Source organism: Nostoc sp. DedQUE09 (assembly GCF_034530915.1).
In the GTDB taxonomy this organism is placed as follows: domain Bacteria; phylum Cyanobacteriota; class Cyanobacteriia; order Cyanobacteriales; family Nostocaceae; genus Nostoc.
The window spans coordinates 1-100,782 of the sequence record NZ_JAVRCE010000024.1 but is presented as its reverse complement, the minus strand read 5'-3'; the positions used below and the strand labels follow the sequence as shown (position 1 = coordinate 100,782).

General features: G+C 40.1%; 88 protein-coding genes. 38 read left to right on the top strand and 50 right to left on the bottom strand.

What is annotated here, in order from left to right; translation table 11 throughout:
* Positions 1-260 precede the first annotated feature (260 nt).
* Positions 261-5,906, top strand: coding sequence for a PAS domain S-box protein (locus RMY27_RS17135; protein WP_322665187.1), 5,646 nt, complete (start codon positions 261-263; stop codon positions 5,904-5,906).
* A gap of 2 nt (positions 5,907-5,908) precedes the next feature.
* On the top strand, positions 5,909-6,454 hold the full coding sequence (locus RMY27_RS17130; protein WP_322665185.1) for a hypothetical protein: 546 nt from the start codon (positions 5,909-5,911) through the stop codon (positions 6,452-6,454).
* Between the two features lie 260 nt (positions 6,455-6,714).
* On the opposite strand, the gene RMY27_RS17125 is transcribed toward RMY27_RS17130, so the two are convergent.
* Complete coding sequence (locus tag RMY27_RS17125) at positions 6,715-7,482, bottom strand: phosphatase PAP2 family protein (protein ID WP_322665183.1); 768 nt, start codon at positions 7,480-7,482, stop codon at positions 6,715-6,717.
* Positions 7,483-7,518: 36 nt separating this feature from the next.
* Positions 7,519-8,760: a hypothetical protein gene (locus tag RMY27_RS17120; RefSeq protein ID WP_322665181.1), complete on the bottom strand. Its 1,242-nt coding sequence runs from the start codon at positions 8,758-8,760 to the stop codon at positions 7,519-7,521.
* 245 nt (positions 8,761-9,005) lie between these two features.
* Between RMY27_RS17120 and RMY27_RS17115 the strand changes: the two genes are divergently transcribed.
* Positions 9,006-9,176, top strand: a complete 171-nt coding sequence (locus RMY27_RS17115; RefSeq protein WP_322665179.1) for a hypothetical protein — start codon at positions 9,006-9,008, stop codon at positions 9,174-9,176.
* A gap of 106 nt (positions 9,177-9,282) precedes the next feature.
* On the opposite strand, the gene RMY27_RS17110 is transcribed toward RMY27_RS17115, so the two are convergent.
* From RMY27_RS17110 to RMY27_RS17095, 4 genes are all read right to left on the bottom strand, one after another.
* Positions 9,283-10,017: a glutathione peroxidase gene (locus tag RMY27_RS17110; RefSeq protein WP_322665177.1), complete on the bottom strand. Its 735-nt coding sequence runs from the start codon at positions 10,015-10,017 to the stop codon at positions 9,283-9,285.
* A 77-nt stretch (positions 10,018-10,094) separates the two neighbouring features.
* The gene (locus RMY27_RS17105; RefSeq protein WP_322665175.1) at positions 10,095-11,024 is read right to left on the bottom strand and encodes an alpha/beta hydrolase; all 930 of its coding nucleotides are present in this window, start codon (positions 11,022-11,024) and stop codon (positions 10,095-10,097) included.
* A 22-nt stretch (positions 11,025-11,046) separates the two neighbouring features.
* Positions 11,047-11,871: an SDR family oxidoreductase gene (locus RMY27_RS17100; RefSeq protein ID WP_322665174.1), complete on the bottom strand. Its 825-nt coding sequence runs from the start codon at positions 11,869-11,871 to the stop codon at positions 11,047-11,049.
* A gap of 153 nt (positions 11,872-12,024) precedes the next feature.
* Positions 12,025-12,510 (bottom strand): glutathione peroxidase, encoded by a 486-nt coding sequence (locus RMY27_RS17095; RefSeq protein ID WP_322665173.1) that lies wholly within the window; start codon positions 12,508-12,510, stop codon positions 12,025-12,027.
* An 821-nt stretch (positions 12,511-13,331) separates the two neighbouring features.
* On the opposite strand from RMY27_RS17095, the gene RMY27_RS17090 reads away from it, so the two are divergent.
* The 3 genes from RMY27_RS17090 (at position 13,332) to RMY27_RS17080 (ending at position 17,414) form a co-directional block, all read left to right on the top strand.
* Positions 13,332-14,804 carry an ammonium transporter gene (locus RMY27_RS17090; RefSeq protein ID WP_322665172.1) on the top strand — a complete coding sequence of 491 codons (1,473 nt, stop codon included), beginning with the start codon at positions 13,332-13,334 and terminating at the stop codon, positions 14,802-14,804.
* A 412-nt stretch (positions 14,805-15,216) separates the two neighbouring features.
* Complete coding sequence (locus RMY27_RS17085; RefSeq protein WP_322665197.1) at positions 15,217-16,770, top strand: ammonium transporter; 1,554 nt, start codon at positions 15,217-15,219, stop codon at positions 16,768-16,770.
* A 188-nt stretch (positions 16,771-16,958) separates the two neighbouring features.
* Entirely contained in the window at positions 16,959-17,414 is a 456-nt protein-coding gene (locus RMY27_RS17080; RefSeq protein ID WP_322665171.1) for a DUF2141 domain-containing protein, read from the top strand.
* A gap of 71 nt (positions 17,415-17,485) precedes the next feature.
* Here RMY27_RS17080 and RMY27_RS17075 read toward each other — a convergent pair whose 3' ends face one another.
* Both RMY27_RS17075 and RMY27_RS17070 read right to left on the bottom strand, forming a co-directional pair.
* Positions 17,486-18,655, bottom strand: coding sequence for a peptidoglycan-binding protein (locus RMY27_RS17075; protein ID WP_322665169.1), 1,170 nt, complete (start codon positions 18,653-18,655; stop codon positions 17,486-17,488).
* Positions 18,656-18,970: 315 nt separating this feature from the next.
* Positions 18,971-20,038, bottom strand: coding sequence for a DMT family transporter (locus tag RMY27_RS17070; protein ID WP_322665167.1), 1,068 nt, complete (start codon positions 20,036-20,038; stop codon positions 18,971-18,973).
* A 614-nt stretch (positions 20,039-20,652) separates the two neighbouring features.
* Between RMY27_RS17070 and RMY27_RS17065 the strand changes: the two genes are divergently transcribed.
* Positions 20,653-21,558, top strand: coding sequence for an amino acid ABC transporter substrate-binding protein (locus RMY27_RS17065; RefSeq protein ID WP_322665165.1), 906 nt, complete (start codon positions 20,653-20,655; stop codon positions 21,556-21,558).
* 247 nt (positions 21,559-21,805) lie between these two features.
* Here the strand turns inward: RMY27_RS17065 and RMY27_RS17060 are convergent, their stop codons facing one another.
* On the bottom strand, positions 21,806-22,285 hold the full coding sequence (locus RMY27_RS17060; RefSeq protein WP_322665163.1) for an ABC transporter permease: 480 nt from the start codon (positions 22,283-22,285) through the stop codon (positions 21,806-21,808).
* Positions 22,286-22,491: 206 nt separating this feature from the next.
* Between RMY27_RS17060 and RMY27_RS17055 the strand changes: the two genes are divergently transcribed.
* A complete protein-coding gene (locus RMY27_RS17055) occupies positions 22,492-23,835 on the top strand; it encodes a cytochrome P450 (protein WP_322665162.1) in 1,344 nt (447 codons plus the stop codon).
* 377 nt (positions 23,836-24,212) lie between these two features.
* Here the strand turns inward: RMY27_RS17055 and RMY27_RS17050 are convergent, their stop codons facing one another.
* Both RMY27_RS17050 and RMY27_RS17045 read right to left on the bottom strand, forming a co-directional pair.
* Positions 24,213-25,481 carry a bifunctional sterol desaturase/short chain dehydrogenase gene (locus tag RMY27_RS17050; RefSeq protein WP_322665160.1) on the bottom strand — a complete coding sequence of 423 codons (1,269 nt, stop codon included), beginning with the start codon at positions 25,479-25,481 and terminating at the stop codon, positions 24,213-24,215.
* A gap of 174 nt (positions 25,482-25,655) precedes the next feature.
* Complete coding sequence (locus RMY27_RS17045; RefSeq protein WP_322665158.1) at positions 25,656-27,107, bottom strand: MFS transporter; 1,452 nt, start codon at positions 27,105-27,107, stop codon at positions 25,656-25,658.
* 77 nt (positions 27,108-27,184) lie between these two features.
* Between RMY27_RS17045 and RMY27_RS17040 the strand changes: the two genes are divergently transcribed.
* The 3 genes from RMY27_RS17040 (at position 27,185) to RMY27_RS17030 (ending at position 30,131) form a co-directional block, all read left to right on the top strand.
* Entirely contained in the window at positions 27,185-27,703 is a 519-nt protein-coding gene (locus tag RMY27_RS17040) for a phosphoribosyltransferase (protein WP_322665156.1), read from the top strand.
* Between the two features lie 241 nt (positions 27,704-27,944).
* Entirely contained in the window at positions 27,945-28,499 is a 555-nt protein-coding gene (locus RMY27_RS17035) for a GIY-YIG nuclease family protein (RefSeq protein WP_322665154.1), read from the top strand.
* 3 nt (positions 28,500-28,502) lie between these two features.
* On the top strand, positions 28,503-30,131 hold the full coding sequence (locus RMY27_RS17030) for a DNA sulfur modification protein DndB (RefSeq protein WP_322665152.1): 1,629 nt from the start codon (positions 28,503-28,505) through the stop codon (positions 30,129-30,131).
* 35 nt (positions 30,132-30,166) lie between these two features.
* Here the strand turns inward: RMY27_RS17030 and topA are convergent, their stop codons facing one another.
* The 4 genes from topA to RMY27_RS17010 form a co-directional block, all read right to left on the bottom strand.
* Entirely contained in the window at positions 30,167-32,335 is a 2,169-nt protein-coding gene (topA, locus tag RMY27_RS17025) for a type I DNA topoisomerase (RefSeq protein WP_322665150.1), read from the bottom strand.
* A 164-nt stretch (positions 32,336-32,499) separates the two neighbouring features.
* On the bottom strand, positions 32,500-33,411 hold the full coding sequence (locus RMY27_RS17020) for a DUF928 domain-containing protein (RefSeq protein ID WP_322665148.1): 912 nt from the start codon (positions 33,409-33,411) through the stop codon (positions 32,500-32,502).
* A 317-nt stretch (positions 33,412-33,728) separates the two neighbouring features.
* Positions 33,729-35,618 (bottom strand): ATP-dependent zinc metalloprotease FtsH, encoded by a 1,890-nt coding sequence (ftsH, locus tag RMY27_RS17015; protein ID WP_322665146.1) that lies wholly within the window; start codon positions 35,616-35,618, stop codon positions 33,729-33,731.
* Positions 35,619-35,907: 289 nt separating this feature from the next.
* Entirely contained in the window at positions 35,908-36,102 is a 195-nt protein-coding gene (locus tag RMY27_RS17010; protein ID WP_322665144.1) for a hypothetical protein, read from the bottom strand.
* Between the two features lie 61 nt (positions 36,103-36,163).
* Here RMY27_RS17010 and RMY27_RS17005 point away from each other — a divergent pair, with 61 nt between their 5' ends.
* Positions 36,164-36,709 carry an NADPH-dependent FMN reductase gene (locus RMY27_RS17005; protein WP_094353353.1) on the top strand — a complete coding sequence of 182 codons (546 nt, stop codon included), beginning with the start codon at positions 36,164-36,166 and terminating at the stop codon, positions 36,707-36,709.
* A gap of 44 nt (positions 36,710-36,753) precedes the next feature.
* Here the strand turns inward: RMY27_RS17005 and RMY27_RS17000 are convergent, their stop codons facing one another.
* Positions 36,754-37,869 (bottom strand): ferrochelatase, encoded by a 1,116-nt coding sequence (locus RMY27_RS17000; RefSeq protein ID WP_322665143.1) that lies wholly within the window; start codon positions 37,867-37,869, stop codon positions 36,754-36,756.
* A 799-nt stretch (positions 37,870-38,668) separates the two neighbouring features.
* Here RMY27_RS17000 and crcB point away from each other — a divergent pair.
* Positions 38,669-39,058 carry a fluoride efflux transporter CrcB gene (gene crcB, locus RMY27_RS16995; RefSeq protein WP_322665142.1) on the top strand — a complete coding sequence of 130 codons (390 nt, stop codon included), beginning with the start codon at positions 38,669-38,671 and terminating at the stop codon, positions 39,056-39,058.
* Between the two features lie 94 nt (positions 39,059-39,152).
* Entirely contained in the window at positions 39,153-39,560 is a 408-nt protein-coding gene (locus RMY27_RS16990) for a CrcB family protein (protein ID WP_322665140.1), read from the top strand.
* 488 nt (positions 39,561-40,048) lie between these two features.
* On the opposite strand, the gene RMY27_RS16985 is transcribed toward RMY27_RS16990, so the two are convergent.
* The gene (locus tag RMY27_RS16985) at positions 40,049-40,210 is read right to left on the bottom strand and encodes a hypothetical protein (protein WP_322665138.1); all 162 of its coding nucleotides are present in this window, start codon (positions 40,208-40,210) and stop codon (positions 40,049-40,051) included.
* 319 nt (positions 40,211-40,529) lie between these two features.
* On the opposite strand from RMY27_RS16985, the gene RMY27_RS16980 reads away from it, so the two are divergent.
* The 3 genes from RMY27_RS16980 (at position 40,530) to ilvB (ending at position 44,540) form a co-directional block, all read left to right on the top strand.
* The gene (locus tag RMY27_RS16980; protein WP_322665136.1) at positions 40,530-41,129 is read left to right on the top strand and encodes a hypothetical protein; all 600 of its coding nucleotides are present in this window, start codon (positions 40,530-40,532) and stop codon (positions 41,127-41,129) included.
* A 126-nt stretch (positions 41,130-41,255) separates the two neighbouring features.
* Positions 41,256-42,518, top strand: a complete 1,263-nt coding sequence (locus RMY27_RS16975; RefSeq protein WP_322665134.1) for an MFS transporter — start codon at positions 41,256-41,258, stop codon at positions 42,516-42,518.
* A 132-nt stretch (positions 42,519-42,650) separates the two neighbouring features.
* Positions 42,651-44,540, top strand: a complete 1,890-nt coding sequence (gene ilvB, locus RMY27_RS16970; protein WP_322665133.1) for a biosynthetic-type acetolactate synthase large subunit — start codon at positions 42,651-42,653, stop codon at positions 44,538-44,540.
* A 160-nt stretch (positions 44,541-44,700) separates the two neighbouring features.
* On the opposite strand, the gene RMY27_RS16965 is transcribed toward ilvB, so the two are convergent.
* A complete protein-coding gene (locus tag RMY27_RS16965; RefSeq protein WP_322665195.1) occupies positions 44,701-44,763 on the bottom strand; it encodes a DUF4351 domain-containing protein in 63 nt (20 codons plus the stop codon).
* 756 nt (positions 44,764-45,519) lie between these two features.
* On the opposite strand from RMY27_RS16965, the gene RMY27_RS16960 reads away from it, so the two are divergent.
* Positions 45,520-45,834 carry a hypothetical protein gene (locus RMY27_RS16960; RefSeq protein ID WP_322665131.1) on the top strand — a complete coding sequence of 105 codons (315 nt, stop codon included), beginning with the start codon at positions 45,520-45,522 and terminating at the stop codon, positions 45,832-45,834.
* A gap of 168 nt (positions 45,835-46,002) precedes the next feature.
* Here the strand turns inward: RMY27_RS16960 and egtD are convergent, their stop codons facing one another.
* The 3 genes from egtD to egtC form a co-directional block, all read right to left on the bottom strand.
* The gene (gene egtD, locus RMY27_RS16955) at positions 46,003-47,037 is read right to left on the bottom strand and encodes an L-histidine N(alpha)-methyltransferase (protein WP_322665129.1); all 1,035 of its coding nucleotides are present in this window, start codon (positions 47,035-47,037) and stop codon (positions 46,003-46,005) included.
* A gap of 164 nt (positions 47,038-47,201) precedes the next feature.
* Positions 47,202-47,381, bottom strand: a complete 180-nt coding sequence (locus RMY27_RS16950) for a hypothetical protein (RefSeq protein WP_322665127.1) — start codon at positions 47,379-47,381, stop codon at positions 47,202-47,204.
* A 1-nt stretch (position 47,382) separates the two neighbouring features.
* Positions 47,383-48,171, bottom strand: coding sequence for an ergothioneine biosynthesis protein EgtC (egtC, locus tag RMY27_RS16945; protein ID WP_322665125.1), 789 nt, complete (start codon positions 48,169-48,171; stop codon positions 47,383-47,385).
* A 1-nt stretch (position 48,172) separates the two neighbouring features.
* Here egtC and RMY27_RS16940 point away from each other — a divergent pair, with 1 nt between their 5' ends.
* Positions 48,173-48,928, top strand: coding sequence for a DNA polymerase beta superfamily protein (locus RMY27_RS16940; RefSeq protein ID WP_322665123.1), 756 nt, complete (start codon positions 48,173-48,175; stop codon positions 48,926-48,928).
* A gap of 85 nt (positions 48,929-49,013) precedes the next feature.
* On the opposite strand, the gene RMY27_RS16935 is transcribed toward RMY27_RS16940, so the two are convergent.
* The 4 genes from RMY27_RS16935 to RMY27_RS16920 form a co-directional block, all read right to left on the bottom strand.
* Entirely contained in the window at positions 49,014-50,873 is a 1,860-nt protein-coding gene (locus RMY27_RS16935; RefSeq protein WP_322665121.1) for an ATP-binding protein, read from the bottom strand.
* Positions 50,874-50,888: 15 nt separating this feature from the next.
* Positions 50,889-51,779 carry a phosphate/phosphite/phosphonate ABC transporter substrate-binding protein gene (locus tag RMY27_RS16930; RefSeq protein ID WP_322665119.1) on the bottom strand — a complete coding sequence of 297 codons (891 nt, stop codon included), beginning with the start codon at positions 51,777-51,779 and terminating at the stop codon, positions 50,889-50,891.
* Positions 51,780-52,230: 451 nt separating this feature from the next.
* Positions 52,231-52,611, bottom strand: coding sequence for a DUF423 domain-containing protein (locus tag RMY27_RS16925; RefSeq protein WP_322665193.1), 381 nt, complete (start codon positions 52,609-52,611; stop codon positions 52,231-52,233).
* A 116-nt stretch (positions 52,612-52,727) separates the two neighbouring features.
* Complete coding sequence (locus RMY27_RS16920; protein ID WP_322665117.1) at positions 52,728-53,207, bottom strand: hypothetical protein; 480 nt, start codon at positions 53,205-53,207, stop codon at positions 52,728-52,730.
* A gap of 666 nt (positions 53,208-53,873) precedes the next feature.
* Here RMY27_RS16920 and RMY27_RS16915 point away from each other — a divergent pair.
* On the top strand, positions 53,874-54,671 hold the full coding sequence (locus RMY27_RS16915) for a sulfite exporter TauE/SafE family protein (protein ID WP_322665115.1): 798 nt from the start codon (positions 53,874-53,876) through the stop codon (positions 54,669-54,671).
* 43 nt (positions 54,672-54,714) lie between these two features.
* On the opposite strand, the gene RMY27_RS16910 is transcribed toward RMY27_RS16915, so the two are convergent.
* Positions 54,715-55,785 (bottom strand): hypothetical protein, encoded by a 1,071-nt coding sequence (locus RMY27_RS16910; protein ID WP_322665113.1) that lies wholly within the window; start codon positions 55,783-55,785, stop codon positions 54,715-54,717.
* Positions 55,786-55,933: 148 nt separating this feature from the next.
* Positions 55,934-56,596: a cadmium resistance transporter gene (locus tag RMY27_RS16905; RefSeq protein WP_322665111.1), complete on the bottom strand. Its 663-nt coding sequence runs from the start codon at positions 56,594-56,596 to the stop codon at positions 55,934-55,936.
* Positions 56,597-56,732: 136 nt separating this feature from the next.
* Between RMY27_RS16905 and RMY27_RS16900 the strand changes: the two genes are divergently transcribed.
* Complete coding sequence (locus tag RMY27_RS16900; protein WP_322665109.1) at positions 56,733-57,425, top strand: cadmium resistance transporter; 693 nt, start codon at positions 56,733-56,735, stop codon at positions 57,423-57,425.
* 665 nt (positions 57,426-58,090) lie between these two features.
* Here RMY27_RS16900 and RMY27_RS16895 read toward each other — a convergent pair.
* The 3 genes from RMY27_RS16895 to RMY27_RS16885 all read right to left on the bottom strand — a co-directional run bounded on the left by RMY27_RS16895 (position 58,091) and on the right by RMY27_RS16885 (position 60,250).
* Positions 58,091-58,438 (bottom strand): hypothetical protein, encoded by a 348-nt coding sequence (locus RMY27_RS16895; RefSeq protein ID WP_322665107.1) that lies wholly within the window; start codon positions 58,436-58,438, stop codon positions 58,091-58,093.
* A 360-nt stretch (positions 58,439-58,798) separates the two neighbouring features.
* The gene (gene cysK, locus RMY27_RS16890) at positions 58,799-59,761 is read right to left on the bottom strand and encodes a cysteine synthase A (RefSeq protein WP_322665105.1); all 963 of its coding nucleotides are present in this window, start codon (positions 59,759-59,761) and stop codon (positions 58,799-58,801) included.
* Positions 59,762-59,779: 18 nt separating this feature from the next.
* Positions 59,780-60,250 carry an Rrf2 family transcriptional regulator gene (locus RMY27_RS16885; RefSeq protein WP_322665104.1) on the bottom strand — a complete coding sequence of 157 codons (471 nt, stop codon included), beginning with the start codon at positions 60,248-60,250 and terminating at the stop codon, positions 59,780-59,782.
* 225 nt (positions 60,251-60,475) lie between these two features.
* On the opposite strand from RMY27_RS16885, the gene cysE reads away from it, so the two are divergent.
* Complete coding sequence (cysE, locus tag RMY27_RS16880) at positions 60,476-61,201, top strand: serine O-acetyltransferase (RefSeq protein ID WP_416212350.1); 726 nt, start codon at positions 60,476-60,478, stop codon at positions 61,199-61,201.
* A gap of 217 nt (positions 61,202-61,418) precedes the next feature.
* Positions 61,419-62,009: a Crp/Fnr family transcriptional regulator gene (locus tag RMY27_RS16875; protein WP_322665102.1), complete on the top strand. Its 591-nt coding sequence runs from the start codon at positions 61,419-61,421 to the stop codon at positions 62,007-62,009.
* Positions 62,010-62,015: 6 nt separating this feature from the next.
* On the opposite strand, the gene RMY27_RS16870 is transcribed toward RMY27_RS16875, so the two are convergent.
* Positions 62,016-62,354, bottom strand: coding sequence for an NIL domain-containing protein (locus RMY27_RS16870; protein ID WP_322665100.1), 339 nt, complete (start codon positions 62,352-62,354; stop codon positions 62,016-62,018).
* 22 nt (positions 62,355-62,376) lie between these two features.
* On the bottom strand, positions 62,377-63,042 hold the full coding sequence (locus tag RMY27_RS16865; protein WP_322665098.1) for an NIL domain-containing protein: 666 nt from the start codon (positions 63,040-63,042) through the stop codon (positions 62,377-62,379).
* 1,090 nt (positions 63,043-64,132) lie between these two features.
* Here RMY27_RS16865 and RMY27_RS16860 point away from each other — a divergent pair.
* Together RMY27_RS16860 and RMY27_RS16855 are read left to right on the top strand one after the other, a co-directional pair.
* Positions 64,133-64,651: a hypothetical protein gene (locus RMY27_RS16860; protein WP_322665096.1), complete on the top strand. Its 519-nt coding sequence runs from the start codon at positions 64,133-64,135 to the stop codon at positions 64,649-64,651.
* A 784-nt stretch (positions 64,652-65,435) separates the two neighbouring features.
* Positions 65,436-66,947, top strand: coding sequence for a hypothetical protein (locus tag RMY27_RS16855; RefSeq protein WP_322665094.1), 1,512 nt, complete (start codon positions 65,436-65,438; stop codon positions 66,945-66,947).
* 129 nt (positions 66,948-67,076) lie between these two features.
* On the opposite strand, the gene RMY27_RS16850 is transcribed toward RMY27_RS16855, so the two are convergent.
* From RMY27_RS16850 to purE, 8 genes are all read right to left on the bottom strand, one after another.
* Positions 67,077-67,343: an NIL domain-containing protein gene (locus RMY27_RS16850; RefSeq protein WP_322665092.1), complete on the bottom strand. Its 267-nt coding sequence runs from the start codon at positions 67,341-67,343 to the stop codon at positions 67,077-67,079.
* A 149-nt stretch (positions 67,344-67,492) separates the two neighbouring features.
* Complete coding sequence (gene cysW, locus RMY27_RS16845; protein ID WP_322665090.1) at positions 67,493-68,368, bottom strand: sulfate ABC transporter permease subunit CysW; 876 nt, start codon at positions 68,366-68,368, stop codon at positions 67,493-67,495.
* Positions 68,355-69,215, bottom strand: a complete 861-nt coding sequence (gene cysT, locus RMY27_RS16840) for a sulfate ABC transporter permease subunit CysT (RefSeq protein ID WP_322665088.1) — start codon at positions 69,213-69,215, stop codon at positions 68,355-68,357. Before cysT ends, cysW begins: the two co-directional genes overlap by 14 nt.
* Positions 69,216-69,315: 100 nt before the next feature.
* A complete protein-coding gene (locus tag RMY27_RS16835) occupies positions 69,316-70,461 on the bottom strand; it encodes a sulfate ABC transporter substrate-binding protein (RefSeq protein ID WP_322665087.1) in 1,146 nt (381 codons plus the stop codon).
* A 320-nt stretch (positions 70,462-70,781) separates the two neighbouring features.
* Complete coding sequence (locus tag RMY27_RS16830) at positions 70,782-71,546, bottom strand: sulfite exporter TauE/SafE family protein (protein ID WP_322665084.1); 765 nt, start codon at positions 71,544-71,546, stop codon at positions 70,782-70,784.
* 434 nt (positions 71,547-71,980) lie between these two features.
* On the bottom strand, positions 71,981-72,760 hold the full coding sequence (locus tag RMY27_RS16825; RefSeq protein ID WP_322665082.1) for a class II glutamine amidotransferase: 780 nt from the start codon (positions 72,758-72,760) through the stop codon (positions 71,981-71,983).
* Between the two features lie 153 nt (positions 72,761-72,913).
* The gene (locus RMY27_RS16820) at positions 72,914-73,213 is read right to left on the bottom strand and encodes a putative quinol monooxygenase (protein ID WP_322665081.1); all 300 of its coding nucleotides are present in this window, start codon (positions 73,211-73,213) and stop codon (positions 72,914-72,916) included.
* 149 nt (positions 73,214-73,362) lie between these two features.
* The gene (purE, locus tag RMY27_RS16815) at positions 73,363-73,881 is read right to left on the bottom strand and encodes a 5-(carboxyamino)imidazole ribonucleotide mutase (RefSeq protein ID WP_322665079.1); all 519 of its coding nucleotides are present in this window, start codon (positions 73,879-73,881) and stop codon (positions 73,363-73,365) included.
* Between the two features lie 176 nt (positions 73,882-74,057).
* On the opposite strand from purE, the gene nagA reads away from it, so the two are divergent.
* The 4 genes from nagA (at position 74,058) to RMY27_RS16795 (ending at position 76,440) form a co-directional block, all read left to right on the top strand.
* Entirely contained in the window at positions 74,058-75,245 is a 1,188-nt protein-coding gene (nagA, locus tag RMY27_RS16810; RefSeq protein ID WP_322665077.1) for an N-acetylglucosamine-6-phosphate deacetylase, read from the top strand.
* A gap of 278 nt (positions 75,246-75,523) precedes the next feature.
* Positions 75,524-75,655 carry a hypothetical protein gene (locus RMY27_RS16805; RefSeq protein WP_322665075.1) on the top strand — a complete coding sequence of 44 codons (132 nt, stop codon included), beginning with the start codon at positions 75,524-75,526 and terminating at the stop codon, positions 75,653-75,655.
* Positions 75,656-75,719: 64 nt separating this feature from the next.
* Positions 75,720-76,055, top strand: coding sequence for a hypothetical protein (locus RMY27_RS16800; RefSeq protein ID WP_322665073.1), 336 nt, complete (start codon positions 75,720-75,722; stop codon positions 76,053-76,055).
* Positions 76,033-76,440: a DUF4288 domain-containing protein gene (locus RMY27_RS16795; RefSeq protein ID WP_322665071.1), complete on the top strand. Its 408-nt coding sequence runs from the start codon at positions 76,033-76,035 to the stop codon at positions 76,438-76,440. Before RMY27_RS16800 ends, RMY27_RS16795 begins: the two co-directional genes overlap by 23 nt.
* A gap of 95 nt (positions 76,441-76,535) precedes the next feature.
* On the opposite strand, the gene RMY27_RS16790 is transcribed toward RMY27_RS16795, so the two are convergent.
* Complete coding sequence (locus RMY27_RS16790) at positions 76,536-78,617, bottom strand: cation:proton antiporter (RefSeq protein WP_322665069.1); 2,082 nt, start codon at positions 78,615-78,617, stop codon at positions 76,536-76,538.
* Positions 78,618-79,292: 675 nt separating this feature from the next.
* On the opposite strand from RMY27_RS16790, the gene bchM reads away from it, so the two are divergent.
* Positions 79,293-79,979, top strand: a complete 687-nt coding sequence (gene bchM / locus RMY27_RS16785) for a magnesium protoporphyrin IX methyltransferase (RefSeq protein WP_322665067.1) — start codon at positions 79,293-79,295, stop codon at positions 79,977-79,979.
* A gap of 239 nt (positions 79,980-80,218) precedes the next feature.
* Here the strand turns inward: bchM and RMY27_RS16780 are convergent, their stop codons facing one another.
* Complete coding sequence (locus tag RMY27_RS16780) at positions 80,219-80,824, bottom strand: YdcF family protein (RefSeq protein ID WP_322665065.1); 606 nt, start codon at positions 80,822-80,824, stop codon at positions 80,219-80,221.
* A 688-nt stretch (positions 80,825-81,512) separates the two neighbouring features.
* On the opposite strand from RMY27_RS16780, the gene RMY27_RS16775 reads away from it, so the two are divergent.
* Both RMY27_RS16775 and RMY27_RS16770 read left to right on the top strand, forming a co-directional pair.
* Positions 81,513-82,577 (top strand): hypothetical protein, encoded by a 1,065-nt coding sequence (locus RMY27_RS16775; RefSeq protein ID WP_322665063.1) that lies wholly within the window; start codon positions 81,513-81,515, stop codon positions 82,575-82,577.
* A 63-nt stretch (positions 82,578-82,640) separates the two neighbouring features.
* On the top strand, positions 82,641-83,081 hold the full coding sequence (locus RMY27_RS16770; RefSeq protein ID WP_322665061.1) for a hypothetical protein: 441 nt from the start codon (positions 82,641-82,643) through the stop codon (positions 83,079-83,081).
* A 194-nt stretch (positions 83,082-83,275) separates the two neighbouring features.
* Here the strand turns inward: RMY27_RS16770 and RMY27_RS16765 are convergent, their stop codons facing one another.
* Positions 83,276-87,286: a DUF2157 domain-containing protein gene (locus RMY27_RS16765; RefSeq protein WP_322665059.1), complete on the bottom strand. Its 4,011-nt coding sequence runs from the start codon at positions 87,284-87,286 to the stop codon at positions 83,276-83,278.
* 189 nt (positions 87,287-87,475) lie between these two features.
* Positions 87,476-89,068, bottom strand: a complete 1,593-nt coding sequence (locus tag RMY27_RS16760) for a glycosyltransferase family 39 protein (RefSeq protein WP_322665057.1) — start codon at positions 89,066-89,068, stop codon at positions 87,476-87,478.
* Positions 89,069-90,033: 965 nt separating this feature from the next.
* Here RMY27_RS16760 and RMY27_RS16755 point away from each other — a divergent pair.
* Both RMY27_RS16755 and modA read left to right on the top strand, forming a co-directional pair.
* Positions 90,034-91,002, top strand: coding sequence for a TauD/TfdA dioxygenase family protein (locus RMY27_RS16755; protein WP_322665055.1), 969 nt, complete (start codon positions 90,034-90,036; stop codon positions 91,000-91,002).
* A gap of 161 nt (positions 91,003-91,163) precedes the next feature.
* The gene (gene modA / locus RMY27_RS16750; protein WP_322665053.1) at positions 91,164-91,955 is read left to right on the top strand and encodes a molybdate ABC transporter substrate-binding protein; all 792 of its coding nucleotides are present in this window, start codon (positions 91,164-91,166) and stop codon (positions 91,953-91,955) included.
* 37 nt (positions 91,956-91,992) lie between these two features.
* Here the strand turns inward: modA and RMY27_RS16745 are convergent, their stop codons facing one another.
* The 3 genes from RMY27_RS16745 to RMY27_RS16735 all read right to left on the bottom strand — a co-directional run bounded on the left by RMY27_RS16745 (position 91,993) and on the right by RMY27_RS16735 (position 93,909).
* Positions 91,993-92,550, bottom strand: coding sequence for a peroxiredoxin (locus RMY27_RS16745; RefSeq protein WP_322665051.1), 558 nt, complete (start codon positions 92,548-92,550; stop codon positions 91,993-91,995).
* A gap of 57 nt (positions 92,551-92,607) precedes the next feature.
* Positions 92,608-92,850 (bottom strand): regulatory protein SipA, encoded by a 243-nt coding sequence (sipA, locus tag RMY27_RS16740; protein ID WP_289797541.1) that lies wholly within the window; start codon positions 92,848-92,850, stop codon positions 92,608-92,610.
* A gap of 540 nt (positions 92,851-93,390) precedes the next feature.
* Complete coding sequence (locus tag RMY27_RS16735; RefSeq protein WP_322665049.1) at positions 93,391-93,909, bottom strand: P pilus assembly/Cpx signaling pathway, periplasmic inhibitor/zinc-resistance associated protein; 519 nt, start codon at positions 93,907-93,909, stop codon at positions 93,391-93,393.
* 341 nt (positions 93,910-94,250) lie between these two features.
* Between RMY27_RS16735 and RMY27_RS16730 the strand changes: the two genes are divergently transcribed.
* Both RMY27_RS16730 and RMY27_RS16725 read left to right on the top strand, forming a co-directional pair.
* The gene (locus RMY27_RS16730) at positions 94,251-95,516 is read left to right on the top strand and encodes a sensor histidine kinase (protein ID WP_322665047.1); all 1,266 of its coding nucleotides are present in this window, start codon (positions 94,251-94,253) and stop codon (positions 95,514-95,516) included.
* Positions 95,516-96,178: a response regulator transcription factor gene (locus tag RMY27_RS16725; RefSeq protein WP_322665045.1), complete on the top strand. Its 663-nt coding sequence runs from the start codon at positions 95,516-95,518 to the stop codon at positions 96,176-96,178. The genes RMY27_RS16730 and RMY27_RS16725 overlap by 1 nt, the downstream gene beginning before the upstream one ends.
* 44 nt (positions 96,179-96,222) lie before the next feature.
* Here RMY27_RS16725 and RMY27_RS16720 read toward each other — a convergent pair whose 3' ends face one another.
* On the bottom strand, positions 96,223-96,399 hold the full coding sequence (locus RMY27_RS16720; RefSeq protein WP_322665043.1) for a hypothetical protein: 177 nt from the start codon (positions 96,397-96,399) through the stop codon (positions 96,223-96,225).
* A gap of 16 nt (positions 96,400-96,415) precedes the next feature.
* Between RMY27_RS16720 and RMY27_RS16715 the strand changes: the two genes are divergently transcribed.
* Positions 96,416-96,919: an O-acetyl-ADP-ribose deacetylase gene (locus RMY27_RS16715; RefSeq protein ID WP_322665041.1), complete on the top strand. Its 504-nt coding sequence runs from the start codon at positions 96,416-96,418 to the stop codon at positions 96,917-96,919.
* Between the two features lie 175 nt (positions 96,920-97,094).
* On the opposite strand, the gene RMY27_RS16710 is transcribed toward RMY27_RS16715, so the two are convergent.
* The gene (locus RMY27_RS16710) at positions 97,095-97,520 is read right to left on the bottom strand and encodes a nucleoside deaminase (protein ID WP_322665189.1); all 426 of its coding nucleotides are present in this window, start codon (positions 97,518-97,520) and stop codon (positions 97,095-97,097) included.
* Positions 97,521-97,608: 88 nt separating this feature from the next.
* Here RMY27_RS16710 and RMY27_RS16705 point away from each other — a divergent pair, with 88 nt between their 5' ends.
* Entirely contained in the window at positions 97,609-98,400 is a 792-nt protein-coding gene (locus tag RMY27_RS16705; RefSeq protein WP_322665039.1) for an ion transporter, read from the top strand.
* 120 nt (positions 98,401-98,520) lie between these two features.
* On the opposite strand, the gene RMY27_RS16700 is transcribed toward RMY27_RS16705, so the two are convergent.
* Complete coding sequence (locus RMY27_RS16700; RefSeq protein WP_322665037.1) at positions 98,521-100,656, bottom strand: tetratricopeptide repeat protein; 2,136 nt, start codon at positions 100,654-100,656, stop codon at positions 98,521-98,523.
* Between the last annotated feature and the right edge of the window lie 126 nt (positions 100,657-100,782).

Here is a 100,782-nt window from a genome sequence, read left to right as displayed (position 1 = left end):
GTTCGCATTTGTTGATTTGGCGATCGCATTTGTTGATTTGGCGATCGCATTTGTTAATTTGGCGATCGCATTTTTGTAAAATGAAGAGAATATGTAGTTTTGCTGTAGTCGAATATTTCAGTCAGAGACTAACGATACAATCACTATACAGATTTATTAGTATCATCCTTAGCACATGATTATTAATTTATACAGTACTTAATTCATAATAATTACGAATTACGAATTACGAGTTACGAATTATTTAACAGGAGTCGTTAATGAGTACACAACAGCTAGAGCAGGTAAAGCAATTGCAAGCCACTGTGAACAAGATGGAAGTAACACTGGGTGCGATCGCTGATGCTGTAGTCTGGGTAGGAGAAGACCGACTCATTCAATGGTGCAATTCTCGCTTTGAGTCTTTGGTAAACCAACCTCACGCTACTGTCTGCGGTGCGAAGTTAACTGACTTGCTACCCCTCACACAATTAGGACAACCAGTTGCTTTGCCTTGCTATCCTGATGTGCAGATACTCAATGGGGAGTATGAAACAACAAATTATCAGTTGCAGCAAGATGAGCAAATAACACTACAAATTTCCGGTAGCTGTAGCGGATTGACTAGCGATCGCTGTGCAATACTGGTAATTCGGGATATCACACTGACTCAACGAACCCAAGAATCCTTGCAAGAAATTGAGGAGCGTTTGCAGACATTAATTAACGCTACACCCGATATTATCTGTTTAAAAGACGGCGAGGGAAAATGGCTGCTGTCAAACCAGGCTAACCTAGAATTTTTAGAGCTACAAGGCGTTGATTATCTAGGCAAAAAAGATTCAGAACTAGCAGAATTTAGCAATTTTTATCATGATGCTTTACTCAACTGTGATCAAACAGATGAGCGAGCTTGGCAATTGGGATGTGTGCATCGGGTAGAAGAAGCTATTCCTCGCCCTGATGGGACAGTGAGCAGTTTAGATATGATTAAAGCTCCCCTATTTCACCACGATGGTAGACGCAAAGCTCTGGTGGTTTTAGGGCGGGATTTGAGTGAACGCAAACAAACCCAAGTAGCTTTAGAAAACTCTCTATCTTTGTTAAGCGCTATCTTTGAATCGATTCAAGATGGTATCTTAGTAGTCGATAGCTCAAGTAATATCACTAGTTATAACCAAAAGTTCTTAGAAATGTGGTCAATTCCACCAGGACTTTTGACGGAACCAGATCATCCTCAGCGACTAGCGTATCTGGCAAACCAACTAAAAGACCCTGATGGGTTTGTGCAACGAGTCCGAGAATTATATTCACAGCCGGAATTAGTTAGTTACGACTGGTTAGAACTAGTAGATGGCAGAGTATTTGAGCGCTACTCTTGTCCTCAGCGCATCGGTGAACAAATTATTGGTAGAGTGTGGAGCTTCCGCGATATCACCCAACGCCAAAGAGCAGAAGAAGCACTGCGACAAAGTGAATTACAATACCGCAGTATTTTTGAAGCAATCAATGATGGACTATTTATTACTGACATAGAGACTGAAAAAGTCGCCGAAGTTAATCCGGCGGCTTGTCAGATGCATGGTTACTCTTATGAAGAATTTCTCACTTTACATCCATCTGCTTATATTCACCCAGACTCACATTCTGTTTTTCTAGAGTTTTTCGAGAAAACCCGATGTGGTGAGCAATTTTATGGACAAGCAGTTGATATCTGCAAGGATGGCACTTTCATAGATGTGGAAGTCAAAGGAACAACTTGTATTTACAATGGCAAGCGACACATTTTAGCAATAGTGCGGGATATTACGGCTCGCAAACGCACCGAAGAAGCCTTACGACAAAGCGAAGTACAGTATCGCGATTTGGTACAAACAGCTAACTGCATCATTCTGCGTTGGGACAGTAACGGTAACATCATATATTTAAATGACTACGGTCAAAAGCTTTTTGGCTTCGATACCCAAGAGATTACAAGACGCAATGTTGTCGGTACAATTGTCCCTGAAACTGAAACTTCTGGGCGCGATTTGCAGAGATTAATGGTTGATATTTGTGAGCATCCAGAAAACTATCTATTTAACGAAAACGAAAACTTATGTAAAAATGGCGATCGCGTCTGGATTGTTTGGGCGAATAAACCCATTTTAGATGCACAAGGAAATTTAATCGAAATTCTTTCAGTCGGCACAGATGCTACAGAACGCAAACGTGCCGAAGCAGCCCTCCAAGAAAGTGAATTAAAATTCCGTAGCATTGTGGAAAATGCCAACGATCTGATATTTGTCCTCTCAGCAGAGGGAATTTTTACTTATCACTCGCCGAATGTGACTGTGCTGATGGGCTATAGCCTAGAGGAAATTGAAGGTCATTCTGTGGTGGAGTTTACCAAGCCGGAAGATTTAGCAATTAGCGCCACTGCCTTACAAAGGGCTTTAACTGGTGAAAAGCTGACTGATATTGAAGTAAGATTGCGACACAAAAACGGTAGCTGGCGATGGTTCAACTTTAACACTTCCACAATTAACACTCCCAGTGGTGAAATTGCGATCGCTGGTGTGGGACGCGACATCACAGAACGCAAGCAAGTAGAAGAAGCCTTGCGTCGTAGTGAAATGAAATACCGCAATATCTTTGAAAATTCCCAAGTGGGGATTTTTCGTACCTGCCAAAAAGATGGATTGATAATCGATGCTAATCAACGTGGTGCCGAGATATTAGGTTTTACCTCTGCTGCTGACTTAATTGGCAAGTATTTCACAACAGATTTATATATTAATCCAGAAGATCGCGCACTACTTTTAGCAGAGTTAGAAGAGTCCGGTGAAGTTCGCAATTTTGAAGTAGCACTGCGACGCTTGGATGGATCTGTTGTTTGGGTACTGTTGTCACTTCGTCTCAACGCCGAAGAATCCTGTTTGGATTCTGTTTTTACAGATATTAGCGATCGCAAACAGCAAGAACAAGCTTTACGGTTAATTGTTGAGGGCACCGCAGCTAAAACAGGCAATGATTTTTTCAATTCCTGCGTTCGTTACCTTGCCGAAGTATTGCAGGTTCAATATGCCCTAGTGAGTGAGTTTGATGAGCCAAAAACGAAAGTCCGCACTTTGGCATTTTGGCCTTGTGGGGCTATTAACAAGAACTTGGAATATGATTTGCATGGTACTCCTTGTGAACATACCTTGCGAGGCGACCTCTGTCATTACCCGCAAGCAGTACAAGCTAGTTTCCCAGAAGATGCAGATTTAGTGAGGATGAATGCCGAGAGTTTTTTTGGCGTTCCTCTCACCAGTTCATCCGGCGAAATCATCGGACATCTAGCAGTGATAGATGTCAAACCCATGAAGCCCGATCCGGGACGGGAACTGATTGTGAAAATCTTTGCTGCCCGTGCCGGTGCAGAATTAGAACGGAAACTTGCAGAAGCAGCCTTACAACAAAGTGAGTTAAAGTTTCGCACTATCGTTGAAAAGGTCAACGATATGCTGTTTGTCATCAATCCTGATGGGGTATTCAACTATATTTCTCCTAATATATTGAACACTACCGGATTTGCCCCCAGCGAAATGGAAGGTAATTCCTTGGCATCCTTTACTCATCCCGATGATGTGCCAATCTGTTTTGAAGCCGCCCAAACTATCTTGGCAACAGGTGAGGGAATTTCGGGAACTGAGTACCGCGCCAAACATCGAACTAAAGGTTGGGTTTGGCTAACTGCTAATGCAGTCCGCACACAAGATGCCCAAGGTAATTTTCAGATTGTGGGTGTAGCTCGTGATATTAGCGATCGCAAACAAGCAGAAGCAGCCTTGCAACGTCGTACTCAAGCCGAAAGTTTAATCAGCAGCATTTCTCGGCAATTTATTGACCAAGATTTAGCAACAGCAATTAATTTTACACTTCGAGCGATCGCTCAATTTATTGATGCTGAACACAGTTGCATCTTTGAATACTCCCAGGATAAACGTGAATTCAACCTCATCCACGAATGGTGTGGTGAAGATGTTTCGCCATTAATTGATATTGCCAGAGGTTCGCCTGTGGAAGTTTTCCCCTATTTCTACGAGCCGATTCTTTGCGGTAGGCATAGACAAATCTCTTGTGTGGAAGATTTACCGCCGCATCTACCTGAGCGAAAACTTTTTGAAAGTATGTCGTTTCAATCTATACTTGCTGTGCCAATGGTTCATGCTGGCAAAGTAGTTGGGTTTGTTGGTGCAGCGATGATTTACTACTCAAAAACCTGGAACCAAGAAGATATTAATCTATTAAAACTGGCAGGTGAAATAATTGCGATCGGTCGAGCTAGACACCAGGCAGAAGAAGCGCTGAGAATCGCCAAAGAAGCCGCTGAAACTGCCAACCGAGCCAAAAGTGCTTTTTTGGCTAACATGAGTCACGAACTCCGTACCCCTCTAAATGCGATTCTGGGCTTTTCCCAATTAATGGAGCGAGACACTAGCCTCAACTCAAACCAGCGTGAATCATTAGCTACCATTAACCGCAGTGGAGAACACTTGCTTAACCTGATTAACGATGTTTTGGAAATGTCCAAAATTGAAGCTGGACAAATCATTTTCAATCCTGAAGATTTCGACCTTTATCTGTTGTTGCAAACACTACAAGAGATGTTCAAAGTGCGGACACAGGCAAAGCAATTGTTTCTCAAATTTGAAATGGCTCCCAATCTCCCCCGCTACATCCAAACAGATGAAGGTAAACTCCGCCAAGTTCTCATAAACCTTTTGGGTAACGCCGTCAAATTTACTCAGACTGGGGGAGTAACGTTGCGGGTAAGCTTGGGGAGTGAGGAGCAGGGGAGCAGGGGAGCAGGGGAGCAGGGGAGCAGGGGAGAAGTTGCAGTAAGTCTTTCCCCTCAGCCTCTCAGCCCCTCGGTTACTGAGCGACTTGCCTTGAGCGAAGTCGAAAGGAGCCGAAGTGCTGCCCCTCTGCCTCTTGTACCCAATCCCCACTCCCTACACTTTGAAGTCCAAGACACTGGACGGGGAATAGCACCAGAAGAAATGAATAACCTATTTCAGCCTTTTGTCCAGACAACAAGTGGTATCCAAACTAAGGAGGGAACCGGACTCGGGCTGACTATCAGCCGTCAATTTGTGCGGTTGCTAGGAGGCGATATTCACTTGACGAGTAGCGTTGGACAAGGGTCTACTTTTAGCTTTGACATCCAAGTGAATTTAGCCGCAGCTTTAAAAGCTGCACCAAAATTAAATAAGGGACGCGTACTCAAGCTGGCAGAAGACCAAGCTGCTTACCGTATTCTGATAGTAGATGACCGCAAAGAAAACCGCGATTTAATTGTGCAACTTCTTGGTAGCATTGGTTTTGAAATTCAGGCTGCAACTAATGGACAAGAAGCGATCGCTATTTGGCAAACCTGGCAACCTCATCTAATTTGGATGGATATGCGGATGCCTGTCATAAACGGCTACGATGCAACTAAAGAAATTAGAGCCAGGGAAAAAAATACAACTACAAATTTCCACACCGTAATTATTGCCCTAACTGCCAGTGCTTTTGAAGAGCAACAGGCAAGTATCTTAGCCGCAGGTTGCGATGACTTGGTTCGTAAGCCATTCCGAGAGCAAGTGATTTTTGAAAAAATCGCTGAATATTTGCAAGTGCGTTATATCTGTGCAGAAGAAAGCAATGAAGATGCAACAGACAACAATCTAGAGAATACTCAATCTACTATCTTGGATCTTCGCTCTGCAATTACCATTATGCCTGCCCAATGGCTAATAGAACTGAATCAGGCAGCCGTTGAAGTCGATGCGGAAAGGATTTTGCAACTAATTGAGCAAATTCCCCAAACTCATTCTGCTTTGGCAGAAAAATTGGCAAATTTAGTCCGCAACTTTTGCTTCGATGAAATTATCGACTTAACTGAGGAAAATATCTAATTATGAATAGCAAAACTAAATTCTTGACTTTTGTCACTGTAATGCTAACAGTTTCTCCTTTGACTATTACCACAGTTGTCGCAAAGGCAAAACTAACCAATCAGTCAAAACTGTTTATTAACGGTATTGGCACAGTACAAGTTGGCATGACTGTCCCTCAAGCGGCAAAGGCTGCCGGTACTAAGCTAGTGGGCGATTCACCAAATAACAATTGCTATTATGTTAAGCCAGAAAACGAACCCAAAAATCTTTCATTCATGGTGACAAAAGGTCGGATTTCTAGAGTAGATGTGCGGGAAAATACACAGATTACTACCCTCAAAGGTGCAAAAATTGGCGACACCGAAGCGCAAATCAAGTCTCTCTACCCAGGGCAAATTCAAGTCACACCTCATAAATATCTCCAAAACGGACATTACCTAACTTTCATCCCGAAAGACCGTAGCGATCGCAACTACCGTGTAGTTTTCGAGACTGATGGTAAGCTTGTCACTGAATTTAGAGCGGGTAAATTACCGGAAGTTGAATATGTTGAGGGTTGTTCTTAATTTAATCATTTTGCACAAATGCAAAATTTGCCCTTATCCTCCAACCCCTTCTCCCAAAATTGGGAGAAGGGAAGCCAATTCCAAAGTCCCTCTCCTAACCTTGGGAGAGGGATTTAGGGTGAGGGCTAATGTCCGCCAAATTACCCATAATAAAAGAACCCCACCCCCAACCCCTCCCCGCAGGCGGGGAGGGGAGACAAAGCACAGCTTTGGCGGGGTGGGGTTCTTCGGATTTAATAAGCAATCAAGCGGACATGATATTACTCCTTATTTATCGACTTTACTTCTTCTGGGAGTAAGGTAGTTTCATCTTTAGGACGTTCGCCATCTACGGATTTCGCTATAGTTCTATACGGTTTGATAATTAGACTGACACCAATTGTCCAACCTAATGCAACCATCCAACCAGCGAGAATGTCGCTAGGAAAATGAACCCCCAGATAGAGACGACACCACGCAATCGCGATGATGTATAAGCTGCCGAATATAAGAACCAACCAACGCCAAGAGGTAGTCCAAGTTAAAAATAACAAAATTGCTACCAGTGTTACACTCGTCATCGCATGAGCGCTGGGAAATGCAAAACTAGACTCAGGTGCAATGGATTGCCACAATTGTGGACGCACTCGATGCATTAATTGTTTTGCTGTGCGGTTGATGATAACACTTCCTGCTGAGGCGGTGAGTAAATAAGCTAGCGATCGCCAGCGTTTTTGAAGTAGTAGCATCAGTGCGATCGTCCCCAAAATCACCATCGCCGTCCAAGGCAATCCAATTGTAGCTAGGGTGACAGCTAAAACATCTAACTGTGGGTTTGTGGTAGAATGAACTGCTAACAGAATCGGCACATCCCAAGGAAAGCCCGCTTGATTCTCCCATATCCTCACTGTCAGGATTTCAAATATCTGCAAAGGTAAATAGACTCCGATCAAAAGGAGTAAGAGCGATCGCCAACGAGCAATCAACAGGTTTTTCAGAAAATCAAGTGGCGATTTACTCTCTTTATTGATTTGTTTCTCTTTTTCCATATCTAAGTTAAAAGGGTCGATTGACGACTTCACTGATTACAAATTACTGGAAACTTGAGAAGTTCCACAATGTTTACAGTACGACAAATGCTTATAAGTAAGATTATGACAATTATGGCATTCAATGTACTGATAATAACCGCAGTGTGGACAGTAAGTATCAAGATGTCGAATTTTCTTGGCACAATTGACACATCGTGATTTTTGAACTCTGCTAGCTGCTTGGACTTTAGTGTTAAAGACAAATTTTTGAAAAAACTGGATGATTCCAAAACCAATAACTGGAATCAGCAAGATATAAACATAATTTATCAGGAAAAGTAAACCGCCAAAAATGGCACTTATTATATCAAATAAAAATTTAAATATTGCACCTATTTGCAGAAATTCAAATATTTTGACTATTAATGGGATAAAAAAGATAACTAGCAAATGCCAGCTAATTAGCGAGACGAGTCCATATCCTCTTCTTTGGGCAAATTTATGAATTAATAAAGCAATGATAATCAGTGGTAAAAGAAAGAGAGACTGAAAACTAAGTTGGATACTTGGATACCAAAATGATGCCTGCTGATAGCCTTTATCGACTTCTTGAAATCGATTGTCATTTTTAAGAAAGGCTATAAAACTAATGCTTTCTGGTTGGGTAAGTAGTTCATTTTTAAGAGTAGAAATTTCTTGTTGAAGAGTAGAAATTTGGCGATTATTTTCTTCTAACGTCTGTTTAGCTTTTTCAGCACTGACTTGATTAATTGATTGTTCGCGATTCTGTCCGGCAATTTTTTCTAAGAGCGTTGAGTCATACTGAGATTTAATCGTGCTATTTGCTTGTTCGAGTCTACTAATTTTTGCTTGTTTTTGATCGATAGTTTGGATAATTTTCTGCTTTTCAGAAATCTTAATCTTATCTTTGTAATCGGCATATTGCAAACACGTTTGAGAAACCTTACCTAGATGTCCTACTTCGGCTTGTTGATAGTTTCCCCGAAAACTAAATTGACTGTTTGTGTAAGATGACAATGAAAGTCTAATAATTTCATAGTCTTTATCTTTAGTAGTTTTTACTCGATAATTTTGCCACTCTGAATAACATGGATAAGCCTCAGTTGGACTGATATGCCATCTGCTAATATCATCGAGTCCGGTAAAAACATTAATTAAGATAAAAATATCAACTATAATAATGACAATCAAACTTACTTTATTCAGTGGTTCGTTGTTGATTGTTCTGGAATTACTAAAAAATTGACTCCAAATTCGGCGAATTCTGGCAAACATATTGTCTTTTAAATAAATGTAAATTTAATTCGAATCAATTTTATCCGATCAGTAGTGAATAGCTGGACAAAAATACATCTACCCATCTGAAGATTTGTTAACTGCTGACGAAAAACAAAATCCCCGACAACTTTTACGAAGTCGGGAATCTGTGGTTTTCAATTTTCACAAATCAGGCTACGGTCAAAAATATCATGACTTTCACCTGAAACTGACACAGTTGATGGCTGTGCAACTCTACTTAGGTGATTTCTCACAAAGAATATACCCAGGTTGACGAGTTTCGACTTCACTCAACTCTCAATCCCTTAGTTGGTTTAGCGAAGTCGAAACCAACGGCGACGGTAGATTTATTAACGGAAATTGCCTTAATGCCGCTCGGTTTAAGAATATTCGTAGGTTGGGTTGAGCAATAGCGAAACCCAACAAACCACATCAAATATTGGGTTTCGTTCCTCAACCCAACCTACACATTTCTATTTTTTAGACAAAACCTATGCAGTATTGCAACTCTACTCAACCCTATTTAGCAGCGAAGTAGGCTTCTAATGCCTCAGAACCACCAATTAATTTACCATCGATAAATACTTGGGGAACTGTTGTCGCACCCGCAACTGCTTTTAATGACCGTGTGGTGATATCCTTACCCAAGGTAATTTCTTCGTAGTTGATGCCATGTTCCTTGAGCATTGCCTTAGCACGGGCACAGAAGGGACAACCCACTTTCGCAAACAGAGAAACTACTTCGGGCTTAACTGCTTGGGGGTTGATATATCTAAGCATTGTCTCAGCATCAGATACTTTAAAGGGATCTCCTGGCTCATCTGGCTCAATAAACATCTGGTTAATTACCCCATCTCTAACCAGCATAGAATACCGCCACGATCGCTTCCCAAATCCCAAGTCTGATTTGTCTACCAGCATACCCATACCTTCAGTAAATTCACCATTACCATCGGGAATTAGTGTGATATTTTCTGCCTCTTGATCCTTCGCCCATTCGTTCATTACAAAGGCATCATTGACAGAAATACAGATAATGTCATCGACTCCATTTTGTTTGAAAACCCCAGCTAACTCGTTGTAGCCCGGGAGATGAGTTGATGAACAAGTCGGAGTATAAGCACCTGGTAAAGAGAAGACAACTACTGTCTTACCAGCAAATAGCTGATCGGTTGTCACATCCACCCACTCGTTGTTCAAACGAGTATGAAAAGTGACATTGGGTACTCTTTGTCCTCGGCGATTGGATAACATAATTTTGCTTGCCTTTAGTAATCAATTCCAGTCATAACCTATCATGGGAGAACTGGTACAATGTAACTATCAATCAGCTAAAAGACTTTATTAATGAATGGAGCGATCGCTGCTACAAACTCAGTGGTTGATTCATAGGGTAAAACATTACGCCCATTTATTTTTATACCTTGACTTTCAGGGAAACAAGCAAGATACTGAGCCAAGCGTTCATCTGGCGTTTCTTTTTTATTATCTTGGCTAATACTCGATGCAATTTCCCCCATAACTGCTAATGTTGGTTGCTGAATCGAGGCAATAAAACTAGTATAATCATCTCGCCAAAACCCTGCTAAAAAAGAAAATACTGCATGGCGACTAGCAGTATTTTCTGCACCTGCAACCAATGTATTTAACCACTCTGCATCCACAGCATTTTCAGAAGCAAAAAGTTGGCGAATCGAAAAAGAACGTAAAAATTTTGGGGTGCGTGCATAACGATAAAAAGCACTGCCAAAAGGCGAATCTAACACATTCCAAAGGAATTTTTCCTGCCATTCTGGTGGTTTATTTGTCATCAAAGCCCACGTTGGCGGCCCAGAAAGTACCAGTCCGGCAATTAAATTTGGTTGCTTTTGAACTAATTGGATGGCAACTGGCAATAAAGCACCTTGTACTACTAAAATAACAGGTTTTTGAACTACTGTTTGTAAAAATGACTGCAACTGTTCTGCCCAATCGCTAGGAGTATAAGCTACATGGGGCATATCACTTTCACCACATCCTAGTAAATCAGGGTTGTAAATTGAATTACGCTGACCTGAATTATACCACTCGCGGCAAAATCGCTGCCAAAATCGCCGCGACAATCCCACGCCAATCGGATGAATTAACAGTAAGGGAACGCCTTCAGATGTTGTATTAATTGGTTGATGAACTTCGTAGGCACAACGATAATTCTGCCAACTGTAAAACTGGCTAGGAGATGCTGTCAAATTGTTTGTGTTCGCTACAGCAGATGGTTGCATAATTCCTAGTTTTTAATACTTGCTAAAAAATTATCTGTGGATGAATCAACTCGTATCCAGCTTCTTTGAGCTTTTCATTCGATACCCAAGCATTATATGGGCGAGTATTTTTGATAGATGTATCCCATTCTACTTTGGGTAAATTATGTTTTTCAAATAAGCTATCTAGCAAGTCTCGGCTGGTGAGATGTGCATCATCTACCAGATTGTAAATTCCTTGCAAACGACGGTGACGGGCAAATTCTATTGCACCAACAATATCATCTAGATGAATCCAATTTGTGGTATCCTCACCATTGCCCGGACGGGTTGTACCAGAATATCTACCAAATATTTTCAATAGTTCTCTACCAGTTCCATAAATCCCTCCTAAGCGGAAAATACAAACACGGAGGTTTTCGCTAGATGCTGATAGCAACACCTCTTCTGTTTTGCGGAGAATTTGGGCATTTAAATTAGCAGGTGCAAGCGGTGTTTCTTCATCTACCCATACACCATTTCTGTCACCATATACGGCATAGCTACCTGTGTATATTAATTGTTTTACACTCTTAATCTGCTGTAAGCACGAAACTAAAGTTTGGGCAGTTTGTAGATAAGCTTCTTCATAAGCTTCACTATTTTTTGCCCCAACACTCAAAAGTACAACATCTTGATTATGCAAAACTGATTTTAGACCATTTATGTCATTACCATAGGTAACTACAACTCTTTGAGATACTGATTGTAGGGCAGGGACACGCTCAGATGAAGTTGTGGTTACACTGACGACAAAATTCATATTTTGTTGCCAATATTGAGCAACTTTATAACCAACATAACCACAACCAATGATTGCAACGTTCATGACAAATTAGACACAAATAAATTAAACTACTCATTGAGGCGATTTTCTCAATTAAGGGGCTGGACTTAAATAAATTTAACAGTCCAGAACTAACAGTCAATAGTTAATAGTACAGAAAATTTTACCTAATGACTAATGACTAATAACTAATGACTAGTTTGCTAATTCCTTCTCAATTGTGGTAATTAGCTCTGGTGAATTTGGCTGGACACTACTATTAAATCGAGCTACTACTTCACCTTGCTTATTAACTAAAAATTTTTCAAAGTTCCAAGCAACAGTTCCTGTTGGCTCAACGGCTTTAGTAAGTCGCTCATAAAGTGGATGCTGCTGTGAGCCTTTGGCATGAACTTTATCGAATAGTTCAAAGGTAACACCATACTTACTAGTGCAGAATTGCACGATTTCTTCATTGCTTCCTGGTTCCTGCGCTCCAAAATCGTTGCAAGGGAATCCCAAAATACGTAAACCTGCTTCTCTATACTTTTGGTTCAACTTTTCTAACCCCTCATATTGAGAAGTATAACCACAGAAGGAAGCCAAATTTACAATTAAGAGTACCTTCCCTGTGTAGTCGTTTAATTGCTTATCTTCACCGTTGATGGTCTTGACTGCAATATCCAAAATTGTCTTACTCATCTTAAATCTGATTTATAGGGAATATTGCCAAGTCTCCCATATTACAGGTACTCTAAACCCGGTTTATTTAAGGAAATTAGGTTTATTAGCCTTGTTGTCACAATTCTATGTGAGTCATGTAGTTGTAAAGCGCTGTATCTTCTATAAATAGCTCGACTAAGCTGCTATCTCAGAATAAGAGTGGGAAATCTGCGTTGCTTTTAATACAAAATTTTGGGTGTAGTGATAAATTGATATACCTTTAAAGTCACAAAGAATTAACTTTTTGTATAAAAATTTAACAGTATCCAGAATTGTCCAATTTATGATGTCGGAAAATATGTAGCTAGAAAGGATATAGTTGCTTTTTTGTTGCATCATGAGTTATATTCATCACTCAAACCAAAAAACTGTATTATAAAATACAGTTTTTTGGTTTGAGTAAATAGACAATCAGTCAAATTTATCCGTTTAGGCATAAATTCACCAAAGTGAAATCAGGAACTACTACCGCAAGGTGGAAGTCAAAAATCAACAATCAAAAGTAAAAAGTGTTATGGAATAAGCTTTTTAGGAATTTGAAATGGTTGCTCTATTTCCGCCGTCGCGTACTAGTCTCATAATTTCTGTGAAAGAATGTTTATGTTTTGATTTAGTCAGAGTTTTGAATATTAGAAAAAGTATGTTTCCAGAAAAATAAATAACTGATACGGAGAATGAGATGATTATTTCCTAAAAGTGTTGACCAAAAGCTGAATTTGGTTAGCTTAATTAAATTAATTGATGTTAATAAGTCTATTACTAACATCAATTACCATTTTGACAGCAAAAAAAAATAATCAATGAATAAACGTATTCCTCCCTGGCATCGCCTACTGGCGCTAGCGATCGCTTCAATGATATTTGCAGTTTTTGCCCCCACAATTGTACATGCGGCAGACCCTCCCACTGTTCAATCTTTATCTGAAACTACAACCAAACTGCAAATTTCCATTGATACTATCTGGGTACTAATCACCGGATTTTTAATATTCTTCATGCAAACCGGCTTTGCTATGTTAGAAGCAGGTTTGAACCGCCAAAGAGATGTAGTTAACGCCTTACTAGAAAACTTTATTAACGCCGCTGTCACCATCTTAGTGTGGTGGGGAATCGGCTTTGGGATTGCCTTTGGTACAAGTGCTGGTGGGTTAATTGGCATAGATACCTTTTTCCTCAGCCAGCTACCTGGTACTGATGGTAGCTATACATTGGGTGCGCCAGGTTCTACAGCTGCCATCAATACCTATACTTTATTCTTCTTCCAGTTTGCCTTTACTGCTACCGCTACTACGATCGCTACTGGTTCAATGGCTGGAAGAACCGACTTTATTGGTGATTTAATTTACAGCGCCCTTATGGGGGCGATCGCTTACCCGATCATTGTTCACTGGGTTTGGAACTCTGGTGGCTGGTTATCCAAATTGAGCTATCACGACTTTGCCGGTAGTTCTGTTGTCCACACAGTTGGGGGCTTGACAGCGCTGGTAGGCGCATATTTACTTGGGCCGCGTCCCGACCGTCCGGCTTGGGGAACACTACCACCAGCACACAATTTAGGGCTAGCAACTTTGGGAACGATGATTCTGTGGTTTAGCTGGTACGGATTTAACCCTGGTTCAACCCTCAGCACAGGTAATACGGGATTGATTGGTTTAGTAACAGTTAACACCACACTGTCCGCAGGAGCCGCAGCATTATCAGCGACAATTTTTCAATATACCCGCACAGGTAAGTGGGATTTAGTTTATTCTCTCAATGGTTCGCTTGCAGGATTAGTGGCAATCACAGCTCCTTGTGCCTACGTTGCACCTTGGGCTTCGGTTTTGATTGGGTTAACGGGTGGAATTTTGGTTACTTTGGGAGTGGGTTTAATCGAGTCACTCCACATTGATGACCCAGTGGGGGCATTTGCCGTACACGGTATCAATGGCATGATGGGTACTCTCTCAGTTGGCTTCTTAGGTCAAGCAGAACTGACCCTCAACAAAAAGGCGGGGTTATTTTTGGGTGGCGGCTTTGATTTGTTAAGTATACAAATTTTAGGTGTAGTAGCGATCGCAGTTTTCACCGTCGGCTTTAGCTTTTTGATGTTTGGTGGTCTTAAAGCGCTGGGACACTTACGCGTCAATCCCGAAGCCGATCGCATTGGGATCGATGCCTACGAACATGGTGCGTCAGTATGGCCTGATGTTTATGCGATCAAGCAATTTATCGCAGAAGATGGCAAAAATCGGACTAATACTCCAGAAGTCGGTACCCTCGATAGTGAATAGAGCCAAAAATCGCATTTATAGCTGAAAAAAGCCATTTTACGGTAGTTATGATGTATCTTCCACAGATTCCTTGCTACTTTCTACCGGATTTTTTATTGACATTATTCAAGACAATTTTGGGCACTTTCTCAGCCAACTTTTTTCAAAGATTAAAGATTAAGTGAAGGAGACTTGACTATTTCAGAAAATACATCATAAATTTCTGACGAAGAACTATAAAAAATATTTACAGATGTGCCAATAGTTTTTTAAACTCCTACTACGCTTATTTGAGTTTCTGGTTTTTAAACAAGTGGTCTAAAGGAAAAATATCAAAAACCACTGGATCTAACTTCAAACGGTAGTTTTTTCTGTTTAACGTGTTTTTTCCCTTTTTTAAGGATGGTTTAGAGGAAGGATGACGCTTAAATTAATGTACAAACAAAAATCGAAACCAAAAAAGAGGCATTCGTCTGCAAAAAATTACGTTATCAATTCACAATCTAACTCTAAAGTCAAGCTATTTAATCTGATTAAGCGACTTTCTCCCAGTTGGCAAGCTTGTTTACCTATCGCTTGTCTGATTGTGTTGGGTTGGGGTTATGCCGCAGTTGCCCAAACTCCAGCCGCAGCACCAACGACAGCAGAACTCAAAATTGCTATTGACACCTTGTGGGTTGCGATCGCTGCTTTTTTAGTGTTCTTCATGAACGCTGGTTTTTGTATGTTAGAAACTGGCTTCTGTCGCCAAAAAAACGCTGTCAATGTTCTTTCCAAAAACTTGATTGTATTTGCTCTGTCTACCATTGCTTTTTGGTCTATCGGTTTTGCCTTAATGTTCGGTGATGGCAATGACTTCATTGGATTGAATGGGTTTTTCTTAAAAGGAGCAGATAACAGTCCCACCACAGCAGACGCTTATAAAGGTATCTTCAGCGCTCTTAGTTGGGCTGGTGTACCTTTAGCAGCTAAGTTTTTATTCCAGCTAGTGTTTGCTGGAACAGCAGCAACAATCGTTTCTGGTGCAGTAGCCGAACGGATTAAATTTGTTGACTTCCTAATTTTCAGCCTCTTACTTGTAGGTATTGCCTATCCCATTACCGGACATTGGATTTGGGGTGGTGGTTGGCTAGCAGACAGAGGCTTTTGGGATTTTGCCGGTTCTACGGTAATTCACTCTGTAGGCGGCTGGGCAGCTTTGATGGGAGCAGCATTTCTTGGGCCCCGCCTTGGTAAATATCAAGACAACCAAGTTGTAGCAATGCCCGGTCACAACATGAGTATTGCGACGTTGGGCTGTTTGATTCTGTGGTTGGGCTGGTTTGGTTTCAACCCAGGTTCTGTAATGGCTGCCGATCCTGGTGCAATCAGCCATATTGCTCTAACCACTAACATGTCTGCTGCTGCCGGTGGAATTGCCGCCACCATCACAGCTTGGTTGTACTTAGGTAAACCAGACCTGTCAATGATTATTAATGGTATTTTGGCTGGCTTGGTTGGGATTACAGCATCTTGTGCTTACGTAGGTGTCGCTAGTTCTTTAGTAATTGGCTTCATTGCTGGAGTACTGGTAGTTTTCTCTGTAACATTCTTTGACAAACTTGGCATTGATGATCCAGTGGGAGCTACCTCAGTTCATTTAGTTTGTGGTATCTGGGGAACCCTAGCAGTTGGTCTATGGTCTGTTGGCCCTGGTGTTTTTACCTGGTATACACTTGGCCCAGAAAAAGGTTTATTTTCAGGTGGTGGCTTTGGACAGTTTGGTGTTCAGTTGCTAGGCGTTGTCTCAGTAGCTGGCTTCACTGTTTTACTCAGTAGTATTTTTTGGTTGTCACTAAAAGCGACTTTAGGTATTAGAGTCTCCAAAGAAGAGGAATTAGAAGGTTTAGATATCGGCGAACACGGTATGGAAGCCTACAGTGGATTTCTCAAAGAAGGTGATGCAACTGGATTTTCTAATGAACAAGGCTCAATTGGCAAACTTTAGGAAAAATATTTCTTTGGTTCATCCTCTGGCATATTCTTAGTATGAGCTACCAATACACCATTAGTAGATTGAACTGATTCCGCAAAATTCTCTATCCAAGCAGAGAGAAGTAGGGGGTATAAAACCTCCTACTTTTTGCCTGATTTAGTGCTTTATTTAGCGATCGCATTTTACCTTGTGAAAATTTTATGGTTAAAGGCTTAAGAGTTAGTATGCTGCTATTGGCAGTTATGGGAAATTTGGCATGGTCATTTAGTGCCAAGGCAAACTTTAACGGCAAAGTCACCGTGGAAATTGATGGCTTGAAGAATCAAGAAGGACAAGTCTGTGCCAGTATATTTGCTAACAGTAAAGGTTTTCCTAGCGATGGCGATCGCGGCTTACAAAAGCAGTGTACCAAGATTACTGAAAATCCCTTACCAATTACCTTTAATAATTTGAAAGCAGGTAGTTACGCCGTTGCTGTCTTCCACGATCAAAATAATGACCGCACTCTCAATAGCAATCTTTTTGGTATACCAAGCGAAGGTTTTGGATTTTCCAGCAACCCAGAAATTCGCGCAAGAGCGCCCAAATTTAGCGAAGCAGTATTTTTAGTAGCAGGGCCAGATACCAATATCCAAATCCAGTTGAAATATTTTTAAGCTGCCAGCAGATTCAGTTTCCGTGAAACAAGAATCTCCCGCTAACCGCCAAGCGGTGTAGCGGGGGAGTGTCAATGTTGTGAATCATTATCTAAATCTTCTTGTAGACTCTGTTGCTCTGGCAAGTCACGTATTCGCATTCGATTCATCTGAGTCAAAGCATATCGTGCTGTTGCTTGCACATCGGCATCTGGGTCTTCTAGCGCATGGTGCAACATCTGACTCATTTGACCCATCATGTCATAAACGCGCGTCAGGTCACGGATTGCATTTTGCCGCACTTGTGGACTTTCATCTTGAATTGAAATTGCTAAAGCACGGTTCATTGGTTTGAGTGTGCGGATGCCAATTTCTGACAAAGCTGCCAAGATTAAGCTGCTTTCTTGAGAATCAGCATCAATTATCAGGTCAACCAGATGCTGAATTGCCCGCGAATCTCCCTGCTGTCCCAAATCCCAAATAGCCTTGCGCCGCTTCGTTGGGTCAGAACTGCGTAAATCTTGAATTAATTCCTCAACGATATTGAGTTTAGCAAGACGGGAAGTTTTTTCTGGTAGCAGTAATTGTGTGGAAAATGGCGGTTGAGGTGTTTGTAGACTAGTGACAGTCTCTAGCAAAGGTGGTGTAATCGATTCTTTGTTAGTTTCACTCAATCTTTTAGGCTCTGATATTTCGGAGTTTTGGACTTGCTTTACCTTCTGAAACGACCTGAGCAGATAAAAAAGTGCGCCAGTACATCCAAGAACTCCAATAGTAAATAGTAACCACCAGACAAAACCTCTCTCGGATGCTTGGGGATTTGCAGAAGTCGGAGCAACAGAGGTAACTATTGGGGAGGTAACTTTTGGAGAAGTAATTATTGGAGAGGTGACAAACTGCTTTTTAGCCTCCATTGCTACTTGCAGCTTCTCCTGAGTCGCCGGTCCAGCAATCCCATCTAATTTTAAACCCTTTACTTTCTGGAATTTAGCTACAGCAATTTCCGTACTGGCGTTATACTGTCCATCTACTACGCCTCTGTAGTATCCCAACTGCTTTAATTGGGTTTGTAGTCTCTGCACATCTGATTTTCGACTACCATATCTCAAAACAGCCGGACTAGCAGTAACTGTCGAACTAGCTTGTGCAAGTTCTAAAATTTCAGGTGCTAGGTTAGGTGTGGCTGCACTTGAGCGATGTGGGTACAAACCCACGAAAGAAAAACAGGTAAATATCAGAATTGAGGAACGGCATAGCCTCATATTGCAAGTTTCAACCTGAACGTGCTTTTCAAATCTTCGATACCACAATAGCTTCTAGACGACCAAATGTTAACTGTCATTTTTAATTGGGAATTGGGCATTGGAAAAAAGGAGGCAGGTGGTCACTGAGCGTAGTCGTTGGCGTGGGCACTGAGCGTAGCCAAAGTGCAGCCTCTCGTAGAGAAGTGAGGCAATGTTTCAACTAGCTCAACAACCAGGCAGAAGTTCTTTAATTTTTAATTTTTAATTTTTAATTTTTAATTGGTTTTTCCCTCATCCCCTACTTAATTACTAATTAAGAATTATTTTAACAAGTTAAGGGGATATTTCTGATTCCGATTCTCTAACTGCTAGGCTTATGGGGTTCAATTTTTTAGCAGATGCTTCTAAAACTGGTTGCTGTATATTTGCTATCTCGCCGACAGTAACTGTGTCATTTTGTCCTCCTAAAGTATCACGTTGGTTAATGAGATAGATGCTGATTAAAGTGAGAAATACTCCTACCCACTGCAACGGACTGAGGACTTCTGAGAGGAAAAGATTGCCAAATAGTAGCGCAAAGACGGGTGTCAGAAAGGTGAGAGAACTAAGACTGGTAAGACTGCCACTTGAGGCAAAGTAGAAGAATAACCCATAAGCGATCGCACTGCCAAATACGGTAGCATAACCCAAAGCCATGAAATCAGATCCTCCCAGATTTTCCCATTGCTGGGATTCAACAACTGATGAAACTCCCCATAGTGGCAATCCGCCCAAAATCATGTGCCATCCCGTAGCGCTTACAGGGTCAGCATATCGGCACACAAACCGAATCAATACTGTTCCCACTGCCATTGATAGTGCTGCTAACAGCATTAACCATTCGCCACTAGCAAACAAATCTTGCCAGTTGCCAATTGTCATATTTGCGCCTGAGCCAAAAAAATGTAAGATCCACTCATCAGGTAAGCCAATTAAACTAATGCCTGTGACTCCCAAGCCTAGCCCCAGCCATCCCCAAAAACCAATGTGTTCTTGGAATAGCCACAACGACAGCAAGGCAACAGCCAAAGGTTGCGAGTCAATCATCACAGACCCTAACCCTGCACTAGTTCTGACTAATCCCTCTGCCAAAAAGCCTTGAAACAGCGTTCCATCTACTAGGGCAAATAAGGCAATCCACAGCCATGCAGCCCAACTCTTCGGCTGGGGTTTACCCATGAATGCTGCTGCAATCAGAATTAACATCCCTGCTGGTATTAGACGGACACCTGCCATGAATAGCGGTGTGGTATGGGGTATCACTCCTTTCATGGCTACCATTGCCGTCCCCCATAGGAAAAAGGGGGCGATTAACAACAGGGGAGCGAAGGGAAGTCGAGATGCACTGAGTTTCAGTTGCATGGGTTTGCTGATGCCTTTCTTTGTTTAACAAGCGCAAAAATTGCTTTACCCAATTTTACCGAATTATGTAGTTTTGCGTAGACATCGCCTTTGACGGGTGCTTTGCACCATCGCGTAGCGTCTTGGAGATAGTGAAACTCTCCAGCCTGAGCCTAGTACCGCAAGGCGGAAGTCAAAAGTCAAAAGTCAAAATGAATACGGCGTAAGCGTTTCATTAATTTGGAATGGGTTGTTTATTTACGCCGTGTTGTACTAGGCATAAATAAATTTAAAGTTTTAAAGTTTGTAGTAAGGACTTTAGTCCTGATAATCCTTGCTCTGAGTGATAAATCGCTCACTACAAACTTGGAATTTATTTTATATTTAATTATGCCTACCTACTTACTCATATTCTCAGTGTTGCTGTATACACGTATCTACAGATTATGCCCTGAGAGTTTTTTTTACACACTTAAAGTTGGCTGCAATTTTTATTTCACCAGAGTAATGAAAGAATATCAATGTAAAGAATAGTTACTAGATAACTTTACGATGTACTTGATAGTGATAACTTTTTGAGCTTGATATATAAATCAGACTTAATTGTTGAAAAAAATTACTTACTCTTAAAGCTTATGTATGAAAAAATTGCTATCCCTATTTTAAGTCTCATGTTTGCAATGCTCATGTCTAATGTGGTAGCTGCTGAGACTGTAATGAAAAAAGTAGCCAGAACAGGAGTATTAACAGCTGGTACTAGTAAAGATGCGCTACCTTTTGCCTATGTGGATAGTCAAGGAAAGTTAAATGGCTATTCTGTAGATATGCTGACTCTGATTAAAGAGCAATTAGAAAAAGACACAGGAAAAAAAATTAAACTGCAATTAGTTGGTATTAGCCCTTCTGAGCGGATTCCTAAAATAGTTAATCAACAAGTTGATATTGTATGTGATGCTAGTAGTTTTACATGGAAGCGAGATAAAAAAGTAGACTTTTCTGTCAGCTACGGTGCAACTGGAACCCAATTATTAGTTAAGAAAGGAAGTAATCTAGGTTCCCCTGAATCCCTTATTGGTAAGAGAATTGGTGTGTTGGCGGGAACCACAAATGAACAGGCGATCGCTCATGTACAACCCAAAGTTAAGCTAGTATATTTTAAAACTAGGGCAGAGGGATACACAGCTTTGCAGCAAGATACTATTGATGCTTTCTCATCCGATAGCATTCTTTTAGAGGGATGGCTGCAACAGCAAAAAAATCCAGATGCTTTTGCGATCGTACCCGATCGCCCCTATTCACGAGAAGGTATCGCTTGCATGGTGCCAGAAAATAACTCCAAATTCTTGGATACAGTTAACTTTTCTCTGGTAAAGTTTATGCAAGGATTCGTCAATGGGAATCAGCGATATGTCACTATTTTTGACCGTTGGTTTGGGCCTCAAGGCTCTGTAGCACTCAATCGAGATTTACGCGATTTGGTAGTGGAAACTATGAAGTTGGTCATAGAATTTCGTGAGGAAATTCCTAAAAGTGACCTGTGATATCATGTCCGGTTAATTAGTTATGATTCCCACAGTCATCGCACCCCTCCCTAACCCTCCCCGATAGATTGGGGAGGGAACTAGATTTCTTGTTTCCCACCAATGCATCGGGGGGATTAAGGGGGTAATTTGACTTGTGTATACACGATAGCCGATGCCTTGGGGAGCAAAGACAAAGCGTAGCTTTGGCGGGGTGGGGTTCTTGGGTTTAATAAGTAACCAAACGGACATGATATTACCCTGTCTTTTAGCTTAATTGACTGCGAAACTTACTAACACCAATAGTTAATAACACAACAGTAAAAGCGACTAAAGCCAAAACATTCATCCACAGTACATCTAAGCCAACACCTTTGAGCAAAATACCTCGAACGATCGCAATGTAATGGCGCAGGGGATTGAGTAGGGATAAAACTTGAAACGAAGGTGGCATGGCTTCAATGGGTGCGATCGCTCCAGAAGTTTGTACCATTGGTAAATTAATAAAGAAAGATGTCAAAACTACCTGTTGTTGCGAACTACTTACAGTCGCTAACATAATACCCAAGCTAATCCCGACAAATACATACATACTTGATAGGGCTAAAAATAGCAGGAAATTACCTCGAAATGGTACATGTAATATTACTGTTGCTAAAGTGATAGCTAATAAAACATCGCCCATGAATAAAAATGCTAAAGGGACGATTTTTGATAGTAATATTTTCCAGTTAGTAGCCGGAGTCATTAATAATGCTCATATTTTTTTGGTTCGCTGGTATTCCACGTGATTTTACAAGAAATGTTGTATGGAAAAGAAGTTACATCTTTATCACGCGATCGCTTGCTAGATAGCTTAATAAATGCGGTTATGAGCCAGTCCCTAAATACGGTTACTCAGGGATAATGGGTGTATTTGTTTAAGATTATGAAGTGGAATCACAGGTAAATATTATGCTTAGTCAATTACCGAATTGCATTACTAGCCCTTCGTGGTGGCAACTGCTCGAATGGATTGCCGATCCGATTGGATTTCAGAAAAAGTGTAATCAAGAGTATGGAGATATTTTTTCCATGCAACTGGGTGGACTCGGTTCTTATGTAATTCTTAGCCATCCCCAAGCCATTCAAGAAATCTTCAGTCAAGATTCTAAATTTGATGTTGGTCGTGGTAATAAACTTGCAGAGCCTTTGATTGGGCGAAATTCTATCATGTTAATAGATGGTGCCCGCCATCGACGAGAACGAAAATTATTAATGCCCCCCTTTCATGGAGAAAGGCTACAGGCTTATGGTCAACAAATTTGCTTAATTACCGAGCAAATCGCCAGTCAATGGCAAATCGGTCAACCTTTTGTGGTTCGGTCTGCCATGCAGAAAGTTAGTCTAGAAGTAATTTTACAAATTGTCTTTGGTTTAAGTGAAGGGGAACGCTATCAACTAATTTTACCTCTCCTGACTAGTTGGTTGGATATGACTGATTCTCCTTTGCGCTCCAGTATGCTATTTTTCCAATTCTTACAACAAGATTGGGGAAAATGGACTCCTTGGGGGCAGATGAAAACTAGACAAAGCCATATTCATCAGCTACTTCAAGCAGAAATTGAAGAGAAAAGAACAAAGAACAATCAGAATCAGGGTGATGTTCTGAGCTTGATGATGGCAGCACGGGATGAAAATGGGCAAGCAATGACCGACGATGAATTAAAAGATGAATTGCTCACAATTTTATTTGCTGGACATGAAACTACTGCAACAACGCTAGCGTGGGCTTTCTATCAAATTCACCAAAATCCAGATGTCCTCTCAAAATTGCAGCAGGAACTTGACAGCTTGGGAGAAAATCCAAACCCAATGGAAATTGCCCAGCTTCCTTACTTAAGCGCAGTTTGCCAAGAAACCCTGCGCATGTATCCAGTCCTGCCAGGGCTTTTCCCACGCATTACCAAATCATCCATAAATATTGCAGGATACCAGTTTCCTCCTGACACAACTTTAATGGCAAGTATCTACCTCTTGCATTATCGGGAAGACTTGTATCCTAATCCTCAACAATTTAATCCGGAACGTTTTTTAGGACGGCATTATTCGCCTTGGGAGTTCATTCCTTTTGGTGGTGGAAGTCGGCGATGTTTAGGATATGCCCTGGCTCAGTTAGAAATTAAATTAGTCTTGGCAACCGTTTTATCTAATTATCAACTTGCATTGGTGGAAAATAAACCTCTGAAACTGCAACGACGTGGATTTACCCTTGCTCCTAATGGTGGAGTTCGGATGATGGCTATTAAAAAACGATAAACTTGCTTGGGAGGAAATTACATTCCAAGACTGCGTAAGTTTTGAAGATTTGTAGTAGCATGGCAAGCTTAAAACATTGGGTTCAAAAAACAATACGGTTCAATTAAGGCTAAAAATTAAAACTGGCGTAGGTTGGGTTGAGCAACAAAACCCAACACTTCCTTGACTTTGTTGGGTAAGACTAAAGTTCTACCCAACCTACAATTTTCTTAACTGAACGGTATTACTTGTAAGAACCAAGTTTTAACGGCGGTAGTCTCACTTTTGCTGCTAGAAAAGGCTGATGCGTGTAGCTAGCCACAGGCATTGCAAATCAAAACTACACGCGCTCAGGAGCAATTCATGAATTGCCCCTACCTGAAAATCATTCTTTTCGGCTATTCTTTGCGTAAGTCTTGTTCACTTTTCGCTGTCCGGCTAAAAAGTCGATAGTATAGCGACGTACTAGTTTCCTTTAAAGGAAACAGCAGATAGGTGAGAGGATTTATTGCCACAATAATATTTCGGAAGTCTCGCCGCGCCAAAAATAAGATTGCACGAGCAACTTGCTGTGCAGACATCACTCCATAAGGATTCAACTGACTCTTAAACGGGCCAAGAATTAACTTGCGAATTACACAATCCCCGTCCAAACGCTTGAGGGTAACAATATCTCCTAGCGCTCTTTTGCTAAGTTCATAAAGCGGACTCAGCGCTGGAGAAACCTCAGCCTCAGAAGTGTTTACCCAAATTTCCTTGGTTGCTTTTGCTTGTGGCCCTGTTACAGTTGTCAAAAATATATCTATCAACCGTAATGCTGAAAAGGTATTCACTTCATAAGAGGAATTGATAGCCTCCGATGTGCGGCTGGCGTAGACATTGACTCCATGATTGATAATTAAAATATCTACTTTCTCTAAACTATTTCTCAATTCAGCTTCGTTGCCTAACTGCCAGGAAACCACCTTTACCCCAACTTGCTCTACTAATTTTTCTGGATTAGTGGTTAATGCGACGACTTTAGCATTATTCTTTATAAGTTCAGCCGCCAACGCTTGCCCCAGCGCTCCTGATGCTCCGGTTAAAGCGATGGTTTTACCTTTGAGAGACAGTCCTGTGCCCAGAATTTTATCCACTAGGGGAAAGACACCACTGTAGTAAGCGTTGACATCATCAAAATGATGCCGCCAATGGTAAGACCGATTCACCCACCAAATCGATGGAATTGTCTCTAAAGGGCCGGGTAGGTGGTTGTAATCTGTATCAATTTTTCCCTGAAAATATCGCACAGACGCGCCATACAAAAAGGTACAACCATAAGCTACTCCCAGCCATAACCCCATTTGCTGGACAATTAAGGCAACGACTACCAATACCACTAGCAATAAACTCGACTCTAAAATGTCGTGATAGAGTTGGGATTCTTGATAAATTTTCAGAGAAACTATTGATAAATCGCGGCGATAGGCCATGTGGTGCTTGTTGTGCCATTTAGCAAGCCAACTGACTTGGTGACACAAAGCATGGTAGCTGTCTCTCAATATCTCAGCAAGTAAAAGTGAGAAGAGTGCCCAACTTGCAAACTGTAAGCTGGCATTTAGCCAAACCCAATTAATTTGTAAGCTTGTCTCAATTCCCATCAAGTTTTCAGCTAGCATTTTTATCATGTTTGTCTGTACTCGTTTTTCTTAATCATTCTTCACGATCTGAGGTGCGTTAAGGTCGAGTCTAAAACAAATTAAAATCAAAGGGAATAGGGAGTAGAGAGCAGAGGAGCAGGGGAAGTTAGTTACAGTAAGTGTTTCCCCTCTGCCCCTCTGCCCCTCTGCCCCCGTGCCCTTTTAACTCTCCCTCTTCTCTTGTCGCTCTTTGAGTTTCAGCATAATTTCAGCGTGCATCTCGCGGGTAATTGGGTAAAAATACGTTAAAACTAAGCCAAAAATCAAACAAACTGTCGGTATGGGGCCAACGGCAACGCGAATAGCAAACAGTGCTGATTCCGGTTGGATGGGTAGCGGACTTCCGGCTACAGATTCTTTGAAACCAGATACTTGCAAAGCATTTCCCACCAAAAATAGCCCCAAAGCTAAACCAAATTTTTGCAGCAAAACCATGAAGCCATAAAAAATGCCTTCTCTACGTTGTCCAGTTTGCAGTTCATCTAATTCAATCACATCTGGAATCATTGACCAGGGAATCAGATAAGCTGTGGATACACCAATACCTGCCATCACAGCCATCACATACATGAAAACTATTTGACCAGGCTGTAAGAAAAATAGTCCGGCTGCTGCTATAATCCACAAACTCATTCCCAAAAAATAAACAACTTTTTTGCCAATTTTTTTACTCAACGCTCCCCACACGAATAGCATCAACAGAGCAGTTCCTTGGACTGCAATCATGACTGTGGGCACATCTGATTCTTTTAGTCCCATACAATTGACTACAAAATAGGGAATAATGCTGGCTGTTACCTGTACGCCTAGCCAAGAACAAAGATATATACCAATAACAAATAAAAAAGGTCGGTTGCTAAAGACAATTTTTAGCTGTTCAAAAAAGGGAAGAGATGCAGGTTCCTCGGTTTGGATGCGTTTAGCCTCAAAAGCTAAGATGCGATCGCGGACTCCAAAAACGCACCAATATAATCCTAAAATCGAAATTACAGTAGAAACTGCTGCTAAAACAAGATATTGTTGTTGGCGATCGGCAATCACTGAAAAAACAATTTGCGTTAAAATCAACGATAAAATGCTGCCACCAATGGAAAATGTAAAGCGATAGCTGTTAAGGCTGGTGCGTTCGTCGTAATCTTGAGTCAGTTCTGGAGTCATCGCCGTATAGGGCAAATTCACAACTGTATAAAACACTTGAGATACCACCCCAATGACTACGTAATACCAAAATAATGGCCAAATATTATCACTCTGATTTGCACTAAATTGCGGTACAATCCACTGCAAGAAAAAGAAAATTCCAAAGGGAATTGCTCCATAAAACATCCAAGGAAGACGACGCCCCCAACGACGAGATTTCGTTTTATCAGTCAGGAACCCGACAAACGGATCGTTTATGCCATCCCAGATTTTGCCAATCATCAAAATACTGCCAGCTAAACCCGCAGGGATACCAGCGACATTTGTGAAGAAAACCAGCAGAAAAAAGACGGAGATATTGGCAGTGATTGCTGGCCCTAAATCTCCTGCACCATAAGCCAGCTTTGTTTTTAAGTCGAGTTTTTCACTGAGAATATCTTGTTTGGCACCGCCATCAGCGGCAGAATCTTTCATAATAACTTGCGCTCATACTAAAATAGAAAGTTTGCGACTGCCTTCAATACTAGCCATCTACCACTCCCGTTAGACTTATGCCAGACCTTTATGTTTCTTGGTCAGATTATCACCAAAAAATTGAACAACTGGCTATTCAGATTTATGAATCCGGTTGGGAATTCAACCAGATTATCTGTCTTGCCAGAGGAGGACTAAGAGTTGGAGATATTCTTTCCCGTATATACCAGCAACCACTGGCAATTTTAGCAACCTCATCTTACAGTGGCACTGGTAAGCAAGAAAGAAGCAATTTAATTTTCTCCCGCCACTTAACGATGACTGCCGAAAAGTTAGGTTCGCGCATTCTCGTAGTCGATGATTTGGTAGACTCTGGTATCACACTCCAGCAGACTATACCTTGGCTCAAGCAAAATACTGATTTCCCCATTGAGGAAATTCGCACCGCCGTTCTTTGGTATAAAGCCTGTTCAGTTATAGCACCCAATTATTATGTTGATTACTTAGCTGACAATCCCTGGATTCACCAACCCTTTGAACACTACGAGCAGATGAACATCGCAGAACTTGCGGCTAAAGTAAGTCAACTGTGTTAAAAATACATAGACTAATATTCACCAGCTTCTAGCTGCTCGTTACTTGTGCTTAAATACACATTGCAACCTCTAAACAGTCTATATTCTGTTTTAGGAGCATCGTGTGTATTTGAGATATACTCTTGTTCTTCAGGCGTGAATAGATAACGTTTTGAATGTCAGGTGTTGAGGAAAGGGATAGCTTTCTGCTCATGGTCATGGAACGGAGCTTTCTGATCTAAATTTTTTATGATTTCTATCTATGGAAGAAACAGTCTACGACAACTTTTTCAAGAACTTTACTGTAGTCACAGCAACTATATCTGCCGCAGATTATCTTCCTGAAACATCAGGTATTTATGCTTTATACCATGCATTTGATTTTTTAGAAAATAAATTATCTGACCATATAGATACTCGTCTGAAAAATACGGTATTTAAAACAAAGTTTTCTGAGAAAGATAATAGAAGCAAGTTCATTGTCGATACTTGTGGAGAGTCAGTTGGTTTGTCTCCAAGAATGGATAAATTTCTCAAAGCTGTTTCTCAGCCTAAAGATCGAAGAATTTTAAAAAATCTTTTAATCTCATGTAGTATTCTCCAATGCCCAGATTACATTGGCACTGCAAGTAACTTAAGAGATAGATTTATTCAGCATTTAGAGCGAGATGATGGGTTTTTCTCAAAGTATGCAAATATAAGACCCAATGATGAATTTTTATTCGTTTGTTTACCTTGCCCAAAAAACATTTCTAGAGAGCTGGAAAGCTTGTTGATTCAACTATGTCAGCCTAAGTTTAATACACAGAGGAGTTAGAAAATGGAATTAGATAATCAGTCTCCAGAGACTATTGAATATAAGGCAATTAGTGGGAAGTTTGGTGAGGTTAGGTACTTCATAACAACTCTTGACCAAAGCGATGCAGTTGAAAATATTAGATTTGCTGATGAAATTCAGGGCAGTTGGAGCTTCTCTGAACGAGTTCAGCGAAAACTAGATGAAAATAGAGCTAATACAGACATATTTTCTTACCTAGCGCAGGGTGGAATTCGCTTTTTTAATTCAATTGTAGTTGTACTTTTACCCAACTCAAATGAACAAAGAGAGTTCTGGGACTTCTCTACAGTTAGTAGTCAGGGAAAGACTGTCGAAAAATGGGTCAATTTAAAGCTATATAAGAATGTAGCTAGAATTGTAATTGATGGTCAACATAGACTTCTTTCATTAAGAAGATATTGGAACGCCCATACTGGAAAAGAGCCTTTAAGCTCTCAACAAATAAATGATAATTTTAGCTGCTTAGAAACCTTTGACATACCAGTTGTTTATTTAGTGTTTGGGAATTTTGGCAGAGTTGGTCATGCAGACCTAAGTGAAACTGTAAGAGATGAAATAATCAAAGCGACTCGCAATATTTTTACAGTTATAAACAAGACAGCAAAATCAATCGATAAACCAACTCAACTGTTATTAGATGACAGCAAAATATCAGCATTGATTCCTAGAAAGCTTTTAGAGGAAGGAGTGCTTGAAGATAGATTCGTTAAATGGTCTGACACAAAAAGAAGCTTGACTCAATTAGACCCTTATCTAACGACTCTAGATTTGTTAAGCCAATGTACTGTTGAACTATTGAAAGATCATCAGAAGCAAGCTTTAAAGAAATCATTCAATTCACCAAGTGAGCGTAATATGGCTCTGGAGACTTATTATGAGTCTCATCCTAAACTTCATGAGATAGGCACTAAAGCATTGCTGAAGTGGTTTTTTACTGAACTTCAGCCATTCAAGGATTGGGTATCACAGATTGACTACGTAGGTATAAACATTCCTATTCAACCGGAGCAACCTCGATTAACTACAAGCCAAAAAGCAAGTATAAAGAAATTACGGGGTTCCAACATTCTGTATACTCTTATAGGACAAAAAATTCTTTTTTTTGCTATTTCAAGGTTCTTGCTTAAGATAAGAATAGAGTACCGTATTCCAGCAATTCTTGATGCCATATCGCTTAGTATAACTAAGATGTATGAAGATGGCTTTTTCAATAGAAATAAAGCTCATTGGTCTAATGTTTTAGTGCAACCAAATGAAAAACTAGCCATGATCACTAAAAACTCTGGAGTTGAGAAATGCATAGAACTTCTCAAAATGATATTGCTTGATTCCTCTGATGGCGTAAGAGAATTAATAAAACGTACTAAAGAGAATGTTAGTAATGAGGTTAACTGGAATGAAGTTTTAATTTCAAATTGGAGAAGAGAGTTTCATGTGATATTACCTGAAGTTGATTTTATTGATGAGCAGATAAAGGAATCTTCTGAATCAGATGACTCCTTTGCTGAAGTTAGAGATTTGCTTGACTCTTCTGAGGAGGACGAAGAGGAATCTGATGAAATTGAAGATGATGAGGATATTTTTAAAGAAACTGAGGAAGTAAAAGACTAAATGTAGTGACCTGCAACACTAATAGCTAAAATTAGTTAAGTTTTTGGTATCTCCCCAAACTTAGGACTCCACCACCCTTTTGGCGTATTGAAATAAGCCACATCTTTATGTTTGGTGTCCTTACGGGATTGTGGATTGGAACATCGCAACATTGTTTTACTCTGCCCCTCTTTGATATAACTGTACTCCTCTAAAGGTTTCTTACATACTGGGCAGGGATATGCCGTCATCTTCACGGGAGGCTTTTGCTGATTTTCAGCCTGGACTGCTTTAGTTTGTGGTGGCTGCCAAGTTTTATTAAAGTCGCTCCAAAATAGCACGACATTTTCACAGCCTTTTGTACATTTAAGGAAATATTTCTTTTTAACCTTAGTACTGGGAATTTTGGCAAGAAAACTTTTGCATTCAGGGCATCGCGTTTTAGAAGTTTCATATTTACGCTCAGTTATCACATTAGCTTTACCTGTTGGGGAACTTGCAACTACAGTTTTAGCTTTGGAGAGCGCTGGTATAAAGTAATTCTGATTCCAACTAGTTAAATAATGCTGCCAAGAGTTTTTCCCTTCAGAAATTGCATCAAGGGCATTTTCCATTTTCGCTGTGAATTCTGCCTCTAGTAAATCAGGCAGTGCTTTGAGCAAAAATGCATCAACTTCTAACCCTAACGCTGTCGGTTGCAGATGATCTTTTTTCAACTCCACATAATTTCGTTTTTTTAAGGTAGCAACAGTAGGAGCATAGGTACTTGGGCGACCAATTCCTTTACGTTCCATCAATTGCACTAATTTTGGTTCACTGTAACGAGGTGGTGGCTGCGTCTGCTTCTTTTCATGTCCAGCATTCTCCAGTTTTAGCGCTTGTCCCTGTTTTAATGAAGGTAAAACACTATCCTTGCTGAGATTATTCCAGTACCGAGCATAACCGTAAAATTCAATTACTTGCCCTCTGGCTGACCACAGTAGGGAACCAGATTGAGTAATCACCAAAGTTTTACGCAATTGAGCAGCCCGACACTGAGAAGCAATTGACCGTTTCCAGATCATCACATACAAATTAAACTCATCATCAGGAAGTTCTAAACGTAACTGAACTGAGGGACGAAACACATCTGTTGGGCGAATCGCTTCATGTGCTTCTTGAGCCGATTTGCTACTACGATGCTTGGCGACTTGCTGCGGTACATTCGGCGGGTCGTTTTGCTCTAACCATTTACGGGCGCTGGCACAAAATTCTGGACTCAGCATTACTGAGTCTGTCCGCATATATGTGATAAGCCCTGCTTCATAAAGCTTTTGGGCAACAATCATGGTTTTGTCAGGAGCAAACCTCAACTTTGAACCAGCTGCTTGCTGAAGGCTGGAGGTTGTAAATGGCGGCGGTGGCTGGCGGTTAACGATTTTTCCTTCAAAATGAATCACCTGATGAGGATGTCGCTGTGCTTCTTCTACTAAACGTGTAGCCTCTGCTTCGGAAAGAACGCGCTTAGACTCCGGTGTTTCTGGACTATTACCTACTTTCGCGTCATCATGAGTTTCAGTTTCTTGGTCTGCTGCATCTTTTGCAGAATCGACCGTCCCTTTGTAAAAAGCCCGAAATCCTTCAGCATAATCTACCCAAACACTCCAGTAATCTTGGGGAACAAAAGCCAGAATTTCGTTTTCTCGCTGACAAATCAGGTGCAACGTGGCGCTTTGAACTCTACCAACACTCTTAGCGCCGTTATTCAATGCCCAAACTAAAGGACTACCCTTATAACCTACCAATTTATCTAGGCAATCTCGGCACAACCCAGCACCGATTAAGTTTTGGTCTAGCTTTCTAGGATTAGCGATCGCACTCTGCACCGCCGATGCTGTAATCTCAGTATAAATTACTCGTTTTGGTTCCCTTAAACCCAGCGTTTCTTTAAGATGCCAAGCGATCGTTTCGCCTTCCCGGTCTGGGTCAGTTGCTAAGACAACTTCATCAACCTGCTTCACCGCAGACTTGAGCTTCTGGATTGTTTCTTTCGCTCGTTGGTCACGCGGGATGTAGTTGCATCGGACATTATTGCCATCCATGACAAAGCCCAAGGAATCGTCCCCTTCATTGCTGAGTTCTCGGATATGACCACAACTGGCTAGAACTTTCCAATCCGAACCCAGAATTTGACTGAGCTTTTTGACTTTTCCCGGAGATTCCACCACAAGCAGGCGTTTGATCATAGCAACTGCGTTCTCGATGCTCTATGTTGAATACTTTGTAACAACAAGTAATTCCATAGTATATTTTAGTATATATGTATCATCTAGTGTTTTTATTACTTTTAAATTGAAGCGTAAAAAACCTGGTTCTCATAGAGAAGCCGGGTTTTTAAGTAATTGCTAATTTATTTCTGGACAGTACAACAGGGCAATAAAGGCTTGTTTACAACTTCTTTAATGTCTACTGAATTTAAAAAATCTTCCCAATATTTCTGAACTTCAGGATCGTTCGGACGCTGGCGGCGTAAATTAGCTAAAGTTCTCAGAGCATCTTCCCAAAACCCGGCTGTGGCAAATAAAACCGCCCGATCTAAGTCTGTGTTTGGTTGGTTTAGCTGAAGAGATAGGTTTTCATCTTGCGATCGCACAATTGTACCTTCTACATAAGAGTCTTTATCGCGGTTATTAGGATCGCAAATCATCGAAAAAGTCCAATTATATTCTTTACCTATTTGTAGAGATGGCCGATCGACAGGTACGTTTACACTAACAATACCATTCTGCCCAACAGGTTTGAAAGTTCCTTTATATAACGGGTCAATGCTATCACCATCCCGCAAAACAAATTCTAGTGCTTGCACTGTTGTCGAGGTTTGAGGAACGTAGAAAAAGAATGTGGGACGTTCTGCTGTGGTGCGTTGAGCTTCCTTATCTGTTGGTGTCAGGGGAATAAGATATTGTCCAGTTTGAAAGCAACTTCCCCGTGTTCCTGCTGACCTTACCCTACCAGGTCTACCTGGGACAAAGGCGATACGATTTCTACCGCGTTGAATGTAGCTTGTAACATTTCTAATTGCAGAAGTAGCATATCTATCTCCAGGACGTAGCCGCTCTGCTTGCTGAAAATTCAATAAAGCTTTTCTATAATTTCTTCGTTTGGTTTCATTGTAGCCATTCAGCATATATTGAGTGTAAGCAGATTTTGCTTGTGCCAGTTGGTAAACTGATGTTGCCAAAACCTGAGTAATACTTACAGGCTCAAAGGGTACAAATGCTAAAGCAGCAAGCAGATAACTTGCCCAGAATCTATATTTCATAGTGTTTATGTTTACTTGTAGTACATTGTTTGGGTATATATAATACAATAGCCTAAGCTTTTACAGTCACAAGACTTTATCTGTGCTACTTTCTGTGAAGGCTGAGGTAGTATTGTAATTTTTTTACAACAAAATTCCCAACTTTTTTCAGAAGTTGGGAATCTTAACCTTTGGATTTTCAGTAGTCTAAAGTTAATAGACTATTAGCTTTTGCCTATTCCTTAATAGACAGAAGAGTGAAATTAAAGATGCATTATCCAGAACCCTCGTAGAGACGTAGCACTGCTACATCTCTACATTATTTCTCACTCATATTTTTAATGAGGTACAGCCAATTGTTCATCGGCTACCTGAACATGATCGGTAACAATTTTGCGGAATACATCACCTTCAATTGTTTCTTGTTCTGCTAGCAAATCTACTAAACGTTCCAAAACTACACGGTTTTCTTCCAACAGTTCTTTGGCTTTAATGTAGGAATTGCTAACAATTTCGCGCACTTGTGAATCAATTTTGGCAGCAATTTCTTCAGAATAGTCTGATTTATTCATCCAGTCACGTCCTAGAAATACTTCTCCACTCTGATTTTCCAAGGACAATGGGCCTAATTCTGACATCCCGAAGCGTGTCACCATCTGCCGCGCCATTCCTGTTACGTGTTGCAAATCATTACTTGCACCTGTGGTCACTTCTGGCTTCCCAAAAACGATTTCCTCGGCGGCGCGACCACCCAAAGTAGCAGTAATCCTCGATTTGAGTTGGGAACGGGAAATTAACCCCTGTTCTTCGTTGGGAGTAAACCAAGTTAATCCCAGTGCTTGTCCCCGTGGAATCAATGTAACTTTCTGCACAGGATCGTGGTCTTTGAGCAATGTGCCTACTAAAGCGTGTCCAACTTCATGATAGGCAATCAAGCGCTTGCTCTTGCTGTCTACTAAGGCGGTACCTTCCATACCTGCAACAACTCGGTCTACAGCAGCATCAATTTCTAAAAGAGTGACGGCTTCTTTACGTCTTCTAGCGGTGAGAATGGCAGCTTCGTTGAGTAAGTTAGCTAAATCTGCGCCAGTAAAACCAGGAGTGCGGCGAGCGATCGCTTCTAATGATACGCTAGGATCGATTTTCTTATTCCGCGCGTGGACTTTCAAAATTTCCAGTCGCCCTTTGAGATCGGGTGGATCGACCATCACTTGTCTATCAAAACGTCCCGGTCTGAGTAATGCTGTATCTAAAACATCTGGGCGGTTAGTGGCAGCAATAATAATGATACCTGTGTTACCTTCAAAACCATCCATTTCGGTGAGCAGTTGGTTCAAGGTTTGTTCGCGCTCGTCGTTACCGCCACCGATACCAGCACCCCGTTGTCTACCTACTGCGTCAATTTCATCGATAAATATTAGACAAGGGGCATTATCTTTGGCTTTCTTGAAAAGGTCGCGCACGCGAGATGCACCCACGCCAACGAACATTTCCACAAATTCTGAACCAGAAATACTGAAGAATGGTACACCGGCTTCACCTGCGATCGCTTTTGCTAGTAAAGTTTTACCAGTACCAGGAGGGCCAATTAACAGCACTCCTTTGGGAATCCGTGCGCCTACAGCAGTAAATCTTTCCGGCTGTTTCAGGAAAGTCACAACTTCTTCAAGTTCTTCTTTCGCTTCTTCAACCCCAGCGACATCTTCAAATTTCACTCCAGTTTTTGCCTCCATTTGGAAGCGAGCTTTGGATTTACCAAAATTCATCGCTTGGCTAGAAGCATTAGTAGAGCGTCGGAGGAACAATAGCATTAAAGCTACTAGTGGCAAAATCCACATCAAGTTGATCAACAGTCCAACAGCAGCTCGACTGTTAGCAGAGGAAACTTCCCCAAAATCAACATTCTTATCTTTGAGAATATTGATTAACTCTGTGTTTTGCGCCAAAAGTCTCACCTGTTGCGGTGGTGTATTATCTTTTTGCCCCTTGAGATAAACCTTTGCTAGCTGTTCGGTTTCATCTAACTCTACTTTCTCGACTTCTCCCGCCTTAACTTTCTTTATCAAGTCGCCATAATTTAGCGAGGCGGTTTCTGCCTTTTGTGCCATGACAGGAGTACTTCCGAAAATTCCTGGCAACATAATCAGACTAGCAGCAATTGCACCAACCCAAGCAACGCGCTTTGAGGACTGCCTTTTTATCAATGCTTTTTTTCCCGAATTTGTCATAATAATTACCCTTTGTCTGCTGGCACAAGTTAAGCGCTGGTTTTATGCCTATTCTTCTATCAAAAATTGTAATAACTGGAAATTACACTTTTCTTATCTAGTCTAACTTCCTCACAAAAGCATTCCCAAGTTTCTTCAGGCTATTACATAAAGTTGAGCGATCGTTATCTAGTATGCAGCTTTTAAGACTGGGGATTGGGCACAAGAGACAGAGGTGCGGAGGTGCGGAGGTGCAGAGGGGCAGAGGGTAAAGACTTACTGCTACTTCTCCTCGGTAACAGAGCATTGGTCATTGAGCGTAGCCGAAATGAGCCGTTGGCGTTCGCGAAGCGTCTCCGACAGGAGAAGCCTCTCGTAGAGAAGTGCTGCTCCTCTGCTCCTCTGCTCCCCTGCTCCCCTGCGCCCCTGCTTCCCCAATCCTCAATCTCCAGTAGAGATTAATTTGACACATTCCGGCACAAATCGCTAAGATAAACATAGTCATAACGATTCCGCTTTTTAAGAAATCTGACGATAGTAGCTAGTTAATAGTTTGTGGGTTAATTATGGTGAAAATTATTGGCATTGGTGGTAGTTTAAGACCCAACTCTTATACCCAGCTTGCTTTAGAAGTCGCAGCGCAAAGGGTTGAAGCAGTAGGCGCAGAGGTAGAAATTCTCGATTTACGGCAGTTGCAGCTACCATTTTGCACTGGCGCAAAGGAGTATCCAGAGTATCCAGATGTTCAGCGGTTGCAAGAAACAGTTAGTCAAGCTGATGGGTTAATTTTAGCGACACCTGAGTATCATGGTGGCGTTAGTGGTGTCCTGAAAAATGCTCTGGACTTAATGAGCTTTGATCAACTATCTGATAAAGTAGCAGGATTTATTAGTGTTTTGGGCGGTCAGTCTAATAGCAACGCTCTAAACGAACTACGGTTAATTACCAGATGGGTGCATTGTTGGTCTATCCCTGAACAAATTGCGATCGGACAAGCTTGGGGTGCATTCAGTCCTGAAGGCAAACTAGTAGATGAAAAGCTCTCTCAAAGATTCGATCAATTTGCTCAAAGTTTAGTTGATAACACTCGCAAGCTGCGGGGCGTAAATTAATTGTAGGGTGGGTCTAGCTTTGCCCACCCTTGTAAACTCAAAACTTAATGATGGTGGTGGTGATGGTGATCTCCAGCGAGTTGGGGATTAACTGCTAAAGGTTGCTCTGATAACAACTCTGCTATATGAGCATCAGCCCATTGTGCCGCCATTGCCAAAAATTCTGGATGATCGTTGACGCAAGCCATTTGCACGTAGTTCGTGCCAGGATGCTGTTTCTCTAAAGCATGGATGATATGGTGTACATCCAATAGAGTTTCGTGGTTTTCTGTGGCAAAGCCAATTGGCATAAAAATTACCACTTTTGCACCCAATTGAATCAGGTTATTTGCCGCTTGCTCGGCATTTGGCTGTGTCCAATCAATTAAGGGTGTATCATGATTAAGCCAACCCACGGAGATTAACGGATAGCGGTTAATTAACTTCTCCCGAACTAAATCGTACATTGCTTCACTTTCGGCAATCCCAGAAGTAAAGCCTTTAGCTTTGTGGGGACAGCCGTGATTCATTAACACAATGCCGATTTGAGAAGGGAGATAAGCTCCTGCTAATTCAGCAATTTTCTCCTCAACCAGATGAGCCATCAAATCGATGTAAGCTGGTTCGTTGAAAAAAGAAGGAATGTAGCGCTGTGCTTTAACCCAGTGTTCTTCACCGTCAGTCAACTCAACCAGAGCATTGTTAACTTGCTCGATCGCAATCCCACTAGTAAAAATAGAATCAACAACCAGCAGTGGGTAGATTAGCAGCTTATCAAAGCCTTGGTTTTTGATTTCTGCCAAGACTTGATTGGGTAAGAAAGGCGCGCAGAAGTTGAAAGCCTTGAAAACTTGAACCTTATCGCCCCATTTTTCTTGTAAATTCTTCTCAATCCCAGCCCGCTGCTGTTCAAAGATGGCATTGTGTGGGGAGATAAAATCGTGGTGTGTGTGTCCCCACTCATGGCGATCAAATAGCGCCAAAAGCTTTGCCAGAGGCGGATAAATCCACGTTGGTACTGGTGCGAATTTTGCTGTCAGTAGATTTAAAGCCTGTTCGTTATAGTTGGCGAAATCTTCGTAGCTTTCGACTTCGCCGTAGCCCATGAGCAATACGGCTACACGGTCTTTACCTGATAGATGCTCGTGAGTGTGTTGTACTTTTTCCGGCGTGGCAACCACAATGAGTTCCTCAATATAACCAAAGTGCAGAGAGATTTGGAGTTAGGGAATAGTTTGCACTTTTTCCCTACTAGTAACTTATTATCCCATCCAGGGGGATAGGATAGGTGGCAAAATCAAAAGAATACATCAAAAGACATACTTTATAGATAAAAACACTTTAACTAAATGTGCTTTAAGTTTGGTGCTATCCAAGCTTGTCGAGCTTCCCTAGATATTAGGACGGACTTACGCACGAGTTACAAAATAGCGTACTTGCCGCAGTCTACCACAGAGGCACAGAGGACACGCAGAAATTGACATTAATAGACATCTGCGTGTCCAGACGATAGGATGTTTTTTCACTGGAAGTCTTTAAACCGCATCTTTTGAAGGGTAATTCAAGAGAATCTAAAAAGTTACAAGACTAAACCAGTACTTAGAAAACACGCCATAACAGTCTAATTGCTATACAAAGTAGATAAGCTGCAAAAAGCATTTACCAGTCCTTAAAAATTAGTAACGGCACAATAAAACTAAACTAAGTAAATCAAGAGAAATTAGGCTATAAGTCTCTTTAATACTGCTTCCTGACTCCTGGCTCTTGCCCTATTCACAGCTACAAATATTTACGTCGGCTTACTTCTTTATAAGCTTTATGTATTAGTTTTAATGATGATTGTTACATATATTTATTGCAAATTTGAGAGTCAGTCTTGTATGATTTATTCCAACGATTTTTTTGAACTGAGACTTTTCAAATACATTACATGCAAAACAACTCAAACATTGAGCGCAAAGAGGGAGAGTTACAAAACTAGTGGCAGACATAACTAATGTTCTTTCAATTGCGGTAGGTGCAGTTCCTGGAGCGCTGTCTCGGTTTTACATTACAGAATGGACAAAAGCTAAATTAGGGACAAAATTTCCCTATGGAACATTTGCCATTAATTTGACTGGATGTTTAGCAATGGGTTTCTTTTTCACAATTTCCAAAGGAATTACAGGCTATCCCAAGGAATTGGATTTACTTATTAGAACTGGATTTTTAGGTTCTTACACCACATTTTCAACCTATGGCTTTGATACTCTAACCCTATGGCGTAGCAAACAAAAGACTGCAACGGTTTTTTATTGGGCAGGGAGTGCAATTATCGGTTTGGGAGCGGTGATTTTAGGAGTAGCGATCGCCAAGCTTTTTGTGAAGTAATTTCCTCAAGTAATAAAAAAGGTTGGGATGTACTTGAGAGCAACTTTGAAAAAAGTCTTTACGAGAAAGCATACATATTTTTAGGTAAAAAACAATGAATTTGTTGAAAGGACGTTATCCCCTAGCTGTGGCGATCGGGGCGGTTTTTGGAGCGTTGAGTCGTTTTTATGGAACCGAATTTGCAAAAGCTATTTTTGGAAAAGATTTTGGCTTTTACGGCACATTCTTTATTAATGTGACTGGCTGTTTATTGATTGCTTATATTTTGACTTTAGCAGTCGAGAATATTCGCATCATCTCGACTGAACTTCGTCTGATGACGACAACAGGTTTTTGCGGCGCATATACTACTTTTTCAACCTATGGCTTGGAATCAAAAGGTTTCTTAGATAAAGGCGATATCACAATGCTGTTAATTTATTTTGTTGGCAGTGCGATCGCAGGAATGATTGGCATCCAAATCGGTGTTTTATTGGCAAGATCAAGCGTTCAGAGATCCTAAATTATAGCAGTTTGTAGTCGAGTGAGATGCATTTTTATGGGCTATAATCCCTGATAAAAAAGCCTTTTCTTGTATCTCGCTCAAGAACACACTACTATAAAACTCAGAAAATAAATATGGGCAAGTTTCCATTAAAGTACGATGGTTGAAGAAGAATGCAGAATTCAGAATTCAGAATCAAGACGCTCTCTAGGTGCAGCGTCTCGTAGAGATGCCATGCCGTTGGCGTTCGCGTCTCTGAAAGAGAAGCCTCTCAAACGCGAGTGCGTCTCCCTTTGCGAGAAGAGAAGGCTTTATACTGCGCTATCCGCTTTTCAGTCAGAATTCACTGCGATTCCTGGCTCCTGAATTCTGTTCGATAACCATGAATATGAATATGACATCATCTTATTCAAATTTATGCATTGAACTCGTTGAAACTAGTTTTGAGAAAATCAAACCTTGTGCTAGGACGATTTGAGATGATAATTTTGAGTGATTCAGAGTAGCTAAATCTGCACATACAATCCTCCATAATCCATAATTATAGTATTAATATTATTTTCCAAAGATTGAACGATTAACCGATAAATTTGGTCAGATTTATATTGGGATTGGGCACGCATCAATGATTTGAGAGTGTAAACTAAGGAATGAGCGAGGGCAAGCATTGTTCTTACTTTTAAAAATTCAATATTTCACAGAATTTATTTCATATTTTCTGCTATCAAAGCAAATTCAGATTCTATAATTGCAATTAGCGATCGCACTAAGGAATGACACAAACTGACACAAAGCCTCATCCATGCATCTGTATAGTTATGAACAAAACTATGTAATTTTTTGGCTTATTAAGTTTTATTTATTACTACAGGTTACTTAAAATCTTCCCTTCATCTCTCATCATCTTTTAGTAAAGCTGAACAGTTAATAGACCCTTGTAGTAGGTTTAAATTATTCATAATTTTGAAAGCTGCCACGCACAGACAGATGAGCATCATTATTATTTGCCCTGGAATCCACGATCCAGCCTTCACTGAATCCTTTATATCGGAATGGTTAGATATTCCTAATGGCTTAATTTCTAAAAATCAATCTAATATATTGGTTTTTCCGGGTAATGATTTTTCGAGTTTATCAGCATTGCACATTTTGCAGTTTTTGCGCGTTAGCCTAGCTCACCGCAGGTATTGCTTGACCGAGACCGACTCTTTAAAATCACCAATTATATTCATAAGCTTTAGTGCTGGCGTAGTTGGGGCAATAGGGGCAGCACATTTGTGGCAACTCTTGGGTGGTCGTGTCAAAGCTTTTATTGCTATAGATGGATGGGGAGTACCACTACAGGGTAATTTCCCTATTCATCGGATGAGCCATGATTATTTCACCCATTGGAGTTCATCTTTGCTAGGCAGTGGGCAAAATAACTTTTATGCAGAGCCATCAGTCGATCATTTGTCCATTTGGAAATCTCCCCAAACTGTACAAGGCTGTTGGGTAGATTCGTCCATTGAGATTATTCCACCCACAGGTCGTCTGACAGCAACTGAGTTTTTGCTTATGCTGTTAAAGCACTACGAAGCAAATTAATCCGGACAATGGAGTAAGTAAACAGGAGTTAGGAGTGAGGGATTTGGAGTCAGCATTTATTCTGCCCTATGCCCAATACCCCATGCCCAATGCCCCATGCCCCATCTACCCCAAGAAAGTATCTAAATGTTTCCAACTGAACCGGCTGCTGTTAATAACGGCTTTGGCGCACTGCTGAAAAACCGTGGTTTTATGCTCCTGTGGATTGGGCAATTGGTGTCCCAGTTAGCAGATAAAGTCTTCTTCGTTTTAATGATTGCTCTGTTAGAGAACTACTCACCGCTTCCTGGGTTGGCACAAAACTCGATGTACTCAACCTTGATGCTATCGTTTACAATACCAGCAATTTTGTTCGGCTCTGCCGGTGGTATCTTTGTTGACCGCTTGCCAAAAAAGCTGATTATGGTCGGCTCAGATATTGTGCGGGGAATAATGACACTGTGTCTTCCCTTGTTACCGCGAGAGTTCCTGATTCTGTTAATCCTGACTTTTGCCATTTCCACGGTGACGCAGTTTTTTGCACCAGCTGAACAAGCAGCGATTCCCTTGTTGGTGAAGCGAGAGAATTTGTTGGCAGCCAATGCGCTGTTTAGCAGCACGATGATGGGAGCTTTAATTGTTGGCTTTGCGATCGGTGAGCCGATTCTGAGTTTGTCGAAAAGCTTGATGGGAGAACAATACGGTCAAGAGATTGTAGTTGGTGGATTATACATATTATCGGCTGCGATCATGCAGCCAATTAAGTTTAAAGAATCCAAACCCCACCAAGAACATCAAGCATCAAATAACCCTTGGGCTGAATTCACTGAGAGCCTGCGGTATCTCAAGAAAAACCGTTTGATATTGAATGCCATGCTGCAACTGACAACTTTATATTGTGTGTTTGCAGCCTTAACAGTGCTAACAATTCAATTAGCCGAGGAGTTTGGTTTAAAAGAAAAACAGTTTGGCTTTTTCTTGGCAGCAGCCGGTGTGGGTATGGTATTTGGTGCGGCGATTTTAGGCCACTGGGGTGATAAATTGCATCATAAACCCTTACCTTTAATTGGATTTTTGATAATTGCACTAGTTTTAGGGGTGTTTACTTTTACGCACAACTTATTACTGGCGCTAGGACTCTGTACATTTTTGGGTGTAGGTGCTTCCCTAATTGGCGTACCCATGCAAACTTTAATTCAACAGCAAACACCATCTACCATGCACGGTAAAGTATTTGGCTTTCAAAATCATGCCGTTAACATCGCCTTGGCGTTACCCCTAGCCATTACTGGGCCATTGACTGATGCTCTGGGCTTGCGAACTGTGCTGGTAGCAATGAGTATTGTTGTGGTAGTTGTCGGTGTTTGGGCTTGGAAAAATACCCGCAAAGTCTTGCAAAACGTAATTTAATTAATGTACGCTAATAGTCTAGGTTTATATTTCATATAAAAATTAATAAAATTTTAATTGAAGTTTTCAATTAAAATGAAATCTTAAATACAGAATCCAGCATTAACTTTAGCTATAGTCTGAGGTTTGACCGTGCGCTCGCTCTCCCAAATTAGTCTCCCACAAACCGAGAATCACAAACAGTCTCGTGCTTCTAGCCAGCCAGCCTTGCCCAAACGAGCATCTGGCGGTTTTGCTCTGCTTGACAGCCTTCATCGCCACGGCGTTGATTATATTTTTGGTTATCCTGGTGGGGCAATTCTACCAATTTACGACGACCTGTATAAGGTGGAAGCAACTGGTGCTATGAAGCACATTCTCGTGAGGCACGAGCAAGGCGCAGCCCACGCCGCTGATGGTTACGCCCGTGCCACAGGAAAAGTAGGAGTCTGCTTTGGTACTTCGGGACCAGGAGCAACTAACTTGGTGACAGGCATCGCCACCGCCTACATGGATTCAATCCCGATGATTGTGGTTACAGGACAGGTAGCACGTCCGTCGATTGGTACAGATGCGTTTCAGGAAACTGATATTTACGGGATTACGCTCCCAATCGTCAAGCACTCCTATGTGGTACGCGATCCCAAAGATATGGCGCGAATTGTCGCCGAAGCATTCCACATCGCTAGTACTGGGCGTCCGGGGCCAGTTTTGATTGATGTCCCCAAGGATGTAGCTTTAGAAGAATTTGACTATGTTCCTGTCAAACCAGGTTCAGTGAAGTTACGCGGTTATCGTCCCACTGTGAAGGGAAATCCCCGGCAGATTAATGCTGCTATCCAATTGATTACTGAAAGCCGCCGTCCGCTATTGTATGTGGGTGGTGGTGCGATCGCAGCCGGTGCCCATGAAGAAATCAAACAACTAGCTGAATTATTCGATATTCCCGTCACCACAACTTTAATGGGGATCGGTGCCTTTGACGAACATCATCCCCTAGCTTTGGGAATGTTGGGGATGCACGGCACTGCTTACGCTAACTTCGCCGTTAGTGATTGTGACTTGCTGATTTGCGTCGGCGCTAGATTTGACGATCGCGTTACAGGTAAGTTAGACGAATTCGCCTCCCGCGCTAAAGTAATTCACATCGACATCGATCCCGCAGAAGTCGGCAAAAACCGTATTCCCGAAGTGCCCATCGTCGGCGATGTGCGGAATGTGTTAGTGGACTTGTTGCGTCGCTGCAAGGAAACAGGAGTAAAAGCTACACCTAATCAAAACCAAGAATGGTTAAATCTAGTTAACCGTTGGCGCGATGAGTATCCTCTAATCGTGCCGCATCATCCCGACAGTATTTCACCCCAAGAAGTAATTGTAGAAGTCAATAGCCAAGCACCCCAGGCTTTCTACACCACAGATGTCGGGCAACATCAAATGTGGGCAGCACAATTCTTGAAGAATGGGCCAAGGCGCTGGATTTCTAGTGCTGGTTTGGGAACGATGGGTTTTGGCTTACCTGCGGCAATGGGCGCGAAAGTGGCGTTTCCTGATGAAGAAGTCATCTGTATCAGCGGTGATGCTAGTTTCCAAATGTGTCTACAGGAACTAGGAACGATTTCACAGTATGGAATAAATGTCAAGACAATAATCCTCAACAACGGCTGGCAAGGGATGGTGCGCCAGTGGCAGCAAGCCTTCTATGGTGAGCGTTACTCATGCTCCGACATGGAAATAGGGATGCCAGACGTAGAGTTGTTGGGAAAAGCTTATGGCATTAAAGGCATGATAATCAGCGATCGCAGTCAATTAAAAGATGCGATCGCCGAAATGCTAGCACACAATGGCCCAGTAATCTTAAATGTCCACGTCACCAGAGACGAAAACTGCTATCCAATGGTAGCCCCTGGTAAGAGCAACGCTCAAATGGTCGGTTTGCAGAAACAACCGCCAAAAGCGGCAGCAGAGCCATTGTATTGTAGCAACTGCAATGCAAAAAATGCTCCTACCCATAACTTCTGTGCTGAGTGTGGGACGAAACTGTAACGCTTTTTGATAATTCAAGACCAGAGAGATAGGGGAGCAAGGAGAAGGGGAGAAAGATGCAGGAATATCCCCCTAATTCCTGCCCCCTTTACTCTTGTGTAGGTGTCGCTTAATCTCCCAGATTAGGTTGAGGTAAAAAGATATTTTCTAAGTAATTTACTCAATCGCTTTGACTGTTGAAATCTAACAGCGCCTCAGCTAACTCTTCTAGTTGAGTAATCATGATGTGCGAATATGCTGTTCTATCCCTGGTTTAATTGCAGCAAAAATTAATTGTTGTCTGTCTTATCTAATAGGAATGGGTTGTAGTTTAAGAATGTCTACAGCTAAACTCATATCGAGCAAACCTAAATCATTTGTGAGAAATAAGAACTCCGACTTGTTTGAAAAGTCGGGTTTCTGTGGATTTATATTCTCAATATTTACTTAATATATTCAGACTTAGTGTATATTGCTGAAATATACACGCATTTATTAACTAAAACTACTTTATCAAATTTAGGTTTTATTAAAAATTCATATACTTTTTGCTTTAGTTAGTTAAATATGCGAGTTAGAGTTAATTTTATATAAATCAGTTTTATCAAAAAGTTCAGTAACATTCCTCTTTGATTAACAAGTTAAATATCACTAGAATATTAATAGTTGTGATGGCTTAGTTGATTAAAAAACGTCAATTATCCCAGGTGTATCTATTTATAACTTTCTTTCAGGCAGATTCAGGAGTCTGAAAATAATCGCTCTTTTTCTTTTTACAAAAAAGAGTTTATCTTCCCCTTGATTGAGGGAGGTTAGATTGTTGTTAGCAAATTAATGTACTAAGCATTAATAGTCTGTGCATTTGGAAATCGCTGTGTTCAAGTTTTATGAGACAACAGCGTCATAATTTATATTGGAAAATTGCACTTTTGTTTCTCACTAAGAATAAACACAACTTCTTTAAGCTTTAAATATTTATCAAACCACTTTACCAATCCCCATGCAACAATATATTTCTCATTTGCTCATACTGGTATTAGGAACAAGCTCAACTTTCCTCATTACTCCATCTCAAGCTCAAACTCCGGTAAAAACTAACAGTCAAAATTCTGAAAATGTTACTCCCATATCTTCAAATTCACCTTCGGCTAACCAATTGAGTGATTTTGCCAATTCTACTAATAGCAAACCACCTCTCCTTTCTGAGGCAGCTAATAACTCTTCTGTTCCTAATGCCAATAGAACAGCAAATAAGCCTCGTACACGGCTTCCTATATTCAGCAGAATTTTTCCTACGCCTTCAATGCAGCAATAATTTTATTTGCATTCATACAAGAGGTCTAATATACTTTGACCTCTCTCCTAAAAGAAGAGAGGTTTTGAGTGTTACTCCCCAACGCTTGTAGGGAAGTGCTGTTTTTGTTAGATATATATTGGACTCAACTGAGAACCGCGATATATATTAGCCATACTCTGATTTGCTTTATGCTTGCAGCTGACAGAGCATTAAGCCAAACCATTGATTTGGATCTCTCCACACATGAAGAGGTAATAAACCTTGTGCAGTGAGTTGCTGTTTGATAGTATTAATGTCAAATTTGCGGGAAATTTCGGTGAGGATAGTCTCACCTGGTGCAAAATTAACCTTAAGATTAAGAGCGCGTAATTCTACAATTTGCGATCGCAAGCTGCGTAAATGCATTTCTATTTGATGCTCGCTTTCATTGTAAAATGCCCAGTGTTCAAACTGGGTGGTGTCAAAGTTACCCTCAAATCGCTGATTTAAATGTTCTAGCATATTGAGGTTAAATGCAGCTGTCACTCCCTGGCTGTCGTTATAAGCTGGTTCCAAAATCTGTTTTGGCTTTCGTAAATCTATCCCCAATAAAAAATACTCACCTACTTGTAAAGCATTGGTAATTTGAGAGAAGAACACATCACACTCATCAGGGGTAAGATTACCTAAACTGCTACCAATAAAACAAATCATCCGACTGGGTAATTGCGTCGGTAAGAGTTTTGCAAGGGCTAATTCATAGGTTCCCGCTAGTGCATAAACTTGAAGTAAGGGATAATCTTTTAATAACTGCTTGGCACTACTTTCTAACATACCTGCACATACATCAATTGGTAGGTAGTGCAGAGGATAGCCTAGTTGCTGGTAGGCATCTAGTAAAATACGGGTTTTGCTAGAACTGCCACTGCCAAGTTCTACCAATTCACAAACGCCAGTTATCTTAGCAATTTCACCAGCATACTGCTGTAAAATCGTTGTTTCTGTGCGTGTAAGATAATATTCTGGTAAATCACAGATTTGCTCAAACAGATCGGAACCACGATCATCATAAAAGTAACAAGGGGGTAGAGATTTAGGTGTGTGAGTTAATCCCTTCACTACATCACTCCCAGCACTAGGTGCAACTATTTGAGTTGCTCCTACCAAACGCTCTATCAGCAAGCGTTTTTCAACGCTGCTTTCAGAATTAACCTTGCTGTTAACAGCTTTAGATATCGACATGAAACCTCCGTTTGCTTGGCGTAATAGGTTACTTTGATGGCAGACCTTTACCCCAATCAGTGAAACACATAGCCATAGTTAATAAAATCATGCTTGAGCAATATAGCTCAAGCTTTAAAGCTATTTTTCAGCATTTTCCCACTAAAATAGTAGCAAGTAAGCGTCTAATTGCTATGTTCTTCAGCGATAAAGACTCGATATAGCCAATATGTCCCAAGTAGCAGCCAACAGCAGATCAAGTCAGAATGAGGTTGACTAGAGAATGTGGCTTCGTCCATATCCTGGAATAGCGCAAAAGTTTTCGAGCGACATTTATCGAAGGCTTGAGAAATAGCCTCTTTCACACTAGATTTGCTCAATTTGGATCTCACAGTCTGCTCCCACACTAATGATGCTATTTTCTGGGCAAGCAATCCAATTACCTAGAAATATAGGTTCAGACGCAATAATTACGGATTGTGGGAAAGTCGGATCATCTCGTATCCAGTAAAGAGATGGAGGCGGTGAAGTGGTAGCAAAACGAGAAGCTATTAAACGATGTCCGTCACTAAAAACTACGTTGAGTGAGGCTTCTACTTGATAGCGTTTTGCCATCTCTAGAAGCGTTAATAATGTGGTGCGTAAGGCATACTCTGGAAGCCGATGTCTGTTAATTTGACTTTGCGAAAGTAACAATGCAAAAATGTGTTCTGAGTCAGTATTGCCATTAATTTTTTCGTAAAAATCCTGGGTTAAAGTACTGCGAATTTTTCTGTGTAATGTTTTGCGGAAATTTTCGATTCGTCCATTGTGAATAAATAACTGTTGTTGATGGTTAAAGGGCTGACAATTAGCAAAATCTACGGCTTGTCCTGGTGTAGCACTGCGGACATAAGCAAGTACACATTTTGATTCGACGTAACGGCTGAGACTAGGTAGATTTATATCATTCCAAATAGGCAGAGTATTTTTGTAGATAAAAGGCTCAGTATCTTTTTGAATATGATACCAACCCACACCAAACCCATCTGCATTTACTACCCCAGAGGTCATTTTGCGGGGTTGATAACTCTGGACGATGAGTGAGTGTTCTGGTTTATACAATAGATATTCTAATGAAATAGGCGAACCGAGGTAAGCAAGTAAACGGCACATTATGAATATTCCAACTTCTATTAATACAATTATTGGGCAACAGCCTTATCCGTTTTTATTCGCCATCATCAGTGGTTCCCACTTATATGGTTTTCCCTCACCTGATTCTGATTATGACTTGCGTGGTGTGCATATTTTACCAGTTCAAAAAGTAGTGGGATTACAGACTAAAAATGAAACTATTGAAGTTTCAGAAGTTCGCGAATCTTTAGAAATCGATTTAGTAACTCATGATGTCAAAAAATTCTTTTTGATGCTACTTAAAAAGAATGGTTATGTCTTAGAACAATTGTATTCTCCTTTAATATTAGTAACCTCACCTGAGCATGAGGAATTGAAAAATATTGCTAAAAATTGTATTACTCGTCATCATAGCTACCATTATATTGGTTTTGCCACAACCCAATGGAAACTTTTTGAGAAAGAACATACGTATCGACTCAAGTCATTACTTTATGTTTATCGAGTCCTATTAACTGGAATTTATCTGATGCAAACAGGAATAGTTGAGTCTAACTTAATTAAGCTAAATGAGGTTTTTAATTTACCCTATATTTTTGATTTGATCGCCCAAAAATTAGTAAGTACAGAAAAGTCCATTTTGTTAGATATTAATGTAGCTTTTCATCAAAGAGAATATGAACGTCTGCGTAATAAGTTACAGGAAGCATATCAATCCAGCTCATTACCTGAAACACCTTCAGCTAATGCAGCTTTGGATAATTTGTTGATACGTCTGAGAGCAAGAAGCTATTAATTATAAGCTTTTAAATGCTCAATCCTAGCTTTTTTAAAAAAGACTTTGGTAATTTTCAATTCTGCGTTACCTATAGATAATGGTACTAGTTTATTTGTGTTTTAATAGGTAAAATGATTGCAAACTCCGTCCCTTGCTCAAATTCTGACATCACTTCTATTTTACCTTGGTGTTTATCAACTATCTGATAACAAATACTTAAACCTAAGCCAGTACCTTTACCCACTGGCTTAGTTGTGAAAAAAGGGTCAAATAGTTTCTTTTTAATCTCTGGTGGAATTCCGGGGCCGTTATCTCTGATCCCTACTTTGATAAAAATATCATCTATTTTTAATGTATCTATAAAAATTTGTTTACTTTTACCTGAATGAGTTTTTTGATCTAGTACAGCATCTATCGCATTACTTAGAATATTCATAAACACCTGATTGAGTTGTGCTGGATAACACTCAACCAAGGGTAAATCTCCATATTTTTTAATTACTTCAATTTCTTGTTGAAGTCTGTGATTCAGAATTAACAGTGTATTATCAATTCCTTCATGAATATCTACCTCTTTCATATCAGCTTCATCTAATCGGGAAAAGTTCCGCAAAGATAACACAATTTCCTGAATGCGTTGAGCACCCATTTTCATAGAAGAAAGCAGGCTTGGTAAATCTTTATGAATAAAGTTTAAATCAATCTCTTCAATATTGTCTTCTATTAAATAGATGGGATTCGGGTATTGTTGCTGATATAATTTCACTAGATTAAGTAAATCTTGAGTATAATCAGTTGCGCATTGAATATTCCCATAAATAAAGTTAACAGGATTATTAATTTCATGAGCTATACCTGCTACCATTTGCCCAAGAGAAGACATTTTTTCTGTTTGAATTAATTGCCCTTGAGCTTCTTTTAAATCTTGCAGGGTTTTTTGAAGTTTTTGGGTTCGTTCTTCTACGCGTTGCTCTAAACTTTGACGAGCTAGTTCTAATTCTTGGGTTCGTTCTTCTACGCGTTGCTCTAAACTTTGGTGAGCTAGCTTTAGTTCCTGGGTGTAATCCCCCACCCATTCCACCAGTTGATTCAGGGAAGTAGCTAATGTCCCTACCTCATCGTTGCTTGTAACATTAGCTCTGAGTTCAAAATTTGACTCTTCCGTGATTTTTCTAGCAACGTTAGTAACTATTTGTAGAGGGCGTGCAATTAACCTACTGGTATATACTGCTAGTATAGCTGCGATCGTAGACGATAGCAGCATACTTCCAAGAATAACTTTAATTCGCAATTTTTGGGCACTATCAAAACTAGCTTTTGCTTGCTTTCTGTTAATTTCAGCATGTCCTATAATCCGAATTAACTCATCTGAAAGTTTTTCAAATTTAACAGAAATATTAGCTTTTTTTTTGAAAAAAACTAGCAACTCTTCTTGTTCAGATTTTATTTTTTTTGCTAAAAATTTATTTTGTTCAATCTGTTTCCAAAAATCTTTGACTATTTGGCTATATGTCTTTGTATTTTCTTTATAGTTATTCAATAATTTCAACAAATCTATATTATTTTTTGTTGAATTATAAGCATAAGTATTGGAAAAAGTTTCTATTTTTGATAACTGTTGATTAACCTGACTCATTTCATCAAGAAATCTATTTTTTTCAAATTCTAACCAAATAGAATTTTCTAATACAGTTACTAATCTTTGTGGATGCAGTCGCACTCTAATTATTGAATTTTCTAAATCTTTTAATAGAGATTGTTGTTGATAAGATGAATCTAACTGCTGTTGAGCAAGTGTTTCATAGCGGTATGCAAGTAACAAACCACTTGTTGTACCGATGAAAGCGATACCAACTGCTAGAGTATACCCATAACTAATCTTTTTAGCGATATTCCAGTTATCGCTAAAGTTACTAAGTAATATAAAAATCCTTTTAACAGAATGTTTCGTAGCAGCTATCATTTATTTATTAACTTATTATAAAAAATTTCCTTGTCCGATTTTTTGATAAACCTCACGAATCATATTATAATCAGCATCATTTGCTAAAACTAATTTGCTTCCTTTATAATTTTGGTTTGCTTTAGCAGTCACCAAACTTTGAATTAGTTTATCCTGATGTTTCATCATGCGCGATCGCATATCTCCTATAAAGCTAGATGCCAATTGGTTACTAGCAACAAATACGTCTCTAGGAAGTAATGGTCCTTTAAAAATTACAGAAAAATCCTTCTCAAGTAAACCCTCAGATTCCAGAATGTTTTTATATCTGTCAGATGCAATCGCCCAAGCATCTACCTCACCTTTTTTTAAGGCTTGTACTCCTTTATCACCCAACATGACAGTTTTGAAGTCAGTTTTTGGATCTAATCCAGCATCTATTAGTAGCTTTGTGGGAGCAAGATGACCAGAAGTTGAGCCAATTTTTCGCATGGCAATTGTTTTGCCTTTCAATTGAGCTAATAAATTAATTTTGCTATCTGCACGAACTACAATAATCGAATGGTAGTTCGGGCGCTCAATGGCAATTATAGGAATAGCCTTTGCTCTAGCATTCAAAATCAAGTATTCTGAAGGCCCTGCAAATACAATATCTACTTCTCTTGATAACAGTGCTGGTGCTGCTGCTGTACGATTCTCTACAGGAAAAAACTCAATTTTTATGCCTAATATCTCTTCTAATGTGGTGCGAAAAACTCCGTAATCTCGTTGTAAGTCTTTAATTCCAGCAATATCTGTAACTGCAAATTTGAGATTTTTGGGTGCAATTATTGCTATCTTATCTGAGCTATTAGTAGTAGAATTTACTCCTGTTGTGCAACCAGCAGTAAACAGTAGCGAATACCAAAGAAAGTTGCGCCGTTTCATAGGTTTGAATAATATTACAAATGTAAAATTTTTTAGCTGTTATTTATAAATATACTTATGCAGTTTATTGCTTTTTTGTATTCATAGCTTCTGTAATATTACGGAAATAAGCTTGATGAATTTGGCCATTCTATTTGTTAGAAAATATAGGGTGCGTCCCACTTAAGAAAAATACCTGATGATTAGAAATAACGGTCTATTCATCTAAAATTAACTGTAAAAAAACGCGAGATCGACGAACCTCTCCCTGCTTGAACTAAAGTTCAAGTCTGTCCCTGTGGGAGTCGGAGAAGGAGGGTTTTGCCTAGTAAAAGCTCTTAGAGGTCTTTTGATTGGGCTAATTAGGCGGACACTGTATGAGCCGTTGAATTCACGTTAAAAAAGAGGAAATTGAGCCTCCAACAAATGGAGTTAGGAGTGAAAAATTTTTCACTCCTAACTCCTAACTTTTTTACAACTTCAAATTCCAAGCAGCAAAAGCTAAAGTCCCCCAAGCTGCAAGAAAGGCTGTGCCGCCTAGTGGTGCGATCGCTCCCAAGGATTTAATACCGGTTAAGCTAAGGGCGTACAAGCTACCTGAGAAAATAGCAATGCCAATGATAAACAGCCATCCACTGGCTACGAGTGAGGGTTGAGGCGACTCAGTGCGACTCATTAGGATTGCTAGTAAGAAAAGTGCTAGAGCATGATACATTTGGTAACGAGCGCCAGTTTCAAAAATTTCTAGCGATCGCTCACTAATTTTTTCCCGTAACGCATGGGAAGCAAAAGCACCAGCAGCAACTGACAAACCGCCTAAAATGGCAGCTACGCTCAAAAAAATCTGCGTCATTAGAACTAGCCGTAAGTTGGGTATTGTAGTCATTAGTCATTAGTCATTGGTCATTAGTGAATAACAAATAACAAATGACAAAGGACGAAGGACAAACGACAAATGACTAATGACAATTAGACATCAAAATGATATGATACAGCCCCTTCTTCGTTCACCTTAAAGTTTGCATTGAATTCTTTAGCTTTTTCATCTAAATATTGTCTGGCGTGGGCTGCGGGTAGTTGTGACTGTATGGCAAAGCCTAAAACGGTTACGCGCCCGTGATTTTCTTGTAGCATCTCATAAAAAATTGATTGCAGGCGATCGCTGACTTGTTGATTAATCGCTTTTTTCTCCTGCCGACTTTGACGGTACAATCCCAATGCTAACCACGTACCCAGTGTTAGGGTAGGGACACCAAAAATTAGACCACCGACAGCAGCATTCTTATCTTCATAAGTAGCATTCGGTGCATTAAATTCATACTCACCCGTGGGTATTACGATGGCTTTACGTGTAGCAAATTTTTCTAATGCCGCTGTTGCTGATAGAGTTACAAACATGAATCCGAGTGTCAGTAGCCAACCAGCAGCTAATTTTTCAGCAGTTTTCATAATTTCACTTCAGATTTACACTTTGCTTGCGATTTTAACCTGACTTTCATAAAGGTTCCAATATCTCAATCTACTCCCAGCGACAGTTTTTTAGCTTTTACACAATATTTTTGCTTACATTGCCTACTTAACGCTTTTTCAAGAAACACTTGAGGTAAAACTCCCCAATATTGGCGATTTTAGCTTTGCTAAACAGGATTTTGACTGGGTTGTAAAAAACAAAATTTTCCATGAGTCATTAGACTTGCGGTCTATTATCCAGAGAATATAGCGATATACAAAGCGAATACGCTAGACGTTTGATCGTGTTTACAAGTAAAATACGGTAAGCACATCGCTTTACCGGCTTTTGCACGGAAAACCGCAGAAAAACCAGTAAGAAGTTGATTTTAGTAAAACAACTGACCCATAAGCAGTTATCAAAGTCTGTTTCAGCTAAATGCCAGTTGTTATACTTCCAAAAACTTCCAGACAGGTTTGTTTTAAGTTGTCCAGTAATTCTCTGCCCTAACTTTTAGCTGGATAACCTTTCTTTGTGTCACTCATCTTTTGAGAAACACAATAACTTGCTATGACTAGCTCTATCTACCACTGGGCTGTGATTCGGCTGAGTTATTGCTCTCTAGTAGTGAAGTTCTAGCTGACTTTCTCAAACCCCCAAAGAGTATGCACTATTTATTACTACCATTCTTAAGCTTCTTCGTTGGCATCATCGTTGGTTTGACGGGAATTGGCGGAGCCTCTCTCATAACCCCAATGTTAATTTTTGTCTTTCAGGTTCCGCCTTCTATCGCTGTGAGTTCTGATGTTGTGGCTGCCACATTGATGAAAATTGTTGGTAGTGTCAAGCATTGGGAACAGAAAACTCTTGACACAGAAGTTGTCAAATGGCTGGTATTCGGGAGTGTTCCAGGCTCACTCTTCGGGGTGGGAATTTTGCACTTCATTAAACGTACAGGTGGGTATAACCTGGATAGCATCTTGCTCCGTTTGCTGGGCGGGATGATTTTGCTAGTCACAGTATTAGCACTAGTGCAATTGTTGTTATTGACTTTTTTACCCAAATTTAATTTACCTGAACTGCCAAAGTTAGACTTAGAAACTAACTTTGGTCGATTTATGACAATTACTTTGGGAGCAATTTTAGGCTGTTTGGTTGGTCTAACTAGCGTTTCATCAGGTTCAATGTTTGCTTTAGTGCTGATTGGGTTTTTCCGCCTTGATGCACGAAAGTTAGTGGGTACAGATATTTCACACGCAGCGATTTTACTGCTGTTTACAGCCCTTGGTCATCTCAGCCTCGGAACAGTTGATTGGAGTTTGGTAATGCCTATATGGCTAGGCTCTGTGCCAGGGGTTTTACTTGGCGCTAAAATCTGCCAGGTAGCTCCGCAACGCCCACTACGGTTTATCATTTATACCATTTTGATGATGGTAAGTTGGAAATTAGTTCATCAGGTATAACAGGACTCAGTAATAGAGTTTGGTTGTAAAAGTTTTTTGCTGCTCACTCACTATCCAAAAAGACGGCACCGAGATTAGGTGCGGCTAAATCTATCCCTCCGTTCGTTCCAGTATTTGTAGGAAAACAAGAATTAGCGACATTCAGCAGTGTTTTTGGAGTGCAGGTAACATCAGGGGCAAACAACGAGTAGCCGTAGACTTTTTTTCCGTATGACACGAGTTCATCGGTAGGAATCAGAAGACCTCCTAAAACTTGGTTTGCTGGAATAGTGAGTGCAGGGTTTATGGGAATTTCCCGATTATTTTTGCTAGCATTATTCAGGAAATAATATTGTGGAATTGGGTCTTGTAACGGTGTTTTACCCCAGGTGGAAGCTGCTATCACGTAAATGGGCCCATAAGAAGTAGGATTTCCATGTTTATCTACACTTGTAATCGCTGCAATACCGAAACCATCGTGTCCAGTAGGTAATCCACGCTCGAAGACAGTAAAGCCAATTTTCTTACTTGCCTTGACAGGTCTAACAAGTATAAAGTCAAGCCGCTCGATACTAGCGTTACCGTTGTAAAGTGTGCCGGCTAAATTTGCGCCTGTGTTAGTAAAAACGTTATCTGGACCTGCCAAGATATTGTTGATACTAAATAGCGTTTTCTCTGTAAGTGGGCCTACACTCAGAAAGTTAAAGGTATTAGAGGAAGAATCAAAATTGCCTTGGTAGTAAGCTAACTTTCTCTCATCTGTAGTGGGGTTACGACGAATTTGCACAAAACCAGGGATGGATCTAAATGTTGTGCTGCCTTCTGTGGTGGTTAATCCTGTAATTGATTGAATTTGCCCCCCGAAGTTGAGAGTAAAAGTACTGCCTGCAAATTCGCTATCACCTGCAACGTTGGTAATGGATGTAGTAGGAAAGGAAACAGTCTCAGTAGTGATTGAAGTGATATCTTGCCCAATTATTTGCGCTTGTGCTGAGGTAAAGCACAAAAATGGGGCAATCATTGAGATCAGACAAAAAACAGGTTGAATGCTTGGGCGAAAACGGATAGAATTGCACCTAATTGCAGAGATAAGAGAGTATTGCATCACATAGGTTCCAATGATTGAAAAAATCATGGTTAATTATATTGATGTTAAAAACATATTTTGGTTAAGAATTGGTAAACAAAGAATTTTTCTTTGAATATCGAACACTAACGATTTAATTTCAGATTGGGGTTTTCAGCGTTTAATCCCAAATCCAGCATTCAAAATTCAATATTGATTAACTTCTCACCCAAGATAGTAAACTGAATGTACCTCGTTCATACATAATGAACATACCCAAGCCAATTAACACAAAAGGTACAGCAGCTTTACCGTAGCGACTTAAAATATTAGCAATGCTAGGTTGGCGGCTAAAAAAATAAGCGATCGCACACCAAACCCCTACCATGATAAAAAATATACTTAAAATTACTCCCAAACTGGCAAGGTCATGACCAGCGAACAAAGGGATATATATACTGATATTGTCACCACCATTAGCGATCGTTACTGCTGCCACTTTATAGGTTTGGGGATGCAAAATACTCAAAAGAAAAGACAATACCGGGTTGGTAGGTGTGGACTGCCTAAAATCACTACTGACTGTCTGAACTGTTATAGTTTCTTCTTTTCTAAATATTAATTGTTGAATACCAATTGCTATTGGTAGTAGCCCTAACAATCCTATCCATTCTCGCTGTACAACCAATCCACCAAAAAATCCTGGTAAGCTAGCGATGATAATGGCTGTAAAACCCAGATATTGACCGAGTAAGATATGCCGCCGCCGAAAATTAACATCTACCTGTGAAAAAAATATTAACAAAATAATGATGTCATCAATGTTAGTGGCGATGAAGGCAATTATCCCTTCACTGAAAGCTGTCCCTAGCTGGCTCATGCTGGATTTTTAGAATCTACGATTTACCACCATACCAAATTAATCTTTCAAGTAATTCAACTACACCACTTCCCAGTCCCTACTTTTTATTCCCTATCTCAGTCGTAGTCTAAATACCTAAAAACTGCTGTCAAATATGAGCGAGTTAGTTACTGAAATTACTACAGGGGCAATTGCGTTCATTGCCACTAACATTGATGATATTGTCATTTTATTATTGTTTTTTTCTCAAATAAACGCTAACTTTCGTCCCCGGCATATAGTTGCTGGTCAGTTTCTAGGTTTTACAGTTTTGTTAATCCTTAGTCTTTCGGGTTTATTTGGAGGATTAGTTTTATCAAAAAGCTGGATTGGATTACTTGGTTTACTACCAATGTCCATAGGTATCAGTAGCTTAGTGAATTCGGAAGAAGATTCATCATCGCCAGAAAAAGTTGTAGCTGCTACAGAAGAAGCTGAAGCATCAACAATTACTAGATTTTTTTCTCCCCAAGCTTATAGTGTGGCTGCTGTTACCATTGCCAATGGTAGCGATAATATTAGTGTGTATGTGCCTTTATTTGCTAGCTCCAAATTAGAGAGTTTTTTAGTAATTATTGGATTATTTTTTATCTTGTTAGGAGTTTGGTGCTACGTTGCATACAAATTAATTAACAACAGAGCCATAGCTGATGTCTTGACTCGCTACGTTAATAATGTTGTGCCTTTTATTCTTATAGGATTAGGTGCTTTTATTGTATTAAAAAGTGAAGCTTTGAGTCCAATAAAGTTAGCTGCTAGTTGTTGCTGTTTAACAGTATTAGTGAAAAATGAGATTCCTAGGCATTAACAACAAATAATTTAAGAGCAGAATTGGAGATACTCTGTTTCCGGTTAACAGTTAGAGGATCTCTGAAAAGTTTTTTGTATACACCGAATGCTTAGATATCCCCCTAAATCACCCTTAAAAACCAGGGTGGTTTCATACGAAAAAAGAAAAATCCATAAGTCTTGATTTCTCATGTATAACCATAGATTTTGACCCTCTTCAAACCTCTCTCCGCTTCGGGGAGAGGCTTTGAAACCTAGTTTTAGTTTTTCTCTCATTGTATGAAACCATCCTGCTAAATCCCCCTTTTTAAGGAGGACTTTGACACTCTTGTTTCCCCTTTTTTAAGGGGGTTAGGGGGAATCAATAGACCTCTTGCAAAAATATATTTTTGCACTCTTAGGGAAAAGGAAAAAAGTTAAAGGGAAAGGATTTTGAGTTTCTTTCCCCTTTTGCCCCGCCCCTTATCCCCAGAGGGGGCCCCACCTTCCCCTTTACCCCGACTTTTGCAAGAAGTCTAATAAATATTAGATACTTCTCAGACATTCTCTTAGAATTCAGCTATTGACAGGATTCAAAACAATACCGATGAAAGGGAACAGGGAATAGGGAACAGGCAACAGGGCTGATTCTTCCTCTGTTCTCTGTTCCCGCCCCGAAGGGGCATGGTAAAAAAGCCATCACTTTCATTCGCATTCCTTAAAAGAGCGATTTCTCTTAGGAAGGGGCAATGTCTTTTGAAATTCCTTAATTGCCTCAATATGAGTCTGAGTTAGATTTATATGCTCCTGTACTGCCTCTGTAAACACTTCTGTTGAGCCATCTTCTGCTAATCTTGTCGTCAAGTCTTTGACTTTGTGCGCCTGCTTCTCCATGCTTTCTCCACAATCTTTGATGCGTTTGCCTTTTTGATGGCTACTTTGGTCATCTGTTTGTAAACTCTCACCTAAATCTTTTACTGCTTTGCTTTGCTCAATTAATTCCTGAGCATGTTTCTGTGCAGTTTGTATAGTCTGCTGGGAAACTTTATGCATAATGTGAATCCTTGCTATTGCAATCTTATTAAAATTATTTCAATACAAACTGATTTTTTTAACTAACCTCTATCAAGGAGCGATCGCCACAATAAAATATTTACCTATTAAAAAATTATATGTCTTGTTAAAAACCTACTAATCTATCGAATGATAGGTTAGAGTCATGTATCAAAAGGTCAAGATTAATAACTGTTGAAAAATTTTCAAAATCAAAGCGATCGCTATTGCTAAGGTCAATTAGTGAAGCGATCGCTTATCACCATTGCGTATGCTTAACTTTTGTCAAATGGTGATTTGCACTGTATATATTGTGATTAATCAACTATCCAATAGATCTAACACACGCTACATCGAATATTAAACCTTGCTCAACCACTCATTCTCCTCTGGGTCTTTGAATAGCGAGGTGCTGAGGTAGCGTTCACCGAAGCTAGGCTGGATCATCACAATTAGGCGACCTGCATTTTCTGGTCGTTGTGCCACTTGAATAGCCGCGTATAAAGCAGCGCCAGCAGAAATCCCTGATAGTAAACCTTCTTCTTTTGCTAGGCGACGGCTGTAAGCGATCGCTTGCTCATCTGCTACCTGAATCACTTCATCTACCAGTTCTGAACGGTAAATTGCTGGGACAAATCCCGCGCCGATACCTTGAATTTTGTGAGGGCCTGATTTACCGCCTGCTAATACCGGACTGTTGCTTGGTTCAACTGCGATCGCTTGAAAACTCGGCTTCCGTTTTTTAATAACTTCTGAAACTCCCGTAATCGTCCCACCAGTACCCACTCCCGCCACGAGAATATCTACTTCTCCATCGGTATCATTCCAAATTTCTTCGGCTGTGGTTTCGGCATGAACTTTCGGGTTAGCAGGGTTGCGGAACTGCTGCAACATATAAGCATTGGGCGTTTTAGCTACAAGCTGTTCTGCATGAGCGATCGCTCCTCGCATCCCTTCTACCCCTGGCGTTAACTCTAGTTGAGCGCCATAAGCTTTGAGCATCGATCGTCTTTCGTGGCTCATTGTGTCAGGCATCGTTAGAATGAGATGGTAGCCCTTGGCAGCTGCCACCATCGCTAGCGCAATTCCTGTATTTCCAGAAGTCGGCTCTACTAAAACAGTTTTTCCGGGGTGAATCAAGCCTGCTTCTTCTGCCACTTCCACCATACTCGCGCCAATCCGGTCTTTCACAGAAGATGCTGGATTCATGCTTTCTAGCTTCACCACAATCCGAGCAACCGCTCCTGATGCTTGGGGAATCTTGTTTAATTGAACTAAAGGAGTTCGGCCGATTAACTCTGTGATATCTTTCGCTATCCGCATGTGGGTACTCCGTTGTGTCTAAATATAATACATTGGACTCTGCTGGGCGCGAGTTTCTCTTTCCTCGCACAAATCTTGGAGTGTATAACGACCCAAAACTTCTATTGAGGCAGCGTTAGCTTGCTCCCAAACTTCATAAACCAGAGTCTTTTCTAGAGTCGAAGAGTTAGAGGTATCTTTCTCTTTCCGCTCACCTTCAACCAAAGTGACAATTTCAAGTATTGTAATCTGCCAAGGTTCCCGAACTAAAACGAAACCTCCTTTAGAGCCGCGTTGACTCTGCACCACACCAGCACGCCGGAGGTTGGTCAAAATTTGTTCCAGATAGCGCTCAGGTATGGGTTGCTTGGCAACGATCTCACTCATAGTTAAAGGAAGTTTTTTTCCGTGGTGGCTTGCCAGTTCTAATAGTGCTAGCAGCGCGTATTCCACTTTGGAAGACAGATCCAAGAGAGCGTAGTTTTGGCTATTCAACACTGTACTCAACATACTACGGTGAATTGGGGGACTTATCGCAGTTTATGCGAAATTAATTTTTTTCAACTGGGGAATGTGATAACATCCCACTTATTACCCACAAAAACACTATACTCTATCGATTTACCGTAGATTTGATATTACACAATTCTCATATAAGGACTCGATCTTTTTCTGGGAATTATCCTGAGTTTCTGTTTTCAGAGCCTCACCTACCAACAAAAATCTCAACAGAGTATGCTAATAACTGATTTGCGAACCATTTTTGAGCGTGACCCAGCAGCCCGTAACTGGCTAGAAGTATTGTTCTGTTACCCTGGACTGCAAGCTCTAGTGTTTCATCGATTGGCGCACTGGCTGTATAAAATTGGAATTCCCTTCATACCAAGATTCATCTCTCATATTAGTAGGTTTTTAACTGGAATTGAAATTCATCCTGGGGCATTAATTGGCCAGGGAGTGTTTATTGACCACGGTATGGGAGTTGTGATTGGTGAGACTGCGATCGTGGGGGATTATGTTCTGATTTATCAAGGTGTCACCCTTGGCGGGACTGGGAAAGAAAGCGGCAAACGCCATCCAACTTTAGGCTCTCATGTGGTTGTGGGAGCGGGTGCGAAAGTATTGGGAAATATTCAAATTGGCGATCGCGTCCGTATAGGAGCCGGTTCTGTGGTACTACGAGATGTCCCCAGTAACACGACTGTAGTTGGGATTCCAGGGCGCGTAACTCGTCAGAACAATTTAAATAGCAATGTTCTGGACCATGATAAAGTACGCGACGTAGAAGCTGAAGTAATCCGCGCTTTATTTGAACGCGTCAAGTCTCTAGAGAAACAGTTTGAGCAGTTGGAACAATCAAGTTTGTCCCCAACTGAGCTTGGCGACGAATTAACCGACAATCCTAAAAGCAAAAACTCTGATGGGATGATTGAAGATTTTCTTGATGGTGCAGGAATTTAATTTAGGGAATTGGGCATTGGGCATTGGGCATGGGCAAAGGGAAAGGGGTAAGGGGAAAGATTAAATTTATTCCTTTTCCCTTTAACCTTTAACCTTTTCCCCTACTCCCCCTGCTCCCCTGCTCCCCTGCTCTCCTCTTTAAAATATCCATAGGTTCTTATAACCTGATATAAATGTAATACTACGGTTAATTTATCGGAGAATAGTTTTATATCATATGGTGTCTTTGTACACAAACTTATCTAGTTCAAGCAGTAACAATACTAAGCAACTTTTTGCCCGTAGGTCATTTCTGCCAGAGCATCATAACGACCTTTGGAAGATTGAAACGGGTTTCGTCAGAACTTTTAGCTATCTGGAAGATGGTACAACTGTTGCTTTAGGATTGTGGGGTCCTGGAGATGTCGTTGGTAAAAGGTTGTCAAAATTAGAACCTTATCAGATGGAATGCTTAACTAAAGTGGAGGCAACAGTTTTACCTTTAGAGGAGTGGACTGAACTAACAGAAACTCTACTTGCCCATATCCAACAGGCTCAAGAATTGATGATCATTCGTAGCCATAAAAAAGTGGATACTATGCTTATCAAGCTATTAGCATGGTTATCGAAAAAGTTTGGTTCGGAAGTTGAGAAGGGACGTTTAATAGATATGCGTCTGACTCATGAAGACCTGGCGGAAATGCTTGGTTCAACTCGTGTGACTATCACTCGTGTTCTTGGGCAGTTTGAGCAAGAAGGCTTGATTGATCGTCTCTCCCTACATCGAATTGTGTTGCGAGAAGAAGAAATTTGGTACTATGAAATTTAAATTATTTCAATAAAACCAGCTATCGCCGTCAGCATTCGGCTTGCCCACAATTCTAAGATTCAAGGATTCTAGGTAAGCTAAACCGCTAGAAATTTGTGGCACTGTTCCCCGCAGTTCAATGTCAAAATATCCTTCTGCATCCGTATTTGGTTGTAGCATAGCCTTGGTAATATTAACTACCAAGCCGTAAGTAGAAATTAACTGCGAAATCACGGGCGCTTGCAGATAGCATTTGGGAATATGTATTCGCAAACGAATTTGAGTGACTTGGCTTTTTTCATAAACTGAAGAAACCAGTGATAATCTGTTTTGGAAATTGGTTTTTTGGTTATTTAGTGCTGCCATTGGATAGTGATGATTTTATTAATTAGCGTAGGCGTAGCCCGTCGTAGACATCGCTATAAACGCTAGACAAATCCAACCAAATCGGTAGTCCCAGTTTTTCTAAATAACTCAGGCTAGAGTAGAGTTGCTTTGTTCTCCCCCACAAATCCAAGTCAAACCAGCCGTCATCTTGCGTATCGGGTTGAAGTATAGCAGTGGTGATATTGACTGTTAGTCCATAACGAGAAACTAACTCGGAAATCACTGGTTCTTGGTAATAAGATTTTAAGATACACAGTTGCAAGCGTAATCGATTGGTTTGACCCTGAGAAATCCATTGCTGGAATTGTTCTTGCCATTTATTTGTCAGCCATGCAGATTCTTTGGGACTCAGTTTGATAGGTGGATTTGGGAAAGGTAGAGTGTGCTGGTTGGATTGAATTTGGTTAGCGATCGCTAGTTGCAACAAATTCACTCCCAATCCTTGCAAGTAAGATAGGCTATTTGTCAGTTTTTGGGGATTTCCTGAAAGTTCTAAATCAAACCAGCCATCGCTGTCATTGTCGGATGTCAGGGATGCAGCTTTGATATTGACGGTTAAACCATAACGAGACACTAGTCGAGAAATTACAGGTTGCCTATTATACCGTTGAGGCACGAGAATTCGACTGTGGACTGAAGCAGGTTCTACAGATTTGCTCTGAGACATCAGATTAATTCCCAATAGCGATACCTACGGTCTATAAACTACGGTAACTTTATCGACTTAAAGAGCTATTTTGTCATGCAAAGAAAGTATCATGAAGTATACAAAAAAGCAATCAGCAAATTAACGTAAATTAGGAGCAATTTATGTAGAGTACTTGACGTTAAACGAATTGAGAATTTATTCCATCTGTCTCTTCGGTGATATCGTCATTATCTTAGAATCAAAATTGAATGCATCCTTTTTACCTGACCTCACCAAATCGCGTTGCTCCTGTTCGATGGTCTTGTGACAGAATAATGGATTCATTTTTAATTTTTAATTCCGCCTTGCGGTACTAGTAGTTCGCCAATGAAACTTGGCTATTTATTGGGCAAGGGGGAAAGGGAAAAGATGTTTACTCCTTTAACCTTTAACCTTTCCCCTTTTCCCAGCCTTCACCTAACAATTTTGGGTTGGCAGACTACTAGTTCCTTAAACCTATCCCACTATTCTAAAAATCCTTACTTCTTTTCGTAAAATGTGCTTAAAAACCTTAGTTTTTCGTTGTCAGTTCTTGATAAGCTTAAGCTTTGTGACACAAATATTATTAGTGGGATAAGTTCTTAAACCCTAAAATATCATTACCTAACCCTCCAACCGTGGAATGTCGGTTAGAAGATACGCCTGATTGTGAATTAAAAATTTTCAAGCAATATCAAAGGTTTCAGCCTTACAGCACTTTCCGCTATTGTGAGGTAGATATTTAGTGCTGAAAGGGTGCAAAAGGAGGGAATGTGCAGAGGAAAAGACTGTACTTCATAACAGCCGAAAGCCCTGTAGCTTAAATTGTAAACTCTAGCCTTATGAACAAGACTACGTTGTATTCAACCTTGTACTTACGTAAGCCGTAAGATTCAAGTTGTAATAAGCACTGTATTTCTTCACAAGTTTTTCACATTCATTTTCTCATATCAAGCATCAACGAGGCGCTCAAGTATTGCATTAATTATCTTGAGAATTCAACACTTTAAACAACTTTAACAACATGAGTACAATCTATATGAACTTTAAAAAATTTGGTGTATTACTGTCTATATCTACAATTTTTGGAATGAACGTTATTACGACCAAGACTTTGGCTCACGATTTACCTAGTATTTCTTTTGGAGCAATAACAACGGTTGGATGTAATGTTACAAATACACTTCCTGGATCTGTCCCTAGTACCTTACCCATCGCCTTGGATCAAATTAGTGCAAGCGAGGGTCAGCGTCAAAGGTGTATTTTACGTGCCCAGACTTTTATTCCTAGTGGTTTCTTCGTCGAAGATATACAGATACTTTACCAAGGAAGCGCTACAGTTAGTCCAATGAGTGAAGGTGCTAGCCTAAGCAGAACCTATAGCTTTAGTGGTGGTGCTTTTGGTCAAACCATATCTCCCATTAAAACTACCAACTTTACATCTAACGGTTCTAATGGATTTGCAGAGCAAGATGTTATTACTGTTCTATCTACTTCATGTGGTGGACAAGGACTATTAGGTATTAATATAATTGCACAATCATCACTAGGAAGTTCTATAGACATCCCCAAAATAGTAATACTTTCTGGTAAACTGTCACGTTGCTAAATTTAATAAACTGTATTACTTTCATTTGTAATTTTTAGCTCCCATTTAATCAGACCACCTTCATTAAGCAATTTACTCGGCTTATTTGCCAGATATTTACTGATTGATGTTGGGGAATCGCCTCATATAATACCGCCTCTTTTTTATCAACCGAAGGTCTGCCAATGGCTTTTCTGGGATAGTTTTAGTGTGAATTAAGATGGGATTATCCAAAGTTTTTGCCTCTTGGAAATCCTATGCACCTCTTTACATCCGACTTGTGTATACACGGTCAATACGGTTCGGTTAAAGGGGAAAGGGAAAGGGGGAAAAAGTTTTAACCCTTAACCTTTAACCTTTTCCCCAAAGGTAATTCTGAGTTCAAAATGCTTATCCGAACCGTATTGTATACACGGTAGCAAAGAGCGGGGAAACAAAAGAAATGCATATTGCCTTACAAACGGTTAGTAGGGGGAAAGGAGAGAAATAGCTCTTCATTGTTAATAACCGCAGCTTTACGGATGGACACCACTACTGTCACAAAGATTAAAGCCTCTCAATACTTAGTTAAATTAAAGACATCAAGAAGGATGGAGGCAAACCTCTCGAACGACATGAGCAATCCACGCTCAACATGCCACTTGGTTGGTAGTTGAGCTAATTATTAATAAACTAACAGGTCAGTGCTGGCGCGATCGCGAAAACTTTAAACTTTAAGTTCATATCCTAAAATTACCTTCTTCTTTCCCCTGTTAGGATATTAATCAGCATAAGATAGTCGCTTAAGTTTTGATTATAAACTTTGATGATTAATATTACTAAATTCAATAAAATTGACTTTCTCGTTTTGATTGGGATTGTGATTATTGGTCTTATACATTTGCCTTTTCCATTTGACGGAGATCAAGCATTTTTTAGGCTTGGTGCTTTGGAGATGCAACAAGGAAAGTTACTTTATCGTGATTTCTGGGATGTGAAGCAACCGGGGATTTTTTGCTTTTACTTTTTGGCAGGAACTTTATTTGGTTTTAATGAGATTGGCATCCATCTCTTTGAACTTATTTACATGGTGTTTCTGTCTATAATATTGTTGCTGAGTCTAAAAAGCTATTTTCAGCATCCGATAATCGCAAGTCTAGTACCTTTGTTAACGGTTGGCGTTTACTATACTGTTTCACAGCCTTGGCATCTTACTCAAGTAGAGGCACTGGTTAGTTTGCCTTTATTTATTTGTGTTTGGTTGACTTCTCAATCTTTTAAATATGAAGGTAGAAAAAGATTTTTTATACTTTTCCTATCAGGCTTTATTGGTGGAATTGTCATCACGTTTAAATTAATACTTTTGCTAATATTAGTTTCCTTTTGGCTAACTATTTTGATATATTCTTTGCTTATCAAACGGCAGCCAATTCCAAAAGTATTTGTAGAAATCTTTATTCCCATTTTTATGGGGATTATATTTCCTATTTTATTTATTGTTAACTATTTTGCCTGGTTTAATAGTTTACCAATTTTGTATCAAACATTTTTTTTATATCCACCTCGGATTGTTGCTAATTCCCAATTTAACCCAAGTGGGCTTTTTGCAGGAATCAAATGGTTCTTAAATAATTTTTACCCTCTAATTTTAGCCGCTACTGTTGCAGTAGATGTATCATTGCGTAAGTCTAAGAGTATATTGACTTTGCTACTTGTTATTTGGTGTATTTTTGCTTGGGGTGTGATTGCTCTACAACGTGGCGCATTTTGGGAATATCATTATTTACTATTGTTTGTACCTTTAGGTATTTTAGCTACTAAAGGATTAGATGTTTTATGGGAGTCTTTAAAAAAATTGAGTTCCCCATTTACGACAATTCTGCTTATATTTTTGTTTTTCTTCCCTTTGTCGCACACTCTTCTAAAAAAGAGTGTTGTTCTGGTTAATAACAATTTTGCTTTAGCTGAAGATACACGATTTAAATATCAGACAGTTTTTAGAGAAAAATATCCGTCTCTTCGTTCAGAGGGTGAATTTATCTCCCGACCAGGAAGTCTTCCTGGCAAGATTTATGTAGCTGGCGATCCATCTATTTACTACTTTTCTAATCGGACTCAGGCAACATCACTACGTGGTTGGGCACTTGAATATTTTCTGCCTGAGCAATGGACAAAACTTCTAGAAGAGTTAGATTCATCTAAACCTCCTTATATCTTTATTGATTATATTCAGCAGCCTACTATCAACAAAAACTTTCCAAAAATGCTAGAATTTCTTGAGGGAAGATACCGTATTTTACGTCAAAATGATAACGGTATTTGGTATGCACTTTTGTAAGAAAACCACTACAGCAATCCTCAATTATTCATAATAAACAAGATCCCCGACACTTTTACGAAGTCGGGGATCTAAGGGTTTCAATACTCTTAAAACTAGATAAATAAATTGTTTGTATTGCTATAACCCTTACCAATCGCTTGCTTTAGCATCATCCCAGACTTCCAATTTCAAGTCGCGGAGATAAGTTAACCCACTTTGAATTTGTGCATCTGTTCCTTGTAGCTCAAGGTCAAACCAACCATCCCCGACAGCATTGGCTCCCAAAATCGCTGCCGTGATATTCACAATCAGTCCATAGTCAGACACCAGGCGAGAAATAACAGGTTCCTGGTGATAATCTTTAGGAATTCTGAGTCGAATCCGTTTATTGGTAAGTGTATTGTCAGTAGTCATATCTGAATTATTTCAATCCCTAATCGGGATTGGTACAGAACTACTCTTAACCCTAACAGTAATTTTCTAATAGGTACTAAGTAGATCGTACCATGTCCCATGATTTGCTGGTATCCTATTCAAAAGATAACTACAATTGCTTGATTTTTCTATTCAACATCTTTAATACGGGTTTTCCGTTCTAGGATCTCCTTCAGCACCAAGGTTACTACTGCTAGCAAAGCTAATAGTACAGCCGCAGAGAAAGCCGCTTCAGTTTCGTATTGTTTGTAAGCGTCTTCTACAAACAATGGTAGGCTCTGGGTTTGGTCAGCAATGTTACCAGAGACGACGGAAACCGCTCCGAATTCACCCATTGCTCTGGCATTGGTCAAAATTAAACCATAGAGTAAGCCCCAACGGATACTGGGTAGGGTGACGCGCAGAAATATCTGCCAATCTTTTGCCCCTAGTGTTCTAGCAGCTTCTTCTTGATCCTTACCAAATTCTTCTAAAACAGGAATCACTTCCCGCGCCACAAAGGGCATACTCACGAAGGCTGTAGCCAATACCATACCTGGAAAGGCAAAGATTATCTTGATATCATGGTCTTGGAGCCAAGGGCCAAACCAGCCATTCCGACCGTAAAGTAGCACAATCATTAATCCTGCAACTACGGGCGAAATCGAAAAAGGCAGGTCAATAATGCTCAAAACTACGGCGCGTCCAGGAAATTTATGACGAGCGATCGCCCAAGCTGCACATAAACCGAATACCGTATTTAAAGGTAGAGAAATTACAGCTAATAATAATGTCAGCCAAGCTGCATGGATAAAAGCTGGTCGCGTCAGGTTGGATAGAAACGGCCCAACACCTTTGCTGAAAGCTTGGACAAAAACGTTAATTGCCGGGATATATTGAACTAGGGCTAAATAGGCGATCGCTATCCCAATTAAAACTATTGGTACCCAACTCTTCTGCTCTTTAGGCTTGGCCGTATGTGTATCAGATGCAGATGAGTGAAAACTTGGCTTATCTACTGTCATACCGCCTTGCCCATGCTTGTAAGAAATTAATTGCCAATAACAATACCAACGAAATTGATAGTAAAACTATGCCAATTACTGTTGCACCAGAATAGTCATACTGCTCTAAGCGTTGGAAAATCAGCACAGGTGCGATCAAATCTTGATAGGGCGTATTGGAAGAGATAATCACAGTCGAACCATACTCTCCAACTGCACGAGAGAAACCCAAGGCAACACCAGTCAAAATTGTGGGAAATAAAGGCGGCAAAATCACTTTCCAGAAGGTCTGCCATTGAGAAGCACCCAGACACCAAGCAGCTTCTTCAATTTCATGTTCCATTTCCTGAAGCACGGGTTGCACAGTTCTCACAATAAAAGGTAGTGAGATAAATATCATTGCTACCGCTACTCCCGTGCGGGTAAAAGACACTTTAATTCCCAGTGGCGTTAGTAGCGAACCTAGCCATCCGTTATCGCTGTAAACTGTTGCCAAGGTTAGCCCTGCTACCGAAGTTGGTAGTGCAAAGGGTAAATCTACTGTGGCATCAATCAAGCGCTTCAAGGGAAAGTCGTAGCGAACCAGAACCCAAGCAATCAGAGTTCCAAATACGCCATTGAGTAAGGCAGCAAATATTGCCGTCACAAAAGTTACGTTGTATGTTGCTAGTGCGATATCACTGGTTGCGATCGCCCAAAACCTAGATGGAGGTTCTGTAGCTGCTTTCAGGAACATAGCAACTATAGGGATAAACAACATCACCGTCAGGTATGCAATCGTGATTCGCCAAGTCCAAGGAACTCGCCCCAATCTCTTCCAGAATAGCGTTTTGCGTTCAACTTCCACAGACGGAGATACAGTTGTCATAGTGAAAAATTCAAAATTTAAAAACTACAAGAAGTTTTTTGCCACTGGTCGGTTGTTTTTTCTACTTACCACCGACCATTGACTAAAGACTAATTACCGTTTATTTTTGGGCTTGAATCTTGTCAAATACGCCCCCATCTGCAAAGAACTTCTTATCAATTGCTTCCCAACCGCCTAAGTCTGCAACAGTACCCAAAGTTTTAACCTTGGGAAATTTGTCTGTAACTTCTTTAGTTTGAGCTATAGTTTCATCCACAGGACGGAATCCCAATTTGACAAACTCTTGCTGTGCTTCTGGGGTATAGAGATATTTGACAAAAGCTTCAGCAACTTCGCGGGTTCCGTGCTTATCGACGTTTTTATCGACGACAGCGATTGGATTGTCAATGGATATATTCACGTCAGGAACAACATACTCAACCTTTTCGCCCTTTTGCTGTGCCAAAATAACTTCGTTTTCGTAGTTGATTAAGACATCACCCTGTCCTTGCTTGGCGAATGTATCAGTAGCTTCCCGTGCATCTTTAGGTAAGATTGGCACATTTTTGTAAACTTTAGTCACAAATTCAGTAGCTTTCGCCTCATCGCCACCTGTTTTAATCACAGAATCCCATAGTGCCAAGAAATTCCACTTAGCAACGCCTGATGTTTTGGGATTAGCAGTAATTAATTTGACACCATCTTTGGCTAAATCTGCCCAGTTCTTGATGCCTTTAGGATTGCCTTGACGAGTGACTATTGCTGCAACTGATTTGGAGACAATACCATTGTTGGGAACTTCTTTTTCCCATCCTGGCTGAATCAATCCAGCCTTCTCAATCTTTGAGGTGTCTCCAGCTAGTGCCAAGTGAACAACATCTGCTTCCAAACCATCAATAACGGCGCGTGTCTGGGAACCAGATCCGCCATAGCTTTGCTTGAAGACGACAGTTTGATTACGATCTTTCTTCCACTGTTCTACAAACTTAGGAATAATAGCTTCGTGAGCTGCTTTGGTGACAGCAAAGGAAACTAAAGTTAATTCAACATTATCTTTACTGGCAGCCACAGGGGTAGCACTAGCACCAGGGGTTTCAGAGGCAGAATTACTCCCAGTTCCACCAGAGCAGGCGGCAAGCGCCACACTCAATACAGTCCCTACCAAAAAGAGTGATACAAAGCCCTTGAGCGAACTTAGTCTGAACCGATACGTTCTATGTTCAACTATCGCTTGTAATCTTTTCAGTGGGCGTTGCCACAAACTCATTCCATTTCCTCCACTAAATCTACAGATAACTGATGGGAATACAGTTATATAGTGTTTATAATACTGGATGATTCCATCTATCTAGTTGCAAATACCAAAAAATCTCACATTCTTCATCAAGGTAATGGTGATTTTACCAGTTCTGTGAAAAATTAAAAATGCTTTTACTTTCAACTATCAAATTGTGTAGGCGCAGCCCGTCGTAGGCATCGCAATCAACTATCTGGTGCATCAAGCAACTTGCTAGGGAATAGCTAATCTAGCGTAGGCGTAGCCCGCACTTCGACAAGCTCAGTGACCATCGTAGATATCGACTTCGCTCAATGCAGTGAAACAAAATCAAATAACGTCTTGAGTGCAAGAGAAATTACTGTAGTGAGAAATATACGGCGCAACCAGAGGTTACTGAGTCTGAGAGCAACCCGGGATCCAACAACTCCACCAATAAACATAGTAATACTCAGAATAATACCTAGTTTGTAATCAACTATTCCATGCATAAAGAAAATAATGGTGGCAATCAGCGAAGAAAAAATATTGATAAATTTTGTGTTTGCGATCGCCTGTACAAATGTCATCCGAAATAGGCTGACATAAACTGCTGTGAGCATAGTGACATAGCCACCGCTAAAGAAACCACCATAAACACCAAGCACAAAAGTTGCCACATATCCACCAATTTCTCCTATTGGTGATGGTTTCCCTATTCTTGAAACTATTCCAGCTTTCCGATTGGTGATTGAAAACACGGCAACCACAATCATCAAAATCGAGATAATTAGAGGCATCGATTTTGAAGGTACAACTAAAACAAGTAATGCACCGATAATTGAGCCTAAAAGCGTTAGGGCAATCATGATTGGCAAGCGACTGCGGTCAATTGCTTTTTTACCAATAAAAGGCAATGTACCACCAACACTCATAAAGGTTAATGCCAACATATTAGTGGCAAGAGCAATACGCGGTTCAATACTCAATTGCAACATTACAGGGACGGTAATTAAAGAAGTGCTTCCTGTAATGACACTTATGACACTTGTGAGAAAGAAAATTGCAATGAGGAGGAGCAATTGGATAGTATTCATCAGAGAATTTTATTTTATGTTGTTAGGAATACATTTTCTACAATGATGTTTACAGTAAGTAGAAATATCCGTTACTCTTGTTTAAAATGAGTTACAGCATTTTCTTGACTATATTAATATAGATGTATTTCAGTGTAAAGACATAAAATTTATACCAACAAAATCGGTGTTTTATATAAGTTTGTAACAACTAAGTTGGGCAAAAATTATATAAATTGGTAAGTTACAAAAGTAATGTACATCTGTAATAAAAAGATCCCCAACTTCTTCAATAAGTCGGGGATCTGAGCCTCTGATTAAAAAGGAAATTAAATAGGATTGCTATATAGAGTTTCTATTTAATTTATGAACAAAATTACTTAATACAAACACCATGAAGAATAAAACCCATCTAGAAATTATCTAAATGGGCAAAATTGAATAACTACTTATTATTAAGTGAATGCATATTTCAGGGGCAAACCGTCCTGAAAAACTAGTAATTCTCCAGGCTGAATTTGTGTCCAAACTTCGTTGTCAGTCAGGGGTGTGGTAGCAATGACAGCGACGCGATCGCGTTCAGTAGTCACCTCCCGAAAATCTACGGTCATGTCTTGGTCAATTAAATGGGCAGCAGCAAAGGGCGCTTGGCGAACAATGTAGCTGAGTTTAGTTGAGCAATAAGCAAAAAAGTGTTCTCCATCTGACAACAAGTAGTTAAATATACCCATTTTTGCAATTAAACCAGTAATTTCTTGCAGCACAAGGTATAGTTCCTTGATATCGGGCTTACTTTTAGGAAAACGCGATCGCAATGTTTCTAGCATCATACAGAATGCTTTTTCACTATCGGTATCACCTACAGCTTGATAAAAGCCCAAATTTTCTGGATCAAAATCTGGCAAATTACCATTGTGGGCAAACACCCAATACTGACCCCACAATTCTCTGCGGAAAGGATGGCAATTGTGTAGGGCAATTTCACCCTGAGTAGCTTTGCGGATATGGGCTATGACATGGGTTGAGTGGATGGGATAACTCCGCACAAACTCAGCTACCGGAGAAGCAACAGAAGGTTGAGCGTCTAAAAACATTCGACATCCCTTTCCTTCAAAGAAAGCAATGCCCCAACCATCGCTATGGTCATCCGTTTTTCCTCCCCGTGCAGAAAACCCTTCAAAAGAAAAGCAAATATCCGTTGGAACATTGCAATTCATTCCGAGCAATTGGCACATTAGCTCTCAATTTTTGACTAAGGTCTCAGGATCAAGATACTTCAGAATGCTGCATTGATTCTGGAGCGATCGCTTCAATCTTAGAATTTAAGGCTGAGATATGCCAAATAATCCTCAAAAATAAAGAGTCTGCTTCTAGTTAGCATGATCGCACTATCCCAAAAGATGGTAGCGGCGGATATCTGGTGCAGCAGCCACTAAACCTTCGAGTTTAGCTGCTGCCGCTTGGAAATGGGGTGAATCTAGATGAGTATTCAGGGCTTCATGAGAAGCCCACTCTTCTACAAAAGTAAAGTCGGTTGGGTCGTACTGGTTTTGCAAAAGTTCATACTTAATCGCACCTGCTTCCTGACGAGTTGGCTCAATAAGTTCCAACAGTACAGCTTTTAATTCTTCTACTTTGTTAGGCAAAGCAATAACACGGGCAACAATCTGAATAGTTTGGTTTGTCATTTGTCATTGGTCATTTGTCATTGGTCATTAAGTCAAGAGTTAGGAATTCTTTCGCTGCTCCTCGGTCACTGAGCGTAGCCTCTCGTAGAGAAGTGCTGCTCCTCTGCCTCTACCCCTCTGCTTCCCTGTGGCTCTGGTATTAAAACTTATTAAAACATCTGCTGTAAATATTGTTCATAACCTAGTTGTTCTAGTTTTGCTTGCTTTGCAATTACTGATTCACATAAGGTTTGGCGATATTGTTGCACTTTTTCTAACAATTCTGGTTGGTGAGTTGCAAGTATCTGTACTGCTAAAAGTCCGGCATTTTTGGCATTACCGATCGCTACTGTTGCCACAGGAATACCACCAGGCATCTGTAAAATAGAATACAAAGAATCTACACCTTGTAAGTTACGAGTGGGTACAGGAACACCGATGACAGGAAGGGGAGTTAAAGACGCTACCATTCCAGGTAAATGGGCAGCACCACCGGCGCCAGCAATAATTACCTTAATACCGCGTTGGTGTGCAAGTTGAGCATATTGCACCATACGTTCTGGGGTGCGATGAGCCGAAACGATCGCAACTTCGCTCTCAACTTCAAATTCTTCACAAACTGCGATCGCATCTTTCATAGTGGGCAAATCGGAATCGCTGCCCATGATAATACCAACTAAGGGAGTCATAATAATTCAAAATTCAAAACTTGTACTGAGCGTAGCCGAAGTATTTAAAATTATTTGAGCTAGCTTATGGAAGCTACATGATGCGGATCATCATCTCATCTATTGGCGTTGTTTGAATTGATTCATTGATATTGGTTGCATCTAAAATCAGATTTAGCTCTCTTCTCGTCAGTGTGATGACCCAAGCAATACAAAATCCTGTAGATATTATCAATGCTAGAGTGACTGGTTACAAAGATTTGCAGATGCTCTTGGTTAATCAAGAGGGCATAATTGAGCAAATCTTGCCAATGGGTACAGTCGGGAAGGACATCTGTACATCCGTGATAGATGTTGCAGGTGACTGGATTTCATTGGGTGGCGTTGATTTGCAAATTAACGGTGCTTTGGGATTGGCATTTCCTGATTTGACGATTAAAAATGCTCATGTACTTCAGAAAATAACGAAATTTTTGTGGGATGTCGGGGTAGATGGATTTTTACCGACACTTGTGACAACTTCAGTAGAAAAGATTCAGCGATCGCTTGCAGTCATTGCTAATTGTACTCCCCTCTCCCTTGACGGAGAAGGGTTGGGGGTGAGGTCATCTGCCAAGATTCTCGGAGTCCATTTAGAAGGCCCATTTTTGAATTACCAAAAGCGCGGCGCACACCCAGCAGAGTACTTGTTACCCTTAACAATTGACGAGGTAAAGCGGGTTTTGGGAAATTATGCCCACGTCGTAAAAGTCATAACTTTAGCGCCGGAGTTAGATCCCACTGGCGAAGTAATTCCATATTTGCGTTCTTTGGGAATTACCGTTAGTTTAGGACATTCTCAGGCAACATCTGCCCAAGCGCAACTTGCTTTTGAACTCGGTGCAACGATGGTAACTCATGCTTTCAATGCCATGCCACCATTACATCACCGCGAACCAGGATTATTAGGGGCAGCAATTACTCATCCTGATGTGATGTGTGGTTTTATTGCTGATGGTAAACACGTTTCGCCCACGATACTGCAAATTTTACTCCGTGCTAGCTATCAAGAAAAAGGGCTATTTCTTGTGAGTGATGCCCTTTCACCTCTGGGGCTACCCGATGGCGTGTATCCTTGGGACAGTCGGGAAATTGAAGTTAAAAGCGGTACAGCACGATTAGCGGATGGCACCTTATCGGGGACGACTTTACCCTTATTAGTGGGAGTGCAGAATTTGGTAAAGTGGGGGATTTGTGATGTGGAGACTGCTATTTTGCTAGCTACAGATGCACCTAGACAAGCAATTGGTTTGCCTGGAATTTCCAAGAGTCAACCTGCTAATTTATTACGCTGGCATTGGGATGAAACGACAAAAGAACTAACTTGGCAGCGATTATTGGGCTAAATTTCGCTTCAAAGTGACACGGGAAGAAGCGTTAATTATACTCAGTAAAAATGTACATTTGTGAGATAGACATCATAAATCAATGGATATAGGTCTACTTGTTAAATTTCTCGCTCCCTGTCTGCCATTTCTGTTAAATGTGGGCAATAAAGCTGTAGAAAAAACATCTCAATGGCGAAGCGATCGCATGGTTTAATTTAGGTCTGTCATTAGAAAACCTCAACCGAGAATCAGACGCGCTGGGTGCTTATCACAATGCCCGTGAACTATATCAAGTAATGGGACTTGATGCTAATGTGCAAGATTGCAACAATGTGATTGAGCGTCTTTCTCAACCAAAAACGCCTGTAGTCTCCCGTCGTGGGTTTTGGGTGTGGTTGCATCGGTTGTGGCGTTGGGTATGCTCTTAGGTTCGGCGGTAATATTAATTTACTATCTTATGAAAAGAGAAATAGTGGGCTATTTTTCAACTATATGCTGCAAAAACCACTAGTCAGTCTGTTAACTATGGGATTGCTTGTACAACCTATTGCTACTCACTCCCAGGCTTTAACCTATAATTACAACAATGCAAATGTATCTGAGCAATCCTTACTAATAAGCCAATTTAGACCAGGGGCTAGTTGTGAAGCCAACGATAACTTAAGTTTGTTTGCTGATACTTTTATTAGTGTGTGCCGAAAAGCATCGATTAGGCGGGAGTTTCCGAGCGAGTTTCTGAGCTCTTATTTAGAAGACATCAAAAAAAACAGATCGGCTAGTGGTAAAAAAGCTTGGAAGTTATTGAATGATAATAGATTCAAAAAATAGCTGGAGAGAACATGAAATGGAAACTAAAAGTGTAAATAAAGCAGAATCTTTCTATATTGCTATAATTCTCTACAAATCATCTTCAGATAAACCTGATTATCAACCTTTGTACCAAGAAAGCTTTGTTTTGATTAAAGCCACTTCTTTAGAGGAAGCAAAAGCAAAGGCTTTGAATTATGGTAAAAATGAAAGTGTCAGATATACAAATGAAAATGGAGAAACCATTACTTGGTCTTTGCAGCAAGTGGTAGACGTGAATTCAGTGTTATATGATGACTTTGATTCATCTGAGGATATTGTTGATTTATATGCTCGACATTTTCGTAACTATGAGGCTTACCAGTCATTTGAGCCATTATTATCTCAAGAACAATTTGGAGAATAGTTATCAAACTACGCGATCGCTCTTGTCGATTCTCATCACTGAGACAAAAGCGATTGCAAGTGTTTTCTCTTTTTAATGCTATTGACTTCCCCACATCACGAGTGAGGTTCTCCAAGCAACACAATTGAACACTTCAATTCTCGAAGTAACTGCGTTGTCACTTCGCTGACGGCTAATCCCCCGGCTGTGCGATAACGAACGGAACGTAACACCGCTAAATCAAATGCCTGAGCTTCCCGAATTATGGTTCTAGCAATATCATCACCCTTGATTGTTTGGATATTCGTATTCACCTGTAACTGACCTTTAGAAGTAATATCAGACAATTGAGATACAAAGTTTTCCACCCGAGTCGGTGGTGTTTTGCGATCAGATACGTGTAACAGCACTACTTCTGCCTGATTAACATCAGCCAAAATCTGGGCAAATCTCAAAGCGCCTATAGTTTCCCGCGTTAAGTCTCCAACTGGTACAAGAATTCTTTGAATTGTCTTAGGACTACTTAAGAGGCGTGTTACTGCTACTGGACAGTGAGAAGACCAGAAAACGCTATCAATTACATTACCAAATAAGCGGGCACGCAAACCTGTGGTCTGCGACCAACCCATGACTACTAAACTAGCGTTTTGTTCTCGACTAGTGCGGCTAATCCCCAAAGCTGCATCATCATCAATCCGAATTGCTGGTGATACTTCCACCTGAAATTCTTGGCTGATTTCTTTAGCTAAATTCAATCTTTCCCGGCTTTGATTAAGCGCTGTCACTAATTGCGGATCATCCATCTGAATATGTGCTCTAGTAATAGCTAATGGCACAATTTTTCCAGATTCATGACTAGCCAGTAGTGCTGCCATTTCGATTAAATAGCGCTGGGTTTGGGGGTTGTATATTGGTACTAGTACAGTAAATGGATATTGATTTTTCTCTACTTGTTCATCTTCATTACCTTGCCACCAAGTCGTCAAACTATCTGTTTCAAAATCTGTCTGAGAAAGCTGTAGTGAAGGAGCAAATCGTGCTGTTATTATGGGCCCCATAATTGCAGTTACCAGCATAAGCACAATCACACTGTTTAAGACAGCTTCACTGATTAAGCGCTCACCAGCAGGATTTACCGTTTGATAAGCAACCAAGGTTGCTGCTAGTGTGGCTGCTACCTGTGGTAGCGACAATGACCACATCGTTAGCAATTCCGCCGTGTTGTAGCGATACAATAATTTGGCTAAGAATGCTGCTATAAATTTGCTGCCAATCAAAGCTACTACAATTACCAAAGTCAGCCAAATTGAACTGAGGGTTTTGATAAATGCAGGAATATTAATCAATAATCCCATGTCCACAAAGAAACAAGGGATAAATAAAACACTACCAATAAACTCGATTTTTTCTCTGACTGGGCTACGTCCTAGAACATCGTTGACAGCTAAACCTGCTAAAAAAGCACCAACAATTTTTTCAACTCCAATTACCTGCGCTCCAACAGATGCCAAAAATAATGCTAATAATATAAACAAAAACTGGTTACTTTGTTCATCCCCAGAGCGGCGAAAAAACTCTTTTCCTGCCCAGTCAAAGCCAAACAGGACAACAGCAGTGTAAATTGCTAATCCACCCAATAAAATTCCTAAACTCATGGCGGAGAATTCTCCTCCATGAATTCCAACACAAATTGCCAACACTAACAAAGCACCTGTGTCAGTAAAAATTGTTGCCCCAATCGTGACGGTTACAGCTTCATTCGTTACCACTCCCAGACGACTCACAATTGGATATGCCAAGAGGGTATGAGAGGCTAGTAAAGAACCAATGAGGAAGGAGGCATTCCAACCAAAATTGAATAATTGTCCTGTAGCAATGCCAGCAATCATTGGAACTAAAAATGTTAAAGTGCCAAACCCGATTGAGCGATTTCTAGTTTTACGAAACTGCTCTAAGTCAATTTCTAAACCTGCCACAAACATCAAATAAAGTTTGCCGATTTCAGAGAGCAGGTTGATAGTTTCAGACTCAGGATTTAACAACTTTAGTCCATTTTGTCCTAGCAATATACCTGCAACCAACAACCCCACTAATCCAGGTAGTCGCAGTCGCTCAAATATCGGAGGGACAGTAAAGATTACTGTTAGGAGAATTGTAAATGCAACAATAGGACTGTCTGTGAGCGAGTTCAGTGTCATGTGTAATAAATCAGCCTAGATAGTAGATGTACAATAAGCATACGAAACTTTACTTAATTTCTTTTGTATAGTTCAGTTTTATTGGTTAAATATAATTAAATTTTTAACAGCATAATTGTTGCGATCGCAATTCAACTCTATCTTAGGGAGGTATTTTTTATACCCATAGATATAAATTTCGATGAGATTTGAGGTTGCAAAAATTATGGGTATTTAAATAGTTATAAATAGTATTTAGCGATCGTGAATCGTGAACCCATAAAAACTAGCAGTTTTCATTTAAAATAAACAAATATTAGCTGAACATTTATTTAAACGGAAAAATAATGCCAACAGCTTATGAAATTACAACATCAAATTTGGTAATATAGACCAATTCCAAGTAATTGTATAAATATCGCAATTTAGTGATTTATTTCAAAATAAATCGCTGTTATAAACAAAAAGTATATCTAAAAGCTATAAAACCCAAGCTAATTCAGTATTTTGCTTGTTAAGCCAGTACAACTTCAATTTTGCGCGTCTGGATTAGAATTCGACACCCTGAGTTCCTCTATGTACGTAAGTATCCTTGCTTATTGGCGAACTATCATCTGGAAAAATCTGGAAGACCGCTCTTATGGGTTCCTATCAATGATAATTTTAAGCATTGGGAACCCCTAAAAATCGAAGTTTATGAACGCAGCCGACGACAAAACGATTGTTCGCGAGTATTTCAATTCCACAGGGTTTGACCGTTGGAAGCGAATCTACGGCGATGGCGAAGTCAACAAAGTCCAATTAGACATCCGCAATGGACACCAGCAAACTGTGGATACAGTTCTCAGTTGGCTGAAGGCTGATAACAATTTACCAGAGCTATCAATCTGTGATGCTGGGTGTGGTGTCGGTAGTCTCAGCATTCCCCTGGCGGTAGATGGTGCCAAAGTCTATGCCACCGATATTTCGGAAAAAATGGTAGAAGAAGGCAGAGATAGAGCAAAGCAAACTTTGGGAAATACCGAAAATCCTACTTTTGCCGTGCAGGATTTGGAATCGTTGAGTGGTAGCTACCATACCGTTATTTGCCTAGATGTTCTCATCCATTACCCTCAAGAAAAAGCCGATGAGATGATATCTCACCTCTGTTCTTTGGCACAGTCGCGGATAATTCTCAGTTTTGCGCCGAAAACCTGCGCCTTGAGTATACTCAAGAAAATTGGCAGTTTCTTTCCTGGGCCAAGTAAAGCCACTCGTGCATATTTGCATCGTGAGACTGATGTGGTGAAAATTTTGGAAAGCAATGGCTTTTCTTTGCAACGACGGGCAATGACGAAGACTCGCTTCTATTTTTCTCGCCTGCTGGAAGCTACACGCAATTAAGGTTCAAATCGCAGCAAAGGTATAATAAGCCTCTTGCTGCGATTTGACAGATTTTGAAACCTGGAAATGCGAACAGATCATCAAGCAAAAAGAAATTATTTAAAGTAATATTTAATAGCGATATTTTTGTGAAAAAACCGAAAATATTGGTTACACAGATGCTCCGATTACTAAGATTCGAAGTTTTGAAAGTGTCATTAAGTGCAGGTTTGGACATTTTTAGTTGCAGTTCGCTACGGCTATATTTTAAACACTAAGTAGACCAAGTAAAAATAAGTTTCTCGGCTCAAAAACTCCATCTGACTCTGAAAACTGCGATAGCGAGTAGTAGGTGTGGGAGACGAATGTGCATCCATTCCTAAGCCTCGTGCCATCAATACGGCTCGCTTCATATGTAATGGATCGCTGACAATAAGAAACTTAGTTAATTGGTGAGCATTCGCTACTTCCAAAGCATTTTTGAGGTTCTGGTGAGTTGTCCGAGATTGAGTCTCAATGAGAATATCAGCAGCTTTTACCTGTTGTGCGATCGCATAATTTTTCCCAACTATAGCTTCAGCTGGTTCATTACTCTCGCCAACTCCGCCAGTAAAAATGATTGTCTTAACAGATCCATTTTTATATAAGTTAATGGCGTGGTTGATTCGCTCCCTGAAAACAGGAGATGGTTCATCTTTCCAAACTGCCGCTCCTAAAACAATTGCTGCATCTGCCTTGATATTATTAGTAGTGCTGCCATATAAATAAATACTTGAGGCAGAAGAAGCGATCGCCACCAACAAGGCAGATATCAAAGCCACTGTCAGCAAAATTAACCATTTTTTGGGAATTTTGTAATTGAGCATGGGGCGTTGTCCTATTTTTCATTCTTAGTTTCAATATCTAAGCTAAGTGCATAAGTCCTAAATATCTATGGCAACCGTGATTCAAGAGAGTCAGTACGCAACGTTTTGCTCAAGGGCGATCGCAGTCTTGACGGTTTAACCTGGGACTGAATACTTTACTGTCGGCACTTTTCGAGAGATGTCAAGATCATCTCAAATGCCGAACGTTGTAGTGCTGGAGCTGACGCTCTATCTAGTTAAACTAATTTTTCAATATCACCATAGGCACGGTAGAATCCACCACTGGCTGATTCACCTATTTCTTGAACAAGGTAACGCGCACCTTCAATACGAATATCTGGCAGAGGTATTGATTCTCGCCTGCCTACTTAGCAGTCCTTGAAAGGGAGGTATAAGAGACGGTGAAAGAATTCTCATGTTTGAGATTGGTTTCATCGAAGGTATCGAATTAGGAAAAAACTTCTAACGCGATCGCAAAATTCCGAAATTGACTACTTGGGGAGTGGAGAAGGAAATAACAGCGATTTTATCAATAGCGTAAAGGTAAGTAAATATGAATCATTTTATGGGTTTTTGATTATATTCCAAATCATTATTTCATAAGGATTTGAGACTAAGTTGTTACTCCCTCAAAGAGCAACAAGGAAAACTTGGCAAAATTTTGATTTTACAATAAGGTTAAGCAAAAATGTTCAAAAGGAAATCTTTAATCGGTATTGTTATTCCGATTGCTGTTTTGTTAGGAAGTTGCGGAGATAATTTTAAGTCTGTAGAAAACTTTAGCAAGAGCAAAGAGATAGTTGAACGAGCTTCTAATGATTTTGCTGAAGATATTTACCAATCTTGTTTACGACGTATTAAATATACTCCATTAGTTCTTGATAGTGGAATCTCCGATCGCAATAAGAGGCGAGAAGGTTGTGAGAGAATTGAGCGAGTTGATTCTGAGAATTTTCAAACAGTAGTCAATATTTTAATTGACTATATGGATGCTCTAGGTGCTATAGCAAGCGGAAAAAATTTATCTTTAGATAACTCAATAGATGAATTGGGTCAAAGTATCAAAGATTTATCAATTAATGGTAATAAACTAGATGCAGATGCAGTTGATGGAGGCAGTGAAATACTCAAAGTATTATTTGATTTAGCAACAAAGAAAATCCGAAAAGATGCTCTACAAAAAGCAATTGTTTGTACTAATGATCCTATCCATAAATATGTCACTGGTAATTCAGTTCCAACGGCTGATGAAAATGGAGTCGATATTTATAAACCTGCTAAAGGAGGCTTAATATTTATTGTACAAAATAACTACCTTAACGAGGCAGGAACTTTGGGCATAGAAGCAAACGCAATTAATACTTACTATGAACCTTACTTTGCTACTTTAAAAAAGCTAGGTAATGATAGAGAAATCAATTCCAATAATTATCAACAAGTTGTCGATCAAATTACAGTAGGTGAAAAATTAACAGAAGACTACAATAAATCTATGGAAATAGTGACTGAAAAAGAGCAAGCAGCTAGGGCTTATAATGAAATTCTTTTTAGTACAGTTAAGACCCATAATCAACTGAGGAAAGAATTTGAAGAAGGGCTAAAACCTCAAGAGGTTACTCGATTATGTCAGTTTAATGCTAAAGTTTCATTCAAAAAAATAGATGAGAAAAAAATGAAACGTATTCAAACAATTCTCAATGAGTACGTTATCTCAGTTAAACCTCTAATAAAAGAAGTTGATCGCGCTTTTTAACTAAGTTTTCTTGAATGATTTTCAATCACTAATTTATTATTTTGAAAAACAGGGTTGTTGTTTATGTCATTAGTTAAAAATGCAATTACCAGACAGGATTGGGAAAATCCTTCTTCTTTGAGAGATCGGATACTAAAGCTACAGATTGCTATTCGGGAAAGAGCGAAAAAGCTTTCCAACGATCAACAAATTAGCCTGAATCAATTTCGGGAAATTAGTAATGAGTGTCAAAAAATTTTGGACTTTGTTGCTGAGATTAATAGTAGACAATTTAATCAAGTTTTAACAGATATGGATGAAGCAGTTAAGAAAATAACTGAGGCTACAAGTTCTCTTGATCAAGCGGCTGCAAAAATTCAAGAAACTCAGAATTTTTTTGATATTTTAAGTGGGTTAATCAGATTAGGGGAAGTTATTTCAAACGCGATTGTAAACGCCGGTGTAGCTACAATTGGTACTGTAGTTAGGGAACTTAGAGATATTGGCGACCGGCTTAATACCTAATACCATTTCTTTATGAAGCAGCACCAAATTTTCTTTTTTTGTGTCCAACTCTGACGAGACGCTGCACGTTGGCAGAAGCCTCTCGCAGAGAAAGCGGTTCGTTTCTAATATACTTTGGTGCATCTTCATACAGAATTGATATAAGTAGTCAGATAGTGCGATCGCCTGTCTAATTAGTTTAATCCTTAGCTGACCTATTCCCATGATTGAAATTCATCAATGGCGCTACGAATTAAGGAAGTTATTTGAGCGCGACGAGTTTCAAAGTTGGCGGCGATATAAATCAGTAAGATGCCAACTAGCAAGCCAACAACCCATTTTAAAAAGGAGTACTGTAAGCTGAAAATTACCGATTGATAGATTGTCGTAATTAAAAAAGTGGCTGTACCAATGTAGAGAAAAGCCCGTACTCGTAAAGCTAACCCAGCAAAAATGGCGATGAGACTAAAAACACCCGGTATCCAAGCTGTATTTTGATTAAATAAAATTGCCCACCCACAAATTAAACCACTCCCTAGCACTCTCAGAAGATGACGAGATGTTTTGTACTCTGGTAGCTTCAGTTGGGTATCTACTTGAGCAATATAAAGCAGTGATAACCCAATTGGTGTTACATACCACAAAGCATCAGTTAGGCGTAAAGAATCAAACCAACGGTAAAGTGCCCAATCAATCAACGCCACACTAATATAGGTGAAACGGATGTTTTCACCTACTTTTGCTAAAAAGATGTAAAATCCAGCTGCGAGTACTAAGGTAATGGGGTAAGTTTGCAGTCTGGTTTCCCATAAAATTATCAATGGTGTGATGTATGCAGCTTGTTGCCAAGGTCTTTTAGACCAACCCCAACTTTCCCAAGGTAGGATGTACAGAAAGTAGGCTACCACACAAGCGATCGCACCATTCCAAGGAACTAATGGCCCAGCCCAAAATCGCCCTACTGCTGTCTCCCGCCAATAAATCCTCATCCCGGCTACCTCTAATAAGCCAAGGTAAACCCACATCTCGGCGATTGTAATTCTTCCCAAGATACTGGGGGAAGTATGCGAATTTCGTCCCTGAAAGACAGCATAGCGAATCAAAAATACTCCAGTTCCCAATCCCACCAAACGGTTAACTGCAATGGGAAGAGGAATGGCAGCCATTAATAAACAGCTACTCCAAACCCAGTGAATATGGGCAATTCTTTTCAATTCTTGGGGAGTTAGGTGTAAGTAGCTGACAAGCCTTGGCGACAGAAGGCGGTAAGCATACATGATACTTGCGCCAAGGGCAGACATGGCAATTAATCCATCACCTAATGCTCCTCCTGAAGCTTGTGACATTTGATAGAACAAAAGTTCATAAGCAGAAATTGATACGCCAATAATTCCTAAGTAAAGCAAGGGTTTAAAGCTCTCGCGCCGTCGCCCTACGCCAATAATAATTAAAGCGACACCCAAGGAATACAAACCTGTCCACTCGGTGAAGGTGTTCAAACGCAGCAATACACTAAATGCACTATAAATTAATGGCAAAATGTGAAGGCTGCTAGGAAACCTTTCTAATTGATGTCGTCGCCGCCACCACTCGCCGACAAGTTGAGTAATTAAACCCAAGGCGATGTTTGCAATTGCGATACTCACGATTGAGGGTTCCCCCAACCCTAGCACCTGAGCAATTAACAATTCCAAACACCAACCGATACCATAAAATGCCCAATTTGTCGGTTCTCGCCAACTGCGATAAACAATGGCTGCCAAGGTAATTACAGTGGCAATTAAGAACAAAAATCCCGATGTTGTAAACCCTTGGTAAATCAGCACTGAGTGCAGCGTCAAACTTAATAATTCAACACTACATAAGGCGATCGCCCATTTATCGCTAGCGGCTGCATAGATAACTGCTAATTCGTTACCGCGTTGGTTTAAAACAGTGGTCACTGAGTTTACGGTGAGCGCAGTCGAACTGCGGCGCCGAAGTGTCCGCGCTAACCATAGACTTAGAGTTGCGATCGCTCCGACAACAAACCAACCAGCTACCGCTAGGCGAGGTAAACCAGTTACACCCGTCCACAGCAGCGCCCCAATGAAACTTAAAACAAACCCTTCTGTAATTACCGCAGATACTTGGTTTCGCAAATAGTGCGTATTTACAAACATCAATCCAGCACCTATAGCCAAACCGATTAATCTGATTCCTGGTAGTTGTAAAGTCAGTAACTGGGCAACTATTACAGCCAAGACACTCAAGTAACGGCTAGTAGTCCGACGCTCGATAATTGCGGTATTGGCAACACCTGTGAGAGCTAAAGGCGTAACTAGCCATAAAACTCCCCAATCAGATCGGTTATCAGTGATGCCATACCAAGATGATTCTGAATTTATCCACAAAAGGAAAAAACTAGCTGCGGCTAATCCTAAACCGATATCCCATGCACTACGTTGCCACAGTCCTTCCTGCAAGCTGAATCGCCATTCTGCAACCATCAGAGTCAATAAAATAGTTGCCCAGCCTTGTTGAGTCAGGCTTGGGAATAACCAATTAATGGTAAAGCAAAACGTCAGCACCCCCATAATGTGAGTTAGGTATACCAAGGGAAGAGATGAGGGGGAGCGGCGTTGAGTAACGAATGCGAGAGTGGCGGTAGAAAATAGCAGATTTAGCGATCGCAATGCAGGATTTCCTAGAGCGATTGTTGTTAAAAAAGCTCCAAATAACAGAGTGAGCAGTTCGCCAAATTTAGCTAATTCTCGCTTTTGGCGGCGATACAAATTATCTGTAAGCGCCACCATCAAAATTACGTAGGGAAATAAAGCTATACCCAGTAGCGCCCAAGGTTCATTTTGAGAATTGGTGAGTTGGGTAGTAGTTGCGATCGCTAATTTTTGTAAGTTATCAGGTACTAATCGCCAACCTAGCCAAATCGTCTCTAAGCCGATGACAAAAACCCCTGCAAAGTCTCGCTTTAAACTGTACCGCCACAAGCGACTGCCCACAAACCACAAACCCAAACCACTGACAGCTATTGCTTGCCAAGGATAATTTACAACCGATACCACCCAACCCAAAAAGAGTAAAACGCCTCCAAGTCTTTCCCAGAGTAAGAGAGATGAAGTAGATGAGGGAGACGAGGAGAATATTAATGTTACTTCCCCTGCCCCCCTGCTCCCCTGCCCCTCTGCCCCCCCGCTCCCCTGCTCCCCTGCCCTCCTCCTTCCCTGCTGTGCTAGCCAAGTCATCAACCAGCCGCAAATGCCAATAGCTAACCCCAACAATGTGACATTTACCTTAGTAACAAAAATTGCCCGTACTAACAATACTATTAAAGAATAAATAATTACAGCAGCAGGTAAGCTAATACTTACCTTCTGGCGATCGTCGTTGACAGTAGGAGGTTGTTGGAAAAGATTGTGATAAACGGTAATGATAGTTGTGCCAATGGTTGCCAGATAAACAGCAATTAAAGGAAATCCTCTTAACTGCCAACCCCAATGCAGATAACTCAGCCCTAGAATATTTATCAGAGGTAATTTGCCAGGATGTAAATTGGCAAAAATAGTCCGATTTTTGGAGAGTAAAACAGTTATAGCAGTCAGGGTAGGACAGGCGATCGCAACTACAATCCAATCCACAGGATTTTGCCACAATTTGAAGCTATCCATTGCCCAAAAATTTACTGGCACTAACAAAAGAGTGGCAATCAGCAATGTCTGAGCCGTCAATCTGAGGTTATTTTGCCTAGTCGCCCAAAAGCTTAATCCCCAAAAACTCAAAGTATAAGCAAATAAAACCCCGTACTGTCCAGCAGCGGGAAACCTCGCCCATTGACTAGCAGCCAGTACCCCAGAAGATACAACTACCAAGAAAACCCCTAGAAAAAGTAACCAACGCACACTCAGTTCTGCCCCCAAAGACTGCAACATTGTGCCGATGAAGTTGGGTTTAGCTGGTTTTTGTTGTGGTTGTTTACGACTACTAGATTGTAAAGCGGCTATGGGTAACTGCTCCAATGGGTCGGAAGTTGCAAATCTTACCTTTGTTTTAGCTTCAGCTTGGGGTTGCAACACCACCGCACACACCAGAAACTCTCGACATAACTGCCTAACCTGGGCATCAGATATCAGACCTAAACGCAGCCATATATCCAGTCCTTCTAATAACTGAGGATGGGAAGATGGCAGTCTGATTTCAAGGTTTAGCGGGCGCTCAAGGGGTGATGACATAAGCGGCAGCAGTACAAGTATATACTTAAATTATTTGTTTAATTAAAGTATATTTTTGCTCTAACTGTGCCACTTATAAGGCTAATTGATATTAATTTTTAACCTATGAGCAGTATTCAAATGCCAACCGTCTGCTTTTAGTTTTCACCTTGCAGTCTCCCAACTGCTAGATATGCCCCTATCCTTGGTTTAATTAGCTTTTGTTATTTTCCACAGAAAAGTGCTTACCTGCTGTAACTTTGAATTATAAACTTTTTCAATTCCAGCTTTTAAGAAATCAGACGGCTCGAACAAGAATAAAAATATGTCACTAAAGCCATTAGTAATCTCTGGTAACTGATTTTTTCCTACAATTTGAAATTGCACTTTTGGATCGATTAAGTTACTAAGTACTTGTAATGGTGGAATGATGTTATCCTCATCACTAATTAAAAGCGGTTGCTTACCTTGATTAATAATGTGAGCCATTTTAGGATATTCTTGGTATTTTTCAGGCAATTGGTTCCACCAAATCTGCGATTGAGAGTGAACTAGACAAGATACAACTTCCCCCATAATTACCATAAACGCTACAATTGACCAAAACTTTTTTTGCCAAGCTTTAATAGAAATCGACGTAATTTTAGTGGTAAATAGGTAAGCAACAGCTAACTGTATCCCTAAAACGGAAGGAAGTGTATATCGACTAGTAGCATATCGCTTGAAAAAGACGAAATCTGTTATCAGTAGGGGAAGCCCTACAGATCCAATCAAGGTTAAGACAAATAACCAAACTTTTTTAGAGGTTCTTCGACACACAACATAAATTGAGTAACTGATTAAGGCTAAAAGAATTAAAATAAAAGGAATCAAGACAAACTTAAGTTTTCCGGGTTCGTTAGGACTAATACCTAAATCAAGAAACGCACGACTAAAGATACCAGCCCACCTTGCAAAGGACATAAATACTGTTTGTTTAATATTAGTCCAAGTTACTGCTTCTGGCTGAGGGTTGGTAATAATAATCCAAATCCAAGGTACAAAACTTATAAAACCCACAAGCGATGATAGCAGGTAATAAATTGATGTTTTACTCAATCGGAAGCGTTCGATCGCAAGTACATAAATTCCTTGTGCAAAAGCAACCAAGGTAAAAAATAAATGAGTATAAAACCCTATTGATAATGTTGCTGCATAAATACACCAACCAACATTTGTTTTCAGGCGCATGGCTCGCAGCAGTGCTACGCTCGATATTAAGATGGCGACTATCGATAAACTGTACGATCGCGCTTCTTGTGCGTACACGATATGAATAGGTGAAACGGCTATCAACCCAATAGCTATCCACCCTACTAGTGAAGACTCAAATAATTCTTGACATAGCCAATAAAGACAAGGAAAGGCGAGCAGACTAATAAATGCCGAAAAACTTCTAATCGCTGCTACAGAATCACCAAAGCACTTTACCCAAAACTGGGTAATTAAAATGTATAGTGGCAAAATCTGCGAGTCTTCTACAATAACCCCTTTAATTGTAGCAATTGCATTTTTTTCAGGATTAGGATACTGGTATTTATGTAAATCTTCTATGCCGAGCAAACGGCCGTTACTTAATTGCTTCCTCATCTCTGACTGGGTATAGCCAGATATGCGTAATGATGAAAAAACTTCATCACCCCAATAAAGTTTTTTGTCAATGTTGACAAAGCGAAAAAATACACCTATTACTAGCAGGATGGTGATTAAAGAACGTAACCAATATTTAGAAATAGTCCATTTCTGTGAGAATTGCTTTTTCATGTAGTTTTCAATTTCCTCAAAGCCTTAATCAATCTTGGTTAAAAGGCAAATTATCATTTTTTATTAACTTGTTGATAATAAAAAAATCAGTTTAGTATTTCTGAACAAAAAAGTTAAAAAAATTGGCTAAAATTAGGATTTATCTAACTTACAAATTAAATAGAAGATATTATTTCCTTCTTCACTAAAATGATATTTTCTATAAATATTTTACTTAAAAATTTTCTCTGTCTAAAGAACAAACAAATATTAAATATTATTTTGCATATTTTGCAACACTATACTTGTAGACTTGTAGGAAACACAATTGTTTCTTAGTAATCCTACAGTATAAGTTCATCAATAAATAAAATACTTGTGTTAAAAATAAAAAGTTCTTATAAAGTTTATATTTAAAGTACTATAAATATATTTATGAGTAGCAAACAGTACAAAGATGCTAAGTAAGTCGGCATAAGTTCCAAAAAAGCATTCGCAGCGAAAATTTATTGCTTGCTCTGTACCCATTTAATTACGTAGCTTGCTTGTCACTGGAGGTGGGAAGCTTTTTAATATCTGTGTTCCAAATTTTTACAAAACTCAGTGCTGAGTACTCTAAATTACTCAATACTTATATATAGCCGTAGTCACATAGATTAGGACAGTGTTGATTGCTCAAAGGCTTGAAACGACTGGGTTTTTACTCAGCACTCAGCGCTCAGCACTCAGCACTTTGCTATATTTGAATATTTGCCCCGCCCCTTGTAGGTGGTCTTTCAACTCAGTACTCTTCATTTGCCTTTGCCTGGGCTAAATCGACCATTGTTCCAGCAGCCTAAAATACAGTGTTCGTATACTACTGTAAATCTATCGACTTATAGTATGATATTTTGGTATGTAGCAATTAAACGCAAGCAACATATCTCAAGTAAACGGACGAGTGCAAACACCCTACCGTCTTATCGATCAAACTATGGAGAATTGACATGAGCAACAAACACATTGAAGTCAAACAGGTAGCAGGTTTCATCGGTGCCGAAATCAGCGGCGTAGACTTGTCGCGTCCTTTGCACGATGATGCAGTCAAAGAAATTCGTCAAGCGCTATTGAAGTGGAAAGTCGTGTTCTTTCGCGGTCAAAACATCGATCATGCGGCACAGATTGCATTCACGGCTCGTTTCGGCGAAGTCACTTACGCACATCCCCACGAAGATGAGCCGATTGAAGGCTTCTCAGAAATCCTGCCCATTGACCGTAGCCGTTACGAGCGGCGCAATGGTCTGCGTCGTTCCAGCTACGAGAGCCGTTGGCACACCGATGTCACAGCAGTTGTCAACCCACCTGCGGCATCAATTTTGCGTGCGGTTAATGTCCCTAGCTTCGGTGGTGACACACAATGGACAAATTTAGTTGCAGCCTACGAGGGCCTGTCAGCACCCCTACGGGCGTTGGCAGACACATTAAAGGCCGAACATCGCTTCAATGCGCGTTTGAATTTGCCCAGCAACAGCAAGATTGCCCAGCGCATCGCAGCTAATCCCCTGGTTTCAATCCATCCAGTGGTAAGGGTTCATCCTGAGACTGGTGAACGCGCATTGTACGTCAACCCTGGCTTTACCTCGCACATTCTTGACGTATCACGACAAGAGAGCGACCTACTGCTTGAGTTGTTCTTTAACCAGATCACCAAGCCCGCCTACACCACCCGCTTCCGCTGGAATAACGGTGACATTGCGTTCTGGGACAACCGTGCCACTTCCCATTTGGCTCCTCAAGACTTGGATCATCTGGAAGTCGAGCGCGTCCTGTATCGCACTACCATCACGGGCGATGTTCCAGTTGGGCCTGATGGTTTCCGATCACAAGTAGTTGAAGGTGAGGCGTTCAACAGCGAACTACCGACCGTATTGAAGAACAAAGCTGAGAAGTTAGAAGCAGTATCAGCACTTTCATAAACTACAGAGTGGTAAACAAGGGCTGCGCTGTTCGTAGCCCAGTTTACCTACTAAAGTTTTTCTAGCATATTTTTACCGATATAGTTGGTTATAAGTTGGTATTTTGATACTATTTTACCTAGCGTCAATTTTATGTAAAAAACCCTTCAAACCCCTTTTCTATGAAAAGAAGACAAATTTTTGGCTTCCTGGGTATAGCGATCGCTGGCTTGCTGCTAGCAATTGGTTTACCGATGGTTCCTCCTTCTCCTGCAATAGCATCGAACACCAGCATACTTGTGTCCGCAGCTGCCAGCTTAAAAGAGGCACTAGAAGAAATTAAGCCTTTGTACCAACAAAGTAAATCAAATATCAATATTAATTATAACTTTGGGGCTTCTGGTGCATTGCAGCAACAGATTGAGCAAGGTGCGCCAGCGGATATCTTTATTTCTGCTGGCAAAAAGCAAGTGGATGCTTTGGAACAAAAAGGACTATTGCTACCAGGTAGCCGTACTAACCTAGCAAATAACCGTCTAGTCTTGATAGTGGCTCAGGATATTGTCGGCATCAATAGCTTCTACAATTTAACAGATAATAAGATTAAAAAAATTGCGATCGGTGAACCCAGAAGCGTACCCGCCGGTCAATATGGCGAGCAAGTCTTGAAGAAATTGAAACTTTACGATCGCCTCAAGTCGAAATTGGTTTTTGCTAACAATGTGCGTCAAGTTTTAGCAGCAGTAGAAAGTGGTAACGCCGAAGCAGGTTTAGTTTATGCCACTGATGCCAAAATTTCCAACAAAGTAAAAGTCGCAGTTGCTGCTGATGATAAATTTCACTCACCGATTGTCTATCCGCTAGCAATAATTAAAAGCAGTAAAAATACTTCTGCTGCCAAAGAATTTGTCCAGTTTCTATCTGGCAATGAAGCCAAAACTGTACTCAAAAAATATGGGTTTATTGTGAGTTAAAATAAGGGGCTTAAGCCCCTTGTTGATTAATTCAAGTTTAAGAAGCTGTGGACTGTAATTTTTCTAGTCGTGCCAGCACTTCTGAACTGTGAATAGTTGGGTTGACTTTGACAAAAGTCTCGCGCAAGACGCCTTGAGGGTCGATGATAAAACTGTGGCGCATAGATAAATAGCCAAGCCACGAACCATAAGCTTTACTTACTGAACCATCAGTGTCAGCCAACAGGGGGAATTTTAGTCCCTCTGAATCACAAAACTTGGCGTGAGAATCAATGTCATCAGCACTAACGCCAATAATCTGAGCGTTTTTTTCAAGGTATTGGGGTAAGTCTTGCTGAAAACGACGAGCCTCTATAGTACAACCAGAGGTGAAGTCTTTAGGATAAAAGTATAGGACTAGCCATTTACCGCGCAAGTCAGAGAGGGAAATTTTGCCATCACCTGTATTGGTTGGTAAAGTAAACTCAGGCGCGGGTTGATTAATTGCCGGAAGTTTACCACCCATAGCATCAGCAGCAGGGGTAAAATTCAGCCAGCTGATGATAGAAATACAGCTGGCAAATAATATGCTTAAAAAAGTGCGGCGGGAAATCATGGTGTAAACCAGAATCACAACTTTACACAAGTTTACAATTCTTGGTTGCGAGAAATCTTATTCTAAGTGAGATTCAGCAGGGGTATCTGTACTTTCGATATATTGACTATCTAGGAGAAAGACCCCCCTAGCAAAGCGAATCCCCCAATATCCACCGGGTCTGCGGTCAATGACTATACCTTCTTCACCAATATGAATTACATTGGGAGGGCGTAACATGGGCATAGGTTCAGCAGTTTTGACATAAGCTGGTAGCGCCACAACACGGACTTTACTACCAATTGCGAATTCTTTGGACATCTTAATCAAGCTAGGAGTTTTGAATTAACTCATAACTCAAAACTAGGTTGAAAGTCTACTAAATTGGGCATCGGGCAAAATACTTTCGTTAGTGGATAGCTAGGGTTTAGCCCGTGCTGAGTAAAGAAATGAGATTCTCCACTTAAAACTCATCACTTAAAACTCAGCACTCAGCACTCAGCACTCAGCACTCAAAACTCAGCACTCAGCACTCAGCACTCAAAACTCAGCACTCAGCACTCAGCACTCAGCACTCAAAATAGGGAAAGGGAAAGGGGATAAAGTTTTTCCCCTTTCCGCATCTTCTGCAAGAAGTCTGTTAATTTTTGACTATGGAAAACAATACCTGGACATCAGTCAAGGGTAAGTGCCAAAGTAATTCTGGTCTGGGTCAAGCTGGGAGCGACAACCGCGTTGGTATGCTTGCCAAAGTCTGTCCCAGGTAAATTGTTGTCGAGAATTTAGGTTTTTATGGATGACTCGCAACAGTCCTAGTCCCAGCATCAAGTTAGTTATTATTTTTTGAAAGATGATTAATTATTATTGAGGATTGCTTTGTTGACGGCGTGAAGGAGCATTTTGACGGAATTGCTCTAATTTTTGACGCTGTTCCGGGGTTAAGACTGCTTGAATCTGTTGTTTCTCAGACTCGCGGATTTGTCGCATTTGGGTTTTTTGGGCTTCAGTCAGATTTAAGTCAGCCAAACCACCTTTTCCTCGACGTTGACCAGGTTGCCGTTGACCTTGACCTGTTTGCCCCTGAGCCTTACGCGCTTGCCACTCAGCCCGACGTGCTTGTTTCGCTGCCTCTAATTTTGCTTTTTGTTCTGGGGTCAAAACTGCTTCAAATTTGGTGCGGCTATCGCGGCGAATCGTTTGAATTTGGGCTTTTTGGGCATCTGTTAGACCCAACTCTTTCCAAGGGCCTTTTTCTTTTTGTGGAGTTTGTGCAAGTAAAAGGGGTGAAGGAGAGGCTGTTTGAGCGTGAACAGCAAAGGAGGTTGCAGTTAAAGTTAAGGCGATCGCTCCAGCAACTAGCGATAATGCTTTGAGTTTCATGGTCTGGTGGGTTTTTCCTGGTTGGATGCCACCATCATAAGAACTTATCTTCAGCAGTTACATGAGGAGAAAGTCATGGTTATATCCATGACTTTAGTCATGATTGACAATAGATAGTTAAGAGTTAGAAATTAGGAGTTAGGAGTTATAAATTATGAAAATTTTGATTATGATGATTTAATAAGTCATTATTTAGCTGATTAACTAACTGTTTTGTTCTTTGAATTCAGTTTTAATTTGTCACTCAAAAAAAATTCTGCGGTGAAAGCATCTGCTCAATTTTTCGGAATTATTAACTTCTAATTTCTAACTTATAACTTCTAACTGGAGCAATGCGACTAATGAGTCGTCCAATTGAAATTAAAAAACATCCTTTTCCATCTTTGCTTTATCTGGAGTGGACATTACTAGCAATCACCGCCTTGACAGCTGTTATACCACCTCCGTTACGGCGATTTCGTCCCAAGCCTCTGGAGCTATCAATTTGTGGTGCATTTCCAGACTTGTCAGTTTGTAGCATATTGCCAGAACTATCAATTTATAGTCTGATTATTTTTGCGGCAATGGGCTTAAAATTACCCAGAAAGAACCAGACAAATAAGATAATATATACAGCTATTGAATTTTTATTGATTTTAATTGTTGGACTTTTTGGGGAAAGATTTTCTCGGCTTTTTCCTTTTCTCTATATAATTTTAGTAACTCGTAGTTGTCTGATTTTTCAGTTAAATGGGCGCTTATTCGTTACAAGTTTGTCATTTGCTTTGTTTTTAGTTACTACACAACTAAAATATCAGTTATTCAATTTTCAAGCATCGCCGCAGGCACAAGAGCGATATCGATTTTTGATTTTGAATTCGTCACTAGTATTTGGCTTAAGTTTAGTTTTTGTGTTGTTGATGATGAATGCAGTTTTGTCTGAACGGCAAAGCCGAGAAAAGCTAGCTCTTGCTAACGACAAACTCCGTCAATATGCTATGCAAATTGAAAATCAAGCTACCTTAGAAGAACGTAACCGCATTGCTCGTGAAATTCATGATTCATTAGGACACTCTCTGACTGCTTTAAATTTGCAATTAGAAACTGCTTTAAAACTATGGCAATCTAATCCAGGTAGGGCTGAAACATTTCTTGCAACTGCAAAGGAATTAGGTTCAAAAGCGCTAAAAGATGTTCGTCAATCTGTTTCTACTATGCGTTCTAATCCCCTACAAGAACAATGTTTAGAAGATGCGATCGCTAGTCTTTCAGAAAATTTTTATCGCTTTAATGGGATATTACCAATTTATCAAATCAATCTGGAATATTCTCTGCCACCTGAAATAAATACTGCTATTTACCGGATTACTCAAGAATCTTTAACTAATATATCTAAATATGCCTATGCCACAGAGGTAAAATTGGAACTTACTACGACTAAAGGCAATTTACAATTGATAATTCAGGATAATGGTAAAGGTTTTGACGTAGGGCAAAATACTACTGGTTTTGGACTTCATAGTATGCGCGATCGCACTTTAGCACTTGGAGGTCAGTTTAATATTAATAGCGCTCTTGGCTCTGGTTGCAAAATTACAGTTAATATTCCATTAACATGGTTAACATAATGATTAAAGTATTGCTGGTAGATGACCAAAGTTTAATTCGTCAAGGATTAAGAGCGTTATTGGAACTAGAACCAGATTTAGAAATAGTTGGGGAAGCAGAAAACGGCGAACAAGCGATTAATTTTGTTGCACAATTTCAGCCAGATGTAATATTGCTAGATATCAGAATGCCGATTATGGATGGAGTTGCAGCCACGAAGGAGATTCAAAAACGTTTTGCCAAAACTAAGATTTTAGTATTAACGACTTTTGATGATGATGAATATGTATCAGCAGCTTTAAAGAATGGGGCTATGGGTTATTTATTGAAAGATACGCCATCAGAAGAATTAGCTGTTGCTATTCGTGCTGTTCATAAAGGATATACTCACTTGGGCCCAGGTATAGTTAAAAAGCTGTTGACTCAATTTTCTCCTGTTGCACCAACTCATTTACCGCCTGTACCATCTAGTTTAGCTGAACTTACTCCTAGAGAAAAAGAGGTTTTGCGATTAATTGCTACAGGCGCTAGTAACCGAGAAATTGCTCACGGACTCTATATTTCTGAGGGGACAGTGAAAAATCATGTTACGAATATTTTAAACAGATTAAATTTGCGCGATCGCACTCAAGCGGCGATTTGGGCAAATACATATTTATCGTATTTGAATGAGCCAAGTTAAATAATTCGTAATTATTTACTAAGCTACTTATACAAATAGAAAAATCATAACTTACGCATTAATAAAGTAGACAAGAAATGATTGAATAAATCAGCAAAAAGCAGGCGATCGCTAGAAATACCATCGCTCATCACCTTAAGCAAACTGATTGTTAAGCTTGAAGCTAAAACAGTATAATGGACATCTACATAATACGCTTGTAGTATGTATATTAATCTCATTGGGCTTAACTGTTTTATGGAAGTTATTTTGGGTGATATCACAAAGTTAAAAGTTGATGCCATCGTCAATGCTGCAAATACTAGTTTGCTTGGGGGTAGCGGCGTAGATGGAGCGATACACAAGGCATCTGGATCAGACCTAGTTGATGAATGTAGGTCACTTGGAGGATGTAAGATTGGCGATGCTAAACTAACTAAAGGATATCGCTTACCTGCAAACTTCATCATTCATACCGTAGGCCCAGTATGGCGAGGAGGTAATGACGGAGAACCCGAACTTCTAGCTCAGTGTTATTATAAATGTATGCAAATTGCCGCAGATAAAGAGTTTAATAGTTTGGCATTTCCTTGTATTAGTACTGGGATTTATAAATATCCTAAAGCTTTAGCCGCTGAGGTGGCAGTGAAAATATGCGATGAACAGCTACAAAAGAATGGTCGTCCACAAAGAATAATTTTTTGCTGCTATGACTCAGAAAACTATGAAATATATGCGAATATTTTAGGGATTACGCATTGACATAAATAAACGAATATTCATTAGAGAAATTACTTTTAAACCGCAGATGCACAGATAATGATACTTGCATGGAAAAGTTTTCCGACTTGCGTAAAGTGTCTGTAACACAAAGAGAAAGAACGAGATTTTTTGAGTTACTTTGAAAAGAATACTCTAAAAATAAGTTTTTTATAGTTTATTTAAATAATTCCAAACATTCATTTTTTAAAACGTTTTTTGTGACTTTTATTTTCCGAAATGACTTATCGATTACCTCTTCGCAAGATATATTAATTTGTGATTGATTTACAGTAATTAAATCTTGAATTGAAGCACCATATACAATTTCTGATAAACCACTCCAAACACAAGCAGTTGCACACATAGGACAAGGTTCGCCAGTTGTATATATGCTATAACCTTCTAAAGAGAGGTTTTTCAATTTAGCTGTTAAAGTACGAATAGCATTGATTTCTGCATGGGCTGATGGATCGCTGTCTCTCTTTACAGTATTATGAGCTACGGCAACGACTTCGTTATCTTTAACAATTACTGCACCGTAGGGTGCATCGCCTTTTTTTGCTTCTGTCAATGCTAAACGCATAAAAGATTCTGGGTTCATATAAGCTGAGGTTAACATAAGGATAATGGTTAATCATATCGTATTTCTAATGTTATAACTGGGAATTAAGATGTATTAATGGTCGAATATGTTACTGAGCAGACAAGAAACAGAATTTTACTTAGAAGACCTAGAAACACCAATAGGTAAAGCGATTAATTTAACCCTTGCCTCTTTGGTGCTAATATCATCAGGAATTTTTGTGGCAGAAACATATAATATTCCTGATTATATGCGGTTTCAGTTAAATGTAGCTGATACTGTGATCGTTATCATCTTTGCTGTGGAATATTTACTTCGCCTGTGGAGTGCGGAAAATAAAATTAAGTATATTTTTAGCTTTTATTCGATTATTGACTTAATGGCGATTTTGCCATTTTTTCTAGGCATGGTGGATATTAGCTTTATTCGTCTATTACGATGGTTTCGGATTTTACGATTAATTAGATTTATAGATAAAAAGTTTTTATTCGCTAGTATCAGCAATGAAGATGGGATGATTTTTGCGCGAATATTATTTACATTATTTGCAATTGTTTTTATTTATTCTGGCTTAATTTATCAAGTCGAGCATCCGGTTAATCCTGAAAATTACGGTACATTTTTGGATGCATTCTACTTCTCTGTTGTCACAATGACAACTGTAGGATTTGGCGATGTTATTCCAATTTCGGAATTAGGACGCTTGCTAACAGTATTGATGATTTTTACCGGAATTGCATTGATTCCTTGGCAAGTGGGGGATTTAATTAAGCAAGTAGTGAAAACTGCTAATCAGGTAGAAATAGTTTGTTCGGGTTGTGGTTTAGCTTTCCATGATGTAAATGCTGGGTTTTGTCAGAGATGCGGGACTAAGTTACCTAGTCGCAGGATTGATTAGACATCTGGTGAAATTAAATATGCGTTATCGATCATCCTTGGAGAGATGTAGCACTGCTACGTCTCTCCATTCTTTTTAACTCCTATAGGATATCTCCCTTGATGAAAACCCAGGTTCAGTTTAAGGTGTCGTCTGCGGTGGATTGGTGGAATTAGGAAATGGAAGAGTTGGTACAATTACAGGTACAGGCTTTGCTTTTTCGCCTTGCAATTGAATTTGGGCTTGATTGCGGCCGTCTATTGCTTGTTGGTAATTAGGCTTGTATTTTATTGCTCGGTCGTAAGAAGCGATCGCATCTTGAAACCGTTTTAAATTTAATAGAGCATTGCCTCTACTATACCAGCTTTCGGAATAGTCTGGTTTATAACGAACTGCCTTATTATAAGACGCGATCGCATCTTCGTATTTCTGCAATATGTATTGTGAATTTCCTAAATTATACCAGAGTTGATAGTTATTTTGCTTAATTGTCGCCGCTTTACTATAAGCTTTTATTGCTTCTTCATAGCGTTGGTTTTGATGCAGCGACCATCCCAAATTATACCATGCTTGATAGCTTCTGGGGTTGTATTTAATTACTTGATTAAAAGATTCAATCGCTTCTGGATAACGCTGTAAATTCAGCAGTATATTACCTCTAGATAACCAAGCTTGGTAATAATCTGGTTGATATTGCACCGATTTATCATAAGCTGCAAATGCATCTTGATAGCGTTTTAAATTGACTAGTGCATTGCCCAAATTATACCAGGCTTGCTCGTAATCTGGTTTTAAATCAACGACTTTTTGATAGGCTGCGAGCGCTTCTTCATATTGCCTAGAATTCTGCAAAGCTAATCCTTTTTTATACCAAGCTTCATAATTATCTGGTTTGAGTTCAATTGCCTTTTCATAAGACTTAATTGCCTGGTCATATTGGTTTAAATTACTGAAAGCTTCACCCCTAGCATTCCAGACTTCTGAGTTGTCATTCTTTAATTCTAAGGCTTTATCAAAAGAGGCGATCGCTTCTTGATATCGCTGTAAATTTCCTAATACAGTACCACGACCAATCCAAGCATCTAAATAATCTGGCTGAATTTGAATTGCTTTGTCATACGCCACTAATGCGTCTTTGTATTTTCTTAATTTATTTAGTGTTTTGCCTTGACCATTCCAAGCTTGAGCATAATCTGGTCTGAGATTAACGGCTTTTTCATATACTTCTAGCGCGTCTTGATAGCGTTGTAAATCAAAAAATGTATTTCCTTGTTTAGATAATTCTATAGCATTATTTGAATTAATGTAATTCCAAATAAATATTGATGCTACTCCGCCAACAGTAAAGAAAAATATTGTTAGTAAAATTTTACCTAAAATACCTTTTTTTGGTTCAGGTTTGTTGATATTTTTTGGTGGAGAAGGAGGAGTTAGCGCGATTGTCTGAACAGGTGGTTGTCTTAACTCTTTCAGCGCTTGTAATGCCACCGTTGCCGAAGGATAGCGTTGCCGAAAGTCGTAGCACACCATTTTATCTAAGAATTGAGCAAATTCTGGTGTTACTGTAGCTTTATCGTGCCAGATAATTTCATTAGTATCAGGATCTTTTACTATTTCCTCTGGTGATAATCCAGTCAGAGCTTGAATAGCAATTATTCCTGTAGCATAGATATCACTGCTTAATTTTGGCGTACCATGAGCTTGTTCGCCAGGAATATATCCAGGTGTACCGATAGCTACTGTTGCTAAAGTTTGACCTTGGGGAGTAATAACTTGAGTTGTAATTTGTTTCACTGCACCAAAATCAATTAAAATTAATTTGCCATCTGGTTGGCGTCTGAGGATATTGTGGGGATTGACATCACGATGAATTACATTCTGTTGATGGACAAATTCTAAGATTGCTAAAAGTTCTTGTAAAAGTGAAATGACTTCTTCTTGACTTAGGGTTTTACCTGATGTTAATTCTTGACTCAGGTCATGACCTTCGATCAATTCCTGTACAAGATAGAATTCGGCATTTTCCTCAAAATAAGCTAAAAGTTGGGGAATGCGATCGTGAGTTCCTAATTTATACAGAACTTGTGCTTCCGTATCAAATAAACGCCTAGCTGTTTCCAAAGTTACCGGATCGCTTGCCTGGGGTTTGAGTTTCTTAACAACACATAGAGGTGAACCGGGTAATTGTGTATCACAAGCCACAAAAGTTTCACCAAAACCCCCACCTCCCAAGTTACTAATAATTTGGTATCTTCCTACAAGTGTGTTTCCTAGCATCTTGTTTGCCTAGTTAAGTGCGATGCGATCTGATTTTAATCTTGCCACAGGTTAAGAAGGAGTGATGGAGTGGGGAGCAGAGGAGCAGAGGAGCAGAGGAGCAGAGGAGCAGAGGAGCAGAGGAGC

Coding starts and splice junctions, on each gene's coding strand:
- RMY27_RS16760 (WP_322665057.1), bottom strand. CDS start 89,068: ATGAAAAAGCAATTCTCACAGAAATGGACTATTTCTAAATATTGGTTA.
- RMY27_RS16830 (WP_322665084.1), bottom strand. CDS start 71,546: ATGAATACTATCCAATTGCTCCTCCTCATTGCAATTTTCTTTCTCACA.
- modA (WP_322665053.1), top strand. CDS start 91,164: ATGAAAAGAAGACAAATTTTTGGCTTCCTGGGTATAGCGATCGCTGGC.
- egtC (WP_322665125.1), bottom strand. CDS start 48,171: ATGTGCCGTTTACTTGCTTACCTCGGTTCGCCTATTTCATTAGAATAT.
- RMY27_RS17130 (WP_322665185.1), top strand. CDS start 5,909: ATGAATAGCAAAACTAAATTCTTGACTTTTGTCACTGTAATGCTAACA.
- RMY27_RS16795 (WP_322665071.1), top strand. CDS start 76,033: ATGATAATAGATTCAAAAAATAGCTGGAGAGAACATGAAATGGAAACT.
- RMY27_RS16805 (WP_322665075.1), top strand. CDS start 75,524: ATGGGACTTGATGCTAATGTGCAAGATTGCAACAATGTGATTGAGCGT.
- RMY27_RS16820 (WP_322665081.1), bottom strand. CDS start 73,213: ATGACAAACCAAACTATTCAGATTGTTGCCCGTGTTATTGCTTTGCCT.
- RMY27_RS16905 (WP_322665111.1), bottom strand. CDS start 56,596: ATGAGCCAGCTAGGGACAGCTTTCAGTGAAGGGATAATTGCCTTCATC.
- RMY27_RS17060 (WP_322665163.1), bottom strand. CDS start 22,285: ATGACTCCGGCTACTAACTGGAAAATATTACTATCAAAAATCGTCCCT.
- RMY27_RS16885 (WP_322665104.1), bottom strand. CDS start 60,250: ATGTTGAGTACAGTGTTGAATAGCCAAAACTACGCTCTCTTGGATCTG.
- ftsH (WP_322665146.1), bottom strand. CDS start 35,618: ATGACAAATTCGGGAAAAAAAGCATTGATAAAAAGGCAGTCCTCAAAG.
- RMY27_RS16715 (WP_322665041.1), top strand. CDS start 96,416: ATGGAAGTTATTTTGGGTGATATCACAAAGTTAAAAGTTGATGCCATC.
- RMY27_RS16710 (WP_322665189.1), bottom strand. CDS start 97,520: ATGAACCCAGAATCTTTTATGCGTTTAGCATTGACAGAAGCAAAAAAA.
- topA (WP_322665150.1), bottom strand. CDS start 32,335: ATGATCAAACGCCTGCTTGTGGTGGAATCTCCGGGAAAAGTCAAAAAG.
- nagA (WP_322665077.1), top strand. CDS start 74,058: ATGACCCAAGCAATACAAAATCCTGTAGATATTATCAATGCTAGAGTG.
- RMY27_RS16990 (WP_322665140.1), top strand. CDS start 39,153: ATGAATTTGTTGAAAGGACGTTATCCCCTAGCTGTGGCGATCGGGGCG.
- RMY27_RS16860 (WP_322665096.1), top strand. CDS start 64,133: ATGAACGTTATTACGACCAAGACTTTGGCTCACGATTTACCTAGTATT.
- RMY27_RS16775 (WP_322665063.1), top strand. CDS start 81,513: ATGTTCAAAAGGAAATCTTTAATCGGTATTGTTATTCCGATTGCTGTT.
- RMY27_RS16985 (WP_322665138.1), bottom strand. CDS start 40,210: ATGCTTGCCCTCGCTCATTCCTTAGTTTACACTCTCAAATCATTGATG.
- RMY27_RS16790 (WP_322665069.1), bottom strand. CDS start 78,617: ATGACACTGAACTCGCTCACAGACAGTCCTATTGTTGCATTTACAATT.
- RMY27_RS16915 (WP_322665115.1), top strand. CDS start 53,874: ATGCACTATTTATTACTACCATTCTTAAGCTTCTTCGTTGGCATCATC.
- RMY27_RS16800 (WP_322665073.1), top strand. CDS start 75,720: ATGCTGCAAAAACCACTAGTCAGTCTGTTAACTATGGGATTGCTTGTA.
- egtD (WP_322665129.1), bottom strand. CDS start 47,037: ATGTCGATATCTAAAGCTGTTAACAGCAAGGTTAATTCTGAAAGCAGC.
- RMY27_RS16900 (WP_322665109.1), top strand. CDS start 56,733: ATGAGCGAGTTAGTTACTGAAATTACTACAGGGGCAATTGCGTTCATT.
- RMY27_RS17100 (WP_322665174.1), bottom strand. CDS start 11,871: ATGAACGTTGCAATCATTGGTTGTGGTTATGTTGGTTATAAAGTTGCT.
- RMY27_RS17030 (WP_322665152.1), top strand. CDS start 28,503: ATGGAATTAGATAATCAGTCTCCAGAGACTATTGAATATAAGGCAATT.
- RMY27_RS17135 (WP_322665187.1), top strand. CDS start 261: ATGAGTACACAACAGCTAGAGCAGGTAAAGCAATTGCAAGCCACTGTG.
- RMY27_RS16870 (WP_322665100.1), bottom strand. CDS start 62,354: ATGGCAGCACTAAATAACCAAAAAACCAATTTCCAAAACAGATTATCA.
- RMY27_RS17075 (WP_322665169.1), bottom strand. CDS start 18,655: ATGAGGCTATGCCGTTCCTCAATTCTGATATTTACCTGTTTTTCTTTC.
- RMY27_RS16825 (WP_322665082.1), bottom strand. CDS start 72,760: ATGTGCCAATTGCTCGGAATGAATTGCAATGTTCCAACGGATATTTGC.
- RMY27_RS17050 (WP_322665160.1), bottom strand. CDS start 25,481: ATGATAAAAATGCTAGCTGAAAACTTGATGGGAATTGAGACAAGCTTA.
- RMY27_RS16930 (WP_322665119.1), bottom strand. CDS start 51,779: ATGAAACGGCGCAACTTTCTTTGGTATTCGCTACTGTTTACTGCTGGT.
- RMY27_RS16720 (WP_322665043.1), bottom strand. CDS start 96,399: ATGAGATTAATATACATACTACAAGCGTATTATGTAGATGTCCATTAT.
- RMY27_RS17040 (WP_322665156.1), top strand. CDS start 27,185: ATGCCAGACCTTTATGTTTCTTGGTCAGATTATCACCAAAAAATTGAA.
- RMY27_RS16835 (WP_322665087.1), bottom strand. CDS start 70,461: ATGAGTTTGTGGCAACGCCCACTGAAAAGATTACAAGCGATAGTTGAA.
- RMY27_RS16960 (WP_322665131.1), top strand. CDS start 45,520: ATGCAACAATATATTTCTCATTTGCTCATACTGGTATTAGGAACAAGC.
- RMY27_RS16700 (WP_322665037.1), bottom strand. CDS start 100,656: ATGCTAGGAAACACACTTGTAGGAAGATACCAAATTATTAGTAACTTG.
- cysE (WP_416212350.1), top strand. CDS start 60,476: ATGCTAATAACTGATTTGCGAACCATTTTTGAGCGTGACCCAGCAGCC.
- RMY27_RS17010 (WP_322665144.1), bottom strand. CDS start 36,102: ATGACTATGTTTATCTTAGCGATTTGTGCCGGAATGTGTCAAATTAAT.
- RMY27_RS17080 (WP_322665171.1), top strand. CDS start 16,959: ATGGTTAAAGGCTTAAGAGTTAGTATGCTGCTATTGGCAGTTATGGGA.
- cysT (WP_322665088.1), bottom strand. CDS start 69,215: ATGACAACTGTATCTCCGTCTGTGGAAGTTGAACGCAAAACGCTATTC.
- cysW (WP_322665090.1), bottom strand. CDS start 68,368: ATGACAGTAGATAAGCCAAGTTTTCACTCATCTGCATCTGATACACAT.
- RMY27_RS16850 (WP_322665092.1), bottom strand. CDS start 67,343: ATGACTACTGACAATACACTTACCAATAAACGGATTCGACTCAGAATT.
- RMY27_RS17065 (WP_322665165.1), top strand. CDS start 20,653: ATGTATGAAAAAATTGCTATCCCTATTTTAAGTCTCATGTTTGCAATG.
- purE (WP_322665079.1), bottom strand. CDS start 73,881: ATGACTCCCTTAGTTGGTATTATCATGGGCAGCGATTCCGATTTGCCC.
- RMY27_RS16730 (WP_322665047.1), top strand. CDS start 94,251: ATGAGTCGTCCAATTGAAATTAAAAAACATCCTTTTCCATCTTTGCTT.
- RMY27_RS16865 (WP_322665098.1), bottom strand. CDS start 63,042: ATGTCTCAGAGCAAATCTGTAGAACCTGCTTCAGTCCACAGTCGAATT.
- RMY27_RS16940 (WP_322665123.1), top strand. CDS start 48,173: ATGAATATTCCAACTTCTATTAATACAATTATTGGGCAACAGCCTTAT.
- RMY27_RS16725 (WP_322665045.1), top strand. CDS start 95,516: ATGATTAAAGTATTGCTGGTAGATGACCAAAGTTTAATTCGTCAAGGA.
- RMY27_RS16735 (WP_322665049.1), bottom strand. CDS start 93,909: ATGAAACTCAAAGCATTATCGCTAGTTGCTGGAGCGATCGCCTTAACT.
- RMY27_RS16980 (WP_322665136.1), top strand. CDS start 40,530: ATGAGCATCATTATTATTTGCCCTGGAATCCACGATCCAGCCTTCACT.
- RMY27_RS17110 (WP_322665177.1), bottom strand. CDS start 10,017: ATGTTATCCAATCGCCGAGGACAAAGAGTACCCAATGTCACTTTTCAT.
- RMY27_RS17090 (WP_322665172.1), top strand. CDS start 13,332: ATGAATAAACGTATTCCTCCCTGGCATCGCCTACTGGCGCTAGCGATC.
- RMY27_RS16765 (WP_322665059.1), bottom strand. CDS start 87,286: ATGTCATCACCCCTTGAGCGCCCGCTAAACCTTGAAATCAGACTGCCA.
- RMY27_RS17125 (WP_322665183.1), bottom strand. CDS start 7,482: ATGGAAAAAGAGAAACAAATCAATAAAGAGAGTAAATCGCCACTTGAT.
- bchM (WP_322665067.1), top strand. CDS start 79,293: ATGAACGCAGCCGACGACAAAACGATTGTTCGCGAGTATTTCAATTCC.
- RMY27_RS16895 (WP_322665107.1), bottom strand. CDS start 58,438: ATGCATAAAGTTTCCCAGCAGACTATACAAACTGCACAGAAACATGCT.
- RMY27_RS16920 (WP_322665117.1), bottom strand. CDS start 53,207: ATGAAAACTGCTGAAAAATTAGCTGCTGGTTGGCTACTGACACTCGGA.
- RMY27_RS16705 (WP_322665039.1), top strand. CDS start 97,609: ATGTTACTGAGCAGACAAGAAACAGAATTTTACTTAGAAGACCTAGAA.
- RMY27_RS16875 (WP_322665102.1), top strand. CDS start 61,419: ATGGTGTCTTTGTACACAAACTTATCTAGTTCAAGCAGTAACAATACT.
- RMY27_RS16745 (WP_322665051.1), bottom strand. CDS start 92,550: ATGATTTCCCGCCGCACTTTTTTAAGCATATTATTTGCCAGCTGTATT.
- RMY27_RS17095 (WP_322665173.1), bottom strand. CDS start 12,510: ATGAGTAAGACAATTTTGGATATTGCAGTCAAGACCATCAACGGTGAA.
- RMY27_RS17005 (WP_094353353.1), top strand. CDS start 36,164: ATGGTGAAAATTATTGGCATTGGTGGTAGTTTAAGACCCAACTCTTAT.
- RMY27_RS17085 (WP_322665197.1), top strand. CDS start 15,217: ATGTACAAACAAAAATCGAAACCAAAAAAGAGGCATTCGTCTGCAAAA.
- cysK (WP_322665105.1), bottom strand. CDS start 59,761: ATGCGGATAGCGAAAGATATCACAGAGTTAATCGGCCGAACTCCTTTA.
- RMY27_RS16935 (WP_322665121.1), bottom strand. CDS start 50,873: ATGATAGCTGCTACGAAACATTCTGTTAAAAGGATTTTTATATTACTT.
- RMY27_RS17070 (WP_322665167.1), bottom strand. CDS start 20,038: ATGCAACTGAAACTCAGTGCATCTCGACTTCCCTTCGCTCCCCTGTTG.
- RMY27_RS17120 (WP_322665181.1), bottom strand. CDS start 8,760: ATGTTTGCCAGAATTCGCCGAATTTGGAGTCAATTTTTTAGTAATTCC.
- RMY27_RS16855 (WP_322665094.1), top strand. CDS start 65,436: ATGATTAATATTACTAAATTCAATAAAATTGACTTTCTCGTTTTGATT.
- RMY27_RS17020 (WP_322665148.1), bottom strand. CDS start 33,411: ATGAAATATAGATTCTGGGCAAGTTATCTGCTTGCTGCTTTAGCATTT.
- RMY27_RS16925 (WP_322665193.1), bottom strand. CDS start 52,611: ATGACGCAGATTTTTTTGAGCGTAGCTGCCATTTTAGGCGGTTTGTCA.
- RMY27_RS17045 (WP_322665158.1), bottom strand. CDS start 27,107: ATGAAAGATTCTGCCGCTGATGGCGGTGCCAAACAAGATATTCTCAGT.
- RMY27_RS16755 (WP_322665055.1), top strand. CDS start 90,034: ATGAGCAACAAACACATTGAAGTCAAACAGGTAGCAGGTTTCATCGGT.
- RMY27_RS16975 (WP_322665134.1), top strand. CDS start 41,256: ATGTTTCCAACTGAACCGGCTGCTGTTAATAACGGCTTTGGCGCACTG.
- RMY27_RS17035 (WP_322665154.1), top strand. CDS start 27,945: ATGGAAGAAACAGTCTACGACAACTTTTTCAAGAACTTTACTGTAGTC.
- RMY27_RS16780 (WP_322665065.1), bottom strand. CDS start 80,824: ATGCTCAATTACAAAATTCCCAAAAAATGGTTAATTTTGCTGACAGTG.
- sipA (WP_289797541.1), bottom strand. CDS start 92,850: ATGTCCAAAGAATTCGCAATTGGTAGTAAAGTCCGTGTTGTGGCGCTA.
- RMY27_RS16910 (WP_322665113.1), bottom strand. CDS start 55,785: ATGATTTTTTCAATCATTGGAACCTATGTGATGCAATACTCTCTTATC.
- RMY27_RS17105 (WP_322665175.1), bottom strand. CDS start 11,024: ATGCAACCATCTGCTGTAGCGAACACAAACAATTTGACAGCATCTCCT.
- RMY27_RS17055 (WP_322665162.1), top strand. CDS start 22,492: ATGCTTAGTCAATTACCGAATTGCATTACTAGCCCTTCGTGGTGGCAA.
- RMY27_RS16770 (WP_322665061.1), top strand. CDS start 82,641: ATGTCATTAGTTAAAAATGCAATTACCAGACAGGATTGGGAAAATCCT.